The 101112-nt window shown below is 63.4% G+C and carries 102 protein-coding genes, 2 tRNA genes, 1 pseudogene and 1 riboswitch; of the genes and pseudogenes, 66 read left to right on the top strand and 39 right to left on the bottom strand.

What is annotated here, in order from left to right; all coding sequences use genetic code 11:
- The 12 genes and pseudogenes from RBA95_RS12240 to ftsH form a co-directional block, all read left to right on the top strand.
- Window positions 1–190, top strand: a pseudogene (locus RBA95_RS12240) (Holliday junction branch migration protein RuvA); the annotation flags it as partial.
- Entirely contained in the window at window positions 187–1224 is a 1038-nt protein-coding gene (gene ruvB / locus RBA95_RS12235) for a Holliday junction branch migration DNA helicase RuvB (protein ID WP_306017147.1), read from the top strand. The pseudogene RBA95_RS12240 and the gene ruvB, both read left to right, overlap by 4 nt.
- Complete coding sequence (ybgC, locus tag RBA95_RS12230) at window positions 1224–1667, top strand: tol-pal system-associated acyl-CoA thioesterase (protein WP_306017146.1); 444 nt, start codon at window positions 1224–1226, stop codon at window positions 1665–1667. The genes ruvB and ybgC overlap by 1 nt, the downstream gene beginning before the upstream one ends.
- A 167-nt stretch (window positions 1668–1834) precedes the next feature.
- Complete coding sequence (locus tag RBA95_RS12225; protein WP_306017145.1) at window positions 1835–2488, top strand: MotA/TolQ/ExbB proton channel family protein; 654 nt, start codon at window positions 1835–1837, stop codon at window positions 2486–2488.
- A 3-nt stretch (window positions 2489–2491) separates the two neighbouring features.
- Window positions 2492–2923, top strand: coding sequence for a protein TolR (gene tolR, locus RBA95_RS12220; RefSeq protein ID WP_306017144.1), 432 nt, complete (start codon window positions 2492–2494; stop codon window positions 2921–2923).
- Between the two features lie 11 nt (window positions 2924–2934).
- Window positions 2935–3762, top strand: coding sequence for a hypothetical protein (locus tag RBA95_RS12215; protein ID WP_306017143.1), 828 nt, complete (start codon window positions 2935–2937; stop codon window positions 3760–3762).
- 29 nt (window positions 3763–3791) lie between these two features.
- Window positions 3792–5138 carry a Tol-Pal system beta propeller repeat protein TolB gene (tolB, locus tag RBA95_RS12210; protein ID WP_306017142.1) on the top strand — a complete coding sequence of 449 codons (1347 nt, stop codon included), beginning with the start codon at window positions 3792–3794 and terminating at the stop codon, window positions 5136–5138.
- A gap of 136 nt (window positions 5139–5274) precedes the next feature.
- Complete coding sequence (pal, locus tag RBA95_RS12205; RefSeq protein WP_306017141.1) at window positions 5275–5790, top strand: peptidoglycan-associated lipoprotein Pal; 516 nt, start codon at window positions 5275–5277, stop codon at window positions 5788–5790.
- Between the two features lie 78 nt (window positions 5791–5868).
- Window positions 5869–6630, top strand: a complete 762-nt coding sequence (locus tag RBA95_RS12200) for a hypothetical protein (RefSeq protein ID WP_306017140.1) — start codon at window positions 5869–5871, stop codon at window positions 6628–6630.
- Between the two features lie 77 nt (window positions 6631–6707).
- A complete protein-coding gene (gene ybgF, locus RBA95_RS12195) occupies window positions 6708–7670 on the top strand; it encodes a tol-pal system protein YbgF (protein ID WP_306017139.1) in 963 nt (320 codons plus the stop codon).
- A gap of 8 nt (window positions 7671–7678) precedes the next feature.
- The gene (gene tilS, locus RBA95_RS12190) at window positions 7679–8962 is read left to right on the top strand and encodes a tRNA lysidine(34) synthetase TilS (protein ID WP_306017138.1); all 1284 of its coding nucleotides are present in this window, start codon (window positions 7679–7681) and stop codon (window positions 8960–8962) included.
- Between the two features lie 83 nt (window positions 8963–9045).
- Complete coding sequence (gene ftsH / locus RBA95_RS12185) at window positions 9046–10977, top strand: ATP-dependent zinc metalloprotease FtsH (protein WP_306017137.1); 1932 nt, start codon at window positions 9046–9048, stop codon at window positions 10975–10977.
- Window positions 10978–11056: 79 nt separating this feature from the next.
- Here the strand turns inward: ftsH and RBA95_RS12180 are convergent, their stop codons facing one another.
- Genes RBA95_RS12180 through RBA95_RS12170 form a run of 3 tightly spaced genes read right to left on the bottom strand, consistent with a single transcriptional unit; the run spans window position 11057 to window position 13375 of the window.
- Complete coding sequence (locus tag RBA95_RS12180; protein WP_306017136.1) at window positions 11057–12166, bottom strand: hypothetical protein; 1110 nt, start codon at window positions 12164–12166, stop codon at window positions 11057–11059.
- 40 nt (window positions 12167–12206) lie between these two features.
- Window positions 12207–12953 (bottom strand): helix-turn-helix domain-containing protein, encoded by a 747-nt coding sequence (locus tag RBA95_RS12175; RefSeq protein ID WP_306017135.1) that lies wholly within the window; start codon window positions 12951–12953, stop codon window positions 12207–12209.
- A gap of 56 nt (window positions 12954–13009) precedes the next feature.
- A complete protein-coding gene (locus RBA95_RS12170; RefSeq protein WP_306017134.1) occupies window positions 13010–13375 on the bottom strand; it encodes a hypothetical protein in 366 nt (121 codons plus the stop codon).
- Window positions 13376–13569: 194 nt separating this feature from the next.
- Between RBA95_RS12170 and RBA95_RS12165 the strand changes: the two genes are divergently transcribed.
- On the top strand, window positions 13570–14502 hold the full coding sequence (locus RBA95_RS12165; protein ID WP_306017133.1) for a LysR family transcriptional regulator: 933 nt from the start codon (window positions 13570–13572) through the stop codon (window positions 14500–14502).
- Window positions 14496–15335: a dihydropteroate synthase gene (gene folP / locus RBA95_RS12160; RefSeq protein WP_306017132.1), complete on the top strand. Its 840-nt coding sequence runs from the start codon at window positions 14496–14498 to the stop codon at window positions 15333–15335. Before RBA95_RS12165 ends, folP begins: the two co-directional genes overlap by 7 nt.
- Here folP and RBA95_RS12155 read toward each other — a convergent pair.
- The 3 genes from RBA95_RS12155 to RBA95_RS12145 all read right to left on the bottom strand — a co-directional run bounded on the left by RBA95_RS12155 (window position 15323) and on the right by RBA95_RS12145 (window position 19951).
- Window positions 15323–15952 carry an ankyrin repeat domain-containing protein gene (locus RBA95_RS12155; RefSeq protein WP_306017131.1) on the bottom strand — a complete coding sequence of 210 codons (630 nt, stop codon included), beginning with the start codon at window positions 15950–15952 and terminating at the stop codon, window positions 15323–15325. The two genes, folP and RBA95_RS12155, sit on opposite strands and share 13 nt — an antisense overlap.
- 61 nt (window positions 15953–16013) lie before the next feature.
- On the bottom strand, window positions 16014–17987 hold the full coding sequence (locus RBA95_RS12150) for a DEAD/DEAH box helicase (protein ID WP_306017130.1): 1974 nt from the start codon (window positions 17985–17987) through the stop codon (window positions 16014–16016).
- A gap of 167 nt (window positions 17988–18154) precedes the next feature.
- Window positions 18155–19951: an ABC transporter ATP-binding protein gene (locus RBA95_RS12145; RefSeq protein WP_306017129.1), complete on the bottom strand. Its 1797-nt coding sequence runs from the start codon at window positions 19949–19951 to the stop codon at window positions 18155–18157.
- A gap of 387 nt (window positions 19952–20338) precedes the next feature.
- Between RBA95_RS12145 and thiD the strand changes: the two genes are divergently transcribed.
- Complete coding sequence (gene thiD / locus RBA95_RS12140) at window positions 20339–21220, top strand: bifunctional hydroxymethylpyrimidine kinase/phosphomethylpyrimidine kinase (RefSeq protein ID WP_306017128.1); 882 nt, start codon at window positions 20339–20341, stop codon at window positions 21218–21220.
- On the opposite strand, the gene RBA95_RS12135 is transcribed toward thiD, so the two are convergent.
- Together RBA95_RS12135 and RBA95_RS12130 are read right to left on the bottom strand one after the other, a co-directional pair.
- Window positions 21217–22116, bottom strand: a complete 900-nt coding sequence (locus RBA95_RS12135; RefSeq protein WP_306017127.1) for a DMT family transporter — start codon at window positions 22114–22116, stop codon at window positions 21217–21219. The two genes, thiD and RBA95_RS12135, sit on opposite strands and share 4 nt — an antisense overlap.
- Complete coding sequence (locus RBA95_RS12130; RefSeq protein WP_306017126.1) at window positions 22113–23246, bottom strand: aminotransferase class V-fold PLP-dependent enzyme; 1134 nt, start codon at window positions 23244–23246, stop codon at window positions 22113–22115. The genes RBA95_RS12135 and RBA95_RS12130 overlap by 4 nt, the downstream gene beginning before the upstream one ends.
- Before the next feature lie 127 nt (window positions 23247–23373).
- On the opposite strand from RBA95_RS12130, the gene RBA95_RS12125 reads away from it, so the two are divergent.
- The 7 genes from RBA95_RS12125 to RBA95_RS12095 all read left to right on the top strand — a co-directional run bounded on the left by RBA95_RS12125 (window position 23374) and on the right by RBA95_RS12095 (window position 30957).
- Window positions 23374–24540 carry a phosphoserine transaminase gene (locus tag RBA95_RS12125; protein WP_306017125.1) on the top strand — a complete coding sequence of 389 codons (1167 nt, stop codon included), beginning with the start codon at window positions 23374–23376 and terminating at the stop codon, window positions 24538–24540.
- Between the two features lie 92 nt (window positions 24541–24632).
- Entirely contained in the window at window positions 24633–25922 is a 1290-nt protein-coding gene (locus RBA95_RS12120; protein WP_306017124.1) for an adenylosuccinate synthase, read from the top strand.
- 202 nt (window positions 25923–26124) lie between these two features.
- Window positions 26125–26613, top strand: a complete 489-nt coding sequence (locus RBA95_RS12115) for a DUF892 family protein (protein WP_306017123.1) — start codon at window positions 26125–26127, stop codon at window positions 26611–26613.
- A gap of 41 nt (window positions 26614–26654) precedes the next feature.
- Window positions 26655–27086 carry a PA2169 family four-helix-bundle protein gene (locus RBA95_RS12110; protein WP_306017122.1) on the top strand — a complete coding sequence of 144 codons (432 nt, stop codon included), beginning with the start codon at window positions 26655–26657 and terminating at the stop codon, window positions 27084–27086.
- A 104-nt stretch (window positions 27087–27190) separates the two neighbouring features.
- Window positions 27191–28036: an AraC family transcriptional regulator gene (locus RBA95_RS12105; protein ID WP_306017121.1), complete on the top strand. Its 846-nt coding sequence runs from the start codon at window positions 27191–27193 to the stop codon at window positions 28034–28036.
- 24 nt (window positions 28037–28060) lie between these two features.
- Entirely contained in the window at window positions 28061–29584 is a 1524-nt protein-coding gene (locus RBA95_RS12100) for a serine hydrolase (protein ID WP_306017120.1), read from the top strand.
- Between the two features lie 98 nt (window positions 29585–29682).
- The gene (locus RBA95_RS12095; RefSeq protein ID WP_306017119.1) at window positions 29683–30957 is read left to right on the top strand and encodes a dipeptidase; all 1275 of its coding nucleotides are present in this window, start codon (window positions 29683–29685) and stop codon (window positions 30955–30957) included.
- 61 nt (window positions 30958–31018) lie between these two features.
- Here RBA95_RS12095 and RBA95_RS12090 read toward each other — a convergent pair whose 3' ends face one another.
- A complete protein-coding gene (locus RBA95_RS12090) occupies window positions 31019–31522 on the bottom strand; it encodes a helix-turn-helix domain-containing protein (RefSeq protein WP_306017118.1) in 504 nt (167 codons plus the stop codon).
- A gap of 160 nt (window positions 31523–31682) precedes the next feature.
- Between RBA95_RS12090 and RBA95_RS12085 the strand changes: the two genes are divergently transcribed.
- The 8 genes from RBA95_RS12085 (at window position 31683) to thiC (ending at window position 37071) form a co-directional block, all read left to right on the top strand.
- A complete protein-coding gene (locus tag RBA95_RS12085; RefSeq protein WP_306017117.1) occupies window positions 31683–31907 on the top strand; it encodes a RebB family R body protein in 225 nt (74 codons plus the stop codon).
- A 10-nt stretch (window positions 31908–31917) separates the two neighbouring features.
- The gene (locus tag RBA95_RS12080) at window positions 31918–32394 is read left to right on the top strand and encodes a hypothetical protein (protein ID WP_306017116.1); all 477 of its coding nucleotides are present in this window, start codon (window positions 31918–31920) and stop codon (window positions 32392–32394) included.
- Between the two features lie 76 nt (window positions 32395–32470).
- Window positions 32471–33361, top strand: coding sequence for a hypothetical protein (locus RBA95_RS12075; RefSeq protein ID WP_306017115.1), 891 nt, complete (start codon window positions 32471–32473; stop codon window positions 33359–33361).
- Window positions 33362–33387: 26 nt separating this feature from the next.
- The gene (locus RBA95_RS12070; RefSeq protein WP_306017114.1) at window positions 33388–33846 is read left to right on the top strand and encodes a hypothetical protein; all 459 of its coding nucleotides are present in this window, start codon (window positions 33388–33390) and stop codon (window positions 33844–33846) included.
- Window positions 33843–34097, top strand: coding sequence for a hypothetical protein (locus RBA95_RS12065; RefSeq protein WP_306017113.1), 255 nt, complete (start codon window positions 33843–33845; stop codon window positions 34095–34097). Before RBA95_RS12070 ends, RBA95_RS12065 begins: the two co-directional genes overlap by 4 nt.
- 99 nt (window positions 34098–34196) lie before the next feature.
- Window positions 34197–34472: a RebB family R body protein gene (locus RBA95_RS12060; protein WP_306017112.1), complete on the top strand. Its 276-nt coding sequence runs from the start codon at window positions 34197–34199 to the stop codon at window positions 34470–34472.
- A 174-nt stretch (window positions 34473–34646) separates the two neighbouring features.
- Window positions 34647–34751: riboswitch (TPP riboswitch) on the top strand.
- Window positions 34747–35139, top strand: coding sequence for an MmcQ/YjbR family DNA-binding protein (locus RBA95_RS12055; protein WP_306017111.1), 393 nt, complete (start codon window positions 34747–34749; stop codon window positions 35137–35139). It overlaps the preceding riboswitch by 5 nt.
- 39 nt (window positions 35140–35178) lie before the next feature.
- Window positions 35179–37071: a phosphomethylpyrimidine synthase ThiC gene (gene thiC / locus RBA95_RS12050; protein ID WP_306017110.1), complete on the top strand. Its 1893-nt coding sequence runs from the start codon at window positions 35179–35181 to the stop codon at window positions 37069–37071.
- A 129-nt stretch (window positions 37072–37200) separates the two neighbouring features.
- Here the strand turns inward: thiC and RBA95_RS12045 are convergent, their stop codons facing one another.
- Entirely contained in the window at window positions 37201–37650 is a 450-nt protein-coding gene (locus RBA95_RS12045) for a helix-turn-helix transcriptional regulator (protein ID WP_306017109.1), read from the bottom strand.
- Window positions 37651–37837: 187 nt separating this feature from the next.
- Between RBA95_RS12045 and RBA95_RS12040 the strand changes: the two genes are divergently transcribed.
- The 10 genes from RBA95_RS12040 (at window position 37838) to RBA95_RS11995 (ending at window position 47056) form a co-directional block, all read left to right on the top strand.
- Window positions 37838–38251 carry a hypothetical protein gene (locus RBA95_RS12040; protein WP_306017108.1) on the top strand — a complete coding sequence of 138 codons (414 nt, stop codon included), beginning with the start codon at window positions 37838–37840 and terminating at the stop codon, window positions 38249–38251.
- Window positions 38252–38255: 4 nt separating this feature from the next.
- On the top strand, window positions 38256–38669 hold the full coding sequence (locus tag RBA95_RS12035) for a hypothetical protein (protein ID WP_306017107.1): 414 nt from the start codon (window positions 38256–38258) through the stop codon (window positions 38667–38669).
- Between the two features lie 197 nt (window positions 38670–38866).
- Complete coding sequence (locus RBA95_RS12030; protein WP_306017106.1) at window positions 38867–39268, top strand: hypothetical protein; 402 nt, start codon at window positions 38867–38869, stop codon at window positions 39266–39268.
- A 1-nt stretch (window position 39269) separates the two neighbouring features.
- On the top strand, window positions 39270–40196 hold the full coding sequence (locus RBA95_RS12025) for a thioredoxin family protein (RefSeq protein WP_306017105.1): 927 nt from the start codon (window positions 39270–39272) through the stop codon (window positions 40194–40196).
- Between the two features lie 2 nt (window positions 40197–40198).
- Window positions 40199–40597, top strand: a complete 399-nt coding sequence (locus RBA95_RS12020) for a hypothetical protein (RefSeq protein ID WP_306017104.1) — start codon at window positions 40199–40201, stop codon at window positions 40595–40597.
- A gap of 71 nt (window positions 40598–40668) precedes the next feature.
- Window positions 40669–41697 (top strand): DUF481 domain-containing protein, encoded by a 1029-nt coding sequence (locus tag RBA95_RS12015; RefSeq protein ID WP_306017103.1) that lies wholly within the window; start codon window positions 40669–40671, stop codon window positions 41695–41697.
- Window positions 41698–41777: 80 nt separating this feature from the next.
- On the top strand, window positions 41778–43754 hold the full coding sequence (locus RBA95_RS12010) for a S9 family peptidase (RefSeq protein WP_306017102.1): 1977 nt from the start codon (window positions 41778–41780) through the stop codon (window positions 43752–43754).
- A gap of 21 nt (window positions 43755–43775) precedes the next feature.
- Window positions 43776–45263, top strand: a complete 1488-nt coding sequence (locus tag RBA95_RS12005) for a hypothetical protein (protein WP_306017101.1) — start codon at window positions 43776–43778, stop codon at window positions 45261–45263.
- Between the two features lie 73 nt (window positions 45264–45336).
- On the top strand, window positions 45337–45753 hold the full coding sequence (locus tag RBA95_RS12000; protein ID WP_306017100.1) for a hypothetical protein: 417 nt from the start codon (window positions 45337–45339) through the stop codon (window positions 45751–45753).
- A gap of 55 nt (window positions 45754–45808) precedes the next feature.
- A complete protein-coding gene (locus RBA95_RS11995; protein WP_306017099.1) occupies window positions 45809–47056 on the top strand; it encodes an MFS transporter in 1248 nt (415 codons plus the stop codon).
- Here the strand turns inward: RBA95_RS11995 and gluQRS are convergent.
- On the bottom strand, window positions 47053–47925 hold the full coding sequence (gluQRS, locus tag RBA95_RS11990; RefSeq protein ID WP_306017098.1) for a tRNA glutamyl-Q(34) synthetase GluQRS: 873 nt from the start codon (window positions 47923–47925) through the stop codon (window positions 47053–47055). The genes RBA95_RS11995 and gluQRS overlap by 4 nt on opposite strands.
- A 100-nt stretch (window positions 47926–48025) precedes the next feature.
- Between gluQRS and RBA95_RS11985 the strand changes: the two genes are divergently transcribed.
- The 3 genes from RBA95_RS11985 to RBA95_RS11975 all read left to right on the top strand — a co-directional run bounded on the left by RBA95_RS11985 (window position 48026) and on the right by RBA95_RS11975 (window position 50347).
- Window positions 48026–48688 (top strand): alpha/beta hydrolase, encoded by a 663-nt coding sequence (locus RBA95_RS11985; RefSeq protein WP_306017097.1) that lies wholly within the window; start codon window positions 48026–48028, stop codon window positions 48686–48688.
- Window positions 48689–48895: 207 nt separating this feature from the next.
- Entirely contained in the window at window positions 48896–49462 is a 567-nt protein-coding gene (locus RBA95_RS11980; RefSeq protein ID WP_009801822.1) for an HNH endonuclease, read from the top strand.
- A gap of 48 nt (window positions 49463–49510) precedes the next feature.
- Complete coding sequence (locus RBA95_RS11975) at window positions 49511–50347, top strand: HAD family hydrolase (protein WP_306017096.1); 837 nt, start codon at window positions 49511–49513, stop codon at window positions 50345–50347.
- Here the strand turns inward: RBA95_RS11975 and RBA95_RS11970 are convergent.
- From RBA95_RS11970 to RBA95_RS11960, 3 genes are read right to left on the bottom strand one after another with little or no spacing between them, the layout of a single operon-like run.
- Complete coding sequence (locus tag RBA95_RS11970; RefSeq protein ID WP_306017095.1) at window positions 50344–50910, bottom strand: demethoxyubiquinone hydroxylase family protein; 567 nt, start codon at window positions 50908–50910, stop codon at window positions 50344–50346. The genes RBA95_RS11975 and RBA95_RS11970 overlap by 4 nt on opposite strands.
- Window positions 50910–51443 (bottom strand): disulfide bond formation protein B, encoded by a 534-nt coding sequence (locus RBA95_RS11965; protein WP_306017094.1) that lies wholly within the window; start codon window positions 51441–51443, stop codon window positions 50910–50912. Before RBA95_RS11965 ends, RBA95_RS11970 begins: the two co-directional genes overlap by 1 nt.
- Before the next feature lie 54 nt (window positions 51444–51497).
- A complete protein-coding gene (locus RBA95_RS11960) occupies window positions 51498–52175 on the bottom strand; it encodes an exopolysaccharide biosynthesis protein (protein WP_306017093.1) in 678 nt (225 codons plus the stop codon).
- A 149-nt stretch (window positions 52176–52324) separates the two neighbouring features.
- On the opposite strand from RBA95_RS11960, the gene RBA95_RS11955 reads away from it, so the two are divergent.
- The 3 genes from RBA95_RS11955 to RBA95_RS11945 all read left to right on the top strand — a co-directional run bounded on the left by RBA95_RS11955 (window position 52325) and on the right by RBA95_RS11945 (window position 55247).
- Window positions 52325–52411 (top strand) — tRNA-Leu (locus RBA95_RS11955).
- 366 nt (window positions 52412–52777) lie between these two features.
- Complete coding sequence (locus RBA95_RS11950) at window positions 52778–54760, top strand: lipopolysaccharide assembly protein LapB (protein ID WP_306017092.1); 1983 nt, start codon at window positions 52778–52780, stop codon at window positions 54758–54760.
- Window position 54761: 1 nt separating this feature from the next.
- A complete protein-coding gene (locus tag RBA95_RS11945) occupies window positions 54762–55247 on the top strand; it encodes a hypothetical protein (protein ID WP_306017091.1) in 486 nt (161 codons plus the stop codon).
- Here RBA95_RS11945 and cydC read toward each other — a convergent pair.
- Together cydC and cydD are read right to left on the bottom strand one after the other, a co-directional pair.
- Window positions 55244–56971: a thiol reductant ABC exporter subunit CydC gene (cydC, locus tag RBA95_RS11940; RefSeq protein WP_306017090.1), complete on the bottom strand. Its 1728-nt coding sequence runs from the start codon at window positions 56969–56971 to the stop codon at window positions 55244–55246. The two genes, RBA95_RS11945 and cydC, sit on opposite strands and share 4 nt — an antisense overlap.
- Entirely contained in the window at window positions 56968–58695 is a 1728-nt protein-coding gene (gene cydD / locus RBA95_RS11935; RefSeq protein WP_306017089.1) for a thiol reductant ABC exporter subunit CydD, read from the bottom strand. Before cydD ends, cydC begins: the two co-directional genes overlap by 4 nt.
- A gap of 160 nt (window positions 58696–58855) precedes the next feature.
- Between cydD and RBA95_RS11930 the strand changes: the two genes are divergently transcribed.
- The 3 genes from RBA95_RS11930 to cydX are packed head-to-tail and all read left to right on the top strand — an operon-like array spanning window position 58856 to window position 61734.
- Window positions 58856–60433, top strand: coding sequence for a cytochrome ubiquinol oxidase subunit I (locus RBA95_RS11930; protein WP_306017088.1), 1578 nt, complete (start codon window positions 58856–58858; stop codon window positions 60431–60433).
- Between the two features lie 12 nt (window positions 60434–60445).
- The gene (gene cydB, locus RBA95_RS11925) at window positions 60446–61591 is read left to right on the top strand and encodes a cytochrome d ubiquinol oxidase subunit II (RefSeq protein ID WP_306017087.1); all 1146 of its coding nucleotides are present in this window, start codon (window positions 60446–60448) and stop codon (window positions 61589–61591) included.
- Between the two features lie 17 nt (window positions 61592–61608).
- Window positions 61609–61734 carry a cytochrome bd-I oxidase subunit CydX gene (gene cydX / locus RBA95_RS11920; protein ID WP_009801810.1) on the top strand — a complete coding sequence of 42 codons (126 nt, stop codon included), beginning with the start codon at window positions 61609–61611 and terminating at the stop codon, window positions 61732–61734.
- Window positions 61735–61808: 74 nt separating this feature from the next.
- Here the strand turns inward: cydX and RBA95_RS11915 are convergent, their stop codons facing one another.
- A complete protein-coding gene (locus RBA95_RS11915; protein WP_306017086.1) occupies window positions 61809–62468 on the bottom strand; it encodes a helix-turn-helix transcriptional regulator in 660 nt (219 codons plus the stop codon).
- 218 nt (window positions 62469–62686) lie between these two features.
- Between RBA95_RS11915 and RBA95_RS11910 the strand changes: the two genes are divergently transcribed.
- The 6 genes from RBA95_RS11910 to pgeF all read left to right on the top strand — a co-directional run bounded on the left by RBA95_RS11910 (window position 62687) and on the right by pgeF (window position 68689).
- Complete coding sequence (locus RBA95_RS11910; RefSeq protein WP_306017085.1) at window positions 62687–64501, top strand: long-chain-acyl-CoA synthetase; 1815 nt, start codon at window positions 62687–62689, stop codon at window positions 64499–64501.
- A 2-nt stretch (window positions 64502–64503) separates the two neighbouring features.
- The gene (locus RBA95_RS11905) at window positions 64504–65103 is read left to right on the top strand and encodes a DUF924 family protein (protein WP_306017084.1); all 600 of its coding nucleotides are present in this window, start codon (window positions 64504–64506) and stop codon (window positions 65101–65103) included.
- Between the two features lie 102 nt (window positions 65104–65205).
- The gene (locus RBA95_RS11900; protein ID WP_306017083.1) at window positions 65206–65436 is read left to right on the top strand and encodes a hypothetical protein; all 231 of its coding nucleotides are present in this window, start codon (window positions 65206–65208) and stop codon (window positions 65434–65436) included.
- A 106-nt stretch (window positions 65437–65542) separates the two neighbouring features.
- On the top strand, window positions 65543–66433 hold the full coding sequence (locus RBA95_RS11895; protein ID WP_306017082.1) for an alpha/beta hydrolase: 891 nt from the start codon (window positions 65543–65545) through the stop codon (window positions 66431–66433).
- 29 nt (window positions 66434–66462) lie between these two features.
- The gene (locus tag RBA95_RS11890; RefSeq protein WP_371933610.1) at window positions 66463–67905 is read left to right on the top strand and encodes a protein adenylyltransferase SelO family protein; all 1443 of its coding nucleotides are present in this window, start codon (window positions 66463–66465) and stop codon (window positions 67903–67905) included.
- Between the two features lie 4 nt (window positions 67906–67909).
- A complete protein-coding gene (pgeF, locus tag RBA95_RS11885; RefSeq protein WP_306017080.1) occupies window positions 67910–68689 on the top strand; it encodes a peptidoglycan editing factor PgeF in 780 nt (259 codons plus the stop codon).
- Between the two features lie 29 nt (window positions 68690–68718).
- Here pgeF and RBA95_RS11880 read toward each other — a convergent pair whose 3' ends face one another.
- From RBA95_RS11880 to RBA95_RS11865, 4 genes are all read right to left on the bottom strand, one after another.
- Window positions 68719–69513, bottom strand: a complete 795-nt coding sequence (locus tag RBA95_RS11880) for an SDR family oxidoreductase (protein WP_306017079.1) — start codon at window positions 69511–69513, stop codon at window positions 68719–68721.
- 77 nt (window positions 69514–69590) lie between these two features.
- On the bottom strand, window positions 69591–70007 hold the full coding sequence (locus RBA95_RS11875) for a response regulator (RefSeq protein ID WP_306017078.1): 417 nt from the start codon (window positions 70005–70007) through the stop codon (window positions 69591–69593).
- A gap of 425 nt (window positions 70008–70432) precedes the next feature.
- A tRNA-Arg gene (locus RBA95_RS11870) sits at window positions 70433–70509 on the bottom strand.
- A gap of 51 nt (window positions 70510–70560) precedes the next feature.
- Window positions 70561–71613: a phytase gene (locus RBA95_RS11865; protein WP_306017077.1), complete on the bottom strand. Its 1053-nt coding sequence runs from the start codon at window positions 71611–71613 to the stop codon at window positions 70561–70563.
- A gap of 243 nt (window positions 71614–71856) precedes the next feature.
- Here RBA95_RS11865 and RBA95_RS11860 point away from each other — a divergent pair, with 243 nt between their 5' ends.
- The 5 genes from RBA95_RS11860 (at window position 71857) to RBA95_RS11840 (ending at window position 79044) form a co-directional block, all read left to right on the top strand.
- Window positions 71857–74784, top strand: a complete 2928-nt coding sequence (locus tag RBA95_RS11860) for a TonB-dependent receptor (protein WP_306017076.1) — start codon at window positions 71857–71859, stop codon at window positions 74782–74784.
- A 149-nt stretch (window positions 74785–74933) separates the two neighbouring features.
- On the top strand, window positions 74934–75545 hold the full coding sequence (locus RBA95_RS11855; RefSeq protein ID WP_371933612.1) for a 2-hydroxychromene-2-carboxylate isomerase: 612 nt from the start codon (window positions 74934–74936) through the stop codon (window positions 75543–75545).
- A 69-nt stretch (window positions 75546–75614) separates the two neighbouring features.
- Complete coding sequence (locus RBA95_RS11850; protein ID WP_306017074.1) at window positions 75615–76016, top strand: hypothetical protein; 402 nt, start codon at window positions 75615–75617, stop codon at window positions 76014–76016.
- A 79-nt stretch (window positions 76017–76095) separates the two neighbouring features.
- A complete protein-coding gene (locus tag RBA95_RS11845; RefSeq protein WP_306017073.1) occupies window positions 76096–78198 on the top strand; it encodes a TonB-dependent receptor in 2103 nt (700 codons plus the stop codon).
- Between the two features lie 54 nt (window positions 78199–78252).
- Window positions 78253–79044 carry a thermonuclease family protein gene (locus tag RBA95_RS11840; RefSeq protein WP_306017072.1) on the top strand — a complete coding sequence of 264 codons (792 nt, stop codon included), beginning with the start codon at window positions 78253–78255 and terminating at the stop codon, window positions 79042–79044.
- 2 nt (window positions 79045–79046) lie between these two features.
- Here the strand turns inward: RBA95_RS11840 and RBA95_RS11835 are convergent, their stop codons facing one another.
- From RBA95_RS11835 to RBA95_RS11805, 7 genes are all read right to left on the bottom strand, one after another.
- Entirely contained in the window at window positions 79047–79952 is a 906-nt protein-coding gene (locus tag RBA95_RS11835; RefSeq protein ID WP_306017071.1) for an RNA polymerase factor sigma-32, read from the bottom strand.
- A gap of 180 nt (window positions 79953–80132) precedes the next feature.
- Entirely contained in the window at window positions 80133–80651 is a 519-nt protein-coding gene (locus RBA95_RS11830) for a CarD family transcriptional regulator (RefSeq protein ID WP_306017070.1), read from the bottom strand.
- Window positions 80652–80933: 282 nt separating this feature from the next.
- Entirely contained in the window at window positions 80934–81269 is a 336-nt protein-coding gene (gene fdxA / locus RBA95_RS11825) for a ferredoxin FdxA (RefSeq protein WP_306017069.1), read from the bottom strand.
- A 72-nt stretch (window positions 81270–81341) separates the two neighbouring features.
- The gene (locus RBA95_RS11820) at window positions 81342–81776 is read right to left on the bottom strand and encodes a TerB family tellurite resistance protein (protein ID WP_306017068.1); all 435 of its coding nucleotides are present in this window, start codon (window positions 81774–81776) and stop codon (window positions 81342–81344) included.
- Window positions 81777–81799: 23 nt separating this feature from the next.
- A complete protein-coding gene (locus RBA95_RS11815) occupies window positions 81800–82084 on the bottom strand; it encodes an RNA-binding S4 domain-containing protein (RefSeq protein ID WP_306017067.1) in 285 nt (94 codons plus the stop codon).
- Window positions 82081–84894, bottom strand: coding sequence for a helicase-related protein (locus RBA95_RS11810; RefSeq protein WP_306017066.1), 2814 nt, complete (start codon window positions 84892–84894; stop codon window positions 82081–82083). Before RBA95_RS11810 ends, RBA95_RS11815 begins: the two co-directional genes overlap by 4 nt.
- 46 nt (window positions 84895–84940) lie before the next feature.
- A complete protein-coding gene (locus RBA95_RS11805; RefSeq protein ID WP_306017065.1) occupies window positions 84941–85750 on the bottom strand; it encodes a DUF3108 domain-containing protein in 810 nt (269 codons plus the stop codon).
- A gap of 204 nt (window positions 85751–85954) precedes the next feature.
- Between RBA95_RS11805 and rpmB the strand changes: the two genes are divergently transcribed.
- Window positions 85955–86242: a 50S ribosomal protein L28 gene (gene rpmB / locus RBA95_RS11800; RefSeq protein WP_306017149.1), complete on the top strand. Its 288-nt coding sequence runs from the start codon at window positions 85955–85957 to the stop codon at window positions 86240–86242.
- 76 nt (window positions 86243–86318) lie between these two features.
- On the opposite strand, the gene RBA95_RS11795 is transcribed toward rpmB, so the two are convergent.
- From RBA95_RS11795 to RBA95_RS11775, 5 genes are all read right to left on the bottom strand, one after another.
- Window positions 86319–87338, bottom strand: coding sequence for an esterase-like activity of phytase family protein (locus RBA95_RS11795; RefSeq protein WP_306017064.1), 1020 nt, complete (start codon window positions 87336–87338; stop codon window positions 86319–86321).
- Between the two features lie 48 nt (window positions 87339–87386).
- Complete coding sequence (gene cobT, locus RBA95_RS11790) at window positions 87387–89219, bottom strand: cobaltochelatase subunit CobT (RefSeq protein ID WP_306017063.1); 1833 nt, start codon at window positions 89217–89219, stop codon at window positions 87387–87389.
- A 9-nt stretch (window positions 89220–89228) separates the two neighbouring features.
- Window positions 89229–90218, bottom strand: coding sequence for a cobaltochelatase subunit CobS (cobS, locus tag RBA95_RS11785; RefSeq protein WP_306017062.1), 990 nt, complete (start codon window positions 90216–90218; stop codon window positions 89229–89231).
- Between the two features lie 118 nt (window positions 90219–90336).
- Window positions 90337–91344 carry a hypothetical protein gene (locus RBA95_RS11780; protein ID WP_306017061.1) on the bottom strand — a complete coding sequence of 336 codons (1008 nt, stop codon included), beginning with the start codon at window positions 91342–91344 and terminating at the stop codon, window positions 90337–90339.
- Window positions 91345–91426: 82 nt separating this feature from the next.
- Window positions 91427–91975: a J domain-containing protein gene (locus tag RBA95_RS11775; RefSeq protein WP_306017060.1), complete on the bottom strand. Its 549-nt coding sequence runs from the start codon at window positions 91973–91975 to the stop codon at window positions 91427–91429.
- Between the two features lie 136 nt (window positions 91976–92111).
- Here RBA95_RS11775 and RBA95_RS11770 point away from each other — a divergent pair, with 136 nt between their 5' ends.
- Window positions 92112–92387, top strand: coding sequence for a BolA family transcriptional regulator (locus RBA95_RS11770; protein WP_306017059.1), 276 nt, complete (start codon window positions 92112–92114; stop codon window positions 92385–92387).
- On the opposite strand, the gene RBA95_RS11765 is transcribed toward RBA95_RS11770, so the two are convergent.
- The 3 genes from RBA95_RS11765 to RBA95_RS11755 are packed head-to-tail and all read right to left on the bottom strand — an operon-like array spanning window position 92388 to window position 95337.
- On the bottom strand, window positions 92388–93674 hold the full coding sequence (locus RBA95_RS11765) for an HlyC/CorC family transporter (RefSeq protein WP_306017058.1): 1287 nt from the start codon (window positions 93672–93674) through the stop codon (window positions 92388–92390).
- Window positions 93674–94780 carry a 3-dehydroquinate synthase gene (gene aroB / locus RBA95_RS11760; protein ID WP_306017057.1) on the bottom strand — a complete coding sequence of 369 codons (1107 nt, stop codon included), beginning with the start codon at window positions 94778–94780 and terminating at the stop codon, window positions 93674–93676. Before aroB ends, RBA95_RS11765 begins: the two co-directional genes overlap by 1 nt.
- Complete coding sequence (locus RBA95_RS11755; protein WP_306017056.1) at window positions 94777–95337, bottom strand: shikimate kinase; 561 nt, start codon at window positions 95335–95337, stop codon at window positions 94777–94779. Before RBA95_RS11755 ends, aroB begins: the two co-directional genes overlap by 4 nt.
- 122 nt (window positions 95338–95459) lie before the next feature.
- On the opposite strand from RBA95_RS11755, the gene RBA95_RS11750 reads away from it, so the two are divergent.
- The 4 genes from RBA95_RS11750 (at window position 95460) to RBA95_RS11735 (ending at window position 99259) form a co-directional block, all read left to right on the top strand.
- A complete protein-coding gene (locus tag RBA95_RS11750) occupies window positions 95460–95600 on the top strand; it encodes a hypothetical protein (RefSeq protein ID WP_306017055.1) in 141 nt (46 codons plus the stop codon).
- Window positions 95584–97239, top strand: coding sequence for a hypothetical protein (locus RBA95_RS11745; RefSeq protein WP_306017054.1), 1656 nt, complete (start codon window positions 95584–95586; stop codon window positions 97237–97239). The genes RBA95_RS11750 and RBA95_RS11745 overlap by 17 nt, the downstream gene beginning before the upstream one ends.
- Window positions 97236–98177, top strand: coding sequence for a site-specific tyrosine recombinase XerD (locus RBA95_RS11740; RefSeq protein WP_306017053.1), 942 nt, complete (start codon window positions 97236–97238; stop codon window positions 98175–98177). Before RBA95_RS11745 ends, RBA95_RS11740 begins: the two co-directional genes overlap by 4 nt.
- A 101-nt stretch (window positions 98178–98278) precedes the next feature.
- On the top strand, window positions 98279–99259 hold the full coding sequence (locus tag RBA95_RS11735; protein ID WP_306017052.1) for an acetyl-CoA carboxylase carboxyltransferase subunit alpha: 981 nt from the start codon (window positions 98279–98281) through the stop codon (window positions 99257–99259).
- Here the strand turns inward: RBA95_RS11735 and RBA95_RS11730 are convergent.
- From RBA95_RS11730 to RBA95_RS11720, 3 genes are all read right to left on the bottom strand, one after another.
- Window positions 99256–100371, bottom strand: coding sequence for a DUF2235 domain-containing protein (locus tag RBA95_RS11730; RefSeq protein WP_306017051.1), 1116 nt, complete (start codon window positions 100369–100371; stop codon window positions 99256–99258). The genes RBA95_RS11735 and RBA95_RS11730 overlap by 4 nt on opposite strands.
- 90 nt (window positions 100372–100461) lie before the next feature.
- Window positions 100462–100938 (bottom strand): GNAT family N-acetyltransferase, encoded by a 477-nt coding sequence (locus RBA95_RS11725; protein WP_306017050.1) that lies wholly within the window; start codon window positions 100936–100938, stop codon window positions 100462–100464.
- Between the two features lie 24 nt (window positions 100939–100962).
- Window positions 100963–101112, bottom strand: a 150-nt coding sequence (locus RBA95_RS11720; protein WP_371933611.1) for an SEC-C metal-binding domain-containing protein, incomplete at its 5' end; no start/stop codon positions are given.

The raw sequence follows: 101112 nt of genomic DNA, 5'->3' as shown, positions 1-101112 counted from the left end.
TGCGCCAGCCGCGCCCGCCCCGGCATCCGCCGATAACGCCATGCGTGAGTCCGCTGTCTCGGCGCTCGTCAATCTGGGCTATAGTGAAAGCGATGCGCGCAAGGCCGCTGCCGAAGCCTTGCGTCAGCTGGGCGATGATGCGACCGAAGGGCTGGTCATCAAATCAGCCCTCAAGGAGCTGGCGCGTTGAGCGAGTCAGACGAGCGCATCATTTCCGCAGAAGCGAGCCCGGGCGATGGCCGGGACAAGGCGCTGCGCCCGCTCTCGTTTGACGAGTTCGTCGGCCAGCCTTCCGCCATCGCCAATCTCAAGGTCTTCACCCAGGCTGCGGCGCGGCGCGGCGAGGCGCTCGATCATGTGCTCCTGTCCGGACCGCCCGGTCTGGGCAAGACGACGCTCGCCCAGATCGTGGCCAAGGAACTGGGCGTGAATTTCCGCGCCACCTCCGGCCCGGTCATCGCCAAGGCGGGCGATCTCGCCGCGATCCTGACCAATCTTGAAGAACGCGATGTTCTCTTCATCGACGAGATCCACCGCTTGCTTCCTGCCGTGGAGGAAATCCTCTATCCGGCCATGGAGGATTTCTGCCTCGATCTCGTGATCGGCGAAGGTCCGAGCGCACGCACCGTGCGGATTGACCTGCCGCCGTTCACCCTGGTCGGCGCCACAACGCGGGCGGGCCTTCTGGCGACTCCTTTGCGCGACCGTTTCGGCGTGCCGGTGCGCCTCGAATTCTACTCCACTGAAGAACTGTCCGGGATTGTCGCGCGCGCCGCCCACAAGCTGGGCGCGCCCATGAGCGAGGACGGCGCGACCGAGATCGCAAAGCGCGCTCGCGGTACGCCGCGCGTCGCCGGACGTCTGCTGCGCCGGGTGCGCGATTTCGCCGAAGAGGACGGCGTGCCGGTGATCAACGCCAAGGCGGCGGATGCGGCGCTCAAGCGGCTGGACGTGGACGAAGTGGGCCTGGACAGCCTCGACCGGCGGTATTTGCGGGTCCTGATTGACGGCTTTGGCGGCGGCCCGGCCGGCGTCGAGACGCTGGCGGCGGCCTGCGCGGAAGCCCGTGATGCGCTTGAAGATGTGGTCGAGCCTTTCCTGATCCAGCAAGGCTTCATCATGCGCACGCCGCGCGGGCGCGTGGCGGCCAAGCGCGCCTATGAGCATCTGGGCTTCACCATGCCGCGCCATTTGTCGGATGATCTGTTCGGGGAGGGCGCGTAATGGCCGAACCTCATGCCGGCGTGTGGCTGGACGACAAGACGCATCAGCTCTCGGTGCGGGTCTATTACGAGGACACCGATTTCACCGGCGTCGTCTATCACGCCAACTATCTCAAATTCCTCGAGCGTGGACGCACGGACGCGCTGCGGTGCGCGGGCGTGTCTCATGCCGAAATTCTCGAGCTTGATCCGCCGCTGGGCTTCGCCGTGCGCAAGATCAATCTCGACTATCTCAAACCCGCGCGCATTGATGACGCCCTGGTCATCGAGACCCGGTTCAAGGCGGCCAAGGGCGCGCGTCTGGTGATCAGCCAGCGGGTGATCTGCGCGGCGGAGGTGCTGGTCACGGCCGAAGTGGAAGCGGCCTGCATCGATCTTGAAGGTCGGCCCCGGCGCTTGCCCAAGCCCATGCTGGACCAGGTGCAGCGTTACGTAACCGGCTAGAATTTTCCCTCAATTCGCCTCAATTCCTGTCTTTTGTCATCTTGTTGCGCCTGGCTGGGAGAGTTCGGCTTGGCGTAGCGCGTGCGTGCGGTTACACCTGCAGCCCGAGGGCGTTTCAATATGGCGCATCCCGTCAAGCGGATGCGAGAGGGTCAAGCGGAGTTTTCATGGAAAGCGTTGCGGTTGAACTGACGGGTCCGGCCAATGAGCTGACCATCGTGTATCTGTTCATGCGCGCCGATATCGTTGTTAAGGCAGTGATGGCGTTGCTGGCGTTGATGTCGATCTGGTCCTGGGCCATCGCCATCGAGAAATGGATGCAGCTGAACAAGGCCCATGCCGGCGCCTCGCGCTTTGAAAACGACTTCTGGTCCGGCGGTTCGCTGGACAATCTCGTGAACAAGTACGCCAAACCCGCCAAGGAGCCGTTCGGGCGCGTCCTCGCCGCCGCCATGCGCGACTGGGACGGGTATGCGGTCGCCAAGAGCGGCGGCGCCGAAGCCAATCGCGAGCTGAACAAGATGGAAGGCGGCCTGGGCGTCTTGTCCATCATCGGCTCGTCCGCACCCTTCATCGGCCTGTTCGGGACCGTCTGGGGCATCATGAACGCCTTCCGCTCCATCGCGGCGTCTGAAAACACCTCGCTCGCCGTTGTGGCGCCGGGCATCGCCGAAGCGCTGTTCGCCACCGCCCTGGGCCTGCTGGCTGCGATCCCCGCCGTGATCTTCTTCAACGCCCTGTCCTCCAACCTCGCCAAATACGCCGCGCGCCTGGAAGGGCTCGTGGACGATCTGGCGGCGCTGGCGAGCCGGGGGAACTAGTTCATGGCTGGCGGTCTCGACACTGGCGGCGGCAATGGACGTCGCCGCTTCAAGCCCAAGGCTGAGATCAACGTCACCCCCTTCGTGGACGTGATGCTGGTGCTGCTGATCGTGTTCATGGTCTCCGCGCCGCTGTTGACGGTGGGGGTGGAGGTCGACCTGCCCGACACCGAAGCGCGCGCCATGACCACGTCTGAAGAGCCGCTGACCCTGACGATCCAGTCTGACGGCACGCTGTACCTGATGGAGACCGAGGTGGCGTATGACGAGCTCGCGCCGCGTCTGGCCGCCATTACCGACGCGGGGTCTGAAGCGCGCATCTATATCCGCGCCGATGACGGAGCGCCGTATGGCGAGGTCATGCGGGTGATGGCCCGGGTGTCGGCTTCGGGCTACACCAATATCGGCCTCGTCACCGAACCGATCCGCGAATAGGGGGCCGGGCCATGCGTCAGGCCCTGGGGTTCATCCTCTCCCTGTTCATCCACGCAGGGCTGATTGCGAGCGCGCTGGTCGCGTTTCCGCATGCCCGGCGCATGAGCGAAGAATTGACCGTCGTGCCGGTCGAGCTGGTGACGCTGTCGCGCGAGACCAATGTCCGCGCGGCGCGCCCCGAGCCCGAACCGGAACCGGAAGAGATCGTGGAAACGCCGGCGCCTGAACCCGCGCCGGAGCCTGAGCCCGCCCAGCCCGAACCCGAGCCGGAAGTCATTCCGCCCGCGCCTCAGGATGAGCCTGAGCCCGAACCCGAACCTGCGCCGCCCGAGCTTGAACCCGAGCCGGAACCGGAGCCCGAGCCGGTTCAGCAGCCGCGTCCGCGCGAGCCCGAACCCGAGCCGGAACAGGACTCGCTCGACCTGAACGCGCTGTCGCAACTGGTGGACCGGTCGAGGGACAACGCCGCGCCGCGCGGAGACGCCGAAACGGGCGAACAACGCAATCGCGTCGGACCGGGTACGGACATGACCGCCAGTCTTCAGGCGATGGCCGCCTCTCATATGAACCGCTGCATCCGATCGAACGCCGATGCGCCGGCCAATATGGATCTGCGGGTCTCGCTGGAAATCCGGCTGGAGCGCAATGGCCGCCTGTCTGTGCCGCCACGCCTGATCGACGAAGGGCGCATCATGAATTCGCCCAATTCCTATCTGAGGGTGGCGGGTGAACGGGCCTTGCGTGGCGCGATCGAATGCCAACCCTATCCTCTACCCCCCGAGCATTACGCCCAGTGGCGCGTGCTTCGGGTCAATGTCGACACCCAACGCAATCGCTGACCTGCCGTTCGAACCCCGGGAGCTTCTCCATGACCGTTCTGCGCTACCTCTTCACACCGATCCTCGCCCTGATCGTGATGGCCGGCTCGGCTTTTGCGCAAACCCCGCTCGTGGTGGACGTGACCGAGGGCACGCTGGATCCGACCCCGATCGCAATCCCCGACTTCATCGGCGAGGACAATCGGGAAGCTGAGATCGGCGCGGACATTTCCCGGGTCATCTCCAACAATCTCGATACGTCGGGCCTGTTTGCGCCTGTGGATCCAGAGGCGTTCATCGAGGACATCAGCGACATCAATCTGCGTCCGCGCTTTGGCGACTGGCGGGTGATCAACGCCTCCGCGCTGCTGGTGGGCGAGGTCAGCATTGATGAAAATGACCGCATGCTGGTCGCGTTCCGCCTGTGGGACGCCAATACTGAAGCGCAGATGCAGGGCCTGCAATTCGTCACCTCGCCGGACAACTGGCGCCGGATTGCGCACAAGGTCTCGGACGCTGTCTATGAGCGCCTGACCGGTGAGACCGGCTATTTCGACACGCGGATCGTTTATGTGTCCGAAGGCGACGGCCCCAATGGCGAGCCCATCCGTCGCCTGGCGGTGATGGATCAGGACGGCGCCAACCCGTCCTTCCTCACGGACCGCTCCTACATGGCGTTGCTGCCGAACTATTCTCCGAGCGCCCAGCAGATCACCTATGTGTCCTTCCGCGACGGTCGGGCCACGAGCTATCTCTATGATCTCGAGACGGGGCGTCAGGAAGCGCTCTTTGACTCAGGGCCCTCGCTCGCCAGCGAAGGCCAGTCCCTGTCCGCGCGCTTTCATCCCAATGGGCGCGAACTGGTCGTGTCCGCCGAACGTCACAGCGGCCATGACCTGTTCCGCTTTGACCTGCGCTCGCGCACCCTGCGCCAGCTGACCACGCACCCCGCCGATGATGTGGAGCCCTCCTATGCGCCTGATGGCGACCAGGTGGTGTTCTCCTCCTCGCGCGGCGGGCAATCACAATTGTACGTGATGAACGCGGACGGGACCGACCCGCAGCGGATCACGTTTGGCGAGGGTCGCTACACCACGCCGGTCTGGAGTCCGCGTGGCGACCTGATCGCCTTCACCAAACAGCGCAGCGGCCAGTTCATGCTGGGCGTTGTGGCTGCGGATGGCTCGGGTGAGGAACGTATTCTCTACGAAGGCTATTTCGTGGATACGCCCGCCTGGTCGCCTAATGGTCGCGTGTTGTTGTTCACACGCGGCGATCGAACGCGCGAAGGAACGACGTATTCGATCTGGAGCATTGATCTGGCGGGCTTCAATCTGCGTCGATTGCCGACGCAAGGCGAAGCAAGCGACCCCGCCTGGTCGCCCTTGATCGACTGAGCTTTGCTCGGCTAATGTCGAATCCGAGGTGCGCGTTTTGGGGTTTTTTGAGGGGTGTGAAGCGCGCCCATTCTGATAGCATCCACACCGATTTGCCTATGATAACATCCATAGGCTTGGAGAGGACGACCATATTATGAAACGCCTGTCTATTCTTGCCGCTCTGGCGCTCAGCGCTTCGCTGGCCGCCTGCGCTTCGCAACCCGAGCCGGTTGCGCCGACGCCTGAGCCCGAGCCCGCTCCGGTCTACGAACCGGCTCCGGAACCGGCTGGCCCGATCCCTGGCTCGGAAGAAGATTTTGAAGTGAATGCGGGCGACCGCGTCTTCTTCGCGCTGGATCAGCACACGCTCTCCAGCGAAGCCCGCGCCACCCTGCGCCGTCAGGCCGCCTGGCTGTCTTCCTATCCGCAGGCCCGCATCCTGATCGCCGGCAATTGCGACGAACGCGGCACCCGCGAGTACAACCTGGCTCTGGGCGCGCGCCGCGCCAACGCCGCACGCGACTTCCTGGTCAGCCAGGGCGTGGATCCGTCCCGCATTTCGACCGTGTCCTACGGTAAGGAGCGTCCGACCTGCAACCGCTCCACGCAAGAGTGCTGGGCGACCAACCGGAACGCCATGACCATCATCCAGTCGGGCGCTGTCTCCTAGGACCAGCCCTGAAAAGGATTGATCGAGACGCCCGCAAGGTTCATCCTTGCGGGCGTTTCTGCTTGAGGGGGCAGCATTATGGTTATCCGAGCTTTGATGGGGCTGATCGTGGCTCCAATCGCGTCTGTGGGCGCTCTGTACGGCCTGTCCATGGTGATGGAGCCGACACCGGGTCAGTATGGTTCGTCCGAAAGCGAGCCGGTCATGTCCGGAGAAGAGCCGGCGTCCGAACCCAATGAAGAGCCGGTGGGCGAGCCGCCGCTGGCGCTGCCCTATGAGGACGGCGAAGCCGCCGCCTTTCTGGCGGAGCTGTTTGAAGGTACGGACGCCTATTGGCTCTGGGGCGTGGACAGTCGCGCAGATCTGGCCTCGTTCTCGGCGCAGATCGCCGAGCCGGACTCTGGCGGTGAGGCGGTTTGCACGCCCAGTCATGTTCAGCTTCAGTGCACGCTGCGTCGCGAAGACGGTTACGGATATTCCTTTGCCCTGCACACCATGGACGGCGACGGCTGGACGGTCGTGAATGATGAGGTCCGTCTGTTGACCGTGGCGTTGCCCTATCGTGAAGGCGAGGCGGCCGCGTTTCTGGCGGACGCCCTGGCAGGCACGCAAGATCCATGGATCTACAACCGGGACAGCCGAGCGGATCTGGCGTCCTTTTCGGCGCAGATCGCTGAACCTGGCTCGGGCGGAAACGCCTCCTGCACGCCGGCCTATGATCATATTCACTGCGTGCTGAGCCGCGCAGACGGCTATGGCTACACCTTCCAGATGGAGGAAACGGCCAGCGGGGACTGGGTTGTAAGGCCTGACAACGTGCGGCTGCTCGACTATTCCTGACTTCGCCTTGATTTCGCCAATTGCTCGACAACACTAGCGTTCAGAAGACCTGAGACGCTTAACAGGATCCGTGCGCCATGATTCGTATCGCCTTGATCGCCCTTTCCGGCCTCGCCATGCTCTGTGCAGGACTTGCCGCTCCAGCCGAAGCGCAATCGCGCCGGGAGCTGGCGGCGCGCCTGGATGCGGTGGAAGCGCGGCTGGCGCAGATCGAGGGGCGCGCCCTGCAGGGGGATCCGGTGGCGGAAACCCTGATGATGCGGGTTGATGATCTGGAGCGTCAGCAACGCGTCCAGACCGGTGAGCTCGAGCGCCTGACGTTCGAGAACCGGCGTTTGCGTCAGGAGCTCGAGCAGTTGGGCGTCAATGTGGACCGCCTGCTTTCGGGCGGCGCGGCCTATGGCGCTGGCGAGCCCGAAGCCAACGGTGATCCGCTGTCGCTGGGCGGACCTTCCGATTTGCTGACCTCTGAAGAGATTGACGACAGCGATCCGTTCGCCGAGGCGCGCGCCTCCACGGTGCAGCCTTTGGGCGCGCCGAGCCAGGGGCAGAGCCAGCCGCGTTCGCCTTCGCGGGACACCCGTGCGCAAAGCGGGGCTCAGGGCCAGCTGGACGCCGATGTCAGCTCGCTCGCAGCACCGCCCGAGCCTGTCATGGATGCGGACACGCTGTTTGAAACGGCGAATGCGCGTTTGCTGGATGGCGATTTCGGCGGCGCGCGCGAGTTGCTGCGCGATTTCACCCAGACCTATCCGGATGATCCGAAAGTGGGTCAGGCCTGGTACTGGCTGGGAGAAACCCATTTCATCAATGGTGATTTCCAGGACGCGGCGGATTCCTATATCGCCGCCTTGCAGGAAGACCGTCAGGGACCGCGCGCCCCGGATGCTCTGGTCCGTCTGGGCGCTTCGCTGGCCGCGCTGGGGGAAACCAGCCGCGCCTGTCAGGTGCTGGCCACCTTCCCGTCCGAATTCCCGCGCGCCGGGGATGACGCCCGCCGCAAGGCGCAGCGTGAAGTCTCGAGGATTGGCTGCCGCTAGGAGCTGTGGTGACGCACGCGCTCGCGCTCGGCTATTCCGGCGGCGGTGATTCCACCGCGCTCCTGCATGCTTTGCGGGCCTGCTTTCCTGGTGTGAGCCTGCATGCCCTGATCGTGGATCACGGCCTGCGCCCGGAAAGCGGCGAGGAAGCCGCAGATAACGCCGACTATGCCCGGTCCCTGGGCGCTGAGCCTCATATTCTGAAATGGTCCGCACCTCGCAAGAACCAGGCGGCGGCGCGTCAGGCGCGGCACACCTTGCTGGCCGGGGCCTGTGAAGGTCTGGGCATAAACCTCTTGTGCCTGGGTCACACGCTGGATGACCGCATCGAGACCTTGCGCATGCGCGCCAACCGCGAAGGCGGCTGGCGGACGCTGACTGGCATGACCGGTCTGGACGCCTCGCCGGTCTGGCCGGAAGGGCGCAATCTGACGGTGGCCCGACCCTTTCTCGGGCTGCGGCGTGAGGAGCTTCGGGCCTATCTTGAAAAGGTCGAGGCGCGCTGGGTGGATGATCCCTCCAATGAAGACCCGCAGTTCGAACGCATTCGTTTGCGTCAGGACGCCTATCCGGCCGGCGGACCGGCCGAACACGGTTTGTTGAGCCTGTCTGACCAGAGCCTGGACGCGGAGCGCTTGTTGCGCAGCGCAGCCTGGCGGCTGACCGAGCGGGCGGTCGCGATGACGGCCTGGGGCGGGGCGCGTCTCGATCGGGACAAGTTCACCCTGGCCGCACGTCCCATGGCCTTGCGGGCGCTTGAAGCGGTGATGATGGCGGTGTCCGGCGAAGCCCGACTGCCTGCGCCGGAAGGCGTGGAAGCCTGTCTTGATGCGCTGGAGCAGGGCGAGGCCCGTACCCAGGCGGGCGTCCTGCTGACGACGGATGGCGTCATGGGCCGCGATCCCGGCGCCGTTCTGGGCCGGGCGGATGGCGGTGCGGATCCTGTCTGTCTGGAATTGGCGGAGGGCGATCAGGCTGTCTTTGATGGGCGGATCGAAATCCACGCCTCATCGGCGTGTCGGATGGAAGCTTTGGGCGATCGGGCTGCGCCGGATGGGGACACCCTGTCTGAGGTTCCGGCCACGCTGCGTCGCTCTCTGACAGCGATCATGGCCAGCGACAGCGATGATATTCTGGCTTTACCCGGCTTTAAGTCCGATGAGACGGACAATTGGCGGCTGCTTTGCATGGATCGACTTCGGCGCTGGCTGCTTCCGTGCGAGGCCCCGGCGTGGTTTGATGAGGATAAATCTGCGGCTCATATCGTCGCAGCACTGGCGAAACCGGCCTGACGCCCCAATATCAGGCTTGACGAAACGAAGACAGTCTCAGATGCGCGCCCGGTCCAAGGCGGCGCAGACAAGGACACAGACGGATGAATATGCGCAATATCCTGGTTTGGGCGATTTTGCTGGTGCTGCTGCTGGCCCTGTTCAACATGCTGCAGGGACCGAGCCAGTCCGCACCCTCGAACGAGATCAACTATTCCCAGTTCATGAACCAGGTCGAGAGCGGTCAGGTCAGCTCGGTCACCATTCAGGGTGATACGGTCACCGGCCAGACCACGGGCGGCGCCACCTTCCGCACCACGGTGCCCGAGGATGAAAACGTCACGCCGGCGCTGCGCGCCGCCGATGTGGACATTACGGCCCAACCGCCCAATGAGGGCGGCATCAGCCCGCTGGGCATCCTGATCAACTGGTTCCCGATGCTGCTGCTGATCGGCGTGTGGATCTTCTTCATGCGCCAGATGCAGGGCGGCGGTCGCGGCGCCATGGGCTTTGGCAAGTCCAAGGCGAAGCTGCTGACCGAGAAGACAGGCCGGGTCACCTTTGATGACGTGGCCGGCATTGATGAAGCCAAGGAAGAGCTTCAGGAAATCGTCGAATTCCTCAAGGACCCCTCCAAGTTCCAGCGCCTGGGCGGCAAAATCCCCAAGGGTGCGCTGCTGGTGGGCCCTCCGGGCACGGGTAAGACCCTGACCGCACGCGCTGTGGCGGGTGAAGCCGGCGTGCCGTTCTTCACGATTTCCGGTTCTGACTTTGTCGAGATGTTCGTCGGCGTCGGCGCCAGCCGTGTCCGCGACATGTTCGAACAGGCCAAGAAGAACGCGCCCTGCATCATCTTTATCGACGAGATCGATGCTGTGGGCCGGTCCCGCGGCGCCGGTCTGGGCGGCGGCAATGACGAACGCGAGCAGACCCTCAACCAGCTGCTGGTGGAAATGGACGGGTTTGAAGCCAATGAAGGCATCATCCTGATCGCCGCGACCAACCGTCCGGATGTTCTCGACCCGGCGCTGCTGCGTCCGGGCCGCTTTGACCGTCAGGTCGTCGTGCCGAACCCGGACATCACCGGTCGGGAGAAGATCCTGAAGGTGCACATGCGCGATGTGCCGCTGGCGGATGATGTGGATCCCAAGGTCATCGCGCGGGGCACGCCGGGCTTTTCCGGCGCGGACCTCGCCAACCTTGTGAACGAGGCGGCCCTTCTGGCGGCGCGCCGCAACAAGCGCCTCGTCTCCATGGCCGAGTTCGAAGACTCCAAGGACAAGGTCATGATGGGCCCCGAGCGTCGCACAATGGTGATGACCGACAAGGAGCGCACGCTGACCGCCTATCACGAATCCGGCCACGCCATCGTGGCGCTGAACGTGCCGTCGGCGGATCCCGTGCACAAGGCGACGATCATCCCGCGCGGTCGCGCGCTGGGCATGGTCATGCAGCTGCCCGAAACCGACAAGATGTCGATGACCCATCAGGAGATGACCTCGCGTCTCGCCATCATGATGGGCGGCCGGGTGGCTGAAGAGCTGAAATTCGGCAAGGAGAACGTCACCTCCGGCGCCGCCAGCGACATCAAGCAGGCGACCCGTCTCGCCCGCGCCATGGTCACCCAGTGGGGCTTCTCCGAGGAGATCGGCCCGGTTGATTACGGCGAGGACCAGGGCGAGGTCTTCCTGGGCCAGCAATTGGTGCAATCCTCCTCGATCTCGGCGGAAACCGCTGCGAAGATCGAAAAGGAGATCAAGGGCCTTGTCGAAGGCGGCCTCAAGGAGGCGCGCCGTATCCTGACCGAGAAGAAAGACGACTGGGTCACCCTGTCCGAAGGGCTTCTGGAATACGAAACCCTATCTGGTCCGGAGATCATCGAGCTTCTGAAGGGCAATCCGCCCCATCGTGATACCGACGTGCCGCCCAAGCCCGATGACGGAACACCTCCGTCCGGCGCGCTTCCGGTCATCGATGATGACGAGGATGAAGCGTCCGATACAAGCGGGCTGGAGCCCAAGCCAGGCGGCGCCTGATCAAGGCTCCATCGTTACAGAAAAAGCCCCGCGCCGGATCCGGCGCGGGGCTTTGCAATTTAGGGGTTGAGATTGGGGTTTAGCGCGCGATGCGCACGCCGTCCGCGTCTTCCAGCGCGGCTGTCACGCCCCAACCGCCAAAGGTCTCTGAAACCGCGAAGGTCAGCGTGTTCTCGCCATCGTGCAGATCCAGCGGTACGGCCACATGCCGGGTGATGGTGCCCAGATAGCGGTAATCGCGGCTGCGCCAGTCATTATTGCCGACAAACAGGCGCTCGCCATTGAGAAAGACCTGCACCCGATCAGAATAGCCAAAGCGCACCAGCGCCGTGCGGTCCCCATCGGCGATCAGGGTGGCTTCGGCCAGCACCGTATCGCCGTCGGAATGGCGTGTGACGCTGGCGAGATTGGCGATGGCGTTGTAGGCGACGGGCAGCGCGCTCCAGCGCGTCCGCGACTGGCGCAGCGCCGTGATGGAGGTGTCGCCCAGCTGGGCTTCACTGAAGGGATCAGAGACGCGCCAGGTCTCGATCAGATTGGCGATCGGCTCTGCGCTGGGGCGTTGCGACATGCCCGTGATCGGGGGATTGGACTGGGCCTCGACCTCGACATTGCGCACATAGCCCGAGGCGACGCCATTGGGCGCCAGCTGCCAGAAACCGACCCAGCCGGACCGGTCGTCACGCTGCAGGTCCGGAACATGGTGGATCAGTTCGCCATCCATGAAGATGTCAGCCTGATCCTCGGCAATGACCACGCGAACATTCATCCAGCGGTTGAGGCCGTGATTGACCTGGCTGATGGCGTCGGGATCGGAAAAGATTTGCCACGCCGTCACCGCATCATGGGCGGGCGTGTACTGCACGGAATCGGGCAGGTTGTTGAGGTGATGGCGGAAGTAGAACTTTTCCCAGTCCCCCACGCCCTGGCCGCGCCACAGCACGCCCGTATGACCGGGTGAGCCGCTGATCGCCATTTCAAAGCGGATCTCGCCGGTCTCGAACTGCGAGCCGTCAATCCAGATCACGCCATCGCGGAAATGCAGGGCCTCGCGGCCCAGAAACTCGGTCGTTTCGGCCAGCTCCACAGCGTCGACCCGCCAGTTCATCCCTTCAAACTCCAGGGTTTGCTGGGCGAAGGCAGGGGCGCTCATGACCGCGCACAGGGCGGCCGTCATCATCAGTCTCATCATCAAGCTCCTGTGAGGGATAATCGGCTTGAGGTTGCTGTCAGACGGGGGTGCGGGTCTTGAAGATTTCGGACTCTACGGACCGTTCCGCATGAAGCGCGGAGGGAGACAGACCGCTCATGGCCCGGACCGAGCGGCTCAGATGCGCCTGATCGCTATAGCCATGGGCATAGGCGATCTGCGCCCAGTCCGGATGCGGGCTCTGATCGGCGTGTTCGATCGCGGTGAGGGTGCGGATCTGGTTGGCGAGCGCCTTGGGGCCTAGCCCCAGCCGTCCGGTCATGACGCGATGCAGATGACGGTCGCTGACCCCGGCATGGCGCGCCAGCCGGGCGGCGCGGACCTGTCCGCGGGTGCGCCGGATCATGCCGGCCGCCCAGACCGCCAAAGCGTTCGCGGCGCCCTGAGGGGGCTCGGCTTGCAGGTTCAGAGCGGGGAAGTCTGATTGCGGAACGATGGCGTCCACCAGCTCGTCGGGCCGAACGCCGAGCACACAGATCGCCTCTTCGGGGGCCAGGAAGACGCCGTCTAGAACGGTCCCGGGCGCAGGCGCATAGAGCCGGGGCGTTATGATCGGGCCAAAGACCCAGTGCTGTTCATCGAGCAGGGTTCCGGAGCGTGAATAATGACGCTCTGTCACAAGGCTCAGACGGGTTTCGGGCAGAACCCGGTGAGGCGGCGTCTCGGCCCCATATGCGGCCTGATGGCGCCAGAGCCTGCGCGACCGACCCAGGCGGGCGCGCGCTTCGCTGTAAGGGCCGAGCCGGGAAATCCATTGCACCGTCATGACAGGGCCGATAGCGGCCCTGTCATGACAGATCAAATCGCAAGTGCGTGAACGGCCTAGTTGCCGGCGCCGGCAGAGGGCGAACCCGCCATGCGGGTTTGCACGGCAGACAGGTTGGACGCCATCACGGTGTTTTGCGGCGCCAGCGCCACAGCGGTCCGGCAGGCCTGGGCGGCGTCAGCGGTCTGACCGAGCTGGTGCAGGGCGATGCACGCATTGGCGTGGGCCGCGGCGCGAACGCTGGTGCGGGCGCCGCCTTCCAGGGCTTGCTGGGTGAAGTGAAGCGCAGTGTTCCACTCGCCCTGATTGAGGGCGCGGACAGACCCGCGGATATCGGAATCGGCCACGCGGACCGGGGTGAATTCCTGGACCGGGGCGCCGGTCAGTTGCAGGGCGAGCAATGCAGTGGCAAACACAGACATATCAGCCTCCATGAGAGCCTTTTCAGCGAAAGGAGTTTCCGGTTTCGCGGTTCGAAAAGGCGACCTATGAAACGGTTGGAGCCGATAGGGCCGAACAAGAACGACCGCAGCGGCTCCGGCTTGTGATTTCGAATATGCCGCAGCGCAGCATATGTGCAATTGACTGAATCTGTATATCTGATATTCAAACTTGAATGGATAACTGGTCAGATTACCACCTCGCGCTGTCCGTCTATGAAGCCGGCAGCCACGCCGCCGCAGGTCGGGTCATGGGACTCAGCCAGCCAACGGTCAGCCGTCGCATGCGGGCGCTTGAAACCCATCTCGGCGGCGCCCTGTTCGAGCGCCGCGGTGATATCCTCACCCCGACGGCGCTGGGCCGGTCCGTCATTGATCACGCGCGAAACATGCAGGACGAAGCCGCGGCGATTGAGCGCGCGGCGCGCAATGGTCATGAACGCGTTGAGGGTCGGGTCACCGTGGCCGCCAGCGATGGCATCGGCGCGGACTGGCTGCCTGGCGCGTTGACGCCGCTTCTCGAGGCGCATCCGGACTTGTCCGTGGAGCTCAAGATCGGCTTTGAACCGGCCAATCTGGCGGGCGGGGAGGCGGATATCGCCGTGCGCTGGGGGCAGCCGGGCCCACAGCACTCCTTGCTGGCGCGCCGCGCCGCCGAGGTCGGCAGCGGCATGTACGCCTCCGAATGCTATCTGAAAAAGCACGGCGCTCCGCAAACCCTTGAAGACGTGGCCGATCATGTGGCCGTGGGCTGGGCGACGCCAATCGCCTTTCAATGGCCGCGGACGCCCATTGGCGATGAGTTGCGGCCGCGCCGCGATGTGATGGTCGCTGCCCATCCCAGTGCGCATCTGGAAGGCTTGCGCAATGGTCTGGGTCTGGGCGTGACGTCCCACCGTCTGGCGTTGGCGCGTCCGGGGTTGGTGCGCATCCTGCCCGATTTCGAAGTCATGCTGGATTTGTGGCTGGTCGCCCATGGCGCGGTGCGCCGCTCGCGCGCCCAGGCGACGGTGCTGGATCATATCGCCGAAGCCTTGCGCACGGACCGGGATCATTTCCGTAATGGCGAGCCGTCCCGCTTCAGCCAGGTCGACAGCCGGCCATGCTAGCCTTCCCGATCCGACCCCATGCGGACGGGCGCCCGCAGGTCATGGGCATCGTCAATGTTACGCCGGACAGTTTTTCTGACGGCGGACGGCATGACAGCACGCTTGCGGCGCGCGATCACGCCCTGCGTTTGCTGGACGAAGGCGCGGATTGTCTCGATATTGGCGGGGAAAGCACGCGGCCCGGCGCCGAACCGGTGTCAGAAGCGCAAGAGCTGGACCGCGTCATCCCGGTGATCGAGGCGATCCGGGCCGAACGCCCGCTTGCGGCGATCTCCATCGATACCATGAAGCCCGGCGTCGCCCGCGCTGCCGTGCATGCCGGCGCCGGGTTGTGGAATGACGTCAATGCGCTTCGGGCCGAGGGCGCGCCGGAAACCGCGATGGAATTGGGTGTGCCGGTGTGCCTGATGCACATGCAGGGCGAGCCCAAGACCATGCAGGCCGCGCCGCGCTATGATGATGTTGTCAATGATGTGGCCCGTTATCTGGGCCAGCGGGCCGGCGTGCTGTTGGCCACGGGGTTTGATCGCGACCTGATCGTGCTGGATCCGGGGATCGGCTTCGGCAAGACGCTGGACCATAACCTCCAGCTCATCGCGTCCTTGGAACACTTCGTGTCTCTGGGGCTGCCCGTGCTCTTTGGCGCGTCGCGCAAACGCTTCATCCAGGCGATTGACCAGGGCGCGACCGACGCCATGGACCGTCTGGGCGGATCTCTGGCGGTCGCGCTTGAGGCCGCACGCGCCGGATGCGCCATCGTGCGCGTGCACGATGTGCGCGAGACGGCGCAGGCCCTCAAGGTGCAGGCGGCGTTCAGGCGCTACGCGGACTGACGCCCCAGCAGGGCGTCGCGCAAGGGGGCGTCGGCCAGAATGGACTCGCTGGAGCGCCAGGCCGATTCGGGCTGCAGGCCGGCCGACATCAGCACGTTTGCGCACTCGATATGCCCGCCGCGCGCGCCGGGCGGCGGATCAATCCGGCCCTGCACGGCCCAGCCCAGTGGCGTGCCCTGATACTCCCTGTCGCGCAGGAAGATATAGACGCCATGATCGATCAGGCGCTGCACCAGATCGGGCAGGCCCATGATGGCGGCCCAGTGCAGGGCCGTTGCGCCGAAAACGCCGCGGGGATCGGGATTGGCGCCCTTGTCCAGCAGCCGGTGGGCGATGGCGGGACAGGACAGGCTGATGGCGCTGATCAAGAGGCTGTCGCCATTGCGGGGATGGACTGCATCAAGATCCGCGCCTTCGGAAATCAGCACATTGGCGAAGGCCAGGCCCTGTATTTCGCTCAGGCGTCCATCAAACACCCGCTCGCACAGGGCATGGATGGGATGGACGGTCTGCTCCCCGTCGAGAACGGGTGAATTGGTCAGATGCGGCTGCTGGCCCAGCAATCGGGTCAGAGCTGTGGGATCTTGGGTTTCAAGGCATTGAAGGAGCGTGGACATGAAACAAGCCTGCCGCAGGGCGGCAGGCTTGTCCTGTCCGTCTCATGACCTCTTGGTCAGATTAGCCGGTCTTGCGCTTGAGGCGCTTTAGCGGGCGGTCGCCGCCTTCGGATTTCTTGAATCCCGACGGTTTGCCGCCCTCGGATTTCTTGAATCCCGGCTTGCCGCCCGGCCCCTTCTTGAAGCTGTCGCGCTTGCCGCCGAACGGCTTGTCGCCATCGCGTTTCTTGAACGGCGGCTTGCCGCCCTTGGGCGCCCAGTCGCGTTTGGGGCGGGTGTCCTCGACCGTGCCGGAGAAGAAGTCGTCATCATCATGCTGACGCTTGGCGGCGCGCTCGGCCTTGCCCGGTCGCGGCGCGCGCTTGGGCTTGGTCCGCTCGCGCGGGCCCTTGTTGAAATCCGCCGACGCGGTTTCAAACGGCTCGTCGCCGGCGATCTTCACACGCACATTCTTGTCGGTTTCACGCGGCTGGTTCATCGCCTCGGTGAAGCCGTCGATCTTGTCCTCGGCGATCTGGAAGCGGGTTGCGGTGTCGCCAATACGGATCGCGCCGATATCATTGCCGACAATCCCGCCCACGCGGCAGATCAGAGGCACCAGCCAGCGCGGTTCGGCGCGCTGCTTGCGGCCCAGATCAATCTCGAACCACTGACCGGCGTCAAAGTCTTCGCGGGCCCGACGCGGACCGCGATCCGCGCGCTCCTCGCGCTGACGTTCCGGCGGCGTGCCCGACAGTTCCTCGGGCGCCGGCAGACGGCGTTCGAGCTCTGACAGGAAGGCCGCGGTCAGCTTCTCGGCGCCGAAACGCTCGATCAGATCGCGGATTTCCTCCATCCGGTCTTCATCCAGATCCTTGGCGAGGGCGGGGTGGTCGCCCAGACGCTCCCGATCTTTCTCGCGCACCAGATCGGCGTCGGGGGCATCGACCCATTCCGCTTGCACCTTGGCTTCGCGCAGCAGGCGGATGACCCGGCCCTTGCGCGAGCTGGCGACGACAAAGACGCTGGTGCCCTTGGCGCCGGCGCGGCCGGTCCGGCCGGACCGGTGCAAGAGGCTTTCGGCATTGGTCGGCGGTTCGGCATGGACCACCAGATCGAGACCCGGCAGGTCGATGCCGCGTGCGGCGACGTCGGTGGCGACGCAGACGGTCGCCCGGCCATCGCGCAGCGCCTGCAGCGCCTTGGTGCGTTCGGCCTGGGTCAGTTCGCCGGACAGCGCCACGGCGTGGAAGCCGCGATTGTGCAGCTTGGCGGCCAGACGGTTGACCGCATCGCGGGTGGCGCAGAACACCAATGCGCGCGGCGCAGCGTGAAAGCGCAGCACGTTGATGACGGCGTTCTCGCGGTCATGCCCGGCCACGGTGTGCGCCAGATAGGTGATGTCAGCGTGCTGGTTGGTGGCGCTCAGGGTCGAGATACGCAGCGCGTCGCGCTGATAGGTCTCGGCGATGCGCGCGATTTCCTTGGACACGGTGGCCGAGAACAAGAGCGTACGACGGTCTTCAGGCGCGGAGCCGAGGATGAATTCGAGATCCTCGCGGAAGCCGAAATCGAGCATTTCGTCGGCTTCATCCAGCGCGATGGCGCGGATGTTGGACAGGTCCAGCGCTTTGCGTTCGATATGGTCGCGCAGACGGCCCGGCGTGCCCACGACGATATGCGCGCCGCGATCCAGCGCCCGGCGCTCGGTGCGCGGATCAAGACCGCCCACGGCGCTGGCGAGCTTTGCGCCCGCTTCGGCGTAGAGCCAATCGAGCTCGCGCTGGACCTGAAGGGCCAGTTCGCGGGTCGGGGCGATGATCAGGGCGAGCGGTGCGCCAGGCTGGGGCAGGCGGTCTTCGCCCGCCAGCAGCGTGCCGGCCATGGCCATGCCGAACGCCACGGTCTTGCCCGAGCCGGTCTGGGCGGAGACCAGAAGGTCGCGGCCATCGGCTTCGTCGGTGAGTACTGCATTCTGGACGTCGGTCAGGGCGTCATAGCCCTTCGCCTCCAGCGCCGTGACCAGCGCGGAGGGGATGGTATTGGGGAAACTCATATATACCTCGCAAAGGACGTCGCCTCACAATCCCTTGCTTGAGGCAGTCCCGAAAACCTTGTCGCGCGGAGAGCCCCGGCGCGACTGAGCGGGGGCTGATAGCAGGCCTCGCACCGAAAAGATACGAAAAACCTGCATCAGCCCCGAAATGGCCTTGATTGGACCGCTCAGCCTTCCGCCAGCGCGGCGAGGCGCGCATAGACGCCTTCGCCCTGGCTCGCCAGCTCGTCATGGGTGCCCTGTTCCACCACACGGCCCTGATCAAACACCAGAATGCGGTCCGCATCGCGGATGGTGGACAGGCGGTGGGCGATGACGATGGCGGTCTTGCCGCGCGTCACATCCTCCATCGCCAGCTGGACATCGCGTTCGGTCTCGTTGTCGAGCGCGCTGGTCGCCTCGTCAAAGATCAGGATGGGAGCATCCGCCAGGACGGCCCGCGCAATGGCGATCCGCTGGCGCTCGCCGCCTGACAGCTTCACCCCGCGCTCGCCCACCAGCGTGTCATAGCCCTTGGGCAGGGCCATGATGAAGTCATGGGCGCGGGCGCGACGCGCCGCGTCCTCGATCTCCGCCGCGCTGGCCTCCGGACGGCCATAGGCGATGTTTTCCGCAATGGAGCGGTGAAACAGCGCCGGGTCCTGGGGCACCAGGGCGATGGCGCGCCGCAGGCTCGCCTGGGTGACCGTGCGCACATCCTGCCCGTCAATGACGATGGCGCCGTCCTCAACATCGTACAGACGCTGGACGAGCTTGACGAAGGTGGACTTGCCCGAGCCCGTGGGCCCGACCAGGGCCACTTTCTCGCCCTTGGGAATGGTCAGCGAGAATGCGTCATAGAGCGGCGTATCCTGACCGGCATAGGTGAAGCGCACCTGCTTGAACACGATCTCGCCATCGCCCGGCTTGAAATCGGGCGCGCCGGGCAGGTCGGCAATCTGGGCGTCGGTCTGGTCAAAGGCGGCGAGATCCTGGATCTCGTCCAGACCGCGCTGGACGTTCTGCACCTCCTCGCCGAAGCGCCGCATATAGCCGGCCATCATCAGGAAGGCGGTGATGCCGAACACGACATCGCCCGCCGTGGCGTCGCCTTGGGTCCACAACTGCAGCAGCAGGCCCGCCAGCCCCGCCTGCAGCAAGATCACGGCGGTCATCTGGATCAGCCAGGCATTGGTGAACCGGTACCAGGTCTTTTTCGCCTGCGCCCGCCAGCCCCAGGCCAGCGCGTGGAAGCGGCTGTCCTCGCGCGCTTCCGCGCCAAAGCTCTTCACCGTGGCGACCCCGGAAATGACATCGGCGATGGCGCCGCCCAGTTCGGAATCCTTGGCGTTGGAGATCACGTTCTGCGGGCGGATATAATAGGTCGACACCAGCACCGTCAGCACGATGAAGGCGAAGGTCACCGCCAGGGCGTAGATCCCCACCACGGGCCAGTGCAGGAGCATGTAGACCCCGAGCGCGATCATCACGCCGATGGACGGGATCATGGAGAACCACAGCGTGGCGGTGATGGTGTCATACGCCCACATGCCGCGTGTGATCTTGCGCACCACGGCGCCGGCGAAAGCGTTGGCGTGCCAGTCCGCGCTGAAGCGTTGCACCCTGGCGAAGGCTTCCGACGTCATGTCGGCCATGTTGGCGCTGGAGAACGGGATCTCGCAGCGGACCATGATCTGCCGGGCGGCGTTCACCAGAATGGCGAGACCCACGAACACGATCAACGCGGCCCAGTGCGCATCTCCGGACGGATCCGCATCCGCACCGCTGATCGCATCGATCAGCTGGCCGGCGGCCACAGGTATGAAGACGTCCGCCAGCGTGGCGAGCGTGGAAAAGCCCACCACCAGGCTGAACAGCCAGGGGCGCCGCCGCCATTGGCGGGCGACAAAGCGGAGTACGGCGAAATTGGACAGGACCCGCTCGGTCTGGGCGTCCGGGTCCTCGATATCTTCGAAATCGGTCATCTCGGTCCTGCATGCGCGCCAGTCGTCCCGGACCGGTGACCGGCGACGGGCGAGGCGCGACCTTTGTTAGCTGCGGAGAAGGCGAGGGATTTAGCGATTGGGCCGAACGCGATACGCGCTCAGGTCCGCGGTTGCTGCGACGCTCACCGCCCGGGTTTCACCAGGCCGCCGCGGCTATCAAGATCGTGGCACGGGTCCGAGAACTCCTTCTGGACAGAGGGTCTGTCTGGGGTGAGCGTGCTTACTCCATCCGCGCGGGACTGAACAGATGCCAGCGGGGCGATCGTGGCGTTTCAGTTTCAGTGTGTCTGATCGGGCACAGCTGCGCCGCTTGCGCCTGTCACCCTCACAGACTAGCTCAGCACCATCACAAGACGGAGCACCACCATGACCGACGCCAGCGATACGATTGACGAGACCCAGTTTGAAAACCCCAAGGGCCGGGTCCTCATCATCGCCGGGTCCGACAGCTCGGGCGGCGCCGGCGTCCAGGCCGACATCAAGACGGTGACCGCGCTGGGCGGCTACGCCTCCAGTGCAGTGACGGCGGTGACGGTGCAGAACACCCAGGGCGTGACGGGCGTACACGCCATTCCCGACGATGTCATCGCGGCCCAGATCCAGGCAGTGCTGTCAGACATCGGGACCGACGCCATCAAGACCGGCATGCTGGCGTCGGTCAGCACGATCGAGACGGTGGTCAAGGCGCTTGATGACGCGGGCACGGCCGGCCTGCCCCTGATCGTCGATCCGGTCATGGTCGCAAGCTCTGGCGATCAGCTGATCAGTGAAGACACGGCCGAAGCGATCCGGACCCAGCTTTTGCCGCGCGCCAGCCTGCTGACCCCGAACGCGCCTGAAGCGGCCGCGCTGGCCGGCGGAACCATTGAAGACATTGATGATCAGCGCGCCGCCGCGGACGAGCTGCTGGAAATGGGCGCGAAAGCGGTGCTGGTCAAAGGAGGCCATCTGGAAGGTCCGCAGATCATCGATCTGCTGGCGACGCGCAATGGCGTGCGCCTGTTCACCCGTCCGCGCATCCAGACCCGCCACACCCACGGGACGGGCTGCACGCTGGCGAGCGGCATCGCGGCGCTGATGGCGCAGGGGCTGGGGCTTGATCGCGCGGTTGAGATGGCGGGCGACTATCTGCACGAAGCCATTCGTCGCGCGCCCAAGTTCGGCAAGGGCAATGGCCCGGTTCAGCATGGCTGGACGGTCAATGCGTCCGAATTCGCCCAAGCGCCGGTGCGCGGCGATATCGACTAGGGTGCGGCTTTCGGTTTGCGCCGGGCCACATACACCCCCAGCAGGATGACGCCGAGCGCAATGAGCGTGGTCAGCGTCATGGGTTCGCCGCGAGCCAGACCGATCACCGCGGCGACCACGGGCACCATGTAGTTGATCAGGGCGATGAAGGACGCGCCGACTTTCCGCGCCACGCCCATATAGACAATGGTGGCGAGGGCGGTGGGCAACAGGCCCAGGGCCAGCACCGCCATGATGGACGGCAGGCTGGGCATGATGGCCGGGCCCGCCACGATGTCATAAAGCGCCACCGGCAGGCTCAACACCGCCGCGCAAATCATTGAGCCGGCCGCGATTACGCTGGGCGGGGTTTCCGGCGAGGCCTGATAGGTCACCGCATTGGCGGCATAGCTCAGCGTGGCGATGAAGATGAGAAGCTGGGCGAGAAAATCCGCCTCCAGCATGCCGCGCAAGGCCGCCGGGCCCATCAGGATGACAATGCCTGAAAAGCCGATGACGAAGCCCGAGGCTTTTCTCAGGCTCAAACGTTCATTGGGCAGGATGAAATGCGCGGCCGCGATCACGGTCAGCGGCATCATCCCCATCAGGATGCCGGCGATGCCTGACGGCACGGTCTTCTGTCCGATGGCGATCAGGGTGAAGGGCAGGGCGTTGCCCAGAAAGCCGAGCGCGAGAAACCACAACCATCGCACATCGCGTAAGGGCGGGAAGCGGCGACGGCGATAGAACGCCCAGCCTGTCAGGATGGCGGCGGCGAGGCTGAGCCGGCCCAGGACGATGATGGACGGCGGCAGGCTCTCCACCGCCACGGCGATAAAGGCGAAGGCGCTGCCCCAAACCAGCGCCAACAGGCCAAGCGCGCCCCAGCCTTTTGCTCCCGGTGCTTCAGGCGTCATCCCAGCACCGTCTTCAAGGCCGTGACCAGGAGGTCCACATCCTCTTGAGTGTTGTAGATATGGGCGCTGATACGCAGACGCGGGCCGCGCTGGGAGGCGTGCACATTATGGTCGCGCAAGGGCGCGGCCAGATCGGCGGGCGCCCCCTCCGGCAAGCCGAGCGACAGATAGTGCGGCGCCTGGTCGGGAATGTCGGCGCGAAGGTCCAAAGGCGCCACCGCGTCCTTGATGAGCGTGCTGGTCGCCGCGCACTGACGCGCGATTTCATCAACCCCGATGGCGTTAAGCAGGTTGAGGCTTTCCAGGGCGGCGGGCAGAAGCTGGTGATTGGAGCGTTCGCCCATATCAAAGCGGCGCGCGCCTGCATCATAGGTGTCGCGGTAATCGATCAGGCGCGAGAAATCCTGGGAGTCGCTGCGATTGATCCAGTTCTCTTCCAGGGGAATTCCGTCCTGATGGCGGGGCGCCACATACAGATAGCCGGTGGCGTAGGGGCCGAGCATCCATTTATAGGCGGCCGCGACCACGAAATCGGGGTCGATGGTTTTCACGTCAAACGGCATGACGCCGAGCGACTGGGTCAGGTCGAGCACCAGAGCGGCGTCCTGCGCCCTAGCGGCCTTCGAGACGGCTTCAAGATCCACGCGTCCGCCATCAATCCAGTGCAAGGCTCCACAGGCGACCAAAGCCGTGCGCGCGCCAATCGCGCCCAGCAAGGCGTTGGTCCAGGTCTGGTCGGTCTCACGTTTGACGGTCCTGATCCGCGCGCCGGTCTGCTTGGCCAGCGCTCGCCAGGTGTAGACATTGGAGGGGAATTGCCCGTCCAGGATGACGATCTCATCGCCCGGCTTCAGCGACAGATTGCGCGCCGCCGTCGCCAGCCCGTATGAGGCGGCGGGCACAATCGCAATGTCATCAGGTTTCGCACCGAACAGTTTCGCCGCTTCCGCACGCACGCTTTCTGGCAGGTCGAAGAAGGTCTGCGTGGTGGTGTGACCCCAGGGGCGCAGCTTGTCGCGATAGGCGGCGTGACCGGCCTCTGCGGCCTTGATCGGCAAGGGTCCGACCTGGGCGGCGTTGAAATAGGCGGTGTCTGAGGGCAGGTCGAACAGGGCGCGATAATCGGTCATGGCATTTGCGCTACGCTCCGGATGTTTGAGGGTCAAGGGAGGATTTTCCAACCTTTGCGCAATTGACCGCACATGCAGCACGGCCTACCGGTGAGCTTCCCTGTCATAAAGCTGAGGTCATCGTGTCATGACGGTTCTCAAACCCACCAACCGCCCCAATGACGCCCGCTTCTCATGCGGGCCCACAAAGAAGCGTCCGGGTTGGGAATTGTCTGCGCTCGCCGCCGCGCCGCTGGGCCGGACCCACAGGGGCGGCACGCCGAAAGCGCGCCTCGCCGAAGCCATCGAACGCACGGCGGCGGTGCTTGAAATTCCCGACGACTACAAGGTGATCATCACCCCCGCCTCTGATACCGGCGCCATGGAAGGCGCCATGTGGTCCATGCTGGGCGCGCGCGGCGTGGACGTGCTGGCGTGTGACGAGTTCGGCGGTCGCTGGTTGATCGATGCGCGTGATGAGCTCAAGCCTGACGGTCTGACGATCCACCACGCCCCGTACGGCGTCGCGCCGGATTACTCCAAGGTCGATTTCAAGAATGATGTCGTCTTCACCTGGAACGCCACGGCGGCGGGCGTGCGTGTGACGGATGGTGACTGGATCAAGGATGACCGCGAGGGCCTGACGATCTGCGATGCGACGTCAGCCGCGTTCGCGATGGAGCTGCCCTGGTCCAAGCTCGATGTGACCACCTTCAGCTGGCAGAAATGCATGGGCGGGGAAGCCCAGCACGGCATCGCCATTCTCAGCCCGCGCGCGCGTCAGCGGCTGCGCGAGTTTCGCCCCAGCTGGCCGGTGCCGCGTCTCCTGCAGCTCTTTGAAGCGGGCGATGAGACCGCCAAGATCTATGAAGGCTCCACCATCAACACGCCGTCTCTGCTGTGCACCGAGGATTATCTCGATGCGCTGAAATGGGCGGCGAAAGAGGGCGGGGTCTCGGCCTTGATCAACCGCACCCAGGCCAATTTTGACGCCCTGTCCGCCTGGGTGGAGCGCACCGACTGGATCGATTTTCTGGCGCAGGAACCGGCCACTCGTTCGCAAACCTCTGTCACCTTGAAATTCTCCGGCAAGGAGCTGGAGGGCAAATCCGAGGACGAGCGCTGGGCGGTGTCGCGCCGCATGGGCGTCTTGCTTGATCGCGAGGAAGCTGCGTTCGACATCATCCCCCACCCCAAGGCTCCGGCCGGCCTGCGCATCTGGTGTGGTCCGACCGTGGATGCCGACGATGTGGTTGCGCTCGGCCCGTGGCTCGACTGGGCCTATCACGAAGCGCTGGCCAATCCGGCGGACTAGGCGTCCACAGGGCTTTGCCAGCGCGCTTCTTGCCCCAGGGCTGAGAAGCGCGTAAGCCACCCCCGGTTTTTCCGCGATACGGAGTATGCGCGATGTCCAATGTTGTGGTTGTCGGCGCCCAGTGGGGCGATGAGGGCAAGGGCAAGATTGTCGACTGGCTGTCTCATCGCGCCGACGTGGTCGTGCGCTTTCAGGGCGGTCACAATGCCGGTCACACGCTGGTCGTCGATGGCGTGACCTACAAGCTGTCGCTCATGCCGTCCGGCGTCGTGCAGAAGAAGCTGTCCCTCATTGGCAATGGCGTGGTCGTCGATCCCTGGGCCTTCATCTCCGAGATCGAGAAGGTGCGCGAACAGGGCGTGGATATCAGCCCCAAGCTGGTGCGCGTCGCTGAAACCGCGACCTTGATCCTGCCGGTCCATCGCGAACTCGACGCCCTGCGCGAGAACCGCGATGACGGCATGAAGATCGGCACCACCCGGCGCGGCATCGGCCCGGCCTATGAAGACAAGGTGGGCCGTCGCTCGGTGCGGGTGATTGACCTTGCCGATGAAAAGCAATTGCGTCGTCGGGTTTCCGAACTGCTGCATCACCACAACGCCCTGCGTCGCGGCATGGGCGTGGAGGAAGCGGACGCAGAAGCCTTGGTCGCCGAGCTTCTGGAGATCGCGCCGAAAATCCTGCCCTTTGCGGATCCGGTCTGGCGCACGCTGGACAAGGCGATCGGCGACGACAAGAAGATCCTCTTCGAGGGCGCGCAGGGCGCGTTCCTGGATGTGGATCACGGCACCTATCCCTTCGTGACCAGCTCGAACACGGTTGCGGGTCAGGCTGCGGCGGGCTCCGGCGTCGGGCCGGGCCAGGTCGGCTATGTGCTGGGCATTGTGAAAGCCTACACCACGCGCGTCGGCGAAGGACCGTTCCCGACCGAGCTGACCGATGAAGTGGGCCAGAAAATCGGTGAGCGCGGCCATGAATTCGGCACCGTCACCTCTCGCCAGCGTCGTTGCGGCTGGTTTGACGCCGTGCTGGTGCGCCAGTCGTGCAAGATCAACGGCATTAATGGCGTGGCTCTGACCAAGCTGGACGTTCTGGACGGTTTTGACGAGCTGAAGGTCTGCATCGGCTACAAGTTCAATGGCGAGATGTATGACCGTCTGCCCGCCGGCACGGGCGCCCAGGCGGGGGTTGAGCCGGTCTATGAAACCTTTGAAGGCTGGTCTGGCTCCACGGCAGGGGCGCGCTCCTGGGCGGACCTGCCCGCGCAGGCGGTGAAATATGTGCGCCGCATCGAGGAGCTGATCGAGACGCCGGTGGCGCTTCTGTCCACCAGTCCCGAGCGCGATGACACCATCCTGATGCAGGATCCCTTCAAGGGATGATCTGCGCACACGGTATGATGTGACACAGGGGCGGCTTTCGGGCCGCCCTTTTTTTGTTTGCGCGCACCCAGGACAGCGGTCGATTTGGAACGCGTCTGCGCTCAACGCGTTGAATATCCGTGACAACGACAAAGCGAACCTGGCGATTGACCCTCCCCCCGTCGCTGTTCGCTCCTTTAGATCGCTAACGGAGGACAAGACCATGAACAGCTTGAAAGATCTTTATATCGACCAGCTTCAGGACCTCTACAGCGCTGACAAGCAGTCGCTTTCCGTGTCCAAGGACCTGGCGAAAGCGGCCAAGAACCCCGAGCTGAAGGCGGCCCTCGAACGCAATGTTGTGGGCATCAGCAAGGGTATGGAAAAGGTCAAAGGCCTGATCCAGGACCATGATGCGGACCCGAAAGGCGAGCATTGCAAGGGTATGGAAGGCTTGGTGACCGAGGCCCGCGCCCATGCGCTGGAGGCCGATATCAGCGATGACGATGTGCGCGACGCCTCGATCATCGCCCAGACCCAGCGGATGACCCATTATGCGCTTGCCGGCTATGGCGTCGTGCGCGCCTTCGCCCAGCGTCAGGGCCTCAAATCCGATGTGACCGTTCTGCAGGACTGTCTGGATGAAACCTATGGCGGTGACCGCGAGCTGACGCGGATCGCCGAAACCCAGGTCAACGCAGCCGCCGCCTGAACCGGCGCTGCCTGATCCAGAACACCTGCAAGGAGGTTCCAATGGGACACCAAACTGCTCAATCGCTGAACAATATCATCCCGATCCTCATCGACAGCCGTCGTGGGTACGAGATGGCCGCGGACCTGTGTGATGATGACTATGTGCACAAGGCCAAGTTCCTGAAGAAAGTGGCCGAACGCGCCGCGATCACAGCCGAGTTCCAAGCCCATGTCCGGTTGCAGGGCGAAGAACCCAAGGAAGAAGGCGGACCGCTCGGCAAGATCCACCGTATCCTCACGGGCATGAGCAAGAATTTCGGCAGCGAGGAAGAAACCGCGCTCAACGCCATTGATGATGGCGAGGAATTCCTCCAGCAAGCGGTTGAAACCGAGCTCGAGAAGGATGACGTCGATGCAGCGGGGCGCACGCTGCTCAAGCAGGCGCTCGATTCCGCCAAGAACGGCGAAGCTTATGCCGATGCACATGCCTGACCCGACAGGCTGGAGCATCTGCATCTAACAGGACGCTCACTTGCATCCTGAAAGGGGCCGGCGACAATCGCCGGCCCTTTTGTCGTGGGAGCTGGACTGACGCTGTGAGCGAAACCCCTGAGAAACTGCGGATGACCCCGCATCGGCGCAGCCTGCACCAGGATAAGTCCGGGGAGCTGGTGCTGAGCTATTACCCGGCCGGCCACATCATGGACGAGCATGCTCATGATGTGGATCAGAGCTCGATGATCCTGGCGGGAGCTTTAGCAGAAGACACGCCGTCGCGCACCGCGACGCCGGGCGCCAGCCAGGTCGGGTTCAAGGCGGCCGGCATGCGTCACGCCAACCGGTATGGCCCGTCCGGCGCCCTGATCCTGGCGTTCAATGCGAGGTCGCAGGCAGGCCAAGGCGCGCCCTGGCGCTGGACGCCGACGCCAGCGGCCAACCAGATCGGCGCCCTACTGGCCGCTTCTACCGGCTGTTCCGCCATCTCCGCCGGTGAGGCGACAGATCTCATCGCCTTGCTCTCGGAACCGTTTGAGCCTGCGCGTCAGGAACCGCCGGTCTGGCTGTCACAGGTGCGCGATGCGGTCCTTGAAGATCCGGATGGAGCAGACGTGCAGGCGCTGGCTGAAGCAGCCGGGGTGCACCGGGTTCATCTGTCTCGCGCCTATAGTCGGCATTACCAGACGCCCATCAGCCTGGACCGTCGCCGGGCCCGCATGGGCCTGGCAGTGAGAGCGCTCATGGAAACAGGGGCAACGCCCGCGCAAGCCGCATACGAAGCGGGGTTCGCCGACCAGCCCCATTTCGCGCGGACCCTGAAGCAGGAAACCGGCCTGACGCCGCGCACGCTCATGCGGATTTTCACCCAAGCCGGCACTCCGCCGGAACAGGTTACACCCGTTCAAGACCGGTCAGCGACGCCGCCCTATCGTGCGGCCTCGTAACACCGATTGTCTTGGAGACTGACCATGCGAACCCTGGGTCTGACCGTCTGCGCCGCCCTTCTGAGCCTGAACGCCCTGCCGGCGCCGTCCATGGCGCAGAGCCCGCAACAGGCGGCGGAGCGGATGGAAGGATTCCTGGCGGGCTTTCCGGATCTGGGGCCGGGCTATGCCGTCGTGGCGGTCACCGCCGATGACGTTCTGCTGCGTCATGTCCAAGGCGTCAGCCGCGCCAGCACGGGCGCGCCGCTGACCGCCGATACGCCCGTCTACATCGCGTCGCAGACCAAGGCCTTCATGGGGCTTCTGGCGGCAAGGCTTGATGCGGAAGGCGTGCTTAGTCTCGACAGCACGCTGGCGGACCATTGGCCCGATGTGCGCTTTCCGGACGGGGTGGATCCGGCCGACTGGACCCTGCGCGACCTTCTCAGCCACCAGGTTCCGGTTTCCGCGGACCTCATCGTCATTCTGGAGGCCTATGTCACGCGCATTGATCCGGCGGACTATCCGATGCTGATCGAGGCGGTGATGACCGCGCGCAAACCCGGCTTCGACTACGACAATCTGGGCTACAACCTTTACGGCGCCATCCTTGAGACGGCGACGGGCCGGACCTGGCAGGACTGGCTGGCCGAGGATGTGTTTGCGCCCCTGGGGCTGGAGCACACCAGCGCCCGGACCTCTGACTTCAGTCTTCAGGACCAGAGCTGGAACCATATCTGGACCGGGCCGGAAGAGGGCTGGTTCGAGGTGCGCCCCAAGACCGATGGCCAGATGCAGTCCGCCGGCGGGATCACCACATCGCCCAATGACATGATCACCTGGCTGCAGATGAATCTGCGCGGCGAGGGGCCTGACGGCAGCGGCCTGACCGGGGCGATCGTCGAAGAGGCGCAGACCATCGCCGCCGAGGTGAGCCGCGACGCGCGCAATGCGTACGAGCTGCCCTGCTATGGCTATGCGCTGGGCTGGAACGTCTGCGATTTTGAGGGCCATACACTTTACGCTCATGGCGGCGGCTATACCGGTGCGCGCACCATGATGGCGTTCTCGCCGGATCTGGGAGTGGGCATTGGCGTCTTCTCCAATTCCGACAACATGACCGGCTGGCTGACCAGCCGGACCATGATCCAGTTTCTGCAATTCGTGATCGACCACGAAGACGCCGAGATGTGGATGGCCGAGCGTCAGCGCCAATATCCGCAACGGATCGAGCGTCTCCTGGACATGCGGCGGGAGAGCGTCGAGGCGCACCGCAATGCCGAGACGTTCGGCGACTGGAGCTGGAGCCCGGATGTGGAGGCCTTGTCCGAATACGCGGGCGTTTACGAGAACCCGGTGATGTACGCCCCGGTCACGATCCGTGTGGAAGGCGATGGCCTACGGGCGGCCTGGGGAGATTACGCCTTTACCGGCGCGCCGGCCCGGACCGACGTCTTCGGCCTGCAGCAACACCCGCTGGATGATGTGACGCCCTTGATCTTCGAGCGCGATGAGGCTGGCGAGATCATCGCGCTGAGCTATGAGGATGCGCGCTTCGAGCGTCGCTGAGCGGAATGGGATTATGCCCCGCCGCCTCCCGGCCTTGCTCCTCTCCCCCGGCGGGGACTAGCTTTGGCTGTCCTTATGAGAACAAAGGGGAGAGGGCGATGAAGGCTTGGATGGCAGGCGTTGCGGCGCTGGCGCTGACTGGATGCGTGAGCGTGGAGTATGCCGAGGAGGCGGGTTACGTCGCCCCCGCTGAAGAGGGCGCTCATGCGCTGCGCGGCGCTGAAGCGCTGGGCGCGACCGATCGATCCCTGCACGATCGGGTGTTGACCATGGACACCCATGTGGACATTGGTCAGGGCTACGCCACCGCGGCGCTCGATCCGGGCGGCTTCACCCGCGCCCAGGTCGACCTGCCGAAGATGCGCGATGGCGGTCTCGATGCGGCGTTCTTCATCGTCTATGTCGGCCAGGGGCTGATCAGTCCGATCGGCTATGAAGAGGCCGCTGAAGAGGCGGAAGACAAGTACCAGGCCATTATGCGGATGATCCGGGGCTATCGCGACCAGATCGCGTTGGCGACCACAGCCGATGATGTGGAAGCGATCCATGAATCCGGGCGTCTGGTGGCCCTGATCGGCATGGAGAATTCCTGGCCGCTGGGTGAAGACCTCGACAATGTGGCCATGTGGGCGGAGCGCGGCGTGCGCTATGTCTCCATCACCCATTTCGGCAATAACCAGTTCGGCGGCAGCTCCAATCCGAACCTGGCCCAGGGGGATCCGACGGAAGGTCCGGGCCTCACCGAGCTGGGCCGCGGTCTTGTCCGGGAGCTCAACGATCATGGCGTGATGGTGGACGTGTCCCACGTCGGCAAGCGCACCATGCTCGAAGCGATCGAGCTGAGCCGGGCGCCAGTGCTTGCCAGCCATTCGGGCGCGCGCGGCGTCTATGACCATCCCCGCAATCTCGATGATGAGCAATTACGAGCGATCCGGGATAATGGCGGGGTCGCCCAGATGGTCGCCTTCCGGCGCTATATCGGCGAAGTGGACCCTGAACTGGCCGAAGCCGAACGTGCTCTGGCCGAGGAAATGGGCTTCAGCAGCCGTGAAGCCTACGCCAACGCCAGCGATCGTCAGCGTGACGCCTATCAGGCGCGTTTGCGCGATTTGCGGGCCTCGATGAACGACATCACCATCTCGACCTTGGTTGATCATATCGATCATGCGGTCGCTGTGGCCGGCATCGACCATGTGGGCATCGCATCCGACTTTGATGGCGGCGGCGGCGTCGGTGGCTGGGATGACGCCAGCACAACCCCTGCGGTAACCGCCGAGCTTGAGCGGCGCGGATATTCCGAAAGCGATATCGCCAAGATCTGGGGCGGCAACCTGCTTCGGGTCATGCGCGCGGTGGAAGCCGCAGCGCGCTAGCCTGCATCACCATCCTCGTGTTCAGCGCCGGCGCCGAAAGGCGTCGGCGTTGTCATTTGGATCAGGCTCTGTCGCGGCCCTGGACGCCCAGTCTCTGCAGGCGCTGAACGGTGCGCAGGCTGATGCCGCACAGATGCGCCACCTCTGCGGTGGAAGCGCCGGCTGTCAGCGCCTCGACGGCGATGAAGCGGCGGATATTCTCGATGAAGCCCGATTTGGACTGGATTTCCACATAGCCGGTCTGGCCGGCATTGTTCATCACCACAGAGGTGAACCGCGCTGAGCCGGGAATGTCCGCCAGGATTTTCTGAGTGCTCACCCGCTTGGAGGCGTGCCGGTCCAGATAGGCCAGGCCGGGCGCGACCCCGCATTGAAAAAACAACTCTACGGTGAACCAGTTCAGGTGCGGGCTCAGGGCCTCAAAATGGGCCTCTATGAACTGGACCAGGCCTGGATCCTGTGTCGCGTCCAGTCGAGGCGCGATCAATCTATAAGGTGTGTCAGCGTCTTGGTGTGGTTTTTCCAGAACGCTGCTCTGGCTGTCATCGATGCAGTAAGAAGTCACCCTGTCTCTCCTGAAGACTGAATTATCCCGCGGGAATGCGGTTCCTTCTTTGTTCGGCTTCAATTTAAGCGTGAAGTCAATCTGCAACGCAAGGGACATTGTCGCCATAGCGACTCCCGCCTGGGTTGTTTTTAGTTAACGGGTACTCAGGAGGCGAAACATGGCGACTTCAGACGAGGTCAATTCAAAGATTACCGACGCTGTGGCGCAAACTGCCGTGGGTGTGCTGGCCGAAGCGCCCTCTGTGGCGATTGGCGCGCTCTACCAGAGCTTGGCCAGCGCGAACGGCATTGCTCTGAGCAATGCGGTCTCGAACCAGCAAAATCTCAACCAGCTCAACCCCTCGATCGTCGCCCAGGCGATTGCGGTCATCAACGGCGGATAGGAGGTGAACCATGACGGATGCCCCCGACGATACGCCCAAGCCCCAGCCGCGAAAGCGCGCGCCCCGACGCAGCAGCCCCCGCTCGCGACGCAAGGTTGAAGCAGCGCTTGAAGAGGCCGAAGCGGCGCTGGATGAAGCCGGGGAGACGCCCGCCGCGCCCGCGTCTCTCGCCACTCTGGAGCAGGCAGCCCAGTTCAACCAGGCGCAACTGGCGCCGCAAAGCGGAGAAGTTCTGTCCTCGCTTGAAAATCCGGTCGCTGATCAGGCTGCAGTCCTGATGCTGGAGGATTTGCGCGGCTACATGCAGGGCTCTGAACAGCTGGTTCTCGCTGCATCGGGTCGCGCCATGGCGCTCCTGCTGGACCCGGTGACCCAGGAGACCGGCAAAAAAGCCCTGCAGGAGCTGGCGACCTGGCAGACCTCGCTGACCGCCTTTTCAGGCGCGGTGACCGATACCGCCAATACCATCAAGGGCGATTTCAGCTAGCCGGTCCCCCGCATCCCCCCGTTTCACTCGCCCGCTTGCCGGCAAAACGCCGCAGGCGCATGCAAGGAGACCTGACATGTCAGGCGCCAAGACCCAAAGCGATACGTTCCAGCCCGCCTTTGCGCCAGAATTGCGCCCGGTGAGCGAGCTTGAAAGCAAGTTCTTCTTCAATCCGTTGTCCGAGAGTCTGGATGCGAACGGGCTGACCCGGCTCCATTCGGCCTATGCGGCGGATGAAGGCGCGGCGGTCGCTTTCCGCGCCCGGGTGCCCAATACCGAGCTGACCCCGATCATCCGTCCGGTCTTCGTGCCCGACTATTCCGATTACGCCAGCTATCTGGTCGAGGCCTCCCATGGCGGGCCGGGTCTGGTGATCATCTCGATGCTGGGCGACGGACTGACCGGTTCAGCGATCGTGACCCTCGCGCCCCTGGCCCGATTGTCAGACATCAGCCAGGCCATGACGCGCGGCATGGTGCAGGTGGTCCTGCCTACGACAAACGCCATCACGACGACGATCAATCTGAAGAATAACGGCATTGGCGACTTCCTGTTCAGCACGTCCGGCACGACGGCCTGTTTCAGCGACATGTCCCAGGCCGGCCTCGCCAGCATGAAGCGGGCGCTGGAATTTGGTGACGCGCCCGGATTGGCTTTCTACCTGTCCCAGCTTCTCACATCGGCGCCGACCGGCAGGATGCAGGGCGCGCCCAAGGAACAGCTCGCGGTCAATCTGACGCCGGAACAGAAGCGCATCATCGCCGGCATCCTGATCACCTGCGGGGCGCTCAACGGGGTCACCGGGCTCTTCAACGCCGGATATGACTTTATCGGCTCGCCCTATCTGATCCCCGGCATTTCAACGCTGATCGCGACCCTTGCGGCCCTGAACTGGGCGGCGCCGGTGGAGGACAATCCGCCCCCGCTTGTGAACCAGCAGGGCAACAACGCTCACGACAATGTCTGAGCGCGGAGCGGAGACGGGAGGTCGCCATGACTCTTGAAGACAAGATCGCCCAGGAAGTCGCGCGCCAGGTCGGACCGCTCAATGCCGTCCTGTCCCAGATCTGGACCGCGGTTCAGGCCATGCAGATGGAAAAGGGCGAGCCCCTGGTCGATCCCGAAACCGGGGAACCGGTCGCCGCGCCGCCCATCGGGGCGGGCGAGGGTGAGGAGACGCCGCCGGCCGGTTGGTTTCAGCCGCTGGGCCAGCCGGAGGCGGGGCCTGCCCCCGACCCGCAGGTTCAGACGCAACAGGCGCAACCGCAATGGGGGCCCGCCATGGGCCCGCAGGATGAACAGCTCAACGCGGAGATGGTGAAGCAGATGGAGCAATTCACCGCCAACAAGATCCGCATGCAACAGGCCGCCGCGCAAAACCGCATGGCGGAAATGGAGGCCCAGATCGCCGCCCGCATGGCGGTCTGGCAAGGAGCAGGAGGTTCCAGATGAGCGACGACAGCAACAAGATCACGATCGAGAATTACTCAGGCGGCGACGACCAGATTGTCACCTATGGCGGCGCTGCGTCGCTCGCCAAGCTGTTCGAGGGCAATGTCCAGAACCAGCTGAGCAACAACCAGATCCAGGCGGCCACCAGCGCGGCCTGCGTCACCTACATCCTCACCATGGGCCGGTCGGGCGGATTGTTCGTCGATTCCGGCGCCTCAACCCTCAACGTCAAGGACAGTCAGATCGACTGACCCTGACCGCAGAATTCTGGCTGCGCCCGCGCCGCCAGAAACACCGGCGCCCCAATCAGAAGGCGTCTCACCACGGCAGCTTTGAAAGAGAGGAATAAGATGCCCCTAGTCAGCGAACAGGTCACCGATGCAGTGACGCAATCGAACGTGAAAGTGGTCGGCGAGGCTCCGGCCATGGCCATGGGCAATGTGTACCAGTCTCTGGCGCACTCCCACGGCCTGATGTTCGAAAATGCGGTGAACGCCCAGATGCATGGCTTCACCAACGCCCAGGCCGCGTCCACCCAGGGCGTGATGCAGATCTATTCCGTGGACACGATCTCGGACTCCATCGCGATCGCCCGGATGATTTCGGCCAGCATGTCGCCGACCTAAGCGACAGAGCCGACGAGATCACTCTCGCCGGCTCCGCGTGCCTTGACTTCAGACCCGCTCCGGTCCCCCGGGCGGGTCTTTTCTTATGATCACACTCTAGCGCCTTTGAGCCGCTTCGCCCAGCCCGTCTGAACGCAAACCCTTGCCAAGCGCGCCGGTCGTCTTCAGTGTGGCGACAGTTCCAAGGGGTGTCCCGCGCGGTGGTCGTGCGGGGCTGAGACGTCACCCTCAGGACCGGATCCGGGTCATGCCGGCGGCGGGATGGAGCAGCGCGATGACGCTCGACGAGTATAATGATTTCTGTGCCTCTCTTCCTCACGCGGCCCATGTGGTCCAGTGGGGCGGCGCTCATGTCTGGAAAGTGGGCGGGCTCGAGAAGGGCCCAAAAGGCGGGAAGGTCTTCGCCATCGGCATGTGGCCGGAGTCTGACGGCCCGCTCGCCGTCACCTTCAAATGCTCCGACATTGTCTATGAAGTGCTGCGCGACGCCGACGGCTGTCGCCCCGCCCCCTATCTCGCCAGCCGCGGCATGACCTGGATTCAGCGTCTGACCGACGCCTCCGTCTCCGACGCGGAACTCACCGACCATTTGCGCGCCTCTTACGCCCTTGCAGCTCTTGGGCTGACGAAGAAACGCCGCACCGAACTTGGCTTGCTGGACCTCTAGCAGCCCGACCTCGCTCACCTCTCACTGAAAGCTCGCGCCATGAACAAACCCACCAACCAGGCCGAATTTCCGACCCCGACCGTGACCACCGGCCCGCTGGCTGGCTCGTCCCGCGTTTACTCCTCGCCCAAGGCGGCGCCGCATCTGAAGGTGCCCCATCGCGAGATCGAGCTTCATCCCACTGCGATGGAGCCGCCGGTGCGCGTCTATGACTGTTCGGGGCCCTATACCGATCCGGACCAGTCCATCGACGTGGAGAAGGGCCTGCCGCGCACGCGCATTGATTGGGTGAAAGCCCGTGGCGGCGTGGAAGAGTATGAAGGCCGTGAGCCGAGCCCGCTCGATAATGGCGGCGCGACGGGCAAGTATCTGGCGCGCGAGTTTCCGGTGCGTCACCGCCCGCTGCGCGCTGTCGGCTCCGCCCCTGTCACCCAGTATGAATTTGCGAAAGCGGGCATCATCACCGACGAGATGATCTATGCCGCCGAGCGCGAAAACCTTGGCCGCGCCCAGGCGCTGCACGACGCCCATATCCGCCATGCGGACGGGGAGAGCTTTGGCGCGGCGGTGCCCGAATTTGTGACGCCCGAATTTGTGCGCGACGAGATCGCCCGCGGCCGCGCCATCATCCCCGCCAATATCAACCATGGCGAGCTGGAGCCCATGGTGATCGGGCGAAACTTCCTGGTGAAGATCAACGCCAATATCGGCAATTCCGCCGTCGCGTCTTCCGTGGAGGAAGAGGTGGACAAGATGGTCTGGGCCATCCGCTGGGGCGGGGACACGGTGATGGACCTGTCCACCGGCAAGAACATCCACAACACCCGTGAATGGATCCTGCGCAACTCGCCCGTGCCCATCGGCACCGTGCCGATCTATCAGGCGCTGGAGAAGGTCGGCGGCGTCGCCGAGGACCTGACCTTTGACATCTTCGCCGACACGCTGATCGAACAGGCCGAGCAGGGGGTGGACTATTTCACCATCCATGCCGGGGTGCGCCTCGCCTATGTGCCGCTGACCGCGGACCGGGTGACGGGCATCGTGTCGCGCGGCGGCTCGATCATGGCGAAATGGTGCCTCGCGCACCACAAGGAGAGCTTCCTCTACGAGCGCTTTGAGGAGATTTGCGACATCATGCGCGCCTATGATGTCTCCTTCTCGCTGGGCGACGGCCTGCGCCCCGGCTCCATCGCCGACGCCAATGACCGCGCCCAGTTCGCCGAGCTCGAAACCCTGGGCGAGCTGACGCAAGTGGCCTGGAAGAAGGGCTGTCAGGTGATGATCGAAGGGCCGGGCCATGTGCCCATGCACAAGATCAAGGCCAATATGGACAAGCAGCTCGAAACCTGTGGCGAGGCGCCTTTCTACACGCTCGGCCCGCTTACCACCGATATTGCGCCGGGCTATGACCACATCACCTCGGGCATTGGCGCGGCGATGATCGGCTGGTTCGGCTGCGCCATGCTTTGCTATGTGACGCCGAAAGAGCATCTGGGTCTGCCCGACCGCGACGACGTGAAGACCGGCGTCATCACCTACAAGATCGCGGCCCACGCCGCGGATCTCGCCAAGGGGCATCCGGCGGCCAAGCTGCGTGATGACGCGCTAAGCCGCGCCCGGTTCGAGTTCCGCTGGGAAGACCAGTTCAACCTGTCGCTTGATCCCGACACCGCCCGCGATTTCCACGATCAGACCCTGCCCAAGGAAGCCCACAAGGTCGCCCATTTCTGCTCCATGTGCGGGCCGAAATTCTGCTCGATGAAGATCACCCAGGAAATCCGCGACGAATTCGGCACGGCCCGCTCTCCCAACACGACCCTCGGCATGGACGAGGTTGAAGAGGCGATGGCGGAGAAAGCCAAGGAGTTCAAGGCGAAGGGGAGCGAGATCTACCTCAACGACAAAGGCGAGACACGCGAACCGATTGATTAGGTCGGTTGGTGCTTGCTGGAACGGGAAAGGCCGGGCGATCGCCCGGCCTTTTTTGTGCGTCCTTCGCATTGCCCGCGCCAAAGCCTCGACGCGAGCGCACATCCTTGACGTCAGGCTGTCCCGCCCGCGCTAGGTGTCGCTGTCGCCGGTCTGGATGAGTTGCATGGCGGCGTAAGGGCCCAGAAGGCCGCCGCCGACCAGGGCGACAAAGCCGATCATTTCGGGGTCCCAGCCCAGCAAGGCGACCATCAGGCCCAGCCAGGTCAGCACGCCCACATAGATCGCGGACCAGAGCAGGACCCGTTTGCGCGGGGCGGTCAGCACAGGTGTGGCGGATGAGGCGGATGAAGCGGTTTCGGTCATGTCAGGGGCCTCCTGGGGCGCTTGGATGATGTCGCGCATCTGGGCGGAGGACAGGTCAAAACTGGCGGCCAGCGCCCCGACGGTGTCGAGGCTGGGCGTATCCCCGCGTTCGGCGCGCTGGATGGTGCGTTCACTCAACCCGCTGATCGCAGCGAGCTGTTCCTGTGACCAGCCCTTGTCCAGGCGCAGCGCGCGCAGGCCGTGAGTGTGATTCATCGTCGGGAGTCCTGTCTGTTCTCGCCCAAAGGCCTGGATGACCTAGCGTTTCAGCGCCCTGTCGCCCACGACAGGAAGGCGACAGCAGGATGCCAAGGCCAGGCTGCAGGCACAAGGCGCGGCCCCATTCACGCCCCCTTCATCCCTCATCGCGCAGGCTCTGCGAAACGGGCAAAGGGGGACAGCCATGACAGTATTCCTGAAAACCGCGACGGCCGGTCTGGCCGCGAGCGTTCTCTCCCTCGGCGCAACCGCAAGCGCACACGCCGCTGACCCTGAAGGCCGGTTTCGCATTTCGGCGGGAATGGACGGCTATCTGACTATCCATGCCGATGGCTCGATGGAGCTTGATGCGGCGCTCGCCAGCGAGATTTTCGGGATCAGTTGGCCGCCCTCGGGCGTGGGCTGGGGCAACTGGGTGCGCACAGGCGAAGACGAGATAACCTTCACCTATACCGGCGATCAGGGCGAGCTGACGTATATTTGCGGCGACTGGCCGGGCTATGCCGTGGGCGAGTCCCTGGATGCGGGCGCGCTGTGCTGGCTGGGCCATGGCGCGGGCGCGGGCCTTGAGCTCGATTCCGCCACGCGGGTGGAGTAGGGCCATGAAACGCTATGTGACGATGATCGCCGCTGTCGGCCTGTCTGTGTCCGCTGTTGCGCTGGCGCAGGAGGCCCCCGCGCCGGATCTTGATGGCCTGAGCTATGCGGTGACCCTGTATGGCGGGGAGCTGTGCCGGTTCCACTTCATGGGTGAAGGGGAGGGGGCAGGCTCGATCTACGCCACCTGCACATCCACTGTGGGACTCACGGGCCGTGTGGCGCGCTGGTCGGTTCTGGGCCAGTGGGTCATTTTCAACTCCCTTGTGGCGGATGGCGCGTACCAGGGAGATGGCGGGGCCTCGCAGTTCTTTGCAAGTGAATGCGAGAGCTGGACTCCGATCGCGGTCGGCGACAGCGCGACCGAGGTTTGCTGGATCAGCGATGACTCGGTCCAGGCCATTTCACGGCTTGAATAAACCAGGGTGTGGCCCGCTCGTTTCGAGGGGTGCGACGACTGGCTGGCTTTCAAGCGCCTGTGTCTGCTGTATCGAAGGGTCAGGGCATCATGAAATCCGATCCGGCCTTTGACGCCCTTATTAATCGCTGGCTAGGGCGTCAGGCCCATTGGGCAGCTCATAAGACAGACTTTTTTGAATAGATTGCGGAGACAGTCATGATTGCAAACATCATTGTCCTGGTGAGCGGTTTGGCCCTGGCGGGCCTTGATGCGTCCGAAGACGCCGCGCCTCAATATCCGCTCGGACACGGCTATACTATCGAGATCGATAACTGGCTTGATTGCGTGCTCCGGTTCGAGGACGAGACGGGGCCGGATGATATCCTGATGGGCAGTATGGAGTGCAGCGGGGCCCGTGATTCCATGAATAATATTTCGGGGTCGGCGCTTCTAACTCTGACGGAGTACTCGGTTCAGTTCGATGTGGAATCAGCTGTCAGGCCGGTCTATTTCGAAGACATCTATTGCAACGCCTGGCCTGAAATGATGGTCGGCGAGGTGCGCTCTGATGTCTGCTGGGTCGATGCAAACAGCTATAGCGTCAGACGGACACAATAAGATGAGCGCCATTCACGCCCGTCAGGGCCATGACCGACCATACGGGGCGGAATACGGGTTGAGCTTGAAAGCGGCCTTTTATCTTGCAGCGATTCTGCTGGTTTTGCTGGGCGCCATGGCGCGGGCGCAAGACGCCCACGACACAACATTTTACCCTCAGGACGCGGACGCCGCTGCCGTCATAGACGCCGCGCTGGCGCAAGCGCAGGACGAGGGCAAGCTGGCGCTTATCGTCTTTGGCGCAGACTGGTGCCATGACAGCGTGGGCCTGGCCGAAACGCTGGACGAGAATGACCGGCTTTCGACGCTGATCGCGGATCATTACGTCCTCGCTCGTGTCGATGTGGGCCAGCGCCACCGCAATCAGGACCAGCTGCAACGCTTTGGCCTCGCGGCTAGTTTCGGCACGCCGACGGTCGTGATCGCGCAGGAAGACGGGGCGGCCCTGAACGGGGCCACCGCCCATGACTGGCGCACCGCCTATAACGCGGCGCCCTCGGATATCGCCGCCTATCTCAGCCGGTATGGCGGGCTCGATTGGAATGGCGCGCCCGTCGCCAGCGCCGATCTGAGCGCGGTCGCTGCCAACTGGCCGCCCTATCAGACCGCCATGCAGACGCTGGCCAGCCAGCGTGAAAACGGTGAGATCAGCGCCGAACACGCAGCAAGCCAGCACGCCTATGCCACAGGCATGGCCCGCTCCATTGCCCGCTACGGGGCGGGTCAGGAGGCGCAAGCGCAGGGCCTGGCTGTTGCTGACCGGGCCGACCTGGACGCGCTCGGCGTGACGCCGTCAGATGATCTGACCGATGCGGTCATCTTACGCGTCGCCGAGATCGAGTTCGATCTGCTCGCCCGGTTTGAAGCCCAGATCGAAGAGACGCGCGCCGCCATGGCGGGTGATGCTGCCGGACACGAGGAACACTGATCATGAAGCTGGCCCTGTTGAGCCTTGCGCCCGCCCTTATGGTGCTTGCGGCGCCTGTCGCCATAGCCGAGGACGCCCCTTCGCCAGCGGGTCAGGTCTATCAGATGGGCTCTCCGGGCGGTGATGAAGGCTACCGGGTCAGTTTTGACGCGGATGGCTCGTTTCATGTGGGCTTCAACGGTCTGCACCCGCCCTTCGCCCAGGGCAATGAAGGGCAGTGGATGATGGACCCCGATGGCGCTGTGACCCTTACGGGCGAAGACCTGCCGCTTCTGGCTCCGGGAACCGACAGTGCGCGATGTGAGCGCTGGCCTGCGCTTGAGGTCGGTGACTATTACGACCAATTGCCCTGCTGGTGGACCGGAGACGAGCCCGATGGCTGGTTCGGGCGGATCCAATAGACGGTTGAACGAAATCTAAAGGCGTCTAGGTCACAAACACGGTTAATCACCCGCCGTGATCAGGATGACTTATGACCTTTCGCACCAGCGCCCTGGCCCTTGCTCTGGCCGCTTTCACCGCGCCTGCCCTTGCCGACATTCCGCCTGAATACCGCAATCTGCTCGCGGAAGCGGATCGGCGCGGCATTGATGAAGCGCGCTTTGTGGAAACCGCCGATATGGTCGCCGTGCTGGTCGAGGGCGGGCGCGCGGCGGTTCATGCGGATGTGCTGGCTCATCTGCCCGATCGCGCAAGCGCGCTGAGCGACTGGCCTTTGCCGGACCCCGAACCGCAGCCTGAGCCCGAGCCGGAACCCGAAACTCAACCGCGCTCCATCGGAGGCGCTCCGGTGGCGTTGTCGGGTGCGCCCGAAGGGTCGGGCGGATGGCTCGCCGCTCCGATCCGCGCCTTGCAGGGCGAGGCATGGTCCGGGCAGATCCGCGCCGGCGTCCAGGTCGAGGATGGCAATACCGACCTTGTGGACTTCTCGTTCGCGTTCGAACTGGATCGGGAGCTGCCCCATGGCTGGCGCGTGGATAACCAGTTTGAGTACTTCCTCACCGAAAACGGCGACCGGACGAGCCGGGACAACTGGCTGGTCGAAAGCCGGGTGTCGCGGGCGCTGGATTCGGGCTTCGGCTATTACGCCGGTGGTTCCTATGAACGCGATCTGGTCGGCGCCTATGAACAATCCGCCTTCGCGACGGCGGGCGGGGTCTGGCATGCCATTGACGGCGAGCGGGTCAATCTGGAACTGCGCGCCGGCGCCGGTCACCGCTGGCGCGAACGGGCCGGCAGCGGTGTAACCCTGAATGACTGGGTGGCCGAGGCGGCGTCTGATTTCACCTTCCAGATCAGCGAGACCAGCCGGTTTGAGTCCAAGACCACAGTCTATGGCGGAGGCGGCTCACGGGTGGATCAGCGCTTCACGCTGACCAACCGGCTGTTCGGACACTGGGCGGTTCAGACCGGTCTGCATATCGAGCATGAGTTCGAGACCGAGCCGGGCTTTGAACCCACCGATACGCGGCTGGACGTGTCGCTGCTCTACGGCTTCTAGCGCGCGTTATATGGGGACAACTTCCCGATCCTCGCATTTGGCCATACACTTCTGGTCAGACGCGAAGATCGGGGATTTCCATGACACATTTGCTATCAGTCCTGCTTGCAGGCTCCACGCTCATGGGCGCTTCGGCGTTCGCCCAGACGGCAGGCGGCCAGTCGGGCTATGATGAGAGCCTGGAAGCGGTTTCGCCCACTGATGAAGCGGTCAGCATTGGCCTGGCCGGGGAAGATCCGGCGGACATCGCACGCTACCTGCTGGCGGCCAATGGCGCGGCGGGCGGCGCACAGCTTTCCCCCGATGGGTCCAAAGCCGCGTTCCGCTGGTCGATTACCGGCGAACCCCAGCTCTGGATCATGGACGCAGAGGGCGGACAGCCCACCCGTCTGACCTATGGCAATGGCATCACCTTCTTTCGCTGGACGCCCGATGGCGACAGCCTGATCTATGGCGCCGACAATGACGGCAATGAGCAGGAAGCCTATTATCGGATCTCCGCAGATGGCCTGAGCGAAGAGCAGGTTTTTCCGGCGGAAGAGGGCGCCTTCCGGGTGTTCGGCGATTTCGGCGCGGATGGTCAGACCATCGTCTTCGCCTCCACAGCGCGCAACAATCTCGACTTCGACATCTACACCGCCGATCTGGAAACCGGCGAGCGGTCAATGGTCTATGAGGGGTCTTACGCAAACTATCCCGGTGCGATCTCGCCCGATGGCCGCTTCGTCACCGTCAGCCAGTCCCGCGGCGAGGATTCCGACGATCTGGGGCTTCTCAACCTGGCGACAGGCGCCTTCACCCAGATTTCAGCGCCAGAGCGCCGCGCCGCGCATGGCTCGGTCAGCTGGCTCGATGACTCCTCGGGCTTTTACCTGGTCTCCAACCGGGAGCGCGAATACAGCGCCCTGATGCGCTATGACGTCTTCACCAACAGCTTTGATGTAATCGAAAGCGTCGGACATGACATCGAGGGCGTGGATCTGTGCGGCGCCAATGACCGCTATCTGGTCTGGAGCGTCAATGAAGGGGGCTATTCCCGGCTCCACGCCCGCGATTTGAGCACCGGCGAGGCGATCGAAACGCCTGACCTGGTCGAAGGCGTGTACGGCATCAGCTGCACGGATCAGTCCAGCCGGGTGCTGATCAATGTCAACGGCTGGCGCACGCCGGGCGGTTTCCAGCTCTGGGACATGCAGACCGGTGAGGTGTTCGACACCTTCTCCGCCTCCATGGCGGGGCTCGATGCGGACCGTCTGGTGCGGCCCGAAGATGTCCGGATCACCGCGCGCGACGGGGTCGAGCTGCAAGGTCTTCTGTATCTGCCTGACGACAGCTCGCGCACGGATGACCGGCTGCCGCCGGTGGTGTTCTTCGTCCATGGCGGGCCGACGTCCCAGTCCCGCCCGACCTTTGATGCGGTGGTGCAGTACCATGTGGATCGCGGCATGGCGGTGTTCGAACCGAATGTGCGCGGCTCGACCGGGTTCGGACATACCTATGTGACGCTCGATGATCGCGAGAATCGGCTTGAATCCATCGCCGACCTCGTGGACATGCTCAACTGGCTGGAAGAAGACGGTCGGGTGGACGCGGACCGCGCCGCCGTCGTGGGCGGATCCTATGGCGGTTATGCTGTGAATGCGGTGCTGGCGAACTTCCCCGGGCACTTCACGGCGGGCGCGGCGCTTTATGGCGTGGCGGACTGGGTGACGGCGCTCGAGATTGCATCCCCGGCGCTCAAGGCGTCTGACCGTATCGAATACGGCGACATCACCGAACAGCGCTGGCGCGATTACTACACCGAGAATTCGCCGATCCGTCAGGCGGACCAGATCAATGTGCCGGTTCTGTATTCCCACGGCGTCATGGATCCGCGCATCGACATCTATGAAACCGAGGTGATGGTGCGCACCCTGCGCGAGAACGGCGTCCGGGCGGATTTCATCCGCATTCCCGATGAAGGGCATGGCTGGCGCAAGCTCTCCAACCAGCTCTTCTATTATCGTCGACAGGCCGAATTCCTCGAAGATGTTCTGGATGTCGAGGCCGCCGAGTAAGGCGAACCGATGGGGGGCGACATGATGGTATGGGGTAGGGTTGCGGCGGTGATCGCCGCGGGGATGATGACGGCGTGCAGCCCGGTTGCTGCGCCGTCGCCAGACCAAGCGGATCTCGCGCTCGAGTTTGATGTCTCCAATGATGGATCTTTAGGCGTTGCGGTCAGCTTTGCAGGGACGGCGTCGGGAGAGAGCGTGCTCGATCTCGATCGCGATTTTGGATTCACCTTTCCTGAAGCGGACTGGTTCTCCGATTTCGACGTCGTGTGCTCTCAAACGTGTGAAGCGCGCTTTGATCCGCAGGCTTTGACCGTCACGGTATCTCACGCTCCGTCTGATCGCATCACGCTGCACTATCAGCTGCATCAGGGCGCGGGCGCCCTGTCTGACGTGGATCAGTACCAGCCCGTTATCAGCGCTGAGGGCGTCGCCTTCTACACCGGCATTTCGGTCTTCCTGCCCACCCATATCGTGCATGAGGAGGGGGGCAGCCTGACGCTCTCCACGCAATGGACGGGTATTGAGGCGCAGGGGTGGCGGGCCTTTTCCCCGTTCGGGCCCGGCGCGGGTCCGTTGTCGGTCACGCTGACCCAGACGCGCTTGCCTGAAAGCCTGTTTGCGGCGGGTCCTGGAGGTGTGGTCCATACGCTGGAAGACGGGGCGCAGCTGGGCGCCCTGCCCATGCCGGGAACGCCGCAGGAGCCTGACGCGCTTCTGGAGCTGATCGAGCCGGCGCTTGTTGAAACCCGCGCCCTGTTTGAAGGCGCTGCGGAAGCCGGCGACTGGTATTTCATCGCCTATGGCGCGGCGGGCGAGGTGGTGGAGAACGGCTTTGCGCTCGGCGGGACCGCGATCACCAATGCCTTTGCCCTCTATTTCAGCCCGGATCTGTCACTGGGGCCGGACGGCGCCTGGATCCATCCCAGCCTTCAGGATGTGGTGGCGCACGAGTACTTCCATAACTGGAATGGCGTCCTGTTCTTTCTGGCAGACGGCGACGCCCCTCATGGCGCACGCTGGTTCGTTGAAGGCTTCACCAATTACTATGCGCGGGAGATGGCCTGGCGTTCGGGGCTCTATGACGACGCCAAATACGCTGAGACCCTGAATGCGGCGATCAACGCCTATCGCGAGGCGGATCATCGTGACTTCACCCATGAAGAGATGGCCGAACTCTGGGCCGTCAATGATGAGCGCGCCATGATGAGCTATACGCGCGGCGAGCTGATCGCCCTCATGCTCAATGAAACTCTGGAAGCCCGCACGGACGGGGCAGTCGGCCTGGATGATCTGATGCGCGATCTGTCGCGCGAAGCCCGCGAGAACGGCGCAGAGCGCCCGGACGTGTCGCGGGTTTACGAATGGATCGAGGAACAGGCCGACCCGACCCTGGCGGCGGAGATGCGCGCCTTTGTCGAGGAGGGGCGTCCGCTGGAGCTGCCTGATCGCGTGCGCACACCGAACCTGACGCTTGATTCGGAGAGCGGCTTCTACACGGCGAGCCAGTAGGGGCGAGCCGACGCAGGTCGATATCTTAACCTCATGGGGTCAGGCTCTGGACACACATAGCGGGAGAGACCTGATGAAGTGCATTACCCTTGCCGCCGCAGTGGCGGTCGCAACGTGCCTGGCGGGTCCGGCCCTGGGGCAGGACGACGTAATGACCCCGGCCGGGAAAAGCTACACGGTCGGTGTCGATCTTGATGTGCTGCCTCTGGTCTTTGAGCCGGCTGAAGGGGGCGCCATGTCCGGCGCCGGACAGCTGGGCGATGACGGCGCCCCCAATGGCGCGCCCGTGCGATGGGAGCGTGAAGGCAGTGCGATCACACTGACTTTTGAGCGCGGCGGGGATCTCGGTGACCGCCAGACCCGGTGTGACCCCTGGCCGGATATCCCCGTCGGTGAAGGCGTGCTGGCGCGCTGCGTCATGGACGGGTTTTTCAGCGGACCGGAACTCTATAACGCAGCGCCCATGCCGTATGTGACGCGGACGCAATAAGGCGCGCAAGAGATCCGGGCTTGCTGGTTGTTCCCAGGTCTGCGCATAGACAGGCATGACCCGGAACTCGCCTGATCCATCCGCTGTGAAGCCGGCCCCTCGCGCGGCCGCGACCGTGTTCATTACCGGCACCGTGGCGATTGATGCGCTGGGCTTTGCGCTGATCATTCCGGTGTTGCCCAGTCTTCTGATGGATCTGACCGGCGGCGGCGTGGGGGAGGCGGCGCGCTGGGGCGGGCTTGCGACCTTCGTCTTCGCGCTGATGCAGTTCGTCTTCTCGCCGATCATCGGCGGTTTGTCGGACCGCTTTGGTCGGCGGCCGGTGCTGCTGCTGTCGCTGACCGCCCTGATGGTGGACTTCCTGTTGATGGGGCTCGCGCACGCCCTGTTCGTGTTCTTCATCGCGCGGATGCTGTCGGGCGTGTTCGCCGCGACCCATTCCACGGCCAACGCCTATATCGCCGACATTTCCACCCCTGAAGAGCGCGCGCGCCGCTTTGGACTTCTGGGCGCGGCGATGGGAGCGGGGTTTGTGCTTGGACCAGCGCTGGGCGGGCTTTTAGGCGAGCTGACCCCGCGCGCGCCGTTCTTCGCTGCGGCGGCGCTGGCCGGGGTCAATGCGCTGTATGGCTGGTTCGTGGTGCCGGAATCGCTCAAGCGAGAACACCGCCGCTCCTTTTCCTGGAAGCGCTCGAACCCCATCGCGACCCTGATGCGCCTGCGCCGCGCCGAAGGGCTCGGGGTGCTGGTCTGGGTCTATTTCCTCGCCCAGCTCGCGGGCTTTGTGTACCCGGCGGTCTGGTCCTATGTGGCCATCGCCAAATTCGATTGGACCGAAGGCGAGATCGGCGTCTCGCTCGCCGCCTATGGCGTGCTGTTCGTGATCTGCCAGGCCGTGGTCACGCCCTTCCTGATGCCGCGGATCGGCGAGCGGCGCGTGATCTGGATCGCGTTTGCGCTGGAAGCGGTGGCCCTGATCGGGCTAGCGACCGCGCCGACATCCCTGGTGCTCTATCTGTGGCTCCTGCCGGCGCTGTTCACGGGCATGGAGGGACCGGCGCTTCAGAAGGTGATGACCGAGCGCACCCCGCAGGACGCCCAGGGCGAGTTGCAGGGCGGGTTGTCCGGGCTGGGCGCCATCGTGCTGATCCTCAGCCCGCTTATCTACACCCAGCTCTTTTTCGCCTTTGAAGACGGGGTGGCGGGGCTGGTGTTCCCCGGTGCGCCCTTCGTGATGGCGGCGATGTTCAACGTCATCGCGCTGGCCCTGTTCGTGATGCGCAAACGCCAGACAGGCGGCTAGAGCCCCACCCGCTGGCGCAGACTGTCTGGTGTTTCGCCTGCTTCCCGCAGGGCGCGCAGGGTGAGGGACTGGTCGCGCTTGGCGAAGCGCTTTCCGGTTTCATCGAGCATCAGCTTGTGATGGCGATAGACGGGGACCGGCCAGCCCATCAGTTCTTGCAGCAGCCGATGCAGATGGGTGGCGAAATACAGGTCCACGCCCCGGATCACATGGGTGACGCCCTGCAATGCGTCATCATGGGTGCAGGCGAGGTGATAGCTCGTCCCCACATCCTTGCGGCCCAGGATCACATCGCCCAGCGTTTCCGGGCGGGCGCGCACCTCGCCGGTTTCCCCGTCCGGGCCTTCGCCGGTCTCGATAAAGCTCAGACGGTCAAACGTCTCACCGAGATGATCCCGGCAGGCGGAGATGGACAGGCGCCAGGCGAACGCCTCGCCCTTGTCCAACCGTTCGGCCTCTTCGTCCGGGCTCATGGGCTCTGACGGACCGGGATAGATCACGCCTTCAGGGCCTTCGCCCGGATGATGCGGCGCGCGGGCGATGTCCTCGGCGATCTCCTTGCGGGTCTTGAAACAGCGATAAACGAGGCCCTTGGCGTGCAGCTTCTCGAGAGCCGAGTGATACTCGGAGAAATGCTCGCTCTGGCGACGCACGGGCTCGGGCCACTCACAGCCAAGCCAGTCCAGATCCTCATATACGGCCGTCTCGTATTCGGGCTTGCAGCGCGTCACATCGATATCCTCGACCCTCAGAAGGCATGTCCCACCTGCGTCCCGCGCGGCGTCAAATACGGTCATGGCCGAGAAGGCGTGCCCCAGATGCAGATAGCCGGTGGGCGAGGGGGCGAAACGGGTGAGGAAAGCGCTCATGCCTGCTAGATAACACCGTGCTGAAGCTGGCGCGAGGCTTGGGGTTTTCCAGATCGGTCAGCGCTTTATGATCGCCGAACACTTAAGAGGGACGCACTCCATGATCTTGATCGACGGTCCGCGCATCGCGCCCAAATCGGGTCAGGCGAAACACCTGGTCATCCTGTTTCATGGGTATGGCTCCAATGGCGCCGATCTCGCAGGTCTGGCCCAGCACTGGGCGCCGCATTTTCCGGACGTGGCTTGGGCCTCGCCCGATGCGCCCGAACCCGTGCCCGGCGCGCCGGGCGGGTATCAATGGTTCCCGATTTCCCGGCTCGATCCGGCGGCGATGGAGCAGGGCGTGCGCTCGGCGCATGCCACGGCGGAGCAGTTTGTCAGCTCCGAGCTCAAGCGCTGGGAGGTTGCGCCGGAGAACCTCATCCTGATCGGGTTCTCCCAAGGCACCATGATGGCGCTGCACACCGCGCTTCGTCGCGAAGTCGCGCCCGCGGGCGTTATCGGCTATTCCGGCGCGCTGCCGGGGCCGGAGCGGCTGAAGTCCGAAATCACGGCCAAGCCGCCGATCCTGCTCATTCATGGCGACAGCGATGATGTGCTCCCGGTGGGCATGACCTTCATGGCGGCGCAGGGCCTCGCCGAGGCCGGCCATGGCGCGCAATTCCATATCTCCCGCGGCATTCCCCACTCCATCGGACCGGATGGGCTGGAGCTGGGTCAGCACTTCATCGAGGCGGCCCTGTCAGGCCGGTTGCGCGGCTAGCGACTGTCAAACAAGCGTCGAGCCTGTGTCATAGCCATGTCATAAGAACAGGCGTATTGTTCGTCTGTCTCAAGGACTGGGTTGTTGATTCGCTGGATGGATCAGCCCGAAGGCTCAGAGGGAGGCGCGTCTTCAAGACGACGCTTGCATATCAGGGGGCCATCCTCCTTCAAACGCGCCGCCCGGCGCTTGGGTGCGGGGGCGGTCATGCGGGTCTTTAAGGCTGCGCCTGATGACCTGAGATGCCTTGTCCTGAATGCGGACTATCAACCGCTGTCCTATTATCCTCTGTCCACCTGGCCCTGGCAGGAAGCCATCAAGGCGGCCTTTCTCGAGCGTGTGGACATCGTCTCTGAATACAATACCGAGATCAGAAGCCCGTCGCGCTCGATTCGCGCGCCGTCGGTCGTCGCCCTGCGCGACTATGTCAGCCAGGATCGTCCGCCCGCCTTCACCCGGTTCAACGTCTTCCTGCGTGACGGCTTCCGCTGCCAGTATTGCGGCACGGACAAGCTTGATCAGCTGACCTTTGATCATGTGGTGCCGCGCGCCTATGGCGGCCGGACCACCTGGGACAATATCGTCGCCGCCTGCGCGCCGTGTAACCTCAAGAAGGGCGGGCGCACGCCGCGTGAAGCCAAGATGCCGCTCTTGCGCGATGCGGACCGGCCCAGCCAGCATCAGCTGCAGTCCCAGGGCCGGCGTTTCCCGCCCAAATACCTGCACGAAAGCTGGCTTGATTATCTGTACTGGGATGTGGAGCTGGAGGCCTGATCCTGAGCCGGCTTGCGCTTCGCCCCGAAACAGGCTTCATCGCGATCCATGACCCACACGCCCACCATCGCCATCGCCTATGATTTCGACGGCACGCTGAGTCCCGGCTCCATGCAGGAGCATTCCTTCATTCCCGAGATCGGCGAGGAGATCGGCGCGTTCTGGGATCGGGTGAACGGCGAGGCGGCGCGTCTGGGCGCGGACAATATCCTCATCTACATGCACGAGATGGTGAAAGCTGCTCAGCGTGAGGATGTCCGCTTCCGCCGCGAGGATATCGAGCGCCATGGCCAGTCCGTGGCGTTCTTTCCCGGTGTGGCGGAGGGCTGGTTCGAACGCCTGCGCGCCTATGGGGCCGAGCGCGGGGTCCGGATTCAGCACTACATCATCTCATCGGGGCTCAAGGAGATGATCGCGGCGAGCGCGGTGGGCGAGGAGTTCGATGCGATCTTCGCCAGCGAGTTCAAATACAATGCCGATGATGTGCCGGTCTGGGCGGCGTCGGCGGTCAATTACACCAACAAGACCCAGTTTCTGTTCCGCATCAACAAAGGCGCGCTGGATCTGTCCGACCATGCCGAGGTCAACGCCTATGTGCCCGAGGATGACCGCCCCGTACCGTTCCGCAACATGATCTATGTGGGTGATGGGGATACCGACGTGCCCTGCATGCGCACCGTCAAGGAGCAGGGCGGGGTGTCCATCGCCGTGCATCCGGCGGGAGATGGCAAGGGCGCGGAGAAAACCGCCAAGCTCAAGGCGGATCGCCGGGTCCATTTCACCGCGGATGCGGATTATTCAGACGGCGCACCGCTGGATGCCTACGTCAAAGCGGCCATCGACAAGATGGCGGCGGTGGAACGGCTCAAGGCGCTGGAGCGCTAGATCCGTTTGCACAGGGCGATCCCGGTGTGGCAGCCGGTTGAGATCAGTGTGGACAGGACCGAATAACCCGCCGCGTCCTTGGCGCCTTCCTCGACGGCCAGATCCTTGTGCGCGGTTTCCTCGTCACGGAACTGGGCGAACTGGTCGGCCAGTTCATCATTGCCGGCCCAGCGAAGCTCCTGCACCTGATCGTCATAATGGCCTTCGATCACGGCCTCGACGGCTTCGGTGCACGCATGGGCGGCCTTTTCGCCCAGCAACGCCGTGCCGGCGCCCAGGACGAAGCCCGCGAAATTCGCGATCGGGGACAGCAGGGTCGGGCGCGCCTTGCCGCTGCGGATATGATCGTCGAACGCCTGCAGGTGATGTTGCTCATCCGCTTCCATATGGACGAGCTGGCTGGCAATGCGCGCTTTCTCCGGCCGGCCTTTGAAGACGGCGCGTTGCCCCTGATAGATGGCGACGGCGGCGTACTCGCCGGCATGGTCGACGCGCACCATGGATTCGATACGCGAGGCGTCAGCCTTGCGGCCGGGACGACGGATGGTCTTGCGTTGCGCCATTACACGCTCCGATAGGGTTTGCGGAACACGACCAGGATCGAGATCAGCATCACCAGCCCGCTGATGATGACATTGTATCCCGCCATGGAGACGCCAAACAGCGTCCAGGCCGGTTCATCGCACAGAACGACATTGGTTGCGGTGTTCAGGGAAGACAGTAACTGGTCCACGCTGATCGCATCGGTGTCGGCGGCCTGGCAGTCCAGCCGCCAGAAGCCGTACTCGCCGCCGGCGTGATAACCCGCGACCCAGGCGCTGAAACCGGCCAGACCGGCGATGATCAGCGAGGCGGCCCGGTCGACCAGCGCACTGGCGGGCTTGAGTACGCGCAGGCCGGTAAACAGCACCAGGCCGGTGACCAGCAAATAGGCATGCGCCCAGCGTTGTTCGATGCACAACGGGCAAGGCGCGTAACGCCCGATCAGCTCGAACCCGAATGCGCCGGCCAGCAGGCTGGCGGAGGCCAGCGCCCCGATCAGCGGCCAGGTGTCGGGACGGGTCCAGCGATCCAGAAGTGATTGCAAAGCGTGCATATGGCCAACCTAGTTCACAGAAACGATCAGGGCGAGCGACGGGTCGACGCAGGCTCAGCCGCTGGCCCCGAACAGTCCCAGAATGAAGTCTTTGAGCAGATCGATAAACGCCGCTCCAAAAAACGTGAAGCCGATGATCAGCAGGCTGATCCACAAGAGGCCGAGCACGAGACCCGCCAGAACCAGCAGGCCGTCGCGCGTCAACAGCCCGATCGAGGCGATCGCAATCCCGATGCCGGGCGCGGTGTTGGTGGCGGGCAGGGGGATCAGTATGGACGCGCAGAACAGGACGAATATGGCGCCGACCAGCCGTTCTGCGGTGGGGCCGGACAGAAGGGCGAGGCGCGGGCGCGCCAGGGTTTCCAGCCAGCCGAACCACTTCTTCGCCCAGCGTGCGATACGCACCAGGCTCGCCTTGTCCAGCGGTCGGTCCCTGAAGCTTCGGGGCATCCAGGGGTGAGGGCGACCCGCCGCCATTTGCGCGGCTATGGCCATCATCGGCAGGGCGACAATCTGCGGCACGCCATACAGAAAAGGCATGCAGACCGGAATGGCGAGCGCGAACAGCAAGGCGCCAAACACACGCTCGCCCAGAGCGTTACTGAACTGGCCCAAAGTCAGCCCGTCCGCAGGCGCGTCATCAGCGATGATCGCGAGCGCCTCGGTCAGCGCCATCTGCTCGCTTTGCGCATTCTGGTCTGTATGCGGTCCCTGCGGCCCTGCGTGCGCCATCACGTTCACCTTTGAGGCTGAATTCCTGTCTGTCTTAGAGCCAGCAGCGGGCCTCGTCCATGTCATCAAGCCGTGGCGCGCCAACTGAAAAACCGGGCTCGACCGCCTGCGGTTTTCAAGGCATACAGACCGCTTGCGTCGACATGCGTGCGGGCGTGGCGGAATTGGTAGACGCAGGGGATTCAAAATCCCCCGGGCGCAAGCCCTTGTCGGTTCGAGTCCGACCGCCCGTACCAATGTTTGGCGACCGGCTCCGGGCATGGAGGCCGGCGACAACGTCACCTTTCCACAGCAAAATCTATAGACTTTACGGCGAGTTGCTGAAGCGTCATCCGAATGTCCTCAGCCCCTGCAAGGTCTTGAATGTTTTTCCACAAATTCAATTAAATAAACAAATTCATGGGCTTGTGGCTTTGCCGGTGAAGGTGGACCATCCGGTCCGGATCGCGTCCTGCGTGAGAATTAATGGAGCAAGCCGGCCACACATAGTCTACGCTCCATTAATCCTGATGCATCCATATCAATCAAAAGGCTATACAAAGCGATGAGGTCGCTTTCCCATTTCAGGAACTGAATCGTTGAGCTCCAGAAAACAGCCTCTGGTGATTATCGCCGCCGCTAACGCTGATCAGGCGCGCGCTGCGCGCTTGCGTCAGGCCTTGCTCGATCGCGGCGTGCGCACAGTTCTGTCGACGGATGTTGGCGTGGCCGAGAAAAAGGCGCGTCTGATCGTCATGTGTTCGCCGGCCGCTCTGAAATGCCAGACGCTCAATAATTTCCTCGAGGATTTCACCTGGTCCAATGGCATGCGGCACATCCGTGTCGTCGGGATGGAGACCGAACGTCCGGTTCTGCCCATGGCCTTGCGTGCTGAGCGGCGCAGCAACGGCTCGTTCTGGACGTTGCCGCAGCCGCCGGTCCTGGGCGCTTTGTATAATGACGAAACCAGCGTTGAAGTGCTCGCGGATGAGATCGCTCATGAAGCCAGCGCGGATGCCGGTATTTCGATTGCCCGAACATTGGCGACCAGTATCGCCTATCGCCCGCTTGCAACCGGGTTGGCGGTCGCTTCCGCAATGATGCTGGGGGTTACGGTCTGGCAGGCCGATCAGATCAGCGCGTACCAGGATGAGGCGGCCGAGGCTCAGGCCTTTACGAGCCGCCTGCTGACCGACATTACCGAAAATCTGCCGCAAACAGCTCGCCAGGAGACCTTGGTGCGGCTGGCCGATGACCTGACACGCGCCTATCTCAACACGTCTGTCGCCGGTTTGTCTGATGACGAGCTGGGGCGGCGCGCCCGCCTGTTCAATCTGATTGGCGAGGCCCGAGACATCCACGGACAGCCCGAACAGGCGCGCGAGGCGTTTCTGGCGGCCTACGAGATGACGGAAGCGCTTCTGGCGCGTTCGCCGAACAGTCTTCAGCGCGTCTACGACCACGCCCAATCGGCATACTGGGTTGGCAATCAGGCGTATCGCAGCGGCGATATGGCAACGGCTGAGACCTATATGGATATCTATGCCGATATGGCGCAAACGCTCAATGCGCGGGAGCCTGACAATCCCAGTTACCGGGCGGAACTGGGCTATGCGGCCCTCAATCTTGGCGTGATCGATCTCGATACAGGCAACCCTGTATCCGCCACGGCCCTGTTCGAGGAAGCGGTGGACATTTTTGAAAGCGGGCTGATCGAAGAACGCGTCATTGGCCCGGGGGATCTGGGCAATACGTTGGGCTGGCTCGCGGACGCGCAACGCGATGCGGGCGCGCTCAATGAGGCGCTTGAAACACGCGAACGCGAACTGGCGTTGTACCGTCAGGAGCTGGAGCAAACGCCCGGCTTGTCCCGCCTGCGCCTGAAAGTGGCGCATACCCAGGGCGAGATCGCCGGGATCGCCACGGATATGGGTCAGGATGAGCGCAGCGCAGACTTGCTCGACGAGGCTCTGGACACGGTCAGTGCGCTGTTTGCTGAAGCGCCGGAAAACAACAGTTATGGCCGTCACTATGTTCAGCTGATCTATCAGCGCGCCCGGGTGGCGCTCAGCCGGGACGAGATGGTGCGGGCGCAGTTGCTGATCGGTGAGGCGCGCAGGCTGGCGGCGCGCACCAATGAGAACGGTGAGAACGACACCCTGTATCTGACCCGGACGTGGGCGCTGACCCTGGCGGGTGAGCTGGCGTTCCGGGCCGGTTCTTACGAGACGGCTGTTCTGGAGACGACTCAGGCCATCAGCGCAGGCGAACAGGCCATCGCCAACGGCAAGGAAGTGGCGCGTAGCGCACTGGCCCATGCCTATTATATCCGCGGTGAGGCCTTGTCTGCGCTGGGCCGACAGGGGGAGGCGGAAACCCTTTACCGGTCCGCCCTCAACCAGCTGGGCATGATCGCGGAGCCGCGCAGACTGGCGGCGATCGATCTCGAAGCGCGTCTGTACTGGCGACTTGGCGATATCGCACAGGCGATGCAGGCGCGTCGGGCGCTTGAAGGGCGCGGCTATGCCAGCCGCGACTTTGTGGCTTTCTGGAACGACATTGATCAGGGCAATACAGCGCAAGCCGCGCCGTATGAAGGGGGCTAGCATGAGTGGAGTGGACAAGCAGGTCGAACGCGTGAAGGCGCTGGGCCTGCCCGGTCTCGATGTGAGACATATCGGAGTGTATGTTCAGCCGACCGTGCGCGAGATTGACGGTAAGCTGGTCGATACCTTCGCCGCCTATGTGGGCGAACACGAAGGCAATTTCGCGATCAACTTTCCGACGAAACTGATTTTTGTGATCATGTCCAAGGACTGGGAATTTGAGTCCTTCGAGCTCGCCAACAAGAGCTGGGACGGTATCGCCGTTATGCCGGCGGATCATGATTTCGAGGTCAGCTTTGGGGATGAGGGGCGTCAGAGCGTCATTGTCATCGACAAGTGCAAATGCTTCTTCACCTACCGCTATCAGGTTGTTCTGCGCAATTCTGTAACAGGTCAGCGTATCGTTACAGATCCTGGCGTCGGCAATGGTGACCGCGAGCCTCCGACCACTCCGTTTCCGCCGCCGCCGCCGCCCGGCGACCACTAGAGCGTCGGGAACAGGCGCTTGAACAGTGCATCTGACTGGCGGAGATCGGATACGGCTCCGAGCCCGCAGATGCGTCCCTGATCGAGGACCGCGACCTGACGCGCTCGTTCGAGCAGGCGAGCGCGATGGGTCACGAACAGCGCAGTGCGGCGTGAATCCTCATCAAGCCAGCGATCGAGGGCATCCAGGAAACCGGCTTCGGTGTTCCCGTCCAGCCCCTCGGTGGGCTCATCAAGCAGCAGGACGGGGGCGTTCTTGACGAACGCCCGCGCCAGAGCGATCCGGCGCGCCTGACCGCCGGAAATGAGGCCGCCTTTTTCCCCAATCCAGGTTTGCAGGCCGTCTGGAAGCTGCTTGACGAAATCAGCTGCGCCCGCACGTTCAAGCGCATCCCACAACTGGTCTTCATCCGCGTCGTGCGCCGCCAGTCTGAGATTGGCGCGCAAGGTGGTCGAGAGTAATTCAGCGCGTTGATCGACAAGCGCGAAACGTTCCCTAGACGCCTTGATAGCGAGAGAATCAAGGGGCTGTCCGCCCAGCGTAATCGCGCCCGCTTGCGGCTCGTAGAACCGCATCAGCAGCTTGATGAGGCTCGACTTGCCCGCCCCGGACGCCCCGACGAGCGCCAGCCGTTCGCCCTCGGGCAAGGACAGGGTGACGTCACTCAGAGCGTCTGCCGCCGTATCGGGATAGCGGAACCGGACCTGCTCGATGGCGATGTCCCATCGGCTCGGCAAGCTGGCGGGGGAATCGGGTTCGGACACGGCAGGTTCGATTTCCGTCAGCGCCTTCAGACGCCGGGCGGAGGCGCTGGTCTTGCCATAAAGCTCGGCCGCCTGAACCAGCGGTGCAGCGGCTTCAAACAGCGCAAACGCGATAAAGCCCGCCAGCGCGCACAGCGGTGCGCTGGCGCCGGAGGCGGCGGCCAGGCCGAAGCCCAGAACAAAACTGGCTGGTGCAGCGAGCGCCAGCAGCGCCCCATTGATCATGGAGGCTGAAGAGAGACGGGTCTGGGCAGACACTGACCCGGCATCCGCTGCTTCCAGGTGACCGATCACGCGATGGGCCGCGCCATAGGCTTTCAATTCTGCAAGACCGGAGACGAGATCTCCGGCTTCGGCGCGCATCGTGCTGGCCTCCCGGGTCAGGTCTTCGCCAGCCTGACGTGCAGATCGGGCCGCCCAGAGCGGTAGCACAACGCTTGCCAGAATAAACACGCCCAGCACGCCGGGCAGGGCGGCGGGGGCGAGAAAAGCCAGGATGACGCTGGCGAAAACGGCCCCGGTCACCGCAGCGGTCACCGGCGTGACAAAGCGCAGATACAGGCTGTCGAGCGCGTCCACGTCCTGAGTGACGCGCGAGAGGAGGTCGCCGCCGCGCATGCGTCCCAGTCGGGCTGGCGCCAGCGGCGCCACCGTATCAAACACCCACAAGCGAAGCCGCGCCAGAATGCGGAAGGTGGCCTCATGGGTGACCATGCGTTCGGCATACCGTCCGACGGTCCGGCCCAGAGCAAAGCCGCGCACCCCGCCCGAGGCGAAGAGATAATTGAACGCTCGCCCGGCGCCGGTCAGTCCGGCGACGGCGGAGGCGGTGATGAACCAGCCCGACAGCGACAATAGTCCGATGCCGGCCAACAGGGTCAGAGCGGCGAGCGCGGCGCCCAGACGCAGCCACCAGCGATCCGGGCGGGCCAGGGCCAGGAAGAAGCGCAAATCGGTCATGCCGCATCCTCCGGCTGAAGTTCGATCACATGGTCGGCCAGGGCGCGGACCGCCGGGCTGTGCGTGGCGATCACGATGGTGCGGCCTTCACTGATGCGTTTGAGCGCGGTGAGAAAGCGCGCCTCGGCCTCGCCATCCAGATGGGCGGTGGGTTCGTCCAGCAGGACCAGTTTCATATCGACCGCCCAGGCGCGCGCTAGGGCGACCCGCTGGGCCTGACCGCCTGAAAGGCCGTAGCCGTTTTCGCCCACCTTCGTCTCAAGGCCTTCGGGCAGGCTGGCGGCGAAGTCCATGACGCCCGCGGTTTCCGCGGCGCTGGTGATGCGTTCGCGCGCCAGGGCTTTGTCAAACAGGCTGATATTGTCGATGAGATCACCGAAAAACACATGCGGACGCTGGGCGATCCAGGCCGCCTGACCGATCAATGGCGCCGTCATGGGCTGGCCGTCGATCCGGATCTCGCCATCGCTGAGCGGGGCATAACCCAGCAGCATTTTCAACGCCGTGGATTTGCCGACGCCCGAGGGGCCCCAAAGCGCGGTGATCTGACCGGCGGGCGCTTCAAAGCTGAGCGGAGCGAGGCCGCGGCGACCATCTGAATAGACCGATCCGGCCTGGTTGAACGCAATAGAGGGCGCGTTCTGAAGCCTGCCGGTCTTGTTGGCGCGCTCGGCATCCGTAGAGGTGTGCGCGAGGTCCGTGTCTTCAGGGCCGTCAAACAGCGGCGCGAGGGCTTCGACGCCGGCCTCCGCGTCCGCACGGTCATGATAGGCGGCGGAGAGCCGACGCAGCGGCATGTAGAATTCCGGCGCCAGGATCAGGCAGAAAAGGCCGGTCTGCAGGGTGATGGTCTCGCCTGGGTTAAAGGGCAGCTCACCGAGAAGCGAGAAACCGATATAGATCGCCGAACCGGCCACGGAGACGGCGGCGAAAAACTCCAGGACCCCAGAAGAGAGAAACGCCATGGCCAGCACCTTCATGGTGCGGCGGCGAAAATCATCCGAGGCAGCGGCGAGGCCGTCGCGCTCGCGTTCGGCGGCGTTGAAGGCGTTGAGCGTTTCAAGCGCGCGCAGGCGGTCATTGAAACGACCCGCCAGGCGCTGGAGCGTGGTGAGCTGATCCTTGGAGGCTGCGGCCGCGCCGGCGCCGACCAGCGCCATGAAGACGATCAGAAGCGGCGCGGTGACGAGAAAGATCAGACCGACCACATAGCTGGCGGAGAACGCCGCGGCCATGATGATCAAGGGGCCCATCATCACGACGCCCATCAAGGGGCGATAGCGGCCGAAAAACCCGTCGAGCTTGTCCACTGCGTCAATCAGGGCGGAGGCCGTCTCGCCTGAATCGGCGCGCTCGACATAGGACGGGCCGCGCTCGACCAGCTTGCGCGCAGCCAGGGAGCGCACAGTGCTGCGCACTTTCAGGGAGGCGAGGATGCCAGTGCGGGTTTCGGCGGCCTGAAACACCGCGCGCAGGACAGCGCAGACCAGGGCGAGGACCAGGCCCGGCCACAGGGCGGCGCCATTGACCAGTGCGCTGACCGCCCAGGCCGCGCCCCAGGCGAAACCGACGAAGACGGCGTATTGCGCTGCGCCGAAGGCCGTGCTCTGCCGGGTCAGTCCCGTGGCGGGCGCGCCCCAGGCTTTCAGATAGGCGGCCAACCGGGTCTTCCGGGCTTTCTGGGCCGCCTTCATGTCCGCAGCAGACAAATCAGTGTTACTCATGACCCCCGACATACACGCCCTTGTCCGGATTGAAGTGCGACCGCTCGTCCCATGCGACACCTTGCAGACGGTACAAGCTAACGCGCTTGCATCATAAAGACATCGGCTGCGCCTGAGGGCGTATACTTTTAACCGCCGCCAAAAGGCATTGGAGAGTGAAATGGTCGACATGACCGTTGTGGAGCTGTCGCGCTGGCAATTCGCGCTGACAGCCATGTATCACTTCCTCTTTGTACCGCTCACACTTGGACTGTCCATCATCCTCGCCATCATGGAGAGCGTTTATGTGATGACAGGGCGTCAGGTCTGGCGGGACATGACGAAGTTCTGGGGCACCCTGTTCGGAATCAATTTCGTGCTCGGCGTGTCCACCGGGATCACCATGGAATTCCAGTTCGGCATGAACTGGTCCTATTACTCCCACTATGTGGGCGACATCTTCGGCGCCCCGCTGGCGATCGAGGGCCTGATGGCCTTCTTCCTCGAGGCGACGCTGGTGGGCCTGTTCTTCTTTGGCTGGGACCGGATGAGCAAGCTGGGCCATTTGGCCGCGACCTGGTTCATGGCCATCGCCACCAACCTGTCCGCCCTGTGGATCCTGATCGCCAATGGCTGGATGCAGAACCCGGTCGGGTCCGAATTCAATCCCGACACCATGCGCATGGAAGTCACCGACTTCATGGCGGTGCTGTTCAACCCGGTCGCCCAGGCGAAATTCGTGCACACCGTGTCGGCGGGCTATGTGACCGGCGCCCTGTTCGTGCTGGCCATATCGGCGTTCTTCCTGCTCAACCGCCGCTTTGTCGGTTTCGCCAAGCGCTCGATGACGGTCGCGGCCGCCTTCGGTCTGGCGGGCGCCCTGTCGGCAGTCGTTCTGGGCGATGAGAGCGGGTATGCGCTGACCGATAACCAGAAGATGAAACTGGCCGCTCTCGAGGCCATGTGGCACACCGAGGAGGCGCCGGCGCCGTTGACGGTTGTGGGCTTTCCCAATCGGGAAACCCATGAGACCGAGCACGCCATCGAGATCCCCTGGGTGCTGGGCCTGATCGCCACGCGGTCACTGGACACCCAGGTCGAGGGCATCCTGCCGCTGGTCGCTCATGCCGAGACCCGCATCGAGAACGGGGTTCGGGCCTATGACGCGATGATGCGCCTGCGCGAAGATCCCGATGACGCCGTCGCGATGACCCAGTTCCAGGAAGCCAAGTATGATCTGGGCTATGCCATGCTTCTGCGCCGCTATGTGGAAGACCCGCGCGATGCGGGGCCGGAGCTGATCGCCCAGGCGGCCATGGACACCGTGCCCAATGTGGCGGTGATGTTCTGGAGCTTCCGACTGATGGCGGGGCTGGGCTTTTACTTCATCGCCCTGTTCGGAACGGCCTTCGTGCTCAGCTCGCTGCGCAAGCATGAAACCCGCTGGTTCCTGAAACTGGCGCTGGTCTCGTTGCCGCTGCCCTGGGTCGCCGCGGAGCTGGGCTGGCTGCTGGCCGAGTATGGTCGCCAACCCTGGATTATTGAAGGCGTGCTGCCGACCTTTGAAGGGGTGTCGAGCCTGCATCCGACCCAGATGATCCTGACGATCGTCGGCTTCACCGTGCTCTACGGGGCGCTGGCGGTGGTCGAGGTCGCCCTCATGATCAAATTCATTCGCCGCGGTCCCTATCCTGACGGACCGGCTCGCGGCTCATCCCTGAAACGTCGCAGCGGCTTCACCCCGCTTCCGGCGGAATAGGGAGGAGAGACCATGGACATTCCTCTGTCATACGAACTGCTGCGGGTCATCTGGTGGGCGCTTCTGGGCGTGTTGCTGATCGGCTTCGCCATTACGGACGGCTTTGATCTGGGCGTGGCGGGGCTTCTGCCCTTCGTCGCGCGGACCGACACCGAACGGCGCATCGCCATCAACACGGTCGGGCCGACCTGGGAAGGCAATCAGGTCTGGCTGATCCTGGGCGGGGGCGCGATCTTCGCGGCCTGGCCCCTGGTCTACGCCGTCTCCTTCTCGTCCTTCTATCTGGCGATGTTCGTGGTTCTGGCCGCGCTGATCCTGCGGCCGGTCGGGTTCAAATACCGCTCCAAGCGGGATGATCCGCGCTGGCGCAATTTCTGGGACTGGGCGCTGTTCACTGGCGGTTTTGTCCCGGCGCTGATCTTTGGCGTGGCCGTGGGCAATGTGCTGGTCGGCGCACCCTTCCGGATGAATGACGACATGCGCATCTTCTGGGATGGCACTTTCTTCGGCCTGCTCAATCCGTTCGCTCTGCTGTGCGGTCTGTTGAGCGTGACCATGCTGTTCCTGCATGGCGCGGCCTGGCTGTCCATGAAGGCGGAGTACGGGCCGGTGCGCGATCGCGCGCGGACCTTCGCGCCGCTCTTCGCCTTCGCCTCGATCGTGCTGTTCGCCATTGCCGGCGCCTGGGTGGCGTTGGGAGATCTGGGCTATCAGGTCACCAACACCGTCGCCCCGGACGGGCCTGCCAATCCGCGCCTGACAGAGGCCGTCCGCGATGGCGGCGCCTGGCTGAACAATTACGGCCGGTATCCGTGGATGGTGCTTGCGCCGGTTCTGGGCTTTGGCGGTGCAGCACTGGCGCTGTTCGGCCTGCGCTCGAACTCCGAGGCACTTACCTTCATCGGCTCGAAGGTTTCCGTGATCGGCATCATCTCGACCGTTGGCCTGTCGATGTTTCCCTTCATCCTGCCCTCCAGCATTGATCCCAATGCGTCGCTGACGGTGTGGAACGCGTCTTCAAGCCATACGACGCTGTTCGTCATGCTGATTGTGACGGCGGTGCTGTTGCCGATCGTGCTGGCTTACACGGCCTGGGCGTTCAAGGTGATGTGGGGCCGGGTCACGACCGAACAGGTCGAAAGCGGCGATTACTACTAGGACAAGGAGAACGGACGATGTGGTACTTCACCTGGATTCTGGGCCTTGGCCTGGCCTGCGCCTTCGCCATCCTCAACGCCATGTGGCACGAGTTGGCGCTCAGCGATACCGGAGACACCGGCAGCTCGGACGAAGCGTTCTGAGCGTTTGACGGTCACACCAGACAAAACAGCCCGGACCTCAGGTCCGGGCTGTTTTGCATTGCAAAGGTGTCGGCTCAGGCCGCTTCGGTGTCGTTGGCCGGGTCGGGCGCGGCGCCGTTATCCGCCTCGTCGTCGGCGAAGGTGCGGACCTTGATCGGGCCGCCCCAGTCGCGCAGCAACTGCTCTTTTTCCTCGGCGGTGATCTCCACATGGGCGCCATGCAGATACCAGCGTCCGGCATCATCGCGCACAGGAATCTCGGTAGTGCGCCAGTGAGAGACCGGCTCGTTCTCATAGTCATAGGTCCAGGTCACCTGCATGGAGGCGATCCGGCCTGAAAAGGCGCCAAGGTCGAGGAAGGCGTCCAGGATTTCGATCACATCGGAATTGGACGATTCAAGCACCTGACCCGGGATCAGACGCTGGAACGGTGTTCCGTAATCGCGCAGCGCTTCGCTGACCGTGTCGACGACAATCTTGTTGTCGACCTCGGCGATCATGCTGATCAGGTGCGGCGAATGGCTGATCGTGGTTCGGAAATGCTCAAACAGCGGGCGGTGCTCGGGCTCTTGCAGAAGGCGCTCGAGCTTGGCCTCAAGCTGCGTTGACGGAGATGCTGTGGAATTTTCCAGCCGGGAGACATAAGCCTGGCTGACGCCAAGCAAATGAGCCGCCGCTTCCTGCTTCAAGCCGGTGCGTTGACGGAAAGCTCTAAGCTCTTTTCCCCAGTTCATATTTTTTGACCTACTTAATGGTTCAGAGCGATGTGACGCGTTTATTGAATCTGACTCAGTCACACGTCCGGTCATATTCGCAATAGTGCTGCACTGCAACGCATTGACGGTTGAAAAATGCGTGACCGACATGCCGAGCTGAACTTGACCGGACGTTTTCGAGCCGTACTGTCGCCCTCAACTAAACCGCCAGGGCGGATACGAGGGAGGATACTGATATGGGTTTGTGGTCGACGATCCGTCGCGAGTGGTTCTACACGACGCAGTTGTTGCGCATGCTCGGCGCGCTGAAAAAGATCACCCCGGACTCTGAGTATCTGACCCCGGACCTGTTTGAAGACAGCGTCGACAAGCACGCCCAACGCCCGGCCTTCATCACCGAAAGCGGTGTCGAGATCAGCTATGCCCAGTTTGACCGGTATGCGAACCGGGTGGCGCACTGGGCCCTGGCGCAAGGCGTGAAGCCGGGCGACACGGTTGCTCTCTACATGGCCAATCGCTGGGAATATGTGGCGATCTGGTACGGGCTCACCAAGATCGGCGTCATGGCGGCGCTCCTGAACAATCAGATCACAGGCCACTCCCTCGCCCATTGCATTGATGTGGCTGAAGCCGACCATGTGATCGTCGAGGGCGACCTGGCCGAGCAGTATGAAAGCGCTTGCGCGCTCATCAACTGCAGGCTCACCCCCTGGGTCAGCGACGGCCAGCAGGCCAAGGCGCCGGGTGGCCAAGACTTCGACGCGGCGCTGTCGGGCCAGTCCGATGTGCGTCCGGATCGGTCCTATCGCGCCCATCTCAAGGCTTCCGATCCGTGCATGAAGATGTACACGTCGGGCACCACCGGGCTGCCCAAGGCGGCGATTGTGGCGCACACGCGCGCGCTCTATTACCTCCAGGTCTTTGGCGTGGCCGGTCATGCCGACAAGGATGACCGCATGATGATGGTGCTGCCGATGTACCATGCAACCGGCGGCCTGTGCGGAGTCGGCGCGGCGCTGTCCTTCGGCGGCGCGGTGATCGTGCGCAAGAAATTCTCCGCCACTCGCTTCTGGAAGGACGCGACCGATACCGGTGCAACCATGCTGATGTATGTGGGCGAGCTGTGCCGCTTCCTCGTGGCCGCCGAACCGAACGAGTGGGAGAAGAAGCACAAGATCCGCATCGCCATCGGCAACGGCCTGCGCCCGGATGTCTGGCCGCGCTTCGTGGAACGCTCCGGCATTCCGCGCATCATGGAATTCTATGGCGCGACCGAAGGCAATGTGGGCCTGATCAACATGGACTCCAAGCAGGGCGCCATCGGCCGCGTGCCGCCCTATCTGTCCAAGCGTTTCAACATCAAGCTCGTCAAGTTCGACATGGACGAGGAGGCCCCGATCCGCGACGCCAATGGCCGCTGCATCGAGTGCAAGCCCGGTGAAGTGGGTGAGGCGATTGGTGAAATCCGCGAGGATGACGCCCGCTATCGCTTTGACGGCTACGGTGACGAGGAAGCCACCAAGAAGAAGATTCTCCGCGATGTCTTTGACAAGGGCGATGTCTACTTCCGCACGGGCGACCTGATGAAGCGCGACGCGCAAGGGTATTTCTACTTCATCGACCGCGTCGGCGACACCTTCCGCTGGAAGTCCGAGAATGTCTCCACCAACGAAGTGGCCGAGGTCTTCGGCACCCATGAGAAGGTCGTCCAGGCCAATGTCTATGGCGTTGAAGTGGCGGACTATTCAGGCAAAGCCGGCATGGTCGCCCTGGTGGGCGAAGACGGTCTCGACCTGGAGGCGCTGCATGCCCATGTCCACAAGGAGCTGCCGCATTTCGCCCGTCCGCTGTTCCTGCGTCTGAGCAAGGAAGCCCAGGACGAGAACACGACCGGCACCTTCAAGCTCAAGAAAACCGACCTCGTGAAACAGGGTTGGGATCCCGAACTGATCGCCGAGCCGGTCTATTTCGATGATCCGGACGCCAATGCCTATGTGCCTTTGACCCAGGACTTGCGCGCGCAGATCCTGTCTGGCGAGAAGCGGGTCTGATCATGTCGCTGTTGCCGGAAGACATTCTGGACTTCTGGTTCGAAGAGGCCGGGCCCAAGGCTTGGTTCAATGTGAGCCCGGCGTTCGACGCCCGGGTGCGTCGCAAGCTCGGGCCGGCCTGTCACAGCTTCCTGCAGACCCGTTCGGTTCTGGATCATCCCTGGCTGGTGGAGCCTGAAAGCGCGCTGGCCCTGGTCCTGGTTCTGGATCAGGCGCCGCGCAATGTCTGGCGCGGGTCCGATGTGGCGTTTGCGCTGGATCCGCTGGGGCGTCAGGCGGCGATGAGCATGCTCGAGGCCGGCTTTGACTGGGCCTTGCCCAAAGAGCGTCGCGCCTTTGTCTATCTGCCCTTCTCCCATTCCGAGGATATCGAGGATCAGGCGCTGTCCGTGCTGATGTGTGAGGAGCGCCTGGGGCCGGACAGCGAAAACACCCGTCATGCTCGCGCGCATATGGATGTGATCGCCCGGTTTGGCCGCTTCCCCCACCGCAATGCGGTTCTGGGTCGGACGCCGCGGCCTGAAGAAGTGCGCTTCCTGGAGGAAGGCGGTTATGCACCCGGCTCGAAACGCCCGGCAAAAACGACCCAAGGGCAGTCCTGACTCAGTCAGGTGACCATCAACGCTTTCTAAGGGGCTGATTTAAAAGGCCTCGGGTTCGGCAGGCGGCTTGCACGGGGGTGGCAAACCCTCAAGGAGCCTGACATGCCTGCCCAACGTCCATCCCGCATCACCCCGCTTGATATTCGCGCCATCGCTTTCACCCTGGTGGACCGTCATGGTGATATGGCGCTGAACTATGCCGACATGGCGGTCAACGAGCTGGTGGAAAAGGGCGAGGATGAGAGCGCAAACGCCTGGCGCGTGCTGCGTTGGGAGATCGAGGACGCCCTGTCTGGCGCGATCGAGCGCGAAAGCCCCATCCAGATGCAGTAGGAATGCGTTCATGACGCAGGATTGACTTGCGCTTGGTCGGTCGCTCGCCCAGCTTTAGCCCATGAGCGATTTATCCCTATTTGACACGTGGATTAATCAGGCGGGGTTGAACGATCTGTTCAACCCTCAGAAAACGGTGACGGCCATGCGCGACGCCATGGCCCGGATGGAAGAGCTGGTGGAGGTCGAGGCCCCGCCGGTGGCCGAGCTTCATGATATTGAAATTGCTGGCGGAGAGGGGGCGCGCCCGGCGCGCGTCTATATCCCCTATGGCGCCCAGCCCGATCATGGTCCGGGCCTGATTTTCTATCATGGCGGCGGCTTCATGGTCGGCTCGCTCAAATCGCATGATCCGCTTTGTCGCCGTCTGGCGGCCGTTTCGGGCGTGCGCATCTGCTCGGTGGATTACCGGCTGGCGCCCGAACATCCCTTTCCGGCCGCAGTGAATGACGCCTTCGCCGCCATGGATGCCGCGCTGGCTGGCGAGCTGGCGGCTTATGGATTTGACCCTGACCGCCTGGCGGTGGGCGGGGATTCCGCTGGCGGCAATCTGGCCGCGAGCGTGGCGCGGGACCGCCGGGATCAGCTGCACTATCAGCTCCTGCTCTATCCGCTGATGCAGCTTCTGCAGACCAAGAAGGACCGCCCGCGCTGGCAGGAAGGGCCGCTCCTCTCCGAGTTCACGCTCGAGGAAATCCGCAAGCATTATATCCGGGAGGCTGATGCGGCTGATGTGCGGATATCCCCCTTGCTGGCGGATGACCTGAAAGGCTTGCCGCCCGCCTATATCCTGGCGGCCGAGATGGACCCGCTGCTGGATGAGGGCGCCGCCTATCGCGACCGGCTGACGGCGTCCGGCGTCAGTGTCGAGTACAGGCTGTGGAAGATGGTGCCCCACGGCTTCCTGAACATGTCGCGCTTGTTCCCGGCCTGCGTAACCGCGGTAGAGGCCGCGGCGAAAGCCCTCGACACCGCCTTCCGCGCCAAGGCCTTGTGATGAGAGCGGGCAAGGCTTAGCTCAGGCTTATGAGCATGACCTCCCGATACTGTCCTGATCCGCGTTTCGCGGCTCTGGGCGACGCGTATTCCGATCCGGTCGAACCGGCTGAGTTTCCCAAGGCCGAGCTGCGCTGGTGGAATGACCGCTGGGCGCAGGAAGTGGGGCTTGATGGGCTCGATACGGCGGAGAGGGCGAAGCATTTACATCGCTTCGAACCCCTGCCGGACAATCAGGCCGAGCCGCGGGCCATTCGCTATCACGGTCATCAGTTTCGCACCTACAATCCGCAAATCGGCGATGGGCGAGGGTTTCTGTTCGGCCAGCTGCGTGATTCGCATGATCGCCTGCTGGATCTGGGCACCAAGGGGTCGGGGCAAACGCCTTACTCCCGGTCCGGCGATGGGCGTTTGACGCTCAAGGGCGCGGTGCGTGAGGTGCTGGCGTCCGAAATGCTCGAGGCGCTCGGGGTCTACACGTCAAAGACCTTCGCCATCTATGAGACGGGCGAACCGCTTCATCGCGGCGATGAGCCGTCGCCAACCCGATCTGCGGTGATGACGCGGCTCCAGCATTCCCATCTGCGGTTCGGGGTGTTCCAGCGGCACGCCTATTTTGACAGGGCGGACCTGGTCGGCGAGCTGGTGGAGTATGCCATTGATCAGCTGGTCCCCGAGGCCGCGCAGGCCGAGGGAGACCGCGCAGCCGCGCTTCTGGACGCGGTCTCGCAACGCTCGGCGCGGCTGGCGGCGCAATGGATGGCGGCCGGCTTTGTTCACGGCGTCCTGAACACCGACAATCTCGTGGTGACCGGAGAAAGCTTCGATTATGGCCCCTGGCGTTTCCTGCCGCATTTCGAGCCGGGGTTTACGGCGGCCTATTTCGACGAGCAGGGGCTTTATGCCTATGCGCGCCAGCCTGAAAGCGTGTTCTGGGCGCTCCAGCAACTGGCGGGCGCGTTGAGCCTGGTCGGAGAGCAGGACAGCCTGATTGCGGCACTGGAAGCCTATCCGGGCCATTACAAGCGCGAGATCGTCAAAGCCTTCCATCATCGTCTGGGCCTGACGCCGAAAGGCGATGACGGCGATGGCGCCCTGGTCAGTACTTTGCTCAACGCCAGTCGTGAACTCGAAATTCCGTTCGAAGCCATCTTCTTTGACTGGTTCTGTGGCGAACCGTCTCAGGCGCGCGCGCTCGCCTCGGACCGGCGCGAGTTGTATCGCGATGAGGCCTTCGCACCGGTTCAGGCCTTGTTGCTGGAGCGGGAGAGCGTCAGACCCGAGCGTCTCCAGAATGCCTATTTTGACAAGGATGCGCCGGTTCACATGACCATCGAGCGCATGGAGGCGAGCTGGGCGCCCATCGCTGAGGCTGATGACTGGTCGGTGCTCGAACAGACATTGGCGGATGTGGCTCAGGCGCGCGCCGCCTATGATCTGGGGCGTGACCGTATCGGCTTCTTATCGGAGTAGCCCCATGCTGGACATTTTACGGGCGGACGGGTTCGGCGATGCCCATGTGACCCATGGCTTCACCACCCGGACAGGCGGCGCGAGCAAAGGGCCCTACGCCAGCTTGAACCTGTCCTGGTCGCGCGGCGATGACAAAGCCGCCGTCACAGAGAATCGGCGCCGAGTGGGCGCGGCCTTCAAGGCGCGCCCGGTTTTCGCTAGGCAGGTGCATGGCGACACGGTGATCCGGGTCGAGGCGGCCCCTGAAGACGGGCTTGCAGGCGAGGGTGATGCGCTCATCACCAATCAACCCGGGCTCGCTCTGTGCGCTCAGACGGCCGATTGCACGCCTGTGTTGCTCTATGACCCGCAGGTGAGGGCCATCGCCGCCATCCATGCCGGTTGGCGCGGCGTGATCGCAGAGGTGATTCCCAGAGCTGTCGAGGCGTTGTCAGAGGCCTATGGCGCTCGCCCGGACAGGATCCACGCGGTGATCGGCCCGGCGGTGAGCCCGCAGAATTATCGGGTGGGCCCTGAAGTCCTCGAGCAATTTCAAGCGCTGTTCGGGCCGTTGGATGACGCCATGGCCCTGCGGCGTGACGATGCGGGCGGCGCCGGCCTTGATGTGTCAGAGGGCGCTCGCCGCCAGCTTGTGAAGGCGGGCCTGTCACAGTCTCGCATTCACTGGATCAAGGCCTGCACCTTTGCGCAGGAAGACCGGTTCTTTTCCTGCCGCCGGGCGGCCCGGGACGGTCATGCCGGCCAGTTCGGAGGGCAGTGCGGTGTTATTGCCCTGACGGGCTGATCGGGCGGCCCAAGGCCGCCCGGACAAGCCTAGAGCGGGCGACCGTTATTGGCTTCCATCAACATGCGGCGCAGCTTGCGCATGCCGCCCACCCAGCGATCACGTTCAGAGCCCTTCATGGCGGCGTAGCCGGCCGTCTGCTCATGGGTGGTGACCATGAAACGGTTGTCTTCCATCGCCTTGAGCAGGATCTGGGCTACGTCATCGGCTTCCAGATAGCCGCTCAAACCCTGGGCGCCGCCCTCTATGCCTTTCACGAGCGGGGTGTTGACGCCTTCAGGGCACAGGCATTGAACCTTGAGCCCGTCATCGCCATGGGTGATGGCAAGGCTTTCAGCAAACGACACAGCAGCCGCCTTGGTCGCGGAGTAGGGCGCATCGCCGATCTGGTTGAGCAGTCCGGCGGCGGAAGCGGTAATGATGAAATGGCCCTGGCGGCTGGCCATGGACTTGGCCAGAAGACGCGCCGCAAACACGCTGGCCATGACATTGACCTGCCAGCAGGCGTCCCAGGACGGGGTCGGGGCGTCGCCCGCGCCCCAGAGCGGGCCGTCCGACACGCCGATCCCCGCATTTGACATGAAGATGTCCACGGGGCCGAGTTGGCGTTCTGTCTGGTTGATCAGACGCGCCAGCGACGCTTCGTTGGTGACGTCGACGCCCTGGCCAAATCCGCCAAAGGCTTCACCGGCCTTGGCGGCGGCTTCAGCGTTCAGGTCGGCGATGACGACTTTGGCGCCCTTGGCGTGAAATGCACGGGCGCAGGCTTTGCCGATGCCGCTGGCGCCGCCGGTGACAATGGCGATTTTACCGTTGAGATCCACTGTTTTGTCCTCCCGGATGATTTTCCAGGAAGCTTAAACGGTTAAGGACGCGGGGCAAGCGTCGCAATCGCTCAGGATCAGGCGACGTTCACCGCCGCCTGGAGAATGGCCATGACGATGGTCAGGGCCGCCCGGTATTGTTCGAGGGTTTCGGGCTTGCGCACCGAGGACACTACATTGTCATAGCGTGAGCAGACTTGCTGCAAGCGTTCTGAGTCGCCGGAAAACACGATGACCGGGATATGCGAGAGCGTTTCGTCCTGAGCCATTTGCTCAAGGACCCAGACTCCGTCCTCTCCTGACAGTTTCAGGTCGAGAACAACGCAATCGTAGTGAGGGTTGGCGCGAACAAGTTCAAGCGCCTGTTCGCCTTTTATGGCACGGTCAATCGAGGCGGCTCCGGCCTCTTCGCGGAGCATTTTGTCAAAGAGAAAGGCTTCCTGATCGTCATCTTCAACCAGCAGCAGAGCCGGTTTTTGATCGCCTATCGCCATTCTACCCCCCGAATTCTAAATGTTTGTCCATGGTTAGGCTAGAGTGACGCTCAAGGCGTGAAAAGCCTTTATTTAATGGTTTGATGAATTTTGCCTCTATCTGAGACTCTTTCTCAGTTTGTAGCGCTGAATCCAGCCGACCCTGACCGGATAAAAGAACTGTCTGATAAACGTTATACGCGCCATGGCGGCCTGTTTACAGGGTGCATGCCAAGCATTGCCATGATTTCATTTTGTGGTGCGGTCGGGGATAACCGGTAACACACAACTGTATTGAGGGCGTCTTCCAGAGGCTGACCATCAAGGGGTCGTCATTGAGCAGATGGCGACTGTCCTCATAAGACAGGCTATAAGCTCCGCCAACGAGGTGGCGCAACGCAAGGTGCACCCCTGTGCGGATTTTGAAGCATGACCTGTTGTCTGAATGGTGTCCCCGACTGGATTCGAACCAGTGGCCCTCAGATTAGGAATCTGATGCTCTATCCTGCTGAGCTACGGGGACACGCGGGCGCAAAATACGCCGGGATGAGACGATCGTCACCCCGGCGCATGCTTATTGCGGCGCCTGGGTCAGGGCGGCGCGAATCGCGGCGAGGTCCGCCAGCTTGAAGTTCTGCCCGCCGCTGTCTTCCTCATCATCCTGCGCCAGGAACACGCCTTCAGGATGGCCGGGCAGGGGTCGGGCGTGTACGTCGATGCCATCGGTTTCGCTGGTGCGGTCGATATCACCGCCATTGATCTCGAACCGGCCGACAAGGGAATGGTCTGCGGTGTCGAACACGGCATAGGCGTTATCGCCCTGGCTGGAGACCACGAGCCAGGGGGCGGCGTCAGCCTGCGGCCAGAGCGCGACGCCTTCGGCATCCTCCACGAGGCTGTCGGAATTGACGTCGGCGAGCTTGATGCGCGCATCACCCGATTGCGGGTCCGCGTCATAAACCCAGACCGCCGTCATTTCTTCGGCCACATAGAGCGTGCCCGTCGCGTCATCCACCGCACAGCCTTCGGCGATGGAGCCGATCTCGAAGGTACGCACAGTTTCGCTGCGCATGGCGCCGTCTTCAAACCACAGGAGCTCCTGGGTGAGACGGCCCGTATCGTCCTCGGTGACAAAGGCGAAGAGCGCATTGTCGGACGGACGCTGATACAGGCACAGCCCGTAAGGGTCGACGAAATCGAGCGGCAGGACCTCGCCCGGCGCCGGGCTGACCTCACCGGTCGCCGGGTCGATGAAGAAGACGGCCATGGCGATATGGGTGCGGTCGGAGGCGACGGCGATGTCGACGGTCCGATCCCCGGCCTGGAACCCGTAGCGCACATCCACATTGTTCATCCGCCCGGCGGGCAGATACTGCGCCGTGCCGCCATCAAGGGTGTAGACGTACAGCCCGCTTTTCTTGTCTGTGCCCAGAATGCGCGACTGCGCCGGGTCGGCCGCGCGCCAGAAGGCCGGATCATCGGCCGCATCGCCAGCGCCCGCCACGGCGGCGGTTTCAACGCTCGCCGGCACGGACACGCGCGGCAGAGGCGGCAGGGTTTCCTCCGCGCAAGCGGACAGTCCCATCGCCAGTGAAAGAGCAGACAGTGTTGTAAGTGTTGCGCGCATGACGCACCCCCCATTTCAAAGCCGGAAAGCCAATCTTGCGCTCTGCATAAAGGCATATGGACTGCGGGAACAAGTGGAGCGCCGCGCTTGTCATCTTGAATGCGTTTAACTGAAACAAAGCAGTGTCATGACCGACACGAAACTGTTGTTTCTGCTCTTCATAAGCCCCTGTGAGATCAGCGCTGTCCAGGCGCTTTTATTGTTTGATCGAACAGCTCATTGGGGGATTTCGAGATGAAGCGTATGACCACTTTGCTTGGCGCTGTGTCTGTGGCGGCTCTGACTGCGGGCGCTGCTCAAGCGGGCGAGATCACGGGGCGGGTGACCGAAGCCACTGGTTCTGTCGGCCTTCAGGGCGCGATCGTGCGCATTTCAGAAACGGGCCAGACGGTGACCACCTCTCGGGATGGCTCTTACCGTCTCGTCAACGTGCCCACGGGTGATTTCACCATTGTGGTCGATTATCTCGGCGCTGACGCCCAGTCCCGCGAGGTCAGCCTGATCAGCGCGGATGAGTCCGTTGAGACCAACTTCGTGCTCGGCGCGGACGTGGCGGTTGAAGACAACATCTTGATCATTGGTCAGCGCGGTCAGCTGACCAGCGCGTTGAACCGTCAGCGCGCGGCGGATGGCCTGATCTCGGTCCTGTCCGCTGACGCTGTTGATCGCCTGCCCGATGAAAACGTGGCCGAGGCTGCACGACGCATCGCCGGCATCAACGTGCTCAACGATCAGGGCGAGGGCCGCTTTGTTTCGATCCGCGGAATCGACCCGAACCTGAACACCACCACGGTCAATGGCGTGCGCCTGCCGTCCCCGGAATCAGACAACCGTCAGGTGCCGCTCGACGTTATCGATTCCGATGTCCTGTCCTCGATCGTCATCGCCAAGTCGCTGACCCCGGACATGCCCGGCGACACCATTGGCGGCAATATCGAGATCGAAACTCTTTCGGGCCTCGATCAGGACGAACGCCTGCTGCAATTCCGTCTGCGCGGCATCTATGCCGATGTGGTGGAAGAGTATGGCTATCGCGGCTCGCTGACCTTTGCGGACAAGTTCCTGGATGACCGTCTGGGCGTGGCGTTTTCGATCTCTGATCAGGAGCGCTCCTTCGGCTCTGAAAACGCCGAAGCGGACGGGACCTGGAATGTCGATGAAAGCGTGCCGTTCCCCGAAGAGTTCGAGAACCGCAATTACGACGTCACCCGTGAGCGCACCTCGGTGGTGTTCAATCTCGATTTTGATCTGAACGAGAGCACCAATCTCTATCTGCGCACCACCTATTCGGATTTCTCTGACCAGGAATACCGCAACCGGATCGAGAACAAGTTCGAGGACCCGGATTATTCGGACGCTCTGTCGTCCGGCAATGGCGCGTTCTTTGACGCCTCCACCGGCGACGAGTTCGAGGTGGACCGGGACATCAAGGACCGCCTTGAAGAACAGACCATCTACGCCATTGCGGTGGGGGGCGAGACCTTTGCAGGTCCGTGGACCCTTGATTACCAGCTCGCTTACGCCTTCGCCGAGGAGTCCGAGCCGGGCCGGATCGATACCGGCTTCCGCGCCAAGTTCGACCAGGGCATTTTCGGCGTGAACGTCACCGACGCCCAGATCCCGCAAGTGATCTTCGGCGACAGCGTGGCGGAGCAAGCCTATTTCGACGGCGACTCCTATGAGTTTGACGACTTGGAACTGGTCGACGGGACTGCGCAGGACGATGAATGGTCCGCCCAGTTCAATGCGCGCCGCGAAATGACCTTCGGCGCCTTTACCGGCTTCGTGCAATCAGGTGTTCAGTACCGCACGCGGGAGAAGACCTATGAGGCCACCACGCTTGTCTATGACGGCTTTGATGGTCCCGATGTGCTGCTGAGCCAGTTCCAGACGTCTGTGGAGTATCCGCTGGCCGCCAATTTCGGTCCGGCTCTGGACGCGGGCGCGGTGCGGGATTTCTTCAACTCGAACCGCAGCAGCTTCGAGCTCAATGACATCGATACCGCTGTCGCGTCCAACGCCGACAATTACGGCGCGGACGAAGATGTCTTCTCGGCCTATCTGATGGGCTCGGTCGATATCAACCGCCTGCGTCTGGTCGGCGGTGTGCGGGTCGAAGACACCCAGTATGACGCCTATGGCTTTGAAATCCTCGAGCAGGAAATCGAAACCGCGGTGGCGGGCGATGTCACCGGTGCGTTCGAAAGCTTCATCACTCCGTCCCTGACGGGCGCCGAACTGCTGGCGAGCGATCTCGATGTTGAATATGACGCTGGCGATGACGAGACGGTGATTGAAGGCGATCGTGTCTATCGCCGCAGCGTCACGGCGGATAACGCCTACACCGATTGGCTGCCCAGCCTGAACCTGCGCTATGAGGCGTCGGACAATCTGATCGTCCGCGCGGCCTATTACGCCTCGATCGCCCGTCCGAACCTGGCTCAGGCGGCCCCGCGTCTCGCGTTTGAGGAAAATGACGAAGGCGAAGTGGAAGCCGAAGCGGGCAATCCGGACCTTGAGCGTCAGGAAGCGCAGAACTTCGATCTGGCCTTTGAGGTCTACCCGACCGAGGACGCCATCCTGTCCGCTGGCGTGTTCTACAAGTCGATCGACAACTTCATCGCGCAGGTGGTCTATGAAGACACCGTGATCAACGGCGTGGCGCTGGAGGAGGCGACGACCTTCATCAACCTCCAAGAGGCGGATCTGACAGGCGTCGAGCTGAACTACCAGCAGGCCCTGACCATGCTGCCGGGGCTGCTGCAGCACACCATCGTGGGCGCCAATTACACCTATGTGGACTCCGAAGCGACGCTGGCGGATGGCCGCGAGATCACTCTGCCGCTTCAATCCCAGAACGTGGCCAACCTGATCCTGGGCTATGACGATGGCCGTCTGGATCTGCGGGCGGCGGTGTCCTATCGCGACGAATACATCGATGAGCTGGGCGACAGTGCTGCGGAAGACCGCATCATTCTCGATCACACCCAGTTCGATTTCTCGGCCAAGTATGACCTGACCGAGAATTTCCGCCTCTACTTTGATTACAAGAACGCTTTTGACGAGCCGTTCCGCGCGGTCTTCCGCGATGCCGGCCGTGAGCTGACGTCCCAGTATGAAGAGTATAGCTGGCAGGCCCAGTTCGGCTTCCGCTACACCTTCGGCGGCTAGATCGGCCAACGCCTTTCTGTCGAACCCCCGGAGCCTGGCTTCGGGGGTTTGTCATGTCTGAAAGGCTTGTCTGGGAGCGGTCGGGAGCGGAGACTTCATACAGGAGTGCGCCTGCACGGGGGCAGGACGGCCAAGTGAGGTCCACGAGCATGATCGAGCCGGAATTCATTACCGATCTGGGCAGCCCGAACGCCTATCTGGTGCACAAGGTCCTGCCCAAGCTGGAAAGCCGCACGGGGGTCAGCTTTCGCTATAATCCGTGTCTGCTGGGCGGAGTATTCAAGGAGACGGGCAATCAGTCGCCCTACTATGCGTTCGCCGATATCACGAACAAGCTTGATTACGAGCACATCGAGATTCGCCGCTTCGTCTCCGAGCACGGACTGGACGCCTTCCAGTTCAATCCGCATTTTCCCATGAACACCCTGCCCCTGATGCGCATGGCGGCGGCGGTGGAGCTGGACGTGCCTGACCGGCTGCGCGCCTTCATGGATGTGGGGTTTGTCGGCATGTGGGAGCTGGGTCTGGACTTTACTCAGGCTGAGGTGATCCGGGCGCATTTTTCTGAGGCCGGGTTTGATGCCGACACGCTTCTGGCTCGAGCCGGGGAGACGGAGGTGAAGGCGCATCTCGTCGCCAACACTCAGGACGCGGTCGCCCGCGGCGTGTTTGGCATGCCCACCATTTTTGTGGGTGACGAGATGTTTTTCGGCAAGGAACGCCTGGCCCAGATCGAGGCGGAGATCATTCGACAGAGCTGAGTGTGACGCGTGTGATGTGAGGCATTCCGTCCACTTCCCAAACGCGCGGGCCTGCCCTATAGCGTTATTATGTTACGCTGCTTTCATCCGGTCCTGATCCGCGTCGCCGCCGCGCTCGTGGTCCTGCAGGCGCTATGGTCGCCCCTCGCGACGACGGCGTACGCCGCCGGGTTTGACGCGGCGCAATACATGTGCGGCCAGGTGGCGCTGGATGCCGCCGCCCGGGCGCAGATCGCCGAATTGGTGGCCTTGACGGGTCTGGAAGAGCCCCAGCCGCTTTCGCAATATGACGCGTCTGAGTGTGTGGCCTGCGCCCTGGGGCAGGCTGCGGTCCTGCAAGATATCGCGAAACCGATCATCGGGGTCGTGCGTAAGACGGCCAACGCGCACGCCTTGCGCATCGATCAGGCCAGTCCGCGCCAACCCGCTGGCCCGCCGGTCGGTTTGCGCGCCCCGCCGTTCCAGAACTGATCCCCTCACCGCCGCGCTTCCTGCGCGTTTGGGCGCTTGCAATGGCAAGCGCGTGATCTGTTCTGAGATATGAAACTCCATGACCAAATTGTTTTTCGCCAGCGTTTCCGCACTGGCGCTGTCTTCCGCTGCCGTCGCCCGTGAAGCTGCGCCGGATCAGGACCCGCGCTGGGTCGATGTCATCACCGTAACCGGCCAGTCCGCACTCACATCCGATCAGGATGCGGTCATCCTCGATCTGGCGCCTGCAACCGCGCCAGATGCCGCCGGCCTGGCGGCTCGCCTTCCGGGCGCTGCGCTGGTCAATAACGGCGCGCTCTCTGGCCAGGTCCAGTATCGCGGTCTTTACGGCGCGCGCATCGCAGTGCGTTTGGATGGGCAGGCGTTTCATTCAGGCGGGCCGAACCTCATGGATCCGCCGCTACATTATGCGCCAGCGCCCTTGCTGGACCGTCTGGAAGTGACGCGCGGCCCGGCGCCGGTCAGTCAGGGCCCGTCCCTGAGCGCTGGCGTGAACGCCGTCTTCAAGCATATCGATTATGCTCAGACCGCTCGTCCGGAGCTCCAGGGCGACCTCACCACGGTCGTGCGCAGCGTGGATGAAAGTCATGCGATTGGCGGGGTGGCCGGTCTCGCGATAGATCGTCAACGGTTCGAGCTACTTGCGTCGACAGAACGCGGTGAGGATCGCGATACCCCTTACGGAACACTGGTCGGGACGGGCCATGAGCGGGATGTGTACGGCTTCGGCTATGGCGTGCGCCTGGCGCCCCGGACCGAGCTGACAGCGGATTTTCGCCGCCAGGAAGGCGGTCCGACCGGCAATCCGCCCTTTCCCATGGACATTCGCTTCATGGATACGTCCACAAGCCGTCTGGGCCTGAACACGCAATGGGGCGGCTGGGGCGTCTCTGTGTCGGCGGAACACGCCCGCGTTGATCACGCCATGAACAATTTCGATCTGCGTCCGGCGCCCATGCCCATGCGTCAGCGTGAGACCCTTGCGAGCTCTGAGACTGTCCGGTTCAGCCTGGATGCAGACCGGGCTTTCCAGGGCGGAGTGGCCCGTGTGGGGTTGGACCGCGCTGATATCCGCCATGACACCACAATCACCAATCCGATGAACCCTGATTTCCAGGTTACGCCGTTCCCGGACGTGGAGCTGGCGCGAACGGGTGTTTATGCCGAATGGGAAGGACCGGCGGCCGGCTATGAGCTTTATGCGGGTCTGCGTCTGGATGCGCATGACGCCCAAGCCGGTGAGCCCCGGCTGGGAACGGCGCTGCCCATGGGGCCGCGCATGCTGGCTCTGACATTCACCCGAGCCGAGCGCGATTGGGATGATGTGACGCTGGATGGTCTCGTACGGATCGCCCGTCCCGTCTCTGACAGCGTGACCATGCGCGGAGCGCTGGCGCGCAAATCCCGGGTCGGCGGACAGGTCGAGCGCTATGGCTGGTTGCCGATTACAGCGTCGGGCGGGCTGGCCGATGGCAACACCTATGTCGGCTCGCTTGATCTTGAACCTGAAGTCGCGACCAGTCTTGAAGTCGGCTTCGATTTCGCCAATGCCCGCGCCTATCTGCGGCCGACGGCCTATGTCAGCTGGGTCGAGGATTACATTCAGGGGGTTCCGGCCGAACCGATTACGCCCGGCGTCGCCGATACGCCGCTAGAGATGGTTTCGGCGATGAATGGCGACCCTACGCCCTTGCGATTTTCCAATGTGGACGCGCGGCTTTACGGGCTGGATGCAGATTTTGGACTGGTGCTGACCCAGGCTTGGCGTGTGGATGGCGTTCTGACCTATATGCGCGGGGAACGCGAGGATGTGGATAATGACCTGTATCGCATCTCACCGGCCTCTCTGCGGCTCAGCGCGACCTATCAGCAGGCGGTCTGGTCCGTGAGCCTTGAAACCCTGATGGTGGCCGAGCAGGACCGGGTGTCGCGTGAGAACAACGAGGCGGAAACGCCGGGGCACGTCCTTTTGAACGCTTACGGCCACTGGGATGTATCCGAGCGCGTGCGCCTTTCGGCGGGGGTCGAGAACCTGCTTGATCAGCCCTATCGCGACCATCTGGGCGGCTATAACCGTAATGCGGGGCTGGGCGTGCCGGTCGGCGAGCGCATCCCTGGGGCTGGCGCCGGAGCTTGGCTGCGTATGAACGCACGGTTCTAGGCTTGGCCTCTAAAAGTCTGGCGGGCAGTATATTCCCCTGTTGGGGGGTGTGTCATGAGATGGATCGCGTGTTTGACGCTGGTTCTGATCTGCCTGTCCGCCTGTCGGGCGCCTGAAGCCCGACCGGTCGAACCGGTCGAGGCTTTGGGCGCACGCACAGGGCATGGCTTCCTTTATGAGAATGCGGAAGGGAAGCGTGTCTACGCGCTTCTGGCCGGTATTCGGGGCGGGGAGAGCGATGCGTCTCGGCTGGCTTTGCAGTCCTTGCTGGACGAAGCGGGCGACGCCTTGCGTCTCGTTGAGACCGAAGCGGGACCCGACCGGTATGATCGGCCCATTGTGCTGGCGATGTTCAACCGGGGGTCTCAGACGGTCTATCTGGACGCTGAAATGGTAAAGGCGGGCTGGGCCATAGTCTGGCCTCGGCCTGCGGCCGCAATGCGTTCAGCCTTGCTCTACGAGCTGGAAGCCGAGGCGCGTTCGGCGGATCGGGGCGGTTGGGCTGAGGGGGGCTTTCTCATCCGTTCGCCGGACCCCGATCCCCTGGCGCAACATCTCGACAGCGCCCAGATCATCGAAGGCCGCGTGGTTGCGGTGGGCGAGGCGCGCAATGGACGCCTCTATCTCAATTTCGGCTCGAACTGGCGCACCGATTTTACGGTCAGCCTCAATCGGCAAGACCGTGAGCGCTTTGAGCAACAGGGGCTCTACGATCCTGCAACTCTGGATGGGGCTCACATACGGGTGCGCGGCTGGCTCTACGACGAAAACGGCCCGATGATCCACGTCGCAAGCCCGGCGCAGATCGAGATCATCGATGCGCCGGCGCCGGTATCGCTGCCCTGACCCTAATCGGTGGGCAGCAGGCCGGCTTCCTCGGGGTCGCCCACCACTTCGGTGAGATACTGCTTGAGCTTCTTGAGCGCCTGATGCTCGACCTGACGCACACGTTCCTTGGAAATGCCCAGGCGTTCACCCAGCTTTTCCAACGTGACGCTGTCTTCACCCAAGCGGCGTTCGCGGATGATCAGCTGCTCGCGTTCGCTCAGACGGCTCAGCGCTTCGCCCAGCCATTGGGCCCGTTGCGCCTGATCTCGATCTTCCATCACCAGGGTTTCCGGATCTGGATTCTCGTCGGCCAAGAGGTCTTGCCATTCCCCCTCGCCATCTTCTGAGAAGGGGGCGTTGAGCGAGCGGTCGACGGCGGCCAGACGGCTCGCCATCTTCTCCACATCATCCTCACCCACGCGCAGGGCCTGCGCGACATAGGCGCGGTGTTCAGGCGTCAGCTGGCCTGAACTGGTGTCCTTGATGAGGGCGCGCAGGCGGCGAAGATTGAAGAACAGGGATTTCTGGGCCGCCGTGGTGCCGGTCCGAACGATGGACCAGTTGCGCAGCACATAATCCTGGATCGAGGCGCGGATCCACCAGGTGGCGTAAGTCGAAAAGCGCACTTCCCGCTCCGGTTCAAAGCGCGCTGCCGCCTGCATCAGTCCGATATTGCCTTCAGAGACCAGATCGGGGAAAGGCAGGCCATAATGGCGAAACTTGGCGGCGATGGAGATCACGAGCCGCATATAGGCCGTCGTCAGCGTATGTAGCGCCTCTTCGTCGCCCTTTTCCTTCCACGCGGTGGCGAGGTCGAGTTCTTCCTCGCGTTCAAGAAGAGGGGCGTCCATCGCCTGCTTCATGAAGCGACGGTCAGGGTCTGCGGACCGCGCCGGGGCGGAGCGAGTCGGGGCTGAGTGTGACATCACATTCGCTTTCGTTTCGCATGGGCCTTTGATCTGTTCCCAAGTCTATACGAGGCGATGGCCAGTCTGGATCACGCAAGGATGTAATGGTTCACGAAACGCTGGGGTGGAATGCAAAACACCCCGCCAGAACCGTCTGACGGGGTGTCCACAATTCGTATGCTGACGACTGTCGGCCTGTTACGCGGCCTTTTTCGTCAGGGTCGTGGTCAGCATTTCCAGCGCTTTTTCGCGGTCGACTTTTTCGACGGCGGCGACTTCACGGACCATGCGGTCCAGCGCGGACTCATAAAGCTGACGCTCGGAATAGGACGGTTCGGGCTGATCTTCCTGGCGGTGCAGGTCGCGAACGACTTCCGCAATGGAGATCAGGTCGCCCGAATTGATCTTGGCTTCGTATTCCTGGGCGCGGCGGCTCCACATGGTGCGCTTGACCTTGGGCTTGCCCTTCAGGGTCTTGAGCGCATCCTTGAGGACATCGTCGCTGGCCAGCGGACGCATGCCGGCGGCCGTGGCTTTCGCGGTCGGAACGCGAAGGGTCATCTTGTCCTGTTCAAAGGAAACGACATAGACCTCGATATCATATCCGGCGACGCTTTCTTTTTCGACGCCCACAACGCGGCCCACGCCATGGGCTGGATAGACCACATAGTCGCTTTTCTTGAACGTCTTATTATCGTTGGCGGATTTCTTGGTCATACGAGGCCCTCTCGTCCAAAGCCTGCCGAACTGATCATGGTGACGGGGTCTAATGGACCGCGCAAAGCCCCGCTCTGATCTTGCTTGAAGACCAGCGGCCGGGCTTTTTGTGAAACAGTTACATCAAGGCGGTTGCTGTCCCGGAATACGCGCATCTGCGCTCACCGAAGACAAAGACCATAACAGAAAAACTACAAAAACTCAACTTGATGCGCAGCGGCGATCATTCCGCCCCCGGAAGGCGGTTAACGGATTGCTAAGATTTTGAAGGCGTTCAGAGATTCACGTAGCCGGTTTTTCGGAGAAGTATTTCTCCAGCTTGTTCGTGATGGTCTCGAACTCCTTGTAGTCCGCCGGCGGATCCTTGCGAACGGTGATGTTGGGCCACTCGGTCGCGTATTTGGAGTTCAACGCCAGCCACTTGCCGTCTGCGTCATCCTCGGTGTCGGGCTTGATGGCCTCGATCGGACATTCCGGCTCGCAGACGCCGCAGTCAATGCATTCATCGGGATGAATGACGAGCATGTTCTCGCCTTCATAGAAGCAGTCCACCGGACAGACTTCCACGCAATCGGTGAATTTGCAGCGAATACAGGCGTCAGTGACGATATAGGTCATCGCGCAGGCGGTCCCGGAATAAGGATGATAGACAGAAAGTTGGCGGGGACATGGCCCCCCGGGAGCCGTTTGTCAACGGCCCGAGGCGGCATGACGCGCCTGGGCGCGATCACGATCGGACAGGCCCAGCAGCGGCGCCAGGCGCCGGATCAGGGCGTCCTCATGGGCGTCGCGCTCGCCATCTGCCAGCACCACGCGCCACAAATCCTCAAGAATGGAAAGCCGCTGGTCACGCGGTAATTGCTTGACCACATGGGTGAAGCGGTGGTGATCCACAGCCTGCTCGGCAAGGTCTTCGGCTTCGTCGAGCAGTTCGGCAGCCCGGTCTTTCTCCAGCCCGAATCCGGCGCACAGAACCGTGATGATCTCTGCCTCTTCCACATCAGCATAAATGCCGTCAGAGAGCGCCGCTTCCACCAGCAGGACAGCGGTGGAGAGCTCAGGGCTCAGGGATCTCTCCTGAGGGCTCTCGGATCCGGCGAAGAGGCGTTTCAAGGTTTCAAACATGATCGATCCAGAAAAGATAAGCGCTACTCGGTTTCAAGGCTGTAGCATGACCGGGCTTCGGGTGCAGGTCCACGTCGTTCTGGCAGCGCCAATATGGTGAGCCGTACCGGGTCGGGATCGCGCCGGATCACCAGACAATCGCCCGCGCGGACAGGCGCTGCGGGCTTGGTCAGTCGTACGACCTTGCCATTGCGATCAATCCGGACGGCGCCCTTTTCCACCATCTGTCCGGCCAGACCCCGAGACTTGTAAAAGCGTGTGCGGAACAGCCACACATCGCAACGCATGGAGTCGCCGTGATCACTCATGAGTGATCTTTGTCAGCACTCGCCGTATCTGAAGCGGCCGGAGCCTCTATAGGCGCAGCCCCAGCGTCCGGGCTGGACGCTGACGGATCGGCTGTCGGGGCGTCAGCGGGCTTGTGTTCGTCTTGCGCCGTCTCCGCCGGGGTCTCGGCGGACTTGTCCTTGGGCTTCTTGCGCGGCTTGCGGCGCTTCTGGCTGGCGGGCTTGGGCTGTTCGAGCTCCAGGGCGGCAAGGGCAGCGAAGGGGGAATCGGGATCAACCGGCTTGTCCTTGGCAGGCTGAGGCCGGGATTTCTGAGCGTCCTTGCGCAGCCCCTTGCCCTTGCCTTTTGCGTGCGGCGGCTTCTGACCGGGCTGGGCCGGGCGCTGGGTCGACCGCGAGCGGCCCGCCCACAATTCGGGCTGATCCTCTGCGGCTTTCTGGACGCGGCGATAGCCGAGCGCCTTGAGCACTTCACGCAGATCGTCGTTCGAACATCCCAGCAGCGCCGTCATGGGCGCATTGGGTTCAAAGCGACGTTCCTTGTTTTCAGAGCGCTGCTCGCGAATGAGGTCCGCAAGGCGCTCGAGCATGTCCAGGCGCACGGCGCGCGGTCCGCACGGCTGAAAACCGGCGGCGGCGTAATCCGCCAGGGTGTAGCGCCGATCATTGGGAATGCTGGTCAGCCCGGGCGGCGGGTTCACGGCGCGTTCGATATCGCCTTCATGAATGGCCTTGAGCATGGACAGAAGGCGCGCTGCGCCCGGCTTGAGCAGGGCGGGCATGAACACGGCGTGTTCGCCGATCCGCACGCCTGCGCGGCGCAGCGATTGCCGCTCGGGAACAGACAGCGCCGCCAGCTCGTCAGCGAGCTTGATCCGCGACATGGCGCCAAAGCTTTCCACCAGCTGATAGGCGACGCCGCGGGCGAGCCCGTCGAGCTTGCCGTCTTCCTTGAGCGCCTTACGAAGGTTCAGAAGTGGCTCGAGACGGGTTTCAGCCTGGCTGGCTGCAAAATCCATCAGTCGTTTTTCCGCCTGGGCGATCAGTTCGCTCGAACCGAGCTCCCCGCCGATCAGGGCGACAGAGGGGGTGAACGGGTCGCCGCCAGCCTGAAGACGTCCGACCGGGTCATCCTTCCAGCTCAGCACGCCATCCTCGCCCAGCGTCAGCTCTGCATCCTCGGCCTGGGAGAGCTGGGAGAGCAATCGGTTCACTTCGGGGCGGACCGCCTTCATTGCGGCGTTCGCCACCGCCCGGCGCGCCAGCGGTTCGCCCGCGGCGTCGGCTTCAAAGCTCAGCCCGTTCAATCGTCCCACGAAATGGCCCTCCACAGTGACCTCGCCCAGGCGGTTCAGCCCGGCTTCCAAATCGGTTTTCTCACGCAGCCCCTTCATCAGCGCGCTCGTGCGGCGGTCGATGAAGCGGGCGGTCAAACGCTCATGAAGCGCATCGGAGAGCTGATCTTCAACCTCTCGGGTACGGCTCGTCCAATATTCAGGGTCTTTTGTCCAGTCCTTCCGGTGCGCCGCGTAAGACCAGGTGCGCACATAGGCCAGTCTCTGCGCCAGCGCATCCACGTCTCCGGCGGTCTTGGACAGGCGGCTTAACTGTGCATCCAGCCAGGCATCGGGCAGATAGCCTTTGGAACTGGTCAAATGCATGTAAAGCGTTGAAATCAAGCGCGCATGGTCGTCCGGGCTGGTCTTGCGAAAGTCCGGCGTCCGGCACACATCCCAAAGCCGCGCCGTTCCGCCGCGTGCGGCGGCGCGCTCTCGCACATCCGGGTCACGCGAGACCAGGTCGAGCACATCTTCATCTGATGCGCTGCGCACCCGTTCCAGCACGGGATCGGGGGAGGGAGCGTTCAGCGAATAGCGCAGATTGTCGAGCGAGCTCAGATCCAGATGGCTTTCGCGCCAGGTCAGTTTCTTGATCGGCTCGAACTCGTGATCTTCCACTCGCTCGATCACATCGGGGTCGAGGGGGCGGGCGTCTGCGGTTTCCCCGAATGTGCCATCGGACCGGAAACGTCCGGCGCGGCCGGCGATCTGGCCTACTTCCTGAGGGAAGAGTCGCCGACGCTTGCGCCCGTCAAACTTGGTGTAGCTGGCGAAGGCCACATGATCGACGTCCATGTTCAGGCCCATGCCGATGGCGTCGGTCGCAATGAGGAAGTCCACTTCACCAGACTGATAAAGCTCGACCTGGGCGTTCCGGGTCCGGGGGCTCAACGCGCCCATAACCACGGCGGCGCCGCCACGCTGACGACGCACCAGCTCGGCGATGGAATACACATCCTCCGAGCTAAAGGCGACGATGGCTGACCGGCGTGGCAGTTTCGTGAGCTTCTTCGTGCCCGCATAGCTGAGGGTGGAGAAGCGTTCGCGCTCCTCGATCTCGGCATCGGGGATCAGATGGCGCAGGATCGGCCGCATGGTCGCGGCGCCCAGAAAGAGAGTCTCTTGCGTGCCGCGGGCATGCAGCAAGCGGTCGGTGAAGATATGGCCCCGCTCGGGATCGGCTGCGAGCTGGATCTCGTCCACGGCCAGGAAGGCGGGCCGCATGTTCAGCGGCATCGCCTCCACCGTGCACAGGAAATAGCGCGCGGTGGGCGGGACGATCTTTTCCTCGCCTGTGATCAGGGCGACCGAAGCCGGGCCCTTGGCCTTGACCACCTTGTCGTAGAGCTCCCGCGCCAGAAGTCTCAGCGGCAGGCCGAACACACCCGTCCCGTGCGCCATCATGCGCTCGAGCGCGAGATGGGTCTTGCCCGTATTGGTGGGGCCGAGGATCGCGGCGATACGACTATCGCCTGCGCGGGCGCGCGTCATGACGCTCTCCAGCGAGATTGAGTCCGGACCTTAAAGAGGATGCGGCTTATTGCGTAGCGTCGCCTGCATATAGCTGCGTGGCCTGGATCGTGATGGCGCCGATCTGTGTCTGGGCCCGGAACCGCACGGGGACATTCACGCCATCTACCGGGGCAAGCCAGATGATCACCGGGCGCGCGGTCTCGTCTTCATCCGGGCGATCACCGTTATCATAGCCGCTGATCGGTTCGATAAAGGCCTGGCACCGGATCGCCTCACCAGACCAGGCGCGGGTGCGCACATCATCGAGACCCAGATTGTTCAGCCGCAGATTGTAACGCGCCTTGCCGTCAAACACCGGCAACCGGCCTTCGCACACGCCGTGCTCATCATTGGGCAGACCGGTCATCAGGCTCAGAAGCGTCGAGATCGGGTCAAGCGCGCCGGCGCGCTCTTCATCGGTCGCGGGCGGTTCACCCATGGAGCCAAAGGGCGGCTGGACGTCAGGCATGGCGACGCCCTCATCAAAGTTGATGCCGACCACACGCCCCTTGTTGCTGGCGTGGTTGATATGCTCATAGCGATAGGGGCTCAGCCCTTCAGGCTGGCGATAACCGTTCGACGTGGCCTCGATATTGGTGTCGTCGAACCAGCGCAGCAGGCCGCCGCTCTCAAACGTGGCGCCGGCGGAATACACGCCGTCATTAAAGCCGGCGGTCAGGGAAATATTGGCGACCTTCAGAATCAGAACCGACCCCGAATACTGCACATACAGGTGTTCAGGCGGTTCAACGCTTTGCGCGTCGGCCGTTGCGGGCAGACCCGCCATCGCCAGTGCGGCGAGGGCGTAGCGGGCATGTTTGGACACAGTCAGCATAAAACTCAAATTCCTCTGGCCCCAGCCGGTCGGCTCAGCCTATCTAACGCGGTCTGTCTGCAAGATGAACGCCAGTTTCTATGCGGCTGCGCCTTGACGCAGGCCACCCAGCCCGGTACATCGCCCGCTCTCGCGCCGCATCTTGGGTTCTCCCTCTCGCGGTCGCATATAATTTTACGACTGTTGTGGAACAAGGTGGAAGCCATGTCGCGCCGCTGCGAACTTACTGGGACGGGTCCGGTTTCGGGCAACAACGTGTCTCACGCCAACAACAAGACCAAGCGTCGCTTCCTGCCGAATCTGTGTCAGGTGACGCTCGCGTCTGAGGCCCTGGGCCGCTCCTTCCGTCTGCGCATCGCGGCCAAAGCGCTGCGTAGCGTCGACCATGTCGGGGGTCTGGACCAATTCCTGCTGAAAGCTCGTGATGAGCAGCTCTCCAGCAACGCGCTGAAAATCAAGCGCGAGCTGAAGAAAGCTGCGGCGGCTGCCTAAGCCGCGCACGTCTTGACGCGAGAAACAACGCCCGCCGGAAACGGCGGGCGTTTTTCTTTGCCGGTCTGTCAGAGCGCTAGTCGCGCGGTTCGATCGCGAAGCTCAGCAAGAGCGTGCGCTGACTGTCATTGAAGTTGTCGTCGGAGATCAGGAAGAGGCGGGTTTCGCCATCGATCTCTTCGATGGTCATGCCCTCGAAATTATCCACTGTCATCGTGTCCGGCTCGATGGCGGCGATCAATTCGGGCTGCAGCTCGGTCAGGTTCGCCGCGTTCGCAATCTGATCGGCGCCCAGATGCAGGATGTGGATGCGATTGCCCACATCACGCGCCCAGAAGCGCTGCAGGATGTACAGCCCGCCATCGCCATCGCTGTCCAGCTCCGTGACGCCGAACTCGGGCTCCATCGCCACCTGGTAGGTAGCCCGCGTCAGTTCTGGCGCGTTCAGCGGCGTGCGCGAAAAGATGTGCACGGGCGCATCACCGCTGGTGTGTTCCTGAGCTGACCAGAGCCAGTCGCCAACCACTGCCAGGCCTTCCATGCCGGCATTGTTGGAGAGGGTTTCGGTTTCAAGGGGAGAGTTCATCGGACTGGGCCGGGCATCGCTCACGCCGCTCCAGTCTGCACCCAGATCATAGCGCCAGACGCGATGCTCCCGCTCGAAGCTGAGGGCATATGCGCCGTGGCCCAACGGGGCGAGACCTTCGGAATCGGCGCGATTGCCGGACAGCAGCTCTCCGGCTTCATCCAGAATCGGAACAATCAACAGGCTCTCAAGACCCGTGATCGAAGCGCCGTCATAGGCAATGGACGCGGTCATCCAGTAGCCGCGATCAGAGACCGCCAGGAGGCGTTCGCCGTCTTCAGAAATGTCGAGCGCGGACCATCCGCCGAACCGCTCATCTTCAAGGGCGAGCGCCACGCCGCCGAGATAGCGCAAACCGCCCAGACGGGTCCGCCCCGGATCATCGGGGAAGAGCGGGACCGGTGTCACTACAAGGTTGGCGGGATCCGATGTGGTTTGTGCTTCGCCCCCGCCGCCACAGGCGATCAGCAGCGGACACAGGCACAGTGACAGGCCGAGACGGATAAGCATGCAAACCCCCAGTTCAATTGCGCGGACTGGTTGCGGATTATGCACGTGTCAGCGGCGCTTGTCCTCTTCAAACAGAGCGGCCAGCTGATCGGTCATGGCCCCGGCCAGTTGCTCCACATCCACAATGGTCACCGCCTTGCGATAATAGCGCGTGACATCGTGGCCAATGCCGATGGCGAGCAATTCCACATCGGACTTGTTCTCGATCATGGCGATGACTTCGCGCAAATGCTTTTCGAGATAGGCGGGGGAGTTGGCTGACTGGGTGCCGTCATCCACCGGGGCGCCGTCTGAGATCACCATCATGATCCGCCGCTGTTCCGGACGGGCCAGCAAGCGCTTGTGCGCCCAGAGCAGGGCTTCGCCGTCGATGTTTTCCTTCAGCAGGCCATCGCGCAGCATCAGGCCCAGATTGGAGCGGGACCGCCGCCAGGGCGCATCCGCGCCTTTGTAGATGATGTGCCGCAGATCATTGAGCCGGCCCGGATTGGGCGGCTTGCCTTCGCTGAGCCATTCCTCCTTGGAGCGGCCGCCCTTCCAGGCGCGGGTCGTAAAGCCCAGAATCTCGGTCTTCACGCCGCAGCGTTCCAGGGTGCGCGCCAGAATGTCCGCGCAGGCCGCGGCGACGAGGATCGGGCGACCGCGCATGGAGCCGGAATTGTCCAGCAGCAAGGTGACGACCGTGTCGCGGAAGTCGGTGTCCTTCTCCATCTTGAAGCTTAGCGGCATCATCGGATCCATGATGATGCGCGGCAGACGGGCCGGATCGAGCTGCCCTTCCTCGAGATCGAAGGACCAGGAGCGCTGTTGCTGGGCCATCAGGCGGCGCTGCAGCCGGTTGGCTAGACGCCCCACCGCGCTCTCAAGGCCTTTGAGGTGCTGGTCCAGCGTCCGCCGCAGACGGTTCAACTCATTGGAGTCACATAGATCAGATGCCTGGATGACCTCATCGAACTTGTCGGTGAACACCTTGTAGGCATTGGGATCCTCGCCCGGCGGGCTGACCCAGTTGGGCTTGGCCGATTGCTGGGTGTCGCTGGGCTCGTCATCGGCCTCGACCCGGGTCTGGCTGTCTTCGGCGAAGTGGATGTCGTCGGTATCGGCCGCCGTGCCCTTGGCGTCGGCGGCGTCTTCCTCATCCTCGCCCTGATCGGGGTCGCTATCGGTGTCGTCTTCGCCCGCTTCAGGCTCCTGCTCGACGCCGGAATCGTCCTGGCTGTCGTCGGTGTCGTCCTCGTCCTGATCATGCTCGCCGAGCTCGTCTGACAGGTCGAGATCGCGAATGACCTGTCGCAGGGCTTCTGCATAGGCGCCCTGATCATCCGCCGCGCCCGCCAGCGCATCCAGCGCTTGCCCGGCATGGCTTTCAAGGTCCTCGCGCCAGACCTTCATCAGGCCCTTGGCGTCCTCGGGGGCGGGGCGACCGGTGATCCGCTCACGCACCAGCATGGAGATGGCGTCTTCGAGCGGGGCGGTCTGCCGGTCCTCGGCATGGTTCCAGCCCTCGCGACGGCACCGGTCTGACAGCGCCGCATCAAGATTGTCCGCCACGCCGCGCATGGCGCGTGCGCCGATGGCTTCCACACGCGCCTGCTCGGCCGCGTCGAAGATCTTGCGCGCCTGGGCCCCGGGGGGCAGGGCGGACTGGTGGGATTTGGAGTTGTGAAGCTGCAGCCTCAGCGCCAGCGCGTCCGCCTTGCCGCGCAGACGCGCCGCATCCTCCGTCGTCATCTTTTCGGGCGGGTTGGGCAGCACCACCTTGCCGCGCGCCAGTGCGGCATCGCCGCCGAACTTCACGTCCAGCTCGCGCTCATGGGACATGGCGCGGGTGGCCGCGCTCAACGCACGCCGGAACTGGTCTGCAGACGAACCGTCAGACATTGATCGCCCTTAGGCTGCGGCGCCGGAGGACAGGGCGCTCTCGGGCAGGTCTTCGCCAAAGACGCGCTGATAGAATTCCGACACGATCGGCCGTTCCAGCTCATCGCACTTGTTCAGGAAGGTCAGCCGGAAGGCGACGCCCGGATTGTCGAAGATCTGGGTGTTTTCCGCCCAGGTCAGCACGGTGCGCGGGCTCATCACGGTGGACAGGTCACCATTGATGAAAGCCTCTCGGCTCAGATCAGCGACCGCGACCATGTCGGCGATCATCTTTGCGCCCGCTTCGGTCTTGCCCTGCTCGCCCAGCTTGGCGGCGACGATTTCGCGCTCGGTTTCAGCGGGCAGATAATTGAGCGTGGACACGATCGACCAGCGGTCCATCTGGCCCTGGTTGATCTGCTGGGTGCCGTGATAGAGGCCGGTCGTATCGCCAAGTCCCACCGTATTGGTGGTGGCGAACAGGCGGAAATTCGGGTTCGGGCGGATCACCCGGTTCTGGTCCAGCAGCGTCAGGGAGCCTGAGGCTTCGAGCACCCGCTGGATCACGAACATCACATCGGGGCGACCCGCATCGTATTCGTCAAACAGAAGCGCGACCGGGCGCTGGACAGCCCAAGGCAAAATGCCTTCCTGGAATTCGGTGATCTGCTGGCCATCCTTCAGAACGATGGCGTCCTTGCCGACCATGTCGATCCGGCTGACATGGCTGTCGAGATTGACCCGGATCATCGGCCAGTTCAGCCGCGCCGCCACTTGTTCCACATGGGTGGATTTGCCGGTGCCGTGATAGCCCTGAACCATGACGCGACGATTGAAGGCGAAACCGGCCAGAATGGCGCGCGTTGTGGCCGGATCGAACACATAGGTGGGGTCGATGTCCGGCACATGGTCGTCGCGCTCGGAAAAGGCGGCGACGTCGAACCCCGGATCAAATCCAAACAGGGCCTGGCAATCGGCTTTGGTGTCGGGGGTGAGGCTGATCAGGGTATCGTCGGTCATACGCGGAAAGGCTCTTTGCTGCGGCGCGACAGGGTCGGCACAAACCATAAGCCTCACACATAGCCCGTCAAAGCCCTGTCGCCACTCCCCCTCAGTACACAAAATCAGGTGAGACCGGTCAGGCGGCGCAGTTCTCCGCCACACGGGATGACAGCGCTTCGGTCAGGGCCGGGCGGTTGTCGGGCAAGCCCTGCGTATTGGCGGCAAGCCAGTCTTCAAAGCTCTGCCCGGTCGCCAGTGCTTCCGCCAGGTCGCCAAACACGGCTTCGGATCCGGTTGTCTCGGTCAGATAATCGATCAGGGCGCGGGTCAGCCCGTAAAACTGTTCCGCCCCGATCATGTCCGCGCCCTGGGCGGCCAGCGCCTCGCCGGACATCACCATGATGCGCGGGCCCTCGCTGTCCTCGCCTTCGGCCGCCGCAGCGGCCGCGGCGCGGTCCGCGGCCAGGGAGGCCAGCTGGAGCAGCGGATGCTCCATGGTGAAATAACGCTCGAACTGTGCGCTCAGATCATCCGGCGTCGTTTCGCACAGACCAGCGCGGCGGCTTTCGGTCAGCGCGTCGCTTTCCATCAGCACGGCGGCGGTTTCATCAAACCAGTCCGGCGCCGCGGCCGCGCCATAGGCGCGTGCGCCCTGCAGATCGACCGCCGGCCAGTCATAAAGATCGCGCACCCACATATGGCCCAGCTCATGGGCGATGATCGCTTCGCCATGGCGGACCTTGTTGTTGTTTTCGACACGACCGGCGAGAGCCGCCTCGATCGTGGCGTCGATCACCGCTTGCGGCGATCCCGTCATCTGGGCTTCGACCGCGGGACGGACCTGGGCTTCGAGCTGGGCGCGCATGGCCTGGGGCGAGACCCAGGGTTTGACGGTATAGCCCTGGGCATCGAGTTCGGACGCCAGTCCGGGAAATTCAGAGCTGTCTTCCACGACGGCGGTCAGTTCCGGCATGCGCTCGAAGACATCGGCAAACCGGGTTTCAGCGGTTTGCATGGCGGACAGGATGAGTTCGGCGCGCTCGGCGCTGGTCGAGACGGCCAACAGATTGTCGTCTTCCAGGCAGTGTGCGTTTGATGGACAGCTCGACAGGGCGAGCGAAAGTGCAAGTGATGAGATGAGCATGTGGTCCTCCCCAGTGTTCATCAGGGAAAATGACCGGGGTCACCTTTCAGCTTCCTGTCCGTCAGATTAAGCTTTGGACAGGTTAGCCCATGCCGCAGCTTTTGAGGATCTGATACGCCTCGACCACCTTCTGCAACAGCTCTTCCATCGACCGATCGCCGCCATTGGAGTCCGGGTGGTATTGGCGAACCAGCTCGGCATAGCGTCGACGGACGGCGGCTTTGTCGGCCTTGGGGTCTAGCTGGAGGGTATCGAGCGCCCGCTTCTGCAGTCGCCCCATGCCGGCATTGGGGTCTTCGTATTCACGCTGGGCGCGTTCCTGACCTGGCGGCGGACGGTCGCCAAACAGGTCGAACGGATCAACGAAGCCCTCTTCAAAGCTCTGGCTGGCCTTTTGCGCCGCGCGGCGTGCGCTAGACCCGGATGCGAAACTCCAGGTCGGACGGTGACCATAGAAATCAGCCTCGGCGTGCGCCTTGGCTGCATCCTCGCTCATGCCCTCAAAGAAATTCCATTCCTTGTTGTACTGGGCGGCGTGGGACTGGCAGAACCAGTAGAACTCGCTGCGATTGGCGGGGCTTTTGGGCGCACGCGCGGTCGCCTTGGCGCGGCATTGAGGGTGCTCGCACACCTTCTCATCCTGCTTCGCCTCGTTCTTGGGCGGCTTGATGCGGATGTCTTTAAACCGCGGTCGATATTTGTAAGCGCCATCCATGTGCCTAAGTATGGGGCGCACCGGCCTGCTGAACAATAAACAGAGGATGACAATGTCCAGCGTAAAGCAGCAAATCGAGGATCGCCTGACCGCGGCGCTGGCTCCGCAAAGCCTTGTCATCACCGATGACAGCGCGCTTCACGCCGGTCATTCCGAGCAGGCGAGGGCGGGGGAAAGCCATTTCACCGTCGAGATCGTCTCAAGCGCTTTTGAAGGCCAGACCCGCGTCCAGCGCCACCGTCTCGTCAACCAGGCCCTTGATGAACTACTGAAAGTCCAGGTTCACGCCTTGGCTATCATGGCCCGCACACCCGGCGAAGCCGCCTGATCAATCGTCATCCTCGGTCGCCTCGGGTTCCTTCTTGAGGCGCATGCGGGTGATCTGATTGCGGCGACGCTCGAGGATTTCGAACTGAACCCCATGGAAGCGGAAGATCTGCCCGGCTTCAGGAATGGTCTGGGCTTCATGGATCACAAGGCCGGCGATCGTGACGGCCTCGTCATCGGGCAGTTCCCAGTCGAGCGCCCGGTTCACATCGCGCACCGGCGCGCCGCCATCCACCAGGATGAAGCCATCTGGCAGGGGCGTGACGCCCTCGACGGTGACATCGTGCTCGTCCTCGATCTCACCGACGATTTCCTCGATGATGTCCTCTAGGGTCACAACGCCCATCAGCGCGCCATACTCGTCCACCACAAGGGCGAAGTGCTCGCGCTTTTGACGGAAGGCGGTGAGTTGTTCGAGCAGCTCGGTCGTTTCGGGAATGAACCAGGGTTCGCGCTTGATCGCCTCGATATCGAGTTTGCTGGCGTCGCCGCCGGCATTGTGAAGCTCTCGCGCCAGATCGCGCACATGCAGGATGCCGACAATGTTCTCGGTGTCGTCGCGATACAGCGGCAAACGGGTGTGCGGGCAGCTTAAGGCATCAGCGACCAGCTGCTCGGCGGGCTGGTCGATGTCGAACATGATCAGGCTTTTGCGGTGAACCATCACGTCATCCACCGTCAGCTCGCGCAGGTCGAGCACGCCGCCCAGCATGTCGCGGTCGGTTTTCACCACGCCGCCTTCCTGGTGGTGCAGGTCGATCTGGCCGCGAATCTCGTCATGGGCGGACAGCACCGGGCCTTCCACCGACAGACCCAGTATGCGCAGCGTCACCCGGACCAGCCATTGAACGGCGGCGACGACGGGCGCGAACACCAGAACGAACATGCGGATCGGCAGGGAGACGAAGAGCGCCATGCGGTCTGGATTGGACAGCGCATAGGTCTTGGGCAGCACTTCGGCGAAGATCAGCACCAGCAAGGTCATCACCAGCGTCGCGATGGGCACGCCGGCTTCGCCGAACATGGCGAGGAACACGGCCGAGGCCAGTGAGGCGGCCAGGATGTTGACGAGATTGTTGCCGAGCAAGATCGCGCCGATCAGGCTCTCGCGGTCATCGATCAGACGGTTCACCCGGCGGGCGCGATGATCCTTTTCCTTTTCAAGGGTCAGCATCCGCGCCTTGGAGGTGGCGGTGAGGGCGGTCTCCGAGCCTGAGAAGAACCCGGAAAAGGCCAGAAGGCACAAAATGCCGAAACCGGTCCACGCCATCCATGGTTCGAAAGTCATCAGTCCTCAACCTCACTGGACAAAAACGCCGCCAGATCATCCCGATCCGTCTCGCGCGTTATGAAAGCGTCGCCGATCCCGCGCGCCAGGATCAAGGTAATCGCGCCGCCTGAATTTTTCTTGTCATCACCCATGCGCGAGAGCAAGCGGGCCGCATCATAGGGCCCGCCGGGCAGTTCGGAAATGCGGGCCGGTAGCCCCACGGTCTGAAGATGGCGCGCTACACGCTCGGCGTCCTTGGATGAGCAGGCGCCCAGCCGCGCGGAATAACGGAAGGCGAGGGCGAGGCCGCAGGCCACCGCTTCGCCATGGATCAACGCGCCCTTGTCCGCTTCGGCCTCAAAAGCATGCCCGAAGGTGTGCCCCAGATTGAGCAGCGCCCGCACGCCGCTCTCGCGTTCATCTTCCGCCACGATCCGCGCCTTGAAAGCGACCGCGTCTGCAATGGCCTGGACGAGACCGTCGCCAGTCACCGCATCCACGCCCTGCGTTTCCAGACGGTCAAACAGCGGAGCGTCCTGAATCAGGCCGGCCTTGACGATCTCGGCATAGCCCGCCAGCACTTCGCGCCGGGGCAGGGTGTCGAGAAAGGCCGTGTCGGCGATCACCAGATCGGGTTGATGAAACGCGCCGATCAGGTTCTTGCCATGGCTCGTGTTGATGCCGGTCTTGCCGCCGACCGAGCTATCGACCTGGGCCAGAAGCGTGGTGGGGATCTGGATGAAGCGCGTGCCGCGTTTGAGAATGGCCGACGCGAACCCGGTCAGATCTCCCACCGTGCCGCCCCCAAAGGCGATTACCGGTTCGGAGCGTTCGACATTAAGCGCGAGCAGCCGATCACACAGGAACTCAAGGCTGGTCCAGGTCTTGGCGCCTTCCCCGCCCTCGATCTCGATGATCTCAAGACCCAGGCCGGCGGCGTCGAACGCCTGATGCAGGCGCGTGGCGTGATGGGACAGCGCTGCCGTGTCCGCCACGACGACGGCCCGACCACGCGGCGCGCGGACTGAGAGCCGGTCGGCGCGGCTCGACAGGGCGTCCCGCCCGATCACCACCTCGTAGGTTCGGGAAGCGGCCTCGACTTCGATCACGCGTAAGACGCTCATTCGGCATTCGTATCCTGATACTGCGCCAGGGCGTCCAGCACCTGGTCGGCGGATTGTTCATGGCTGCCCACGGACGTGTCCACCACAATGTCAGCCTGGGCGTAGATCGGCGCGCGTTCGCGTTCAAGCCGCGCCATGATTTCAGCGGGATCGCCCTGGGTCAGAAGCGGGCGCGCGCCCGGCTTGCGTCCGACGCGTTCAACCAGAACGTCCAGATCGGCTTGCAGCCAGATCGAGATGGCTTGCTGCTTGATGAGCGCACGGGTCTCCTCATTGATGAAAGCGCCGCCGCCCAGACCGATGATCATCGGTTCAGGCTCTTCCAGCAGGCGGGCGATCACCTTGCGTTCGCCATCGCGAAAGGCGGGCTCGCCGAAATCGGTGAAGATCTCGCTCACGCTGCGACCGGCGGCGCGCTCGACTTCTTCGTCGGCGTCCCGAAACGCGGCGGTCAGTCGTCGGGCCAGCCGGCGGCCGATGGTGGTTTTACCGACGCCCATGAGGCCAACGAGCGCCACATGACGGCTCAGCACAGGCGGATTGTCAGAATTTGTCATCACACTGTAAGGCTATACGCCAATGCTGCACGGGCGAGCAATCGCTGCTCACGTCTGGAAAACGCCGCAATCGGCTGCTTTAGTGTAGGTTCAGGGGCAAGCGAGACGGAAAAGGGACCATCATGAAATCCATTCTGATCGGCCTGGGCGTTGGGCTGGTGATCATCATCGGCGGCTTTATCGCTCTGTTGGGACTTGCGGACGCCAATGCACCCACGCCTGAACAAGTGCGTGTCGAGGTGACTGATGCGCTCGTCGATTAAAGCCGTGCTGCTGGCCGCCAGCATTCTGGCGGGCGGGTCGGCATTCGCTCAATCCCAACCGGCGACCGGCCAGATCGAGGTGGTCGAGCTGGGGGATGTCAATCCGTTTGAAGTGGGCGTGGACCCGGTCCTGCCGGACACCGTCTGGAGCACTGGGCACGCCGGTGCGCTTGATGGGGCGTTGTCGGTCCTGCCTGATCGCGCCAGTCCGGGCTGGTCCAGCCCCGCAGCGGCGCGCCTGGCTCTGGCGGCTTTAAGGTCGTCAGGCGAACCGCCTCAGGGCGCGGATGATGATTTTCGGCTGGCGGCCAAACGTGCAGATCGCGCGCTATCGGCCGGCCGCGCCCAGCTCGTCTATGAGCTGCTGTCCCGCACCCCGCGCGTGAACGAATCAGACGCGCTGTCGCGTGTCTTCGCTGAAACCGCGCTCGCCATGGGCCGGACTCAGGAAGCCTGTCGGGCTGCTGATGCACTGTTGGAGGGGCGGGATGCGGCTTACTGGCTGCGTTTGCGCGCCAGCTGCCTGGCGCTGAACGGCGCCATTCCGGCTGCAGAGCTGACCGCTGAACTCGCCCGCGCCCAGGCCCAGAGCCCCAATTTCGATACGCTGTTTGACGCTCTGGTTCTCGACCAAGCTGCGCCGGACGATTTTCAACCCAGGACCGCCTTGCAACTGACCTTGATGGAAGCATTGGCGCCGGGCGTGCGGCTGATCCCGCATGAGGAGGCGCCGGTCTGGCTGCATCTGGCGGCGGAACGGACCGGGCCGGCGATCGCCTTGCCGGAAACACTGCCCGAAGCGCTGGAAGCTGCGGTCACCCTGGAGGGGGCGGAGCGCGCCGCGGCGCTGGGGGCCCTGATCGGCCAGGATCTTGATCGCGAGATCGCCGCGGAAGCCCTGGCGATCCGCTTGTCGGACGCGGCCCAGCAGGGCCTGTTCATGGAGGCGGCCCTGACCTTCGGTCCGGAAGTGGCCAGCTTGCCAATTACCGAGAACACTCTGGCGCATGGCGTCCATTTTGTGCTCGCAGCACTTGCCGTGGACGACCTCAATGCGGCTGAACGCTGGCGCGAAGCCCTGATGGACGGGCCGCCCGCGCCACCACCTTCCCAAGCGTCACAGGTTGATCCAATGACGGATCTGGGCGGACTGCCAACCCTGGACGGGGATGCCGTGGCGCCGGGGCCGGAGTCCGAAAAAGCGGCGCCGGAATGGGAGCCGCCTGCACCGGGCGTTCTGGTCGCGCTCGACTTCGCCCGCGCCATTGCTCTTGATGATGTACGGGGCGACGGCTTCATGGCCTTGCTTGCGGCGCGACTTGAGAACGCGACGCCGGAGCGTCTGTGTCAGGCTGCCGGGCTGGTGTCGCTGGGCGCGGATGATCAAGGCGAGCTGCAACAGGCGCTGTCCGGCCTGACGCGTCAGAGCGGAGTGACCCCACCCGCCTTCGGCCCGTTATTGCTGGCGGCAGGCGCCGGGGCGCTGGGCGAGACTCAGCTTCATGCTGCGTCCTTGCTGGATCGCCATCCGGATGATGCGGAGACGTGCGCCGCGGCCATGCTGGCGCTCGATCACGCGGGTCTGCGGCGACAGGCGCTGCAATATGTTCTGGCTCGGGTCATCGAGGATACCGCGTGAGCGCACGCTCCATCGACCTGTTCCTGGACATGATGGCCGCTGAGCGAGGTGCGGCGCGCAATACGCTCGACGCCTATCGGCGCGACCTGGAAGATGCGGCTCAGAGGCTGGGATCACAGGGCGTCGGCCTTGAAGAGGCGCAGACGGCGCATGTGGAGCGCTTTCTGTCGGACCTCGCCGCAGACGGTCTGTCACCTGCGACCGCGGCGCGTCGGCTGTCCGCCCTGAAGCGCTATTACCGTTTTCTGCTCAAAGAGGGATTGCGGGCTGATGATCCGGCGAAAACGCTGACCGGTCCTAAAAAACCGCGTCCGCTGCCCAAGGTCTTGAGTGAACAACAGGTCGAGGCGTTGTTTGATGCGGCCGAGCGGGTCGAGGGCGCGGACGGGGCACGCTTGCGAGCCTTGCTGGAGCTGCTCTATGCGGGCGGATTGCGCGTCAGTGAGTTGGTCACCCTGCCCTTGACCGCGTTCGCCCGCACTGAGCGCTGTTTGATCGTGACGGGGAAAGGGGGCAAGGATCGCCTTGTGCCGCTGACCGATAGCGCCTTAAGGGCCGTTGACGCCTACAAGGCTGAGCGCGAGGCGCATCTGCCATTGCGCGCTGCTCAGAGCCATGCCCGGGCCGCGCGTTATCTCTTTCCGTCCAGAACCGCAAAGGATGGGCATTTGACGCGGGAGCGGTTTGCGCAGCTGCTCAAGGCGTTGACGCTGGAGGCCGGGCTGGATCCTCAACAGGTCAGCCCGCACGTCATGCGTCACGCTTTTGCGACCCATCTTCTGGCCAATGGCGCGGATTTGCGTAGCGTTCAGAGCCTTCTGGGGCATGCTGACGTGTCCACGACCGAGATTTACACCCATGTGCTCGAAGCGCGTCTGAAGGCGCTGGTGCAGGACGCGCACCCATTGGCGCACAATGACACAGCCGAAAAAGGGTGAAACCGGCCCGTCATTTGCTCATAACAGTGCATAGATTGCGTCGCGCTTGAGCGCCCATTAGTTTGCGCCCTCCCATAAGGGCCCATCCACCAGGACCGTCCATGTCTGATACCACGCGCACTTATCTCGATTTCGAACGGCCCATCGCCGAGCTTGACGCCAAGATTGAAGAACTTGAAAGCGTCCTGTCCCGGAACGGTGAGGACGCCCCTGATGCGGCGGAAGAGATCGCCAAGTTGCGGCAGAAGTCGTCTGATCAGCTCAAGTCGCTGTATTCCAAGCTCGACGCCTGGCGGAAGACCATGGTGGCGCGCCATCCTGAGCGCCCGCATCTGCGCGATTACATCGCCGGTCTGATGACCGATTATGAAGAGCTGGCGGGCGATCGCCGCTTTGGCGAAGACCACGCGATCCTGGGCGGTCTGGGCCGGCTGAACGGGCGCCCTGTGGTTCTGATCGGCCATGAGAAAGGTCACGATACCCAGTCCCGCCTCAAGCACAATTTCGGCATGGCGCGCCCTGAAGGCTATCGCAAGGCCATGCGTCTGATGGACCTGGCCGAGCGCTTTGACCTTCCGGTCGTCACGCTGGTGGATACGGCCGGCGCCTATCCGGGCATCGGCGCGGAAGAGCGCGGCCAGGCTGAAGCCATCGCCCGCTCGACCGAGCGCTGCCTGACGCTGGGCACGCCGCTGGTCAGCGTGATCACGGGTGAAGGCGGGTCGGGCGGCGCTGTGGCGCTGGCCTCGGCCAACACTGTCATGATGCTTGAGCACTCGATCTATTCGGTGATCTCGCCGGAGGGCTGCGCCTCGATCCTGTGGCGAGACGGCGCACGCGCCAAAGACGCGGCGCTCGCCATGAAGGTCAGCGCACAGGATCTGATCGAGCTCAAGATCATCGATAATATCATCGAAGAGCCGATCGGCGGCGCGCATCGCGACCGTGCGGGCTCCATCCGCAAGGTAGGCGAAGCGATTGAAACCGCCTTGTCGAGCCTGGACGGGCTGACCCCGACCGAGCTGCGGCAGCGTCGTCGCGACCGGTTCCTTCAGATTGGCCGGTCCCTGCTCGAAGGCTAATCGGCGTCCTCTTCCAAAGGCGCATCTGGGGATTGGTTCGACAGTTCCCAGTCCCTTGAGGATTTGTCCAGGCGCGGAAAGAGCGGCTTGAGAGCGGCCGGGCGCCAGTTCTTCTGCGCTGCATAACGGGCGATCACGCTGGGATGCAGCCGTACACTCTCATACGGTTCCGGCAAGCTGCGGACACGGTTGCCGAGCTTCTGCAAGCCTTTGGGCTTGATCATGCGGGCCATCGGGTCGGGTGCGGCCAGCTCGAATAATTCATTGGAAAAGCTGAGCCCGGCCGCTTCCGCTTCCGCCACCATCCATAGCAGGGCTGAATCTGAAAAGGGCTGGCCCTCGATCTCGCCGCCGCCGACGCCGCCATGGTGACCGGGAAACCAGACTTCCTTGACCTGGTCGGGGCTGGCCCGGTCAGACGGGCGCATGGGAGTGAGGGGGAAGAGTTTGCGATCTTCATCCAGCGCACAGGCATGGCGCGCGCGCTTGACGGTGTGATTGATCTTGTAGTCGTGAAAGCCGTGACTGCGATTGAAAAAGCGGTCAAACGGCAAATTGTTGAACAGGTTCGGGATGCCGTTCATGCCCACCGTATCAAAGCATCCCAGGAAATCGATGGGTTGGCGAGCCCCCTGACTCTTGCGGAAGTCCAGCGCTTCCTTGCTGTAGGGCGTGACCTCCTTGGAGCGATACATGGCGTAGGCTTCATCGATCTTGTCCAGACGGTCCCGACGCACCAGACCGGACGCATAGATCAGCCCGCAAAGGGAGCGCGCCGTGAACGCGCCTCGGGAAAAGCCGAACACATAGATGCGGTCGCCTGGCTCGTAATTGCAGGCCAGAAAGCGATAGGCGTCGAAGATCTTTTCTTCCAGACCGTCTCCCACGGCGCCGCCGAGCATGCGGGTGAGACTGTCCTGAACGCCATCAAAGAAATTCTCATCATCAGCGTCGAAGGCGGCGCCCACTCCGCTATCGTAATAAACGATTTGAGGGGTCTGTGTGATCGCGTTCTGGTTTTGCAGATACATCGCGATCAAAGAGATGTTGGTGGGTGTTTTCTGGCGAAGCGTCTGCCAGGTTCCGTCGCAACAGACGATGAGGTGTTTCATGGCGCTCTCCTTTCAGGAGAGTTTAGCGCCAAAAGAATTCCCCGGTAAGAAGAAATCCGAATTCGCGAAAGGTCCCATGATTGTGTTGGGCTAGCTCAGACGGTGCTCCAGCCAGGGCAAGGTTCTGTCCGGGATCAGCTTTGACGGCCGATCCTCGATAAAGCTCGCGCCCATTGCGGTGTAAAAGCCGCGAGCGTGTGGATCAGACAGGATGTGCAGGGTGACGGCGTCGGCCATGCGCGCCTGCTCCAGCGCCCAGTCATAGAGCTGTTTGCCGAGGCCGGAGCCGATCGCTTCGGGTGCGATGAACAACAGGTCCAGCATGACGGCCAGACCGGTGTCGCTGTGATAGGGCGCGCTGATCTGGGCCAGCCCCATGGGAGCGCCGGTTTGCCAGGCCGCGATGGCGCGTCCCTGGCGGGCCGCTTCGGGATCGAGACGCAGCACCGTCTCCATCTTCGCCATCATGTCGGCATCATATCCCCAGAACGCCTTTGAGCGCAGGATCATCGCATTCACAGCGTCAAACTGATCCGGCTCAAGGCGCGTCAGGGTGGTTTCGGGCATGGAGCCTCTCTGGGGGCGTCAGGTTCAGGCCTGACCAATCGCCCCGTGGCAATGCTTGAACTTCTTGCCCGAGCCGCAAGGGCAGGCCGAGTTGCGCGGAACCCGACCCCAGGTGCTGGGATCATTGGGATCCACAGCAGCAGCTGCTGTTCGCGTGGCGGAGGGGGAGGGCGT

It is taken from the genome of Oceanicaulis sp. MMSF_3324, assembly GCF_030733545.1.
GTDB lineage: Bacteria > Pseudomonadota > Alphaproteobacteria > Caulobacterales > Maricaulaceae > Oceanicaulis.
The sequence above is the reverse complement of the archived record's forward strand: the minus strand, read 5'-3'. Positions and strand labels throughout refer to the sequence as shown.

Bases quoted from the DNA above. Each gene is read 5' to 3' on its own strand.
- ybgC (WP_306017146.1), top strand. From the start codon at position 1,224: ATGGCCGAACCTCATGCCGGCGTGTGGCTGGACGACAAGACGCATCAG.
- RBA95_RS12225 (WP_306017145.1), top strand. From the start codon at position 1,835: ATGGAAAGCGTTGCGGTTGAACTGACGGGTCCGGCCAATGAGCTGACC.
- tolR (WP_306017144.1), top strand. From the start codon at position 2,492: ATGGCTGGCGGTCTCGACACTGGCGGCGGCAATGGACGTCGCCGCTTC.
- RBA95_RS12215 (WP_306017143.1), top strand. From the start codon at position 2,935: ATGCGTCAGGCCCTGGGGTTCATCCTCTCCCTGTTCATCCACGCAGGG.
- tolB (WP_306017142.1), top strand. From the start codon at position 3,792: ATGACCGTTCTGCGCTACCTCTTCACACCGATCCTCGCCCTGATCGTG.
- pal (WP_306017141.1), top strand. From the start codon at position 5,275: ATGAAACGCCTGTCTATTCTTGCCGCTCTGGCGCTCAGCGCTTCGCTG.
- RBA95_RS12200 (WP_306017140.1), top strand. From the start codon at position 5,869: ATGGTTATCCGAGCTTTGATGGGGCTGATCGTGGCTCCAATCGCGTCT.
- ybgF (WP_306017139.1), top strand. From the start codon at position 6,708: ATGATTCGTATCGCCTTGATCGCCCTTTCCGGCCTCGCCATGCTCTGT.
- ftsH (WP_306017137.1), top strand. From the start codon at position 9,046: ATGAATATGCGCAATATCCTGGTTTGGGCGATTTTGCTGGTGCTGCTG.
- RBA95_RS12180 (WP_306017136.1), bottom strand. From the start codon at position 12,166: ATGAGACTGATGATGACGGCCGCCCTGTGCGCGGTCATGAGCGCCCCT.
- RBA95_RS12175 (WP_306017135.1), bottom strand. From the start codon at position 12,953: ATGACGGTGCAATGGATTTCCCGGCTCGGCCCTTACAGCGAAGCGCGC.
- RBA95_RS12170 (WP_306017134.1), bottom strand. From the start codon at position 13,375: ATGTCTGTGTTTGCCACTGCATTGCTCGCCCTGCAACTGACCGGCGCC.
- RBA95_RS12165 (WP_306017133.1), top strand. From the start codon at position 13,570: ATGGATAACTGGTCAGATTACCACCTCGCGCTGTCCGTCTATGAAGCC.
- folP (WP_306017132.1), top strand. From the start codon at position 14,496: ATGCTAGCCTTCCCGATCCGACCCCATGCGGACGGGCGCCCGCAGGTC.
- RBA95_RS12155 (WP_306017131.1), bottom strand. From the start codon at position 15,952: ATGTCCACGCTCCTTCAATGCCTTGAAACCCAAGATCCCACAGCTCTG.
- RBA95_RS12150 (WP_306017130.1), bottom strand. From the start codon at position 17,987: ATGAGTTTCCCCAATACCATCCCCTCCGCGCTGGTCACGGCGCTGGAG.
- RBA95_RS12145 (WP_306017129.1), bottom strand. From the start codon at position 19,951: ATGACCGATTTCGAAGATATCGAGGACCCGGACGCCCAGACCGAGCGG.
- thiD (WP_306017128.1), top strand. From the start codon at position 20,339: ATGACCGACGCCAGCGATACGATTGACGAGACCCAGTTTGAAAACCCC.
- RBA95_RS12135 (WP_306017127.1), bottom strand. From the start codon at position 22,116: ATGACGCCTGAAGCACCGGGAGCAAAAGGCTGGGGCGCGCTTGGCCTG.
- RBA95_RS12130 (WP_306017126.1), bottom strand. From the start codon at position 23,246: ATGACCGATTATCGCGCCCTGTTCGACCTGCCCTCAGACACCGCCTAT.
- RBA95_RS12125 (WP_306017125.1), top strand. From the start codon at position 23,374: ATGACGGTTCTCAAACCCACCAACCGCCCCAATGACGCCCGCTTCTCA.
- RBA95_RS12120 (WP_306017124.1), top strand. From the start codon at position 24,633: ATGTCCAATGTTGTGGTTGTCGGCGCCCAGTGGGGCGATGAGGGCAAG.
- RBA95_RS12115 (WP_306017123.1), top strand. From the start codon at position 26,125: ATGAACAGCTTGAAAGATCTTTATATCGACCAGCTTCAGGACCTCTAC.
- RBA95_RS12110 (WP_306017122.1), top strand. From the start codon at position 26,655: ATGGGACACCAAACTGCTCAATCGCTGAACAATATCATCCCGATCCTC.
- RBA95_RS12100 (WP_306017120.1), top strand. From the start codon at position 28,061: ATGCGAACCCTGGGTCTGACCGTCTGCGCCGCCCTTCTGAGCCTGAAC.
- RBA95_RS12095 (WP_306017119.1), top strand. From the start codon at position 29,683: ATGAAGGCTTGGATGGCAGGCGTTGCGGCGCTGGCGCTGACTGGATGC.
- RBA95_RS12085 (WP_306017117.1), top strand. From the start codon at position 31,683: ATGGCGACTTCAGACGAGGTCAATTCAAAGATTACCGACGCTGTGGCG.
- RBA95_RS12080 (WP_306017116.1), top strand. From the start codon at position 31,918: ATGACGGATGCCCCCGACGATACGCCCAAGCCCCAGCCGCGAAAGCGC.
- RBA95_RS12075 (WP_306017115.1), top strand. From the start codon at position 32,471: ATGTCAGGCGCCAAGACCCAAAGCGATACGTTCCAGCCCGCCTTTGCG.
- RBA95_RS12070 (WP_306017114.1), top strand. From the start codon at position 33,388: ATGACTCTTGAAGACAAGATCGCCCAGGAAGTCGCGCGCCAGGTCGGA.
- RBA95_RS12065 (WP_306017113.1), top strand. From the start codon at position 33,843: ATGAGCGACGACAGCAACAAGATCACGATCGAGAATTACTCAGGCGGC.
- RBA95_RS12060 (WP_306017112.1), top strand. From the start codon at position 34,197: ATGCCCCTAGTCAGCGAACAGGTCACCGATGCAGTGACGCAATCGAAC.
- RBA95_RS12055 (WP_306017111.1), top strand. From the start codon at position 34,747: ATGACGCTCGACGAGTATAATGATTTCTGTGCCTCTCTTCCTCACGCG.
- thiC (WP_306017110.1), top strand. From the start codon at position 35,179: ATGAACAAACCCACCAACCAGGCCGAATTTCCGACCCCGACCGTGACC.
- RBA95_RS12045 (WP_306017109.1), bottom strand. From the start codon at position 37,650: ATGAATCACACTCACGGCCTGCGCGCGCTGCGCCTGGACAAGGGCTGG.
- RBA95_RS12040 (WP_306017108.1), top strand. From the start codon at position 37,838: ATGACAGTATTCCTGAAAACCGCGACGGCCGGTCTGGCCGCGAGCGTT.
- RBA95_RS12035 (WP_306017107.1), top strand. From the start codon at position 38,256: ATGAAACGCTATGTGACGATGATCGCCGCTGTCGGCCTGTCTGTGTCC.
- RBA95_RS12030 (WP_306017106.1), top strand. From the start codon at position 38,867: ATGATTGCAAACATCATTGTCCTGGTGAGCGGTTTGGCCCTGGCGGGC.
- RBA95_RS12025 (WP_306017105.1), top strand. From the start codon at position 39,270: ATGAGCGCCATTCACGCCCGTCAGGGCCATGACCGACCATACGGGGCG.
- RBA95_RS12020 (WP_306017104.1), top strand. From the start codon at position 40,199: ATGAAGCTGGCCCTGTTGAGCCTTGCGCCCGCCCTTATGGTGCTTGCG.
- RBA95_RS12015 (WP_306017103.1), top strand. From the start codon at position 40,669: ATGACCTTTCGCACCAGCGCCCTGGCCCTTGCTCTGGCCGCTTTCACC.
- RBA95_RS12010 (WP_306017102.1), top strand. From the start codon at position 41,778: ATGACACATTTGCTATCAGTCCTGCTTGCAGGCTCCACGCTCATGGGC.
- RBA95_RS12005 (WP_306017101.1), top strand. From the start codon at position 43,776: ATGATGGTATGGGGTAGGGTTGCGGCGGTGATCGCCGCGGGGATGATG.
- RBA95_RS12000 (WP_306017100.1), top strand. From the start codon at position 45,337: ATGAAGTGCATTACCCTTGCCGCCGCAGTGGCGGTCGCAACGTGCCTG.
- RBA95_RS11995 (WP_306017099.1), top strand. From the start codon at position 45,809: ATGACCCGGAACTCGCCTGATCCATCCGCTGTGAAGCCGGCCCCTCGC.
- gluQRS (WP_306017098.1), bottom strand. From the start codon at position 47,925: ATGAGCGCTTTCCTCACCCGTTTCGCCCCCTCGCCCACCGGCTATCTG.
- RBA95_RS11985 (WP_306017097.1), top strand. From the start codon at position 48,026: ATGATCTTGATCGACGGTCCGCGCATCGCGCCCAAATCGGGTCAGGCG.
- RBA95_RS11980 (WP_009801822.1), top strand. From the start codon at position 48,896: ATGCGGGTCTTTAAGGCTGCGCCTGATGACCTGAGATGCCTTGTCCTG.
- RBA95_RS11975 (WP_306017096.1), top strand. From the start codon at position 49,511: ATGACCCACACGCCCACCATCGCCATCGCCTATGATTTCGACGGCACG.
- RBA95_RS11970 (WP_306017095.1), bottom strand. From the start codon at position 50,910: ATGGCGCAACGCAAGACCATCCGTCGTCCCGGCCGCAAGGCTGACGCC.
- RBA95_RS11965 (WP_306017094.1), bottom strand. From the start codon at position 51,443: ATGCACGCTTTGCAATCACTTCTGGATCGCTGGACCCGTCCCGACACC.
- RBA95_RS11960 (WP_306017093.1), bottom strand. From the start codon at position 52,175: ATGGCGCACGCAGGGCCGCAGGGACCGCATACAGACCAGAATGCGCAA.
- RBA95_RS11945 (WP_306017091.1), top strand. From the start codon at position 54,762: ATGAGTGGAGTGGACAAGCAGGTCGAACGCGTGAAGGCGCTGGGCCTG.
- cydC (WP_306017090.1), bottom strand. From the start codon at position 56,971: ATGACCGATTTGCGCTTCTTCCTGGCCCTGGCCCGCCCGGATCGCTGG.
- cydD (WP_306017089.1), bottom strand. From the start codon at position 58,695: ATGAGTAACACTGATTTGTCTGCTGCGGACATGAAGGCGGCCCAGAAA.
- RBA95_RS11930 (WP_306017088.1), top strand. From the start codon at position 58,856: ATGGTCGACATGACCGTTGTGGAGCTGTCGCGCTGGCAATTCGCGCTG.
- cydB (WP_306017087.1), top strand. From the start codon at position 60,446: ATGGACATTCCTCTGTCATACGAACTGCTGCGGGTCATCTGGTGGGCG.
- cydX (WP_009801810.1), top strand. From the start codon at position 61,609: ATGTGGTACTTCACCTGGATTCTGGGCCTTGGCCTGGCCTGCGCCTTC.
- RBA95_RS11915 (WP_306017086.1), bottom strand. From the start codon at position 62,468: ATGAACTGGGGAAAAGAGCTTAGAGCTTTCCGTCAACGCACCGGCTTG.
- RBA95_RS11910 (WP_306017085.1), top strand. From the start codon at position 62,687: ATGGGTTTGTGGTCGACGATCCGTCGCGAGTGGTTCTACACGACGCAG.
- RBA95_RS11905 (WP_306017084.1), top strand. From the start codon at position 64,504: ATGTCGCTGTTGCCGGAAGACATTCTGGACTTCTGGTTCGAAGAGGCC.
- RBA95_RS11900 (WP_306017083.1), top strand. From the start codon at position 65,206: ATGCCTGCCCAACGTCCATCCCGCATCACCCCGCTTGATATTCGCGCC.
- RBA95_RS11890 (WP_371933610.1), top strand. From the start codon at position 66,463: ATGAGCATGACCTCCCGATACTGTCCTGATCCGCGTTTCGCGGCTCTG.
- pgeF (WP_306017080.1), top strand. From the start codon at position 67,910: ATGCTGGACATTTTACGGGCGGACGGGTTCGGCGATGCCCATGTGACC.
- RBA95_RS11875 (WP_306017078.1), bottom strand. From the start codon at position 70,007: ATGGCGATAGGCGATCAAAAACCGGCTCTGCTGCTGGTTGAAGATGAC.
- RBA95_RS11865 (WP_306017077.1), bottom strand. From the start codon at position 71,613: ATGCGCGCAACACTTACAACACTGTCTGCTCTTTCACTGGCGATGGGA.
- RBA95_RS11860 (WP_306017076.1), top strand. From the start codon at position 71,857: ATGACCACTTTGCTTGGCGCTGTGTCTGTGGCGGCTCTGACTGCGGGC.
- RBA95_RS11855 (WP_371933612.1), top strand. From the start codon at position 74,934: ATGATCGAGCCGGAATTCATTACCGATCTGGGCAGCCCGAACGCCTAT.
- RBA95_RS11850 (WP_306017074.1), top strand. From the start codon at position 75,615: ATGTTACGCTGCTTTCATCCGGTCCTGATCCGCGTCGCCGCCGCGCTC.
- RBA95_RS11845 (WP_306017073.1), top strand. From the start codon at position 76,096: ATGACCAAATTGTTTTTCGCCAGCGTTTCCGCACTGGCGCTGTCTTCC.
- RBA95_RS11840 (WP_306017072.1), top strand. From the start codon at position 78,253: ATGAGATGGATCGCGTGTTTGACGCTGGTTCTGATCTGCCTGTCCGCC.
- RBA95_RS11835 (WP_306017071.1), bottom strand. From the start codon at position 79,952: ATGTCACACTCAGCCCCGACTCGCTCCGCCCCGGCGCGGTCCGCAGAC.
- RBA95_RS11830 (WP_306017070.1), bottom strand. From the start codon at position 80,651: ATGACCAAGAAATCCGCCAACGATAATAAGACGTTCAAGAAAAGCGAC.
- fdxA (WP_306017069.1), bottom strand. From the start codon at position 81,269: ATGACCTATATCGTCACTGACGCCTGTATTCGCTGCAAATTCACCGAT.
- RBA95_RS11820 (WP_306017068.1), bottom strand. From the start codon at position 81,776: ATGTTTGAAACCTTGAAACGCCTCTTCGCCGGATCCGAGAGCCCTCAG.
- RBA95_RS11815 (WP_306017067.1), bottom strand. From the start codon at position 82,084: ATGAGTGATCACGGCGACTCCATGCGTTGCGATGTGTGGCTGTTCCGC.
- RBA95_RS11810 (WP_306017066.1), bottom strand. From the start codon at position 84,894: ATGACGCGCGCCCGCGCAGGCGATAGTCGTATCGCCGCGATCCTCGGC.
- RBA95_RS11805 (WP_306017065.1), bottom strand. From the start codon at position 85,750: ATGCTGACTGTGTCCAAACATGCCCGCTACGCCCTCGCCGCACTGGCG.
- rpmB (WP_306017149.1), top strand. From the start codon at position 85,955: ATGTCGCGCCGCTGCGAACTTACTGGGACGGGTCCGGTTTCGGGCAAC.
- RBA95_RS11795 (WP_306017064.1), bottom strand. From the start codon at position 87,338: ATGCTTATCCGTCTCGGCCTGTCACTGTGCCTGTGTCCGCTGCTGATC.
- cobT (WP_306017063.1), bottom strand. From the start codon at position 89,219: ATGTCTGACGGTTCGTCTGCAGACCAGTTCCGGCGTGCGTTGAGCGCG.
- cobS (WP_306017062.1), bottom strand. From the start codon at position 90,218: ATGACCGACGATACCCTGATCAGCCTCACCCCCGACACCAAAGCCGAT.
- RBA95_RS11780 (WP_306017061.1), bottom strand. From the start codon at position 91,344: ATGCTCATCTCATCACTTGCACTTTCGCTCGCCCTGTCGAGCTGTCCA.
- RBA95_RS11770 (WP_306017059.1), top strand. From the start codon at position 92,112: ATGTCCAGCGTAAAGCAGCAAATCGAGGATCGCCTGACCGCGGCGCTG.
- RBA95_RS11765 (WP_306017058.1), bottom strand. From the start codon at position 93,674: ATGACTTTCGAACCATGGATGGCGTGGACCGGTTTCGGCATTTTGTGC.
- aroB (WP_306017057.1), bottom strand. From the start codon at position 94,780: ATGAGCGTCTTACGCGTGATCGAAGTCGAGGCCGCTTCCCGAACCTAC.
- RBA95_RS11755 (WP_306017056.1), bottom strand. From the start codon at position 95,337: ATGACAAATTCTGACAATCCGCCTGTGCTGAGCCGTCATGTGGCGCTC.
- RBA95_RS11750 (WP_306017055.1), top strand. From the start codon at position 95,460: ATGAAATCCATTCTGATCGGCCTGGGCGTTGGGCTGGTGATCATCATC.
- RBA95_RS11745 (WP_306017054.1), top strand. From the start codon at position 95,584: ATGCGCTCGTCGATTAAAGCCGTGCTGCTGGCCGCCAGCATTCTGGCG.
- RBA95_RS11735 (WP_306017052.1), top strand. From the start codon at position 98,279: ATGTCTGATACCACGCGCACTTATCTCGATTTCGAACGGCCCATCGCC.
- RBA95_RS11730 (WP_306017051.1), bottom strand. From the start codon at position 100,371: ATGAAACACCTCATCGTCTGTTGCGACGGAACCTGGCAGACGCTTCGC.
- RBA95_RS11725 (WP_306017050.1), bottom strand. From the start codon at position 100,938: ATGCCCGAAACCACCCTGACGCGCCTTGAGCCGGATCAGTTTGACGCT.